A 111,858-nucleotide genomic window follows, 5' to 3' on the forward strand; every position below is an offset into this window, starting at 1 on the left:
CCGTCAGCTACAGCCCACCACCGAAACACCGATCCTGCTGGCACATCGAGGTGGCAGATCCCATCCTCACAGTCAGTGCAGGCCCTCCCACTCCGTGGTGCGGGCGCGGTGCAGTTCCAGCGCCGCGAGCGCCGACTCCGCGGTCTCGTGCCGGCCGCCCGTGATGCAGCCGATGGCGCGATAGTCGTGCTGGTCGAGCGAGCGGAACCGCCACACCTCGTCCAGCGAGTGTGTGCAGACGTGCGTGGTGAGGGTGACCAGCGCCGGCGCGCCGAGGCAGGCGCTCGCGTCCTCCGCGAAGATCTCCGCGAATGTGCGCTCGCCGAGGCGGACGTAGAGCGTGTCGCTCATCGGCACCTCGCTGAGCACCGTGCGGTCACCGGCGAGGATCAGCCGATCGTGGATGTCGGCGGTGAGCTCCCAGGCCGACGCCATCCCGGCGCAGCGGATCAGCAGGTGCGCGACCTCCTCCGCGTCCTGGAGCAGGCCCAGGATGGAGTTGCGGCCCTCCCGCTGGGCCCGCACCTCGATGGCGCCGCCGGGCACCATCTGCGCGGTGAGCCGCGACGTGCCGGCGACCGTCACCAGGCGCCCGGTGGGCAGCAGATCGGCGGACAGGCCGTGCTCGCGCAGCGATTCGGCTACCCGCGCCAGCGAGGAGGCGCGGATGCGGTTGCCGCTGACACCGGCGCGCGCGGTGGCGGACTGGGCGAGTGCCGTGGAGACCGGCCGCGGGGTTTCGCTGTTCATGGCCCGAGTGTGCGCGGACCCACTGACAAGTTTTCTATTCGCGCACCAGGAGGGCGACAGGGTGTTCGAGGAAGAGCTCGGCGAGTGGCACCTGACCTGTGACGATCTGCCCCGTCAGGCGGTCCGTCCAGGCCGACTCGCCGAGGTCGATCCGCGTGTCGCGCCAGCCGCCTGCGCGCTCCAGGCCCAGCGACCGGCGCGTCGCGAGTGCGGCGACGTCGGGCGCGCCGCCGTCCGGGCCCCGATGGAAGCCGAGCAGGTGGTCGGCGGCCGGCCCGGCGGCGAGAACGGGGGAGTAGGTGCCCCGGACGAAGCTGCCCGGCCGCTCGCGCCGCAGCCGGAGCGCCGCCCTGACCAGCCGCTGCTTGGGGTGGGCGTCGTCGGCGGCATCCCAGTCGACGGGGCGGCGGTTGTCCGGGTCGACGAGCGAGTCCTCCCACCGCTCCGTGCCCTGGTAGACGTCCGGCACGCCTGGTCCGGCGAGCTGCAGCAGCTTCTGCGCGAGGGCGTCCGACCGGCCGTGCGGCGCGAGCGCGCCGACGAGGTCCGTCATCGTCGCGCCAACGGCACCGTCGAACAGCGCGTCGAGGAAGGCGTGCCCGGCGGCCTCGAAGGCACCGTCGGGCGCGGTCCACGACGTGCCGACGCGCCCCTCCCGCATCGCCTTCTCGGCGTACGCGTGCAGGCGCGCCCGCAGCTCGTCGGTGATCGCGCCGTCCTCCGGCCAGACCCCGAACGCGGTCTGCAGCAGGAACAGGCCCGTCACCGGGTCGGGCGGTGAGGGGAGCAGGGGCATCGACCGGTCGACGAACGCCGCCCAGTCGTCCGGGCACTGGCTCAGCACGCCGATCCGGGCGCGCACGTCCTCGCCGCGCTTGGTGTCGTGGGTCGACAGCGTCGTCATCGCCGCGGGCCACTCCGCGGCGCGGCGGGCGAGGGCCGGGTGCGGATCGCTCGGCCCGAGGTTCGACGGTGCGCCACCCACCTCCTGCAGCGAGACGAGGCGCGCGGAGCGGTAGAAGGCGGTGTCCTCGAGCGACTTCGCCGTCAGTGCGCCCGTGAGCTGCGCGAAGCGGGCCGCGCTCTCCGCGCCGCGGTCGATCGCCGCGGCCACCGCCACGATCGCCCGATGCTCGGCCGAGGTCTCGGGCCCCGCGGCGTCGATGAGGCGGCGCCGGACGGCCTCCGCCTGCGCGCTGAGCACGGGGTAGTCGTCGCGGTAGTAGGGGATCTCGTTCATCCAGAACAGGGCGGCGTCGGCGAGGTCGTCGATCGGGACGGCCGTCCCGGTCTCGACGCGAATCGCGCGGGCCAGCCGCAGGAACTCCGGCCGCAGGTCCCGGGCCGCCAACTCGTCCCGAAGGCGGAGCGTCGCGCCCGAGTTCCGGCGGACGGCACCGTCGTTCCCGGTCCAGCGTTCGTGGAGCGCGCTCAGTCCCGGCTCCCCGGCGGGGTCGAGCAGCGCATGACCCAGCTCGCGGAGCGCGTCGTAGCCCGTGGTCCCCGCGACCGGGAGGATTGGGTCGAGGGGTTCGCCGGGCTCCAGGATCTTCTCGATCACGATCCACGCGCCGGGGCCGGCGAGCTCGCGCAGCCTCCGCAGGTAGCGGACCGGCTCGGCCAGTCCGTCGGGGTGGTCGACGCGCAGGCCGTCGGCGATGCCGTCCGCGAACCAGGAGCCGATCTCGGCGTGCGTCGCGGCGAAGACCTCGGGGTCCTCGACGCGGACCGCGGCCAGGTCGTCGACCGTGAAGAAGCGACGGTAGGACCGGATCGGGGCGTCCCACAGCACCAGCCGGTAGGGCTGCGCGTAGTGGACGCGTTCGGCGTCGCCGCCGCCGACCTCGCGGCCGATCGGGAAGACCCGATCGTGGTAGCGCAGCACCGGCTCGGCGCCCGACCGGTCGACGGTCAGCGCCGCGGCGTCGGCCTCGGAGCCGAGGACGGGGAGCGCGAGCTTGCCCCCGGCGCCGTTGCGCGGGTCCCAGTCGATGTCGAAGTAGTGCGCGAACGCCGACTTCCGGCCGTGCTTCAGCACGTCCCACCACCACGGGTTCTGCTCCGGGCGCCCCACACCGAGGTGATTGGGGACGATGTCGATCACCAGCCCGAGGCCGTCGACGTGGGCCGAATCGGCGAGCCTCTCGAGGCCCTTGCGGCCGCCCAGCTCGGCGCGCACCGTCGTCTGATCGGTGACGTCGTAGCCGTGCGTGGAGCCGCGGACGGCCTCGAGCACGGGGGAGAGGTAGAGGTGCGTCACGCCGAGATCGGCCAGGTAGGGCACGCGGCGGGCGGCGTCGTCGAAGGTGAACGACGGGCCCAGCTGGAGGCGGTAGGTCGCGCCGACGGGGCGCGGGTCGCCGGATGCCATGTCGCCGATCATGCCATCCGCCGCAGCCGCCGCCGGGCCGCAACACCCGCCCGGCGGATGACGACACCGCGCGGGCCACCGCTAACGTGGCCCGACATGACGCCCGACGAGATCCTCGCCCTGGACACCCGGACGCTGTGGCACCCCTACAGCGCCGTCGGCGGCGCGGGGGCGCGGGTGGTCGCCTCCGCGGAGGGCGTGCACCTCACCCTCGGCGACGGGACACGGGTCGTCGACGGGATGAGTTCGTGGTGGGCCGCGATCCACGGCTACCGCAACCCCGTCCTCGACGCTGCCGCCAAGGCCCAGATCGACACGATGTCGCACGTCATGTTCGGCGGCCTCACCCACGAGAGCGCCGCCCGCCTCGGCGAGCTGCTGGTGCGGATCACGCCCGACGGCCTCGATCGCGTCTTCCTCGCCGACAGCGGCTCCGTCTCCATCGAGGTCGCGGTGAAGACGGCGCTGCAGTACTGGCGCGCCCGCGGCGTCGACGGCCGGAACCGCCTGCTCACCTGGCGCGGCGGCTACCACGGAGACACCTTCACCCCGATGAGCGTCTGCGACCCCGACGGCGGCATGCACTCGCTGTGGAGCGACGTCCTCGCCACGCAGGTCTTCGCTCCCGCGCCGCCCGCCGAGTACGACGAGGCCTACGTCGCCGAGCTGGATCGGCTGGTGGCCGAGCACGCCCACGAGCTGGCCGCCGTCATCATCGAGCCCGTCGTGCAGGGCGCCGGCGGCATGCGCTTCCACCCGCCCGCCTACGTCGCCGCGCTGCGCGAGATCACCCGGCGGCACGGGGTGCTGCTCATCTGCGACGAGATCGCCACGGGTTTCGGCCGCACCGGCACCCTCTTCGCCTGCGACGCCGCCGGGATCACCCCGGACATCCTCTGTGTCGGCAAGGCCCTGACCGGTGGCTACCTGACCCTCGCCGCGATGCTCTGCACCGACGAGGTGGCGCTCACCATCTCGAACTCGGACCAGGGCGCGCTCATGCACGGTCCGACCTTCATGGGGAACCCGCTGGCCTGCGCCATCGCGGTCGCCAGCACCGAACTGCTGCTCGCGCAGGACTGGGCCGCTCGTGTCGCCGAGATCGAACAGGGGCTGCGGGAGGGACTCGCGCCGCTGCGCGAGCTACCCGGCGTCGTGGACGTCCGGGTGCTCGGCGCCATCGGCGTCGTGCAGCTCGACCGACCCGTCGACATGGCCGCCGCGACGGACGCGACGGTCGCTGCGGGCGTGTGGTTGCGCCCCTTCCGGGACCTCGTCTACACGATGCCGCCGTTCATCAGTTCGGCCGCGGACGTCGCGGCGATCTGCGGAGGGGTCTCGGCCGCCGTGCGCGCGGCGCTACAGTGAGGGCATGAACGGTGTTCAAGTAGACGCGCTCGGGTGGCTCGACGGCTACGCCGCCGACCGCGCGGAGGCGGGCCTCCGGCGGTCGCTACGGGCCCGACGCCCCGGCGAGCCCGGCCTCGATCTGGCGTCGAACGACTACCTCGGCCTCAGTCGCCACCCCCGCGTCCTCGACGCCGCCGCCGATGCGCTCCGCGTCTGGGGCGCCGGGGCCACCGGATCGCGGCTGGTCACCGGCACCACGGAGCTGCACGAGGAGTTCGAGCGCAACCTGGCGGACTTCCTCGGCGCCGAGGCGGCCCTCTGCTTCTCCTCCGGATACCTCGCCAACCTCGGGGTCGTCACCGCCCTCGCCGGGCGGGGCGCCCTCGTCGTCTCCGACGGCGGCTCGCACGCCTCCCTCGTCGACGCCTGCCGACTCTCCCGCGCGCGCGTCGTCGTCACTCCGCGGGGCGACGTGAACGCTGTTCGAGAAGCCCTCGCGGGTCGCGTCGAGGAGCGGGCGATCGTCCTCACCGACTCGGTCTACAGCGCCGACGGAATGCTCGCGCCCGTCGCCGAGCTGCACGCCGCGACCCGCGCGCACGGCGCGGTCCTCGTCGTCGACGAGGCCCACGGCCTGGGCGTCCGCGGCGACGGCGGCCGCGGCCTGGTCCACGAGCTCGGCCTCGCCGGCGCGCCCGACCTGGTCATCACCGCGACCATGTCCAAGGCCCTCGGCTCCCAGGGCGGCGTGGTCGTCGGCCCCGAGCGGGTGCCGACACACCTGATCGACGCCGCGCGGCCCTTCATCTTCGACACCGGCCTCGCCCCGGCGGCGGTGGCCGCCGCGGACGCCGCCCTCGCGGAGCTGCGCGCCGAGCCCGCGCTCGCCGGCCGGGTCCTGAGCCGGGCCCGCGCCGTGGCCGCCGGGATCGGCGCGCCCGAGCCGACCTCCGCAGTGGTCTCGCTCGTCCTCGGCGATCCCGAGCGCGCCGTCGCCGCCCGGGACGCCTGCGCGGCGCAGGGGGTGCACGTCGGCTGTTTCCGGCCGCCGTCGGTCCCGGAGGGCACCTCCCGCCTGCGGATCACCGTGCGCGCCGATCTCACGGACGCCGAGGTGGCGACCGCCGTCGCCGCGATCCGACGGGCCGTCGCGTGATCCTCTGCGTCACCGGCACGTCGACCGGCGTCGGCAAGACCGTCGCGACGGCGGCACTGGCCGCCGCGCTGCTGCGGAGCGGGCCGGTCACCGTGGTCAAGCCCGCGCAGACCGGCTTCGCCGACGGCGCCGAGCGCGACGAGGACGGTCAGCTCTCCGACGCCGCCGAGGTCGCGCGCCTCGCGCCGGGCGCGGTCACGGTCGAACATCTGCGGTACCCCGAGCCCCTCGCGCCACTGACCGCCGCCCGTCGGGCGGGCCTGCCGCCGCTCGGGCGCGACGAGGCGGTGGCCGTCGTCCGGGAGGCCGAGGGGGCGGTCCTGGTCGAGGGCGCGGGCGGCGCCCTCGTGCGCCTCGGGGAGGACGATTCTCGAACGCCGTTCACCCTCGTCGACCTCGCGGCCGACCTCGCGGCGCCGGTCGTCGTGGTCGCCGACCCGGCGCTCGGCACGCTCAATCACACCGAGCTGACGGTCCGTGCCCTGGAGGCGGGCGGCGTCGCGTGCGCGGGCATCGTGCTGTCCCGCTGGCCGGACGAGCCCGGGCTCGCCGAGCGCTGCAACCTGATCGACCTCCCGGAACTCACGGGCGTGCCGATCGTCGGGCGGATCCCCGACGGTGCCGCCGCGCTCCCGCCGGAGCGGTTCGCGGCGGCGGCGCCGTCGTGGTTCGACGCGGGCTGGCTCAGCGCGCGATCCAGGCGCTGAGCAGGTCGATCCGCTGCCATCCGCCCTGCACGTCGAGGGGGTAGCCGGCGGGCCCCGCGGTGCCGGCGATCCGCTCGCGCAGCTGGGCGTCCGTCAGGTCGGGGTGCGCGGCGCGCAGCAGGGTGATCGCGCCGGCGGGAACCCGGACCGGTGCATCGCCCCCGACGCGCGGCAGGCCCCAGGCCAGGTCGCGACGGTACGCCGCGGCCGCGGCCGCGGTCTCGACGTAGTTCTGCTGGCAGGCCACGACCTGCGCGATTCCGCCCCCGGCTCGCGCGCTCAACGCGGCCCGGAGCTCGGAACGCGCGGCGGCGACGGCGCCCGCGAATCGCGGGTCCGCCAGCGCGTCCGCCACCGCGGCCTGCGCCAGGATCCGGCCGCCGATCACGTCGAGCGGGTAGTGCACGCCGAGCACCACGCGATGCCGGCCGTAGTCGGCGCCCCGCGCCAGCAGCTGCGGGCCGAGCTCGGGGAGCAGGGTGGCGATGACGAGCGCCTCGGCGTAGCCCCACGCGGTGTGGCCGGACGGGTACGAGCCCGACCCGCGCACCGATTCGTACAGGTCGGCGCGGCCGTCGCCGTACTTCGCGATCCGGTCCGGGGCGACCTCGAAGGGCCGCTGGTACTGGAAGTGCTTCTTCGCGGCGGAGGTGTCGACGTAGGAGTTGATCAGCGCCGTCTTGCCGACGAGGAGCGCGGTGGTGTTCGGGAGCTCGCCCGCCTTCTCGGCGGCGCGGAACGCCGGGGCCAGACGGCTGCCGAGGGCGTTGAAGATCGAATCGTCGAGGATGCCGTAGTTGTCGTTCACCGCGTACTGCCGCTCCGCGGCGGTGGCGGCCCGGTTCGTCGCGACGGCCGTGTCCAGGTTCGCCGTGAGGATGGACTTCGGCAGGCTCGAGAACGCGGCCAGCTGATCGATGTACGAGTTCGGCGCGGCCTTCGTGGCGCTCGCAGCGCCGGTTGCGGGCTCCGCCGACGGTGCCGCCTTCGGCGTGAGGACGCAACCGCCGGTCGGCGCGGCCGCCGCCGGGCCGGCCGTCCAACCGAGAGGTGTGACCAGGGAGGCCGCGGCGACCGTCGCGACCAGGATCTTCTTCGAGCGCAGCTTCATGGGGACACTGTCCCGTCGATACCTAGAAAAGGGAAGGAAACGATTCCGGTCGAGTCGGTGAACGTTTCCCGCCCGCGCCCGGCGGGCCTTGAACACCGTTCATGAATTGAACGCTGTACAGTGCTCGGTAGCCGCGGCGCCGTAGGTGTCGCAGACCACAGCCGACCGACCACAGCCGACGAGGGAGATCACATGACCGGGGTCCTGGCCGACATCATCGAGGTCGCGCGCGAGCAGGTGCTCGAGCGCGGCGAAGGGCTCAGTCAGGAGCAGGTGCTGGCCGTGCTGCAGCTGCCCGACGAGAAGCTCGACGACGTGCTGCAGCTCGCGCACGAGGTGCGCATGAAGTGGTGCGGCCCGGAGGTCGAGGTCGAGGGCATCATCAGCCTCAAGACCGGCGGCTGCCCCGAGGACTGCCACTTCTGCAGCCAGTCGGGCCTGTTCGAGTCGCCGGTGCGCTCGGCGTGGATCGACATCCCGTCGCTGGTCGAGGCCGCGAAGCAGACCGCCAAGACCGGCGCCACCGAGTTCTGCATCGTCGCGGCCGTCCGCGGCCCGGACAAGCGCCTGATGAGCCAGGTCGCCGCCGGCATCGCTGCGATCCGCAACGAGGTCGACATCCAGATCGCGTGCAGCCTCGGCATGCTCACCCAGGAGCAGGTCGACGAGCTCAAGGCGATGGGCGTGCACCGCTACAACCACAACCTCGAGACCTCGAAGTCGCACTTCCCGAACGTCGTGACCACGCACTCCTGGGAGGAGCGCTGGGGCACGCTCCAGATGGTCCGCGAGGCCGGCATGGAGGTCTGCTGCGGCGGCATCCTCGGCATGGGCGAGACGCTGGAGCAGCGCGCCGAGTTCGCCGCGAACCTCGCCGAGCTCGAGCCCGACGAGGTGCCGCTCAACTTCCTCAACCCGCGCCCGGGCACGCCCTTCGGCGATCTCGACGTCCTGGAGCCGAACGAGGCGCTCCGGGCGATCGCCGCCTTCCGCCTGGCGCTGCCGCGCACCATCCTCCGCTTCGCCGGCGGCCGCGAGATCACGCTCGGCGACCTCGGCGCCGAGAAGGGCATCCTCGGCGGCATCAACGCCGTGATCGTGGGCAACTACCTCACCACGCTCGGCCGCCCGGCCGAGACCGACCTCGACCTGCTCGGCGAGCTCAAGATGCCGATCAAGGCCCTGAACGATACCCTGTGACCGTCATGGCCGACAAGGAGCCGGTGTACGACGTGTACACCGGCAAGCCGCTCGCCGAGGGGGAGCCCGTCCTCGCGGCGGCGCTCCTCGGGCTGGAGCCGCCGCGCTACTGCGCGTACTGCGCGCGCCGGATGATCGTCCAGGTCAGCCCCCACGGGTGGACCGCGCGCTGCTCCCGACACGGCGAGTTCGATTCGTCGAGCGGCGAACGCTGACCGGCGGTCCCCGCCGCACTCGCTAGGCTTCGTGCCGATGACTACTGCAGCCCCGGCTCGGACCGCGTCGGACATCGTCGTGCCGGGCGTGATCGCCGCCGTCCTCGGTGCCGCAGGCGGCCTGCTCTGGGGCCTGACGGTGCCGGGCGTCCGCGGCGTCCTCACCCGGTCCGGCGTCATCTGGCGCGAGGGCCAGCTCGACAACATCTTCTTCGCGACGGTCCTGTTCGTGGCGGTCTCGGCGGTCGGCGGGCTGCTCACGGGCGCGCTGGTCTTCGTCGGGCGACGGCGCACTCCCCGGGGCGTCGCGGTCACGCTGACCGCTGCGGCGTTCGCGGTGCTGGTCGCGACGCCACTCGGTCAGGCCGTCGTCGACGCGCGGTTCGCCGGGCCGGGGGAGCCGGGCCTGGACTTCACCGCGGCGCCCTCGATCCGGCTCGACGGTGCGAACGTCTTCGCCCTCGCCGATCACTCCGGCGGGCGGCTCGGCGACCTGGCCTCGTGGGTCCTGGTTCTCGTGTGGCCGGCATGCGCCGCGCTGTGGTGCACCGTGTCCGCCCTGGTCGGCCGGCTCCCGGAGGAGTCAGTCGCCGGTGTGCCCGCGGAGCAGGTCCGCGAAGTCGGCGACGGGGCCCAGGTCGAGGGCCTTGCCGGAGCGCCGGGGGGCGCCGAGGTCCGACGGTCCGCCGAAGCCGGCCACGGCACCGTCGGCCTGGACCAGCGCGCCGGCGAGCTCCGCCCCGGCCCGTGAGATCCGGGTCGCGAGCTCGGCGGAGCCGAAGTCCTCGGTCGCGGCGAACACGCCGGTCGGGAGGATCTGCGCGCGCAGGTAGCTGAACAGCGGCCGCAGCGCGTGGTCGAGGACCAGCGAGTGCCGGGACGTGCCGGCGGTGGCCGCGACGAGCACCGGGACGCCGGTCAGGGCGTCGGGGTCGAGGGCGTCGAAGAACATCTTGAACAGCCCGCTGTAGCTCGCGGTGAAGACCGGCGACACCGCGATGAGGCCGTCCGCGGCGGCGATAGCGTCCTTGGCGGCGCCGAGTGCGGGCGTCGCGACGCCGGTGGTCATGACGGTCGCGAGGTCGCGGGCGAGTTCGCGCACCTCGATCACGGTCACGTCGACCGCCTCACCGCGGGCCGACACCGCGGCCCGGGTGGCGTCGGCCAGCTGATCGGCCAGCAGGCGGGTCGACGACGGCTCGGACACACCGGCCGCGACGACGACGAGGGAGCGGGTCATGTCAGGCCTCCTTCGCGGCGACGAGGTCCTGGGCCGGCACGACGAGGTGGTGCGGCGACTCCGGGCCGGCGGCGACGAGCGAGGCGTGGCTCGGCGGGTCCGACGGGACGTGCGCCGGTCGACGCAGCTCGAACTCCTTGCGGAGCACCGGGACCACCTGGGTGCCGAGGATCTCGACCTGCTCGAGGACCTGCTCCAGCGGAAGGCCCGCGTGATCGAGCAGGAACAGCTGGCGCTGGTAGTCGCCGGCGTAGTCCGCGAAGGCGAGCGTCTTCTCGATCACCTGCTCGGGCGTGCCGACGGTGAGCGGGGTCATCTGCTCGAAGTCCTCCAGCGACGGGCCGTGCCCGTACACGGGTGCGTTGTCGAAGTAGGGGCGGAAGCGGCGCTTCGCCTCCGCCTCGGTCTCGGCCATGAAGACCTGACCGCCGAGGCCGACGATCGCCTGGTCCGCGGAGCCGTGGCCGTAGTGCTCGAACCGCTGGCGGTAGAGGCGCACCATCTGCTCGGTGTGCTCCTTGTTCCAGAAGATGTTGTTGTGGAAGAAGCCGTCGCCGTAGAAGGCGGCCTGCTCGGCGATCTCGGGCGAGCGGATCGAGCCGTGCCACACGAAGGGCGGCGTGCCGTCCAGCGGCGCCGGCGTCGAGGTGTAGCCCTGCAGGGGCGTGCGGAACTCGCCCTCCCAGTCGACGACGGGCTCACGCCACAGGCGGCGCAGGAGGTGGTAGTTCTCGATGGCCAGCGGGATGCCCTGACGGATGTCCTTGCCGAACCAGGGGTACACCGGGCCCGTGTTGCCGCGGCCCAGCGTGAGGTCGACGCGGCCCTCGGCGAGGTGCTGCAGCATCGCGTAGTCCTCGGCGATCTTCACCGGGTCGTTCGTGGTGATGAGCGTGGTCGCGGTGCTCAGCGTGAGGTGCTGCGTCTTGGCCGCGATCCAACCGAGCAGTGTGGTGGGGGAGCTGGGCACGAAGGGCGGGTTGTGGTGCTCGCCGGTGGCGAACACGTCGAGCCCCACCTCCTCGGCCTTGAGCGCGATCTTCGTCATCGCGGCGATGCGCTCGTGCTCGCTGACGGTGGTGTCCGTGGTCGGATCCGTGGTGACGTCGCCGACGCTGAAGAGTCCGAACTGCATGTCGATCCTTCCCGATCGGGCCCCGGTCGGGCCCTTCACGAACTGTAACGGACTGCGGTCCGATTATGTTCCGCGGGGTGGATCGCGAGGTCAGAGGGGCTCGCGCCGGAGGACGTCGGAGGAGTTGAGGATCAGCACCTCGCGGTCGGATTCGGTGAGGGCCGTGACGAATCCGGACTCGACCTTGAGCACGTGGGCGGTGACGACGCCCGTCTTGGTGTGCAGGCGCTCCGCCGGCGACCAGGGCGTGCGCTCGACCGCGGCGAGGATCAGCACGGCGACCGCCGCGATCGACCCCACCTCGCGGACGGCGAAGTCGACGGTCCGCCCGCTGAAGCCGTCGGCGAACCAGTGCTTCACCGCGAGGATCACCAGGGCGATCGCCGTGGCGCCGATCGGTACCCACACGTAGTGGTAGGTCACCGTCAGTGCGATGCAGGCGGACGCCAGGACCGCGACGAGGAGCGCGGACCACACGCTGGTGGTCGACTTCGTGTGCATGCGCCACGCCAGGCGCAGGGCCGACAGCGGCAGCAGGACCATCACGAGGACGCTGGTGAACTCGGGGTCGCTCATGAGAGTGCCGAGCACGATCGTCAGCGCGCTGTTGACGTCGGTGACGGCCATCATCCGCGACGCCACGCGCCAGTCCCATTCCGAGACGACCAGGAGTCGGAGGACGACGAACAGCACGGCGACGCTCGCGCCCGTGCCCAGTGTCCGCACGATCCGGGCATCCGTGGCGTCCGCCAGCTTCTTCGCGATCGCGCGGTCCTGCGAGGCCTCGTCGGTCTGTGCTTCGCTCACACGCGGATCGTAATCACAGCCGGGTGTCTCGTGCTTGCGATCACGCAGCTCCGGCGACGGTGGCCGCGCGACCGGCTCAGCCCGGCGGGCGGAGGGTGGCGAACTCGTCGGTGATCCGCAGGTAGGAGTCGGTGTACCGGTACAGCGCGGGCGGGCGGCCGCGGGTCGCCTGTCCGGTCTCGCCGGTCGCGGTGATCACCGACCGTCGGGAGAGGATGCGCAGCAGGTTGGTGGAGTCCACCGGGTAGCCCAGGACGGCGACGTAGATGTCGCGCAGCTGTGAGACGGGGAAGGCGCGAGGGGCGAGCGCGAACCCGATGTTCGAGTAGGAGAGCCGGGCCGCCAGCCGGGCGCGGGCGCGGTGCACCATCGCGGCGTGGTCGAACGCCATCGTCGGCAGGGCTTCGACGGGGTGCCACGTCGTGTCGTCCGGGAGACGCGGATCGGTGCCGGACCGGACGAGGCCGAGGAAGGTCGAGGCCAGCGTGCGGTCCGCGTGTTCGCTCGCCGGCACCCGGTGCGGATCCGAGAACTCGGCGAACTGCTCCAGGTGTGCCACCTCGGTGAGGTCGACCTTCTCCGCGAGCAGCCGGCGGGCGCTGGTCGGGAGGTCCTCGCGGGCGTCGAGCAACCCGCCCGGGAGCGACCATGCGCCCTGGTCGGGGGCCATCGCGCGCTGCCACAGCAGGACCTCGACGGTGCCCTCGCTCACGCGGAACACGACGGAAAGGACTTCGTGCGCGACGTGGTGCGGGGGAGCGGTGCTAGCATCGGCCATATATCGATCATAGGTCGATAAATTATCGGATCGAGAAAGGGAGGCGAGATGACCACAGCCACGTCCGCCACCACCACGGAATTCAGCTCGCCGCTCTCCGAGCGGATCGTCGAGGGCGGTGGCATGTACACCGGTGTCGACGGCGACCGGGAGTGGGCCGCCGAGGTCAAGCGTCTCGCCAAGCTCCGCGACGCCACGATCCTCGCCCACAACTACGAGCTGCCCGCGATCCAGGACGTCGCCGACTTCGTCGGGGACTCGCTGGCGCTCTCCCGGATCGCCGCCGACGTCTCCACGTCGACGATCGTCTTCTGCGGCGTCCACTTCATGGCCGAGACGGCGAAGATCCTCAGCCCCGAGAAGACCGTGCTGATCCCGGATCAGCGCGCCGGCTGCTCGCTGGCCGACTCCATCAAGGCCGTCGATCTGCAGGAGTGGAAGGACGAGCACCCCGGCGCCGTCGTGGTCTCCTACGTCAACACCACCGCGGAGGTGAAGGCCCTCACCGACATCTGCTGCACGTCGTCGAACGCCGTCGAGGTGGTGCAGTCGATCCCCGAGGACACCGAGATCCTGTTTCTCCCCGACCAGTTCCTCGGCGCGCACGTCAAGCGCGTCACGGGCCGGCAGAACATGCACATCTGGGCGGGCGAGTGCCACGTCCACGCCGGCATCAACGGCGACGAGTTGGCCGCGCAGGCGAAGGCCCACCCGGACGCCGACCTGTACGTACATCCCGAGTGCGGCTGCGCCACCTCGGCGCTTTACCTGGCCGGCGAGGGCGCCGTCCCGGACGACCGGGTGAAGATCCTCTCCACGGGCGGCATGCTCGACGCCGCCCGTGAGACCGGCGCCAAGGAGGTCCTCGTGGCCACCGAGGTCGGCATGCTGCATCAGCTGCGGATGGCCGCCCCCGGCGTCGAGTTCCGCGCCGTCAACGACCGCGCCTCCTGCAAGTACATGAAGATGATCACGCCGGCGGCACTGCTCCGCTGCCTGGTCGAGGGCAAGGACGAGGTCTTCGTCGACGCCGCGATGGCGGACGCCGGCCGCAAGGCCGTCACGCGCATGATCGGGATCGGGCAGCCCGGCGGCGGAGAATGACCACCACCGCCGTCGCCGATCTGCTCGTCGTCGGCGCGGGCGTCGCCGGCCTGACCGCCGCGGTCGCCGCGGCGGACGCGGGCCTGACCGTCACGGTGCTGTTCAAGCCCTCGACCGGCGGCGCACCGTCGACCTCGACGGCGTACGCGCAGGGCGGGATCGCCGTGGTCGACCCGTCCGATCCCGGGGACTCGATCGACCGGCACGTCGCCGACACCGTCGGCGCGGGCGGGCCGCTCGTGGACGTCGTCGCGACCCGGTCGATCCTGGCCGACGGGCCTGCCGCGGTGGACCGGCTGATCTCCTGGGGCGCCGCGTTCGACCGGCGCCCCGACGGGCGACTCAAGCGCACCCGCGAGGGCGGGCACACCGTCTCGCGGATCATCCACGCCGGCGGTGACGCCACCGGCGCCGAGGTCCAGCGCGCCCTCACCGCCGCCGCGAAGACCCGTCCCACCCTGACCGCGCGCCCCGCCCAGGCGTACGCGCTGCTCGCCGACGGTGACCGCGTCGTCGGGGTCCGGACGGCCGAGGGCGACGCCTTCGGGCGGACCGTCCTGCTCGCGACCGGCGGTGCCGGACACCTGTTCTCGAGCACCACCAACCCGTTGGGCGCCACTGGCGACGGCATCGCTCTGGCCGAGGCGGCGGGCGCCGACGTCCGCGAGCTCGAGTTCGTGCAGTTCCATCCGACGATGCTCTACACGCCGGGTGCCCGCGGCCGCCGGCCCCTGATCTCCGAGGCCGTCCGCGGCGAGGGGGCGCACCTCGTCGACGCGAACGGCGACGCCGTCATGGACGGCGTGCACCCGATGGGTGACCTCGCGCCCCGCGACGTCGTGGCCCGCGCCGTGACCGACGCGATGGAGCGCACGGCGGCGCCGTGCGTCTACCTGGACGCGACGATGATCCCCGATGTGGCGGACCGTTTCCCGACGGTGACCGAGGCCGTCCGCGCCGCGGGCCTCGACCCGCAGACCGACTTGATCCCCGTCGTCCCCGGCGCGCACTACCTGTGCGGCGGCGTGGTCACCGACCTGCACGGCGCGACCGGCGTCCCCGGTCTGTACGCCGCGGGCGAGGTGGCCCGCACCGGCCTGCACGGCGCGAACCGCCTCGCCTCCAACAGCCTGCTCGAGGCGCTCGTGATGGGCCTGCGGGTGGCGACCGCCGCGCAGACGGCGCCCGCGCTGCCCGGCGGCCCCGTCCGCGAGATCGCGCCGCCGCACGCCCGTGCGGAGCGGGACGCCCTGCAGGACGCCATGACCCGATCCTGCGGCGTCCGGCGCACCGTCGACGGCCTGTTCGGCCTGACCGCGCTGCTGGCGGATCCCGCCTTCGTCGCGGACGCGCCCGCGGTATCGTCCCGGGACCGGGAGGACGCCGTGCTGACCGCGGTCGCCCGGCGGATGGCGGGGCAGGCCCTGGCCAGGCAGGAATCCGTGACCGAGGTAGTGGAGGTACGTCCGTGACCGAGCTGACGCTGGAGCCCGACCGCGCCGAGGTGGTGCGGCTCATCCGCACCGCCCTCGACGAGGACCTCCGCTACGGCCCGGACGTGACCAGCGAGGCCACCGTGCCCGCGGGCGCGACCACGCTCGCCAAGGTCATCAGCCGCGAGCACGGGGTGCTGGCCGGCATCCCCGTCGCGGAATGGGTGCTCGACGAGGTGGTCGGCCCCGGCAACTACCGGGTACCCGCGAAGATCGCCGACGGCACCGTCATCGCGCCGGGCGACGTGGCGATGGCCATCGAAGGCCCGACGCTCGCCCTGCTCACGGCCGAGCGCACCCTGCTCAATGTCGTCACCCACCTCTCCGGCATCGCGACCGCGACGGCCGCCTGGGTCGCCGAGGTCGAGGGCACCGGCACGAAGATCCGCGACAGCCGCAAGACGCTCCCCGGTATGCGCGCGCTGCAGAAGTACGCCGTCCGCGCGGGCGGGGGCGTGAACCACCGGATGGGCCTCGGCGACGAGGCGCTGATCAAGGACAACCACGTGGTCGCCGCTGGATCGGTGACCGCCGCGATCGAGGCCGTGCGGCGCCGCGCGCCCGGCGTCCCGCTCGAGGTGGAGGTGGACTCGCTCGACCAGCTCGAGGAGGCCTTCGCGCTCGGCGTCGACCTCGTACTGCTCGACAACATGCCGCTGTGGATGACGCAGTCCGCCGTGCAGCGCCGGAAGAAGCTCGCGCCGCGCACGAAGCTCGAGTCGTCGGGCGGGCTCTCCCTCGACGTCGCGGCGGACTACGCCCGGACCGGCGTCGACTACTTGGCCGTCGGGGCGCTCACGCACTCGGTGCGGGCGCTCGACCTCGGTCTCGACCTCTGATCCGATCGCCCAGCGTCGCGGCCGGCGACCAGCGGCGCGCGAGCTCGCCGCCGGCGAGGACCGTCGCCGCGAGCACGACCATGACCGGGTACTGCACGACCAGTTGGTCTGCGGCCCAGTAGAAGCCGAGCAGTCCCGTCGCGACGAAGGCCGTCGCCCGCGGCAGGAGGCCGATCAGCGCGGCGACGCCCAGGGCGACTTCGGTGAGCGGCACCAGGATCCCGAAGACCGTGGCGAAGCGGCCCATGACCTCGGTGGCGAACCAGACGAACGCGCCCGGCACGCGGGGATTCCCGGTCGCACTGCCGACCACCAGGAGGATGTCCCTCCGGCCGAATCCCGCGTGGTACTTCACGTACCCCTCGTGCAGCCACGCCGCGCCGAGGGCGATCCGAGCGACGACGACGGTCACCGTCGCCGCCCGCGTCACCGTCGCCGCCCGCGTCGCGGTCGGGGTCATCGCCCGAGCTGCGCGGCGCCGAAGACGGCGAGCGCCTTGTCGCAGTGCACGACCAGGTGCGTGTAGTCGGCGGCCGCGACGCCCTCGGGGAGCGTGAACCGCTGCGCGGCCTTGTCGTAGGCGATCGCGCCCAGGCGGACGCCGCCCTTCACATCGGCCTCGGTGGTGCCCTTGGTCAGGTACAGGTGCAGGTCCGGGCCCTCGTCCGAGGAGAAGCCCGCGAGCTCGACGGTGCCGCCCGTGATCGTCGCGGTTCCGGCGACGTTCTTGCCGTTGAGGCCGGCGAACATCCCCGTGACCGCCGCGGTCGACGGCGCGGACATCGGCATGGACATCTGCGTGGACATCGACATCGGGGTCGTTGTGCTCGTCATCGGCTCGGCCGACATGTCCTTCGCACCGCCGCACGCGGTCAGGGCCAGGCCCAGGGCGACGGTGGCGACGGCGCCGGTGAGGTGGGAAGCGCGCATGATGGGACTCCTTCTCGTGACGTGGCCGGCGGCTGGGGCGCCGGCTCGTGATCGAGTCAAACGCCGGTCGCCGACGGGGAGAAGGAGAGTGTCAGCGCCGTAAGGGCACCTTTCAGTTCCGTAAGGAACGGCGCGCTCGCCGCCGCCGCGCCTACGCTCGGACTCATGCACGAGGGGTCACGGGTGATGGTCGTCGAGGACGATCCGGCGGTCCGCACGGTCGTCGCCGACCACCTGCGGCTCGCGGGATGCCTCGTCGCCCAGCACCGCGACGGGGCGCAGGCGTGGGAGGCCTTCCAGGCCGAGCGGCCCGATCTCCTGGTGCTCGACCGCATGCTCCCGGGGCTCAGCGGCGACGAGCTGTGCCGGCGGATCCGCGAAGTCTCCGCGGTGCCGATCATCATGCTAACGGCGCTCGACGGCGTGGACAACCGCATCGACGGGCTGGAGAGCGGCGCCGACGATTACCTCGCGAAGCCCTTCTCCCTCCGCGAACTGCAGCTGCGCGTCAACGCCCAACTGCGCCGCAGCGCGCCGTCCGAGGCCGGCCTGGTCTTCGAAGCCGGGCCGTTCCGCATCGACGCCGCGCACCGCCGGGTGTGGGTCTCGGGCCGCGAGATCCCGCTGACCACGCGGGAGTACGAGCTGCTGCTCTACCTCGCGCGGAACCCGGACCGGGTGATCAGCCGCGACGAGATCCTGCGGGAGGTGTGGCGTTGGGGCTTCGGCGATCCGTCGACGGTGACGGTGCACGTGCGCCGCCTGCGCGAGAAGATCGAGGAGGATCCGCGCAATCCCGCACACCTGCGGACCGAGTGGGGCGCCGGGTATCGATTCGGGTGGGACCGATGATGCTCGACGGTGCCGCGCTCGCGCAGATCGCTGCGACCGCCCTGGTGGTGACCATCGCGGTCACCGTCGGCACGCTCGGCGTGCTCCGGCTGAGCCGCCGCGCGAGCATCGGCGTCCGGGCGGCGGTCGCGATCGCCGGCGCCCTGGTCTCGGTGGTGGCGTCAACTCTCGCGATCGCGCTGCAGATGTACCTGTCGCGGCACGACCTCACGGTGCTGCTGTGGGTGATCGGCACGTCCGCGGTGTTCAGCGTGATCGCGACGCCCTTCGTCGTGGGACGTGCCGTCGGGTCGTCGATCGACGCCCTGCGCACGGCGACCCGACGAGTCGGCGATGGCGACGTGGTCGAACCGACCCGCACGGGGCTCGCCGAGCTCGATGCGGTCTCGGCCGAGCTCGCCGAGACCTCGCGGCGCCTTGAGGAGTCTCGGGCCCGCGTGACCGAGCTGGACGCCGCCCGCCGCCAGTTCTTCGCGTGGATCTCGCACGACCTGCGGACGCCGCTCGCCGGCGTGCGGGCCCTCGCGGAGGCCCTCGACGAGGGCACGGCGCCCGATCGCGCCGCTTACCTCACCGCGCTCCGCGGCAAGGTGGAGACGCTGAACGCGATGATCGCCGATCTCTTCGAGCTCTCGAAGCTGCAGACCGGGACCCTGCAGATCCATCCCGAGCCGGTGGTCCTGCTCGACCTGATCAGCGACGCGGTCGCGGACTGTCGCGCCGAGGCCGAGCGGCGCGGGATCACGATCGCGCAGAACGGCATCGACGGGCATCTCGTGCACGTCGATCCGCGGGAGCTCACCCGCGTCATCGGCAACCTGCTCGCCAACAGCCTGCGGCACGCGCCCCAGAACAGCGAGGTGGTGGTACGGGCCGACCGCGTCGACGAGCGCCTGGTGCTCAGCGTCATCGACCAGGGGCCGGGTGTGGCCGCCGAGGACCTGGGGCGGATGTTCGACGTGGGCTGGCGCGCCGACGCCGCCCGGTCCGCCGAGGTCGACGGTGCGCCGCCCGGTGCGGGCCTCGGCCTCGCGATCGTCCGCGGCATCGTCGAGGCGCACGGCGGCACCGTCGTCGCGCGGAGCACCGACGCCGGCTTTCGGCTGGACCTGACGCTGCCGGTGGTCGGCGGCTGACTCAGCCGCTGGCCAGGCTCACGACGAGGTTGATCGTCGTCGCGAGGATGCCGTTCGCGAAGACGAAGGAGAGCAGGGTGTGGCGCAGCGTTTCGGCGCGGACGTCGCTGGACGTGATCGCGGTGTCCGAGACGCAGTAGGCGGTCCCGAAGGACAGCGAGATGTACGCGAAGTCGGTGTACCGCGGCGGCTGGGTCTGGTTGAAGTCGATGCCGCCGGGCGGCGGGGTGTCGTAGTAGGTCTGCGCGTACCGCAGCGTGAACAGCAGGTGCATCATGAGCCAGGAGAGGATCGTCGTGCTGAGCGCGAGGCCGCCCAGCGCGAGCCTGCCGTTCGGCGTCGCCGCGTGGGCGTCCGCCATGACGATCGCCACGGCGATGAGGCTCGCGAGCGCGCAGGTCATGGTCAGGAAGTTCCCCAGGCGGCGCTGCGGGTCCTCCTCGGTCGAGTGGGCCGCGGTGGTCTCCGCGTCCATCGGCGAGATGGTCAGCCAGACCCAGACGACGTAGATCCCCGCCGCGGTCGCCCAGCCCGCGGCGGGCGCGTGGCGCCACGAGTCGAGCATGCCCACCGCGACGGCGACCCCGCCGCCCACCAGGACCATGACGGTGGCGCGGATCCTGGCCACCGCGGCTCGTCGCCCCGCCACGGCCGGCCGGCTGTCCTCTGAACCGGTTGCAACTGCATCGTTCGGCATGGGGGAATCTAAGCACCGGATCACGACTTCCGTACCCCGCGCGGAGAATCCGGCGGGGCCCCGGGGCCGGGTACGGACCGGCGGGGGCGGAGCGCACAATGGAAAGCATGATCGTGAACGCATATGGAGCCGTATCCGCAACCGAGCCGCTCGCGCCGATGACGATCGAGCGCCGCGATCCCGGTCCGCACGACGTGCAGATCGCCGTCCGGTACGCGGGCATCTGCCACAGCGACATCCACACCGTCCGCAGCGAGTGGGGCCCCGCCCGGTACCCCGTGGTGCCCGGCCACGAGATCGCCGGTGAGGTCACCGCGGTCGGCTCCGAGGTCACGAAGTTCGCGGTCGGCGACCGCGTCGGCGTCGGTTGCTTCGTCGACTCCTGCCGCGAGTGCGCGGCGTGCCTGCGCGGCGAGGAGCAGTACTGCGAGCGCGGCATGGTCGGCACCTACAACGCGAAGGGCCGCGACGGGCTGCCCACCCAGGGCGGCTACTCGACGGGCATCGTCGTCGACGAGAACTACGTGCTCCGGGTACCCGAGAGCATCGACTACGCCGCGGCCGCACCGTTGCTGTGCGCCGGCATCACCCTGTTCAGCCCGCTGCGGCACTGGAACGTCGGCCCCGGCAGCAAGGTCGCGATCATCGGCCTGGGCGGCCTCGGCCACATGGGCGTCAAGCTCGCCGCGGCGATGGGCGCCGAGGTGACCGTGCTCAGCCAGTCGCTGAAGAAGATGGAGGACGGGCTGCGCCTCGGCGCGCAGCACTACTACGCGACCTCCGACCCCGACACCTTCAAGGTGCTGCGCAACCGGTTCGACGTCATCATCAACACCGTCTCCGCGAACCTCGACATGCACCCGTACTTCGGGATGCTGGCCGTCGACGGCACCCTCGTCGAGGTCGGTCTGCCGGAGCACCCCGTCCCGGTCAACGTCTTCGATCTGACCCGCAACCGCCGGAGTTTCGCCGGTTCGATGATCGGCGGGATCGCCCAGACCCAGGAGATGCTCGACTTCTGCGCCGAGCACGGCATCGGCTCCGAGATCGAGCTCATCTCGGCCGATCAGATCAACGAGGCCTACGAGCGCGTGATCGCCTCGGACGTCCGGTACCGCTTCGTGATCGATACCGCGACGATCGAGGCGTCCGCCGCGGTCTGATTCAGAGCTGATTGATCCGGATCAGGTTGCCCGCCGGGTCGCGGAAGGCGCAGTCGCGCACGCCGTAGTCCTGGTCCATCGGCTCCTGCACCACGTCCGCGCCCGCACCGGCGACGCGCTCGAACAGGCCGTCCAGGTCGTCGGTGGACAGGGTGATCGCGGTGTAGGCGCCCTTGGCGATGAGGTCGAGCACCGTCTGCCGCTCGTCGTCGGTGACGCCGGGGTCCATGGCGGGCGGGTGCAGCAGGATCGACGTCTGCGGCTGGCCCGCCGGTCCGACGGTGAGCCAGCGCAGGTCCTGGTAGCCGACGTCCTTGCGCACCTCGAAGCCGAGGAGGTCGCGGTAGAAGCCGAGGGCGGCCTCGGCGTCGGTGTGGGGCAGGTAGGCGAGCGAGATCGTGAGGTTCATGCGGCCCACGTTATTGCGGCGGGGCGTGCGGTGCTTCTCGATTCCTGACCGGTCGCATCACCTGGCGGGCGAGGCACGCGGGAATGCCCTCGGCGGCGGCGCTGTGGTCGCGCTGGTACACGCTCGGCGGAACGCCGACGAGCTCGGTGAACCGCGTGCTGAACGTGCCGAGGGACGAGCAGCCCACCGCGAAGCAGGCGTCGGTCACCGAGACGTCGCCGCGGCGCAGCAGCATCATCGCCCGCTCGATCCGGCGGGTCATCAGGTACGAGTACGGCGCTTCGCCGTAGACGCGCTTGAACTCGCGGCTCAGATGCCCGGCCGAGAGGTGCGCGCCGCGGGCCAACTCTTCGACGTTCAGCGGCTGCGCGAACTCGCGGTCGATGCGGTCGCGCACCCGGCGCAGGACCGCGAGGTCGCGCGCCCGCTGCGCGGGATCAGGACTCCGGGCGCCACTTCTTGGCGTACTCATCCACGTACTCCTGCCCGGTGAGGGCCTGGATCTCCTGCATCAAGCGGTCGGTCACCGAACGCTCGAGCTGGTGCCGCTCGTCGGGATCCGACGGGATGTCGTACTCGATCGGCTCGATGGGCTTGGCGAACTTCACCTGTACCTTCTCGGCGTGCCAGCTGAAGGGTCCGGGCGGCGAGACCTTGTCGGTGCCGATGACGCCGACGGGGATGATCGGGACGTTCGCCTCGAAGGCGATCCGGACCAGGCCGGTGCGTCCGCGGTAGAGCCGGCCGTCGGGGGAGCGGGTGCCCTCGGGGTACATGCCGACGAGGCGGCCCTCGGCGAGGAGCTTCTTCGCGGTGTTGAGCGCGGCGGTCGCGGCGTCGCCGCCCGCGCGGTCGACGGGCACCTGGCCGGTCTGCGTGTAGAAGAACTTCTGCAGCTTGCCCGAGACGCCGGGAGCGGTGAAGTAGTCGCTCTTGGCCAGGTAGGAGATGCGGCGCGGCACCACCAGCGGCACGAACAGCCAGTCCGCGATGGACATGTGGTTGCCGGCGATGAGCGCCGGACCGTCGACCGGGATGTTCTCCAGCCCCTCGACGGTGGGCCGGTTCACCAGCCGGATCGTCGGTCCCACCGACACGTGCTTGATCAGCCAGTACAGGAGGCCCTGGTCGCCGTGGTTGGTCTCAGCCATGGCGGACAACTTACCGGACCGTCAGGTGCCGCAGAGCGGTGAAGGGCGGCGCGGGACGGGCGTGTGACCGCACTCATAGCGGCCGCCGCCGTCCGGTTCGCCGGGGTGCTGCCCGGCCGGAAACCCGGTGGCGCCGGACCCATAGAATGGGGCCATGTCTGATCTGCAGCTGAGCCGTCTCGACCTGCGCGGTCGCCGCCCGTCGCTCGCCGAGCTGCGCGCGGCGCTCCCGCGCGGTGGCACCGATGTCGACGCGGTGGTGCCGCAGGTGCGGCCCATCGTGGACGCGGTCGCCGAGCGCGGCGCCGAGGCGGCCCTCGAGTTCGGCGAGAAGTTCGACGGTGTCCGCCCGGCCACCGTCCGGGTTCCCGCTGCGGCGCTGGAGCGTTCACTCGCAGAGCTCGATCCCGCGATCCGCGAGGCGCTGGAGACCGCGATCAGCCGGGTCCGCACCGTGCACGCCGACCAGAAGCGCGTCGACACGGTCACCGAGGTCGTGCCCGGCGGCACCGTCACCGAGCGGTGGATCCCCGTCGACCGCGTCGGCCTCTACGTGCCCGGCGGCAACGCGGTGTACCCCTCGTCCGTCGTGATGAACGTGGTCCCCGCGCAGATCGCCGGCGTCGGCTCGCTGGTGGTGCTCTCGCCCGCGCAGAAGGATTTCGACGGGCTGCCGCACCCCACCATCCTCGCGGCGTGCGCGCTGCTCGGGGTCGACGAGGTGTGGGCCGTCGGCGGTGCGCAGGGCATCGCCCTCGCCGCGCACGGCGGCACCGATCTCGACGGTGCCGAGCTCGCCCCCGTCGACCTCATCACCGGCCCCGGCAACATCTACGTCACCGCCGCGAAGCGGCTGTACCGCGGCCTGGTCGGCATCGACGCGGAGGCCGGGCCCACGGAGATCGCGATCCTCGCCGACCACACCGCCGACCCGGTGCACGTCGCGGCCGACCTCATCAGCCAGGCCGAGCACGACGTCATGGCGGCGTCGGTGCTGGTCACCACCTCGCCGGAGCTCGCGGACCGGGTCGACGAGGCGCTGACCGCCCAACTCGAGATCACCCGGCACCGCGAGCGCGTGGACACCGCGCTGCGCGGCCCGCAGTCCGGCACCGTCCTGGTGGACGGGATCGACGAGGGCCTCGCGGTGGTCAACGCCTACGCGGCGGAGCACCTGGAGATCCAGACCGCGGACGCCCGCGAGGTCGCCCGGCGGGTGCGGGCCGCGGGCGCGATCTTCGTCGGCCCGCACTCGCCGGTGAGCCTCGGCGACTACGCCGCCGGCAGCAACCACGTGCTGCCCACCGCCGGCTGCGCGCGGCACAGCTCGGGCCTGTCGGTGCAGACCTTCCTGCGCGGCGTGCACGTCGTCGAGTACGACGAGGCGGCGCTCAAGGACATCGCCGGCACCGTCATCACGCTCGCGAACTCGGAGGATCTGCCGGCCCACGGCGAGGCGGTGCGGCTGCGGTTCGAGTCGCTGAAGGGCGGCCGCGCGTGAACCCGCTGCCCGGCGAGGCCGTGAGCCTCGACCAGCTGCCCATCCGGGACACATTGCGCGGCAAGGAGCCCTACGGTGCGCCGCAGCTGCCCGTGGCCGCGGCGATGAACACGAACGAGAACCCGCACCCGCCGAGCCCGGCGTTGGTCGCCGACATCGCCAAGGCCGTCGGCGAGGCCGCCGCCGCGATGAACCGGTATCCGGACCGCGACCTGGCCGCGCTGCGGAACCGCCTGGCGGAGTACGTGACCGAGCGCACCGGCACCGTCGTCGGGCCGCAGAACGTGTGGGCCGCCAACGGCTCCAACGAGATCCTGCAGCAGGTGCTGCAGGTGTTCGGCGGTCCCGGGCGCACCGCGATGGGTTTCGTGCCCAGCTACTCGATGCACCCGATCATCTCGGACGGTACCGATACGCACTGGATCCCGGGGAAGCGCACCGCGGACTTCGCGCTCGACGTGGACTACGCCGTGGGCGCGATCGACGAGATGCGTCCCGACGTCCTGTTCCTGACGAACCCGAACAACCCGACGGGGCATCTCATCGCCGAGGACGACCTGATCCGGCTGATCGAGGCGGCGCCGGGCATCGTCATCGTCGACGAGGCCTACGGCGAGTTCAGCGCCGGGCCGTCGGCGGTGCGGCTGTTGGACCGCTTCGCCGGGAAGCTCATCGTGAGCCGCACCATGAGCAAGGCCTTCGCCTTCGCGGGCGGGCGCGTGGGCTACCTGGTGGCCGCGCCGGCCATCGTCGGGGCGATCCAGCTCGTGCGGCTGCCGTACCACCTGTCTGTGTTCACGCAGGCCGCGGCGATCGCCGCGATCGACCATCGCGCGGAGACGCTGGCGTCGGTGGCGCACCTGTCGGCCGAGCGCGACCGGATCTCCGCGCGGCTGCGGGAGCTCGGCTACGACGTGATCGAATCGCACGCCAACTTCATCCTGTACGGCGGCTTCGCGGACGAGGCCGCCGCCTGGCGCACCTACCTCGACGGCGGGGTCCTGGTGCGCGACATGCACATCCCGGGGCACCTGCGCGTGTCGGTGGGGCTGGACCACGAGAACGACGCCTTCCTCGCGATCAGCGAGAAGCTGGCGCCCGAGCAGAAGTGAGTGACCGCATGACCGACCGCATCGCCCGTATCGAGCGCACCACGAGGGAGTCCTCGATCGTGGTGGAGCTCAACCTCGACGGCACCGGCGTCACCGACATCGCCACCGGCGTCCCGTTCTTCGACCACATGCTCACCGCCTTCGGCCAGCACGGCAGCTTCGACCTCACCGTGCAGGCCAAGGGCGACATCGAGATCGACGCCCACCACACCGTCGAGGACACCTCGATCGTGCTCGGCCAGGCGATCGGCGAGGCGCTGGGGGACAAGAAGGGCATCCGCCGCTTCGGCGATTGCTTCATCCCCATGGACGAGACGCTCGCGCACGCCTCCGTCGACGTCTCCGGCCGCCCCTACGCCGTGCACACGGGCGAGCCGGAGTACCTGGTCAGCTCCGTGATCGGCGGCTACCCGGGCGTCCCGTACTCGACGGTGATCAACCGTCACGTCTTCGAGTCCCTGGCGATGAACGCCCGGATCGCGCTGCACGTGCGCGTCCTGTACGGCCGCGACCCGCACCACATCACCGAGGCCGAGTTCAAGGCCGTCGCCCGCGCCCTGCGCGCAGCCGTGGAGCCGGACCCGCGGGTCACCGGCGTCCCGTCGACCAAGGGCACGCTCTAGCGGATCCCACGCGCCGGGCGCCGCGCAGGCGTCCGGACCCGCTGCGGCGACCCCGTCCTTTCGGAGGGCGAGGCCGCAAACAATTTTGTAGGATCAACAAAATTGTTCGCGGGAAGTCGGGAGTGCGGATGTCCAAGGTTCGAGGCGTCAGCGCCGTCAGCATCGTGATCGTCCTCCTGGCGGGCCTGCTGGCCTGCGGGTCGCCGGACCGCTCGGGGAAGGACGCAGGGGAGCAGAAGCCGGTTTCGGTATCGGTGGACGTCACCAATCTGCCGCAGCGCATCATCGGGGTGAAGCAATCCATCCCCGTCAGCGCGGGCGAGGTGACCCTGCTCTACCCGCAGTGGCTGCCGGGTAATCACTCACCCTCCGGCCCGATCGACAAGATCGCGGGCATCTCGTTCTCCGGTGGCGGGAAGAAGCTGGACTGGAAGCGTGATCCGCTCAACGTCTACGCGCTGAAGGTGACGGTGCCCGACGGCGTCGACACCCTGGACGCGGCGTTCTCGTACCTCACGCCCACCGACAGCACCCAGGGCCGCGTCGTGATGACGCCGAACATGCTCAACCTGCAGTGGAACGCGGTCGTCCTGTACCCGGCGGGGAAGCCCGCGAGCGAGATCCCGTTCACCGCGAGCGTCACCTACCCGCCGGGATTCGAGGCCGGCACCGCGCTGGACGTCTCCGGCCGACGCGGCGACACCGTCGACTACCGGACGGTTCCGCTCGACGTGCTCGTCGATTCGCCGGTCTACGCGGGCCGCTTCCACAAGCAGATCGACCTGGCCCCGGGCGCCGAGGTCCCGGTGCGGCTCCAGGTCTTCGCCGACGCGCCGGAGCAGCTCGAGGCCAAGCCCGAGCACATCGAGCAGCACCGGGCGCTCGTCGCGCAGGCGATCAAGCTGTACGGATCGCAGCACTACGATCACTACGACTTCCTGCTCTCGCTCTCCGATCAGCTCAGTTCCAACGGGCTCGAACACCAGCGGTCCAGCGAGAACGGCGAGCCGACCGACTACTTCACGGGGTGGAACCCCGCGGTGGGGAGCGACGATCTGCTCGGCCATGAGTACACGCACTCGTGGAACGGCAAGTTCCGGCGCCCGGCCGACCTGTGGACGCCCGACTTCAACACGCCCATGCAGGACAGCCTGATGTGGGTGTACGAGGGTCAGACCCAGTACTGGGGCAACGTGCTGACCGGTCGGGCGGGGCTGCGGCCGGCGGAGGTCTCCCGCGATGCGCTGGCATCCGTGGTCGCCACGTACACCGACGGCCGCCCGGGCCTGAGCTGGCGGAGCCTGCAGGACACCACGAACGATCCGATCATCGCGCAGCGCCGCACCAAGCCGTACCGGTCCTGGCAGCTCAGCGAGGACTACTACCAGGGCGGTCAGCTCGTGTGGCTGGGCGTGGACGCGCGCATCCGCGAACTGACGGGCGACACGAAGTCGCTCGACGACTTCGCCCGCGCCTTCTTCGGCGTCGACGCCGAGACGTGGAAGACGCAGAACACCTACGACTTCGACAAGGTCGTCGCGACGCTGAACGGTGTGGTCGCCGACGACTGGGCGACGTACCTGCGCGATCGCCTCGACGGCAAGGAGTCGTTCGCCTCGAGCGTCGAGAAGACGGGGTGGAAGTTGGTCTACGACAACAACCCCGGCCCCTTCCTGGCGGAGCAGAAGAAGGCGGCGGAGGGTGCCGCCAACTACACCTACTCGATCGGCCTCAACGTGTCCGCGACGGGCAAGGTCACCGATGTGCGGTGGGACGGACCCGCGTTCAAGGCGAAGGTCGGGACGGGGATGACGGTGCTGTCGGTCAACGACGCCGCGTACTCCCAGGCCACGATGCAGACCGCGATCGAGGCGGCCAAGACGAACCCCGCCCCGATCCGGCTGCAGGTGAAGGACTTCGACCAGACGCGGACGGTCGAGATCGACTACCACGGCGGCCTGCGGTACCCGCACCTACAGCGGATCGAAGGCACCCCGGACTACCTGAGCCGGATCTTGGCGAGTCGTCCGTAGCCGGGGAGCCGGAGGTCAGGCCTCGCCGCGGCGGAGCAGGCGACCGTGGGGGGTCTCGAAGTCGATCTTCTCGCCGCGGAGCCACGTTCCGCTGACCACGCCGGCGAGGGCGCGGCCGTCGTACGGTGAGATCGCGTTCTTGTGGTGCAGGTGGTGCACGTCGACGACCTGCGCGGCCTCCGGCTCGAAGATCGCGAAGTCGGCGTCGAAGCCGAGGGCGATCCGGCCCTTGCGGGTCATGCCGGCCAGCTTCGCCGGGTTCGCCGACATCCACTCGAGGACCTGCTCGAGGGAGATCCCGCGCTTCTTGGCCTCGGTCCAGATGAGCTGCAGGCCCAGCTGCAACGACGCGACGCCGCCCCAGGCCACGCCGAAGTCGCCGTTCTCGACGTCCTTGAGGTCGATAGTCGAGGGGGAGTGGTCGGAGACGATGCAGTCGATGGTTCCGTCCAGCAGGCCCTGCCACAGGAGTTCCCGGTTCGAGGCCTCGCGGATCGGCGGGCAGCACTTGAAGGCGGTGCCGCCGTTGGGGATCTCCTCGGCGAGCAGCGTGAGGTAGTGCGGGCAGGTCTCGACCGTGAGCTTGACCCCGTCGCGGCGGGCGGTCGCGATCATCGGCAGCGCGTCCGACGAGGAGAGGTGCAGGATGTGCGCTCGCGCCCCGGTCCAGCGGGCGCGCTCGATGACATCGGCGATGGCCACGTTCTCCGCGCCGCGGGGGCGGGAGGCGAGGAACTTCGAGTACTTGTCGCCCTCGGGCTCCGGTGCGTGGTCGATGGCGCGCGAGTCCTCGGCGTGCACGATCATCAGCGAGTCGAACGTGGCCAGCTCGGCCATGTCCTCCTCCATCTCATCGGCGGTGAGGTGGGGGAACTCGTCGACACCCGAGTGCAGCAGGAAGCACTTGAAGCCGAACACGCCGTCGTCGTGCAGCCCGCGCAGCTCGCCCTTGTTGCCCGGGACGGCGCCGCCCCAGAAGCCGACGTCGATGTGGGCCTTGGGGCCGGCCACCTCGCGCTTGATGCGCAGGGCCTCGCGGTCGACGGTGGGCGGGATGGAGTTGAGCGGCATGTCGACGAGCGTGGTGACGCCACCCGCGGCAGCGGCCTTGGTGGCGGACTCGAAGCCCTCCCACTCGGTGCGCCCGGGCTCGTTGACGTGTACGTGCGTGTCGACGAGGCCGGGGATCATCACCTGATCGTCGGTCAGCTCGACGACCTCGCGGCCGGTCAGGCCGTTGCCGAGCGGCTCGATGGCGACCACCCGGCCGTCCCGGATGCCGACCTCGCGCGCCACCGTCCCGGCGGTCGTGACGATGCGGCGGCCGCGGACCACCAGGTCGTACTCGGCGGTGTCGGTGCTCATGCAGGTTCTCCTTCGCTAGAAATTCCGAGTCGCGGAATTTCGTCTCGATCCTGGGGCCACACTAGGTGTGACCTGCGCCACTCGTCAAGATCGGTGTTTCCGGTGTGTAGCGATCATATTCCGACATGCGACATGGGCCTTGACAGAGTGGCTGAGATAGGTCTTACTTATCGCTACCAGTGGAACACCATTTCCGCACAACGGAAAAGATTCGAGCGGTCAGCCAGCAAGAACGAAGGCCCAGCATGACAGAAGAACTCACCCCCCGCGTCGCGGCGCAGGCGAATCCGATCCGGCTCGGTGACGCGGACGTCGCCGACGTTCCCGACGTGGACGCGCTGAACCGGCTCAGCGCCGGCCTCTACAACCAGGACCTCGCGCCGACGAAACGGGCGGGCCGCACGTGGGGCGGCTACAACATCTTCACCCTATGGGCGAACGACGTGCACAGCCTCGGCAACTACGCCTTCGCGATCGGCCTGTTCGCGCTGGGCCTCGGCGGGTGGCAGATCCTGCTGGCCCTCGGCCTCGGCGGCGTGTTCCTGTTCGTCCTGCTCAACTTCTCCGGCTTCATGGGGGAGAAGACGGGTGTGCCCTTCCCGGTCATGAGCCGCATCTCCTTCGGCATCCGCGGGGCGCAGATCCCCGCGCTGATCCGCGGTGTCGTCGCGATCGCCTGGTTCGGCATCCAGACCTACCTCGCCTCGGTGGTGCTGCGCATCATGATCGTCGCGGTCGCTCCGGGCGCGGCGACTCTCGATGAGAACCGCTTCCTCGGACTCTCCACCCTCGGCTGGATCTCCTTCCTGGTCCTGTGGGCGATTCAGCTCGTCATCGTCAGCTACGGCATGGAGATGATCCGCAAGTACGAGGCCTTCGCGGGGCCGGTCATCCTGGTCACCATGGCGGCTCTGGCCGTCTGGATGCTCAGCAAGGCCGATTGGTCCATCGCATGGACCACGCCGGAGTCCACGACGGGACTCGACATGTGGCTGCAGATCGTCGGTGGCGCCAGCCTCTGGGTCGCGATCTACGGCACCTTCGTCCTCAACTTCTGCGACTTCACCCGTAACGCGACGTCCAAGAAGTCCATCGTGCGCGGCAACTTCTTCGGCATCCCGCTCAACATGCTGCTGTTCGGCGCCATCGTGATCACGCTGGCCGGCGCCCAGTTCAAGATCAACGGACAGGTCATCGAGTCGCCCGCCGACATCGTCCAGACGGTGCCGAACACGCTGCTGCTCGTCCTCGCGTGCCTCGCGCTGCTCGTGCTCACCGTGGCGGTGAACCTGATGGCGAACTTCGTCGCCCCGATCTACGCGCTCAACAACCTGTTCCCGAAGCACTTGAACTTCCGCAGTGCGGGCCTCATCTCGGGCGTGATCGGCCTGATCATCCTGCCCTGGAACCTGTACAACTCGCCCGCCGTCATCACGTACTTCCTCGGGGGACTCGGCGCGCTCCTCGGCCCGCTGTTCGGCATCGTCATGGCCGACTACTGGCTGATCCGCAAGTCGAAGGTCAACGTGCCCGACCTGTACTGCGACCTGCCCGACGCGCCGTACTTCTACAAGGGTGGCGTGAACCCGCGCGCCGTCATCGCGCTCGTTCCCACTGCCGGCGCCGCGCTGCTCATGGCCTTCGTGCCCGCCTTCCACGTGGTCTCGAACTACTCGTGGTTCATCGGAGCCGGCCTCGGCGCGCTCGTCTACCTCGTGGTGGCCGACCGCAAGGGCCCGTTCGTCGACGTCTCCGGCGAGCCGATCGCCGTCCCCAGCAAGCACTAGGAGTCCCGCGATGCGCATCCTCGTCGCCAACGTCAACACCACGGAGTCCATGACGGCCGCGATCGCCGAGTCGGCGCGCTCCGCGGCCTCGCCCGGCACCGAGATCGTCGGTATCACGCCGCGCTTCGGCGCGGACTCGTGCGAGGGGAACTTCGAGTCCTACCTCGCCGCGATCGCCGTCATGGACGCGATCACGCGCTACGAGGGTCCCTACGACGCGGTGATCCAGGCGGGCTACGGCGAGCACGGCCGCGAGGGGCTGCAGGAGCTGCTAGAGGTGCCCGTCGTGGACATCACCGAGGCTGCGGCGTCGACCGCGATGTACCTGGGCCACAAGTACTCCGTCGTCACGACTCTCGACCGCACGGTCCCGCTCATCGAGGACCGGCTCAAGCTGGCCGGACTCGACGCCCGCTGCGCGTCGGTGCGCGCGTCGGGTCTCGGCGTGCTCGAGCTGGAGTCCGAGCCCGAGCGGGCCGTCGAGGCCATCGTCGCCCAGGCGCGGGAGGCCGTCGAGCGCGACCACGCCGAGGTCATCTGCCTCGGGTGCGGCGGCATGGCGGAGCTGGAGGAGAAGGTCTCCGCCGCGACGGGCGTCCCCATCGTCGACGGGGTGCGCTCCGCCGTGACGATCGCCGAGGGGCTCGTACGCATGGGCCTGAAGACCTCCAAGGTGCGCACCTACGCCCCGCCGCGCCCCAAGGTCGTGACGGGCTGGCCCTTCCAGAACTGAAGCTCCTATCGGGTAGTCGTTCGAGAAGCAGGACGGCCGCGCCACATTCCGGCGAAGGGATGCACATGACCACGACTGAGGCGCCGAAGAAGAAGCGCTGGTACAGATCCCTGTTCGTCCAGGTGTTGATCGGCATCGCAGCCGGAATCGCCACGGGCATCTTCTTCCCGGGATTCTCGGACCACCTCGCTCCGCTGGGCCAGGGCTTCATCAAGCTCATCAAGATGCTGGTGTCGCCGCTGATCTTCCTCGTGGTGGTGACCGGTATCGCCAAGGTCGGCAGTATGGCCGCTCTCGGCAAGATCGGTGCGAAGGCCCTGCTGTGGTTCACGGTGTGCACCACGTTCGCGCTCGCGCTGGGGCTCGTGGTCGGCAACGTCGTCCGCCCGGGCGAGGGCCTGAACATCGACCCGTCGACCCTCGACGCGAGTGCGCTCGATGAGAAGACGCACGGCGAGACCCTGCCGGGCGGCGTCGACTTCGTCATGAACATCATCCCGACCTCCGTGGTCGACGCCTTCGCGAAGAACAACCTGCTCCAGGTGCTGTTGTTCGCGGTGCTCTTCGGCGTGGCGCTCGCGGCGATCAGCGAGAAGGTCCAACCCGTCCTGCTCGAGGTCATCGACCAGGCGATGCACGTGATCTTCCGGATCGTCAGCTACATCATGTATCTGGCGCCGATCGGTGCGTTCGGCGCGATGGCCTTCACCGTGGGGAACTACGGCGCCGACTCGCTCAAGTCCTTCGGCATGCTGGTGCTCGCGTGCTACGGCGCCGCCGTCGTCTTCATCCTCATCCTCGCGGTGGCGGTGCGTCTCATCACCGGTGTGAGTACGTGGAAGTTCCTCAAGTACTGCCGCGAGGAGTTCATGCTCGCGCTGGGCACGGGGTCGTCCGAGGCCGTGATGCCGTCGATCATCAAGAAGCTGGACGCGGCGGGCTGCGACCGATCGGTGGTCGGTCTGGTGATCCCGACCGGCTACTCGTTCAACCTGGACGGCGCGGCGATCTACCTCTCGCTGTCGATGATGTTCCTCGCGCAGGCGGTCGGCGTGGACCTCAGCGTGGGGCAGCAGATCACGATCATGGGAATCCTGATCCTCAGTTCCAAGGGGATGGCCGGCGTCCCGGGCTCCGCGTTCGTGGCGTTGTCCGCCACGGCCGCTGCGGTCGGTGCCTTCCCGGTGGCCGCGGTCGCCCTGCTCCTCGGCGCCGACCGCCTCATGGACTCGATGCGTGTGGCGACCAACCTGCTGGGCAACTGCCTCGCCACCTTCGTCATCGCGCGGTGGGAGGGCCTGCTCGACACGGAGAAGATGAAGGCGGTCCTGGAGGGCACGCTCGTCGTCGACGATCCCGACGACGTGCGCGCGCACCCCGGCCACGGCGCGGCCGCGTTCCCGCCGCGTGCCGATGCGATATCGCCGGCCGCGACCGGCGCCGAGACGACCGTCGACGCCGAAGGAGCGAAGAATGTCTGACACCACCGCTCCGGCTGGTCCCGAGGCCACGGTCGCGATCCTCGGCAGCTGGGGCTATTACGGGCTCCTCGACGACGCCCGCGCATACCCGGTGGACACGCCCTACGGCGCGCCGTCGGACGACGTGGTGATCGGGAGCGCGCACGGCCGGCGCGTCGCGTACCTGACGCGGTCCGGCCGCGAGCGGACCATCCCGCCGCACAAGATCAATCACCGCGCCAACATCTGGGCGCTGCACCACCTCGGCGTGCGGCACATCCTCGCCGCCACGCCCGCCGGAGCCTTCGACCCCGCGGTGGGCGTCGGCACCGTCGTGGTCCCGGACCAGCTCGTCGACCGGACCGGGCGCACCGACGACACCTTCCACGACGACGAGGACGTCCGGGTCTCGTTCGCGCAGCCCTTCTCCGAACCGACCCGCGCCGCCGCGATCGACGCGCTCCGCGACCAGCGCTGGGTCGTCGCCGATGGCGGTGTGGTCGTGGCGATCCGGGGCCCGCGGTTCTCGACTGCGGCCGAGTCCCGCTGGTACGCGGCGCAGGGCTGGGACGTCGTGTCGACCACCCCGTACCCGGAGGCGGCGCTGGCCCGCGAGCTCGGCATGGGCTACGCCTGCGTCGCGCTGGTCACCGATCACGACGTCATCGCCGAGACCCCGTGGCCCGTCAGCCAGGAGCGGGTCCAGGAGGAGCTCGACGCGAACACCCTGCGCCTACGCGAGGCACTCGTGCGTGCCGCGGCGACCCTGTCCTGACCCTACGGACCTCCGCTCCACAGTGACGGGCCCCGCCCGCAAGCCGGGAGGGGCACTTCACGTATCGGCTCGCTACAGGACGATCTGGCGGTTGACGTCCTTGTAGAGCAGGTAGCGGAAGTTCGACGGTCCGCCGGCGTAGCAGGCCTGGGGGCAGAAGGCGCGCAGCGACATGTAGTCGCCCTCCTGCACCTCGACCCAGTCGCCGTTGAGGCGGTAGACGGCCTTGCCCTCGAGGACGTACAGGCCGTGCTCCATGACGTGGGTCTCGGCGAACGGGATCGACGCGCCCGGCTCGAACGTCACGATGTTGCAGTGCATGTCGTACGCCAGGTCCTGCGGATCGAGGATCCGGGTGGTGCGCCACTTGTTGTCGGTGCCCGGCATCGGCGAGGGCTCGATGTCGCGCTCGTTGCCGACGGCGACCTTCGGCGTGTGCCCGGCGAGCGGCTCGTAGCGCTTGCGGACCCACTGGAAGACGGCGGCACCGTCGGACGTGTTGGCTACCGACCAGGACGTGCCCGCGGGGATGTACGCGTAGCCGCCCTCGGTGAGGGTGTGCGCCTCGTCGTCGATCGTCACCTGCAGGGTGCCCTGCGTGACGAGGAGGAAGCTCTGGACCTCGGGCTGCGGCTCCGGCGCCTCCGAGCCGCCGCCGGGGGAGACCTCGACGATGGACTGCGCGAAGGTCGTCGAGCCGCCCGCGACGGGGCGGTTGAGCACCCACGCGCGGGTGTTGGTCCAGCCCGGGAAGACCGAGGTCACGATGTCGCGCATGACGCCGCGCGGGATCACGGTGTAGGCCTCGGTGACGATGGCGCGATCCGTGAGCAGGTCCGTCTGCGGCGGGTGGCCGCCCTGCGGCGAGTAGTAGACGGGGGCGGACGAGCTCATCGGGTCTCCTCGGGCTGGGTGATGGTGGGGCGGTTCAGGGCGAGGTCGCGCACCGTCTCGACGGTGACCTCGGCGGCGGACGCGACCTCGGCGGCGGTGACCGCCCCGCAGGTCACGCCGCGATGGATGAAGGACGCGAGCGCGCGGGCCGTCGCCGGCTCGTCGAGGATCGCGGAGTCGATGCGGTGCACGTAGTTCCGCAGCCGGGTCGCGGCGGCGGGGAAGCCGTCGCGGCAGAAGGCGTAGGTCGCGAGGAACCGCGTGACGAGCTGAGCCGGGTGCAGATCCCAGCCCTGGTAGATGCCGCGCTCGAGGTGGCGGCGCACCAGCCGCGCGTGCAGGCGCCAGGCGTCGGCCACGTGGGCGGGATCGCCGATCGGCAGGATGTTCGTGGAGCCGTCCGAGAGGTGCACGCCCGTTCCGGCGACGGCCAGCTGCATGACGTTCTTGGCGTGGTCCGCGGCGGGGTGTTCCATCGACTGGTACTGCGCGGCGATGCCGAGCGAGGCGGAGTAGTCGTAGGTGCCGTAGTGCAGGGAGGTGACCCGCCGGTCGGCGGCGTGCAGCAGGGTGGCGACGGGTGCGGTGCCGTCGGCCCCGAGGATCACCTGCGGCGTCTCCACCTGCACCTCGAAGCGGAGCCGGCGCTCGCCCAGGCCCAGTGCGGTCTCGAGGCCGCGGCTCGCGTCGACCATCGCCTCCACCTGGCCGGCCGTGGTCACCTTCGGCAGCGTGATGGTGAGTCCCTCGGGCAGCGGGCCGGCCGCGACGAGACCGCTGACGAACAGGTCGAGGGTCCGAAGTCCGCGGGCGCGGGTGGGCGCCTCGAAGCACTTGAAGCGGATGCCGATGAACGGGGCCGTCGACCCGTTGGCCACGGCCTTCGTCACCGCGTCGACGGCGCGGGCCACGTCGGCGTCCTCGGCGTCGTCGCCGCGGTCGCCGTAGCCGTCCTCGAAATCGAGCCGGATGTCCTCGATCGGCTCCTCGGTCAGCTTGCGCCGCACCAGATCCGGGAGATCTCGGTCGTCGAGGCCCAGGGTGCGGGCGACCTCGTCCAGGCCGCCGGCGGCGTCGGCCGCCGCGAAGGCCTGCTCGCCCCACTCCCGAGTCGTCTCGGGTGTGAATCGGTCGGCCGGCAGGTAGACGGTGTGCACGGGCTGCCGGCGACCGTCGTCTCCGGGGAATTCGCGGGCCAGGAGCGCATCGGTGTCGGCCAGGCGGCGATCGATCGAGGCCAGGGCGTCGTCGGAGAGCGAGCGGCTGGGCATGGGTCCTCCGTCAGAGCTGAATGGAAAAGAAATTCCGTATGGTGGAGTCTACGCCGGTCCTGTGCTTCGCACAAGGATATTCGCGACGTCGTCCGACCGCTTCGCCCTAGGCCGCGACCTCGTCCCCGCCGATCCACACGCGCGCGACGTCCGCGGGGGTGGCCAGGGAGAAGATCTTCGCGAGGGCGTTCTCCGCCGAGGCCGCGTGCCGCAGGCACACGTCGAGCGGTTGGCCGTTGTGGGGGCGCACCAGGATGGCGTCGAACTGGCTCCCTGTCGAGAGGTCGCCGACGTCGTCCAGGCCGAGCGCGCTCGCGCCCGCCCGGGTGGCGAGGTACAGCAGGTGGGCGGCGGTGAGCGGCACCCCGTCGGACATCAGGAGCTGCTGCATGAAGTACGCCTGCAGTCCCTCCTTGAACAGGGAGAAGCCGCTGCCCGCGCCCACGTCCGAGCCGAGGGCCACCTGGACGCCGTGTTCGAGGTGGCGCCGCAGTGGGAACGATCCGCTGGCGAGAGCCGAGTTGGACGTCGGGCAGTGCGCCACCGCGGCGCCCGCGCTCGCCAGCAGCGCGAGCTCGGGATCGGTCGGATGCGCGTTGTGCGCCAACACCGACCGCTCGTGGATGAGCCCGTGACGGTGATAGGTGTCGAGGTAGTTCGGCGACCCGGGGAACTGCTCGATCACCGCCGCGATCTCTGCGGGATTCTCGTTGATGTGGGACGTGAACCATAGGCCCGGCACGTCCTGCATGAGCGCGGCGCCGCTGGCGAGCATGGCGGGCGTCGTCGAGTACGAGAACCGGGGCGTGACCGCGTACCGCAATCGACGGTGCCCGTGCCATCGCTCGGCGAGCTTGCGGCCCTCGTCGTACGTCCGTTCCGGCGTGCTGAGCAGGGGCTCGGGCAGGTTGTGGTCGCTGGTGACGAGTCCCGCGGTGACGCGGACCCCGACCCGATCGGCCTCGGCGAAGAGGGCGTCCACCGCGTCGGCGAAGTGCGAGCCGAAGACCAGCGCGGTGGTGGTTCCCGCCGCGGTGAGACCCGCCAGGAATTCGCCCGCGATGGTGCGGGCGTACTCCGGGTCCTCGAGCTTGCACTCCTCGGGGAGCGCGCACTGGTCGAGCCAGTCCAGGAGCGGCATCCCGAGGCCGCCGATGGCGCGGACCTGGGGGTAGTGGACGTGGGTGTCCACGAAGCCGGGGAGCAGGACACCGTCCCGGAGGTCGACGACCTCCGCCTCGGGATAGCGGTCGGCGATCGTCCGGAACTCGCCCCGATCGATGATCTCGCCGTCCCGGACGGCGAGTCCGGCGTCGTCGGCGGAACGGAGAATGCCTCCGGCGAAGGGGCTTTCGGGAGTGTCGAGCACCTGAGCGCGGTAGATGATCATGAGTGGTCTCCTTGAACGGCTGAGGGGAACCGGACGAGCAGGTCGGCGGCGACGCTGACGGCGATGGTCGCCGGATGCTTGCCGCCCAGGGAGCTCAGCCCGATGGGGGATTGAATGGTGTCGATGGCCGCGGCGTCGTGTCCGGCCTCGGCGAGCATGGCGCGGAAGCGGGCCCACTTCGCGGCGGAGCCGATGAGGCCGACGCTGCCCAGGCCCGGGGTGCGCAGGACCTGGTCGCACAGGCTGAAGTCCTCGGCGTGATCGTGGGTCATGATCAGGACGTGGCAGCCCGTCGGGAGGTCCTCGAGGACCTCCTCGGGCAGCATCGAACGCCGCAGGTGCACGGTGGCCTCGCCGGGCTCCAGGGCGCCGGCGGCCTCGATCTGCTCGGGTCGCGAGTCCGTGAGGTACAGCTCGACGTCGTGGCGGGACAGGATCCGCGCGAGTTCGAGGCCGACGTGGCCCACCCCGAAGATCGCGACCGCCGGTACCACCGGGAGCGGCTCGAACAGGAGAACCACCTCGCCTCCACAGCATTGGCGCCCGTGTTGATTGCGGGCCTTGTCGTTCAGGCGCAGCGTGAGCGTCTCGGGCGTCGCGACCGCGTCGCGCAGCATCTCGCGGGCCCGGTCGATCGCCGTCAGTTCGAGATTGCCGCCGCCGATCGTGCCGAATTCGCCGTCGGCGGTGGCGATCATCTTGGCGCCCGCCTCGCGCGGAGCGTGCCCGCGGACCCCGATCTGAGTGATCAGGACCGCGGGGACGCGTTGCCGACGCAGGCGGGCGGCGTCGCCCAGCCAGGTCATGGCGGGCTCAGCCGAGAGGCGCGGGGGCCGGCGCCGCGGAGGCGGTTCCGGCCGCCGGGACGGGGGTCCGACGGTGACCGTTCCGCTCGGGACCGGCGGAACGCGCGGCCTCGACCGCCCAGTACACCGCCTCCGGCGTCGCAGGGGAGGCCAGCTCCACGGCGGTCCCGGGCGGGCCGAACGCGGCCGCCGCCTGGCGCAGCGCCTCGCGGACGGAGAAGGCGAGCATGAGCGGGGGCTCGCCGACGGCCTTCGAGCCGTAGACGGCACCGTCCTCGTGCGCCTTGTCCAGCAGCGAGACCCGGAAGTCGGGTGGCATCTCGGAGAAGCTCGGCAGCTTGTACGTGCTCGCCGACTGTGTGAGCAGGCGGCCGCGGGTGGGGCGGTCGCTCTCGTCCCAGCGCAGATCCTCCAGCGTGAGCCAGCCGGCGCCCTGCACGAACCCGCCCTCGATCTGGCCGATGTCGATCATCGGCGAGAGGGAGTCGCCCACGTCGTGGACGATGTCCACGCGGCGCAGGCGGTACGCGCCGGTGAACCCGTCGACCTCGACCTCGCTCGCCGCCACCCCGTAGGCGAAGTACTTGAAGGGCACGCCCTGCATCGCCTTGGCGTCCCAGTGCAGTCCCTCCGTCCGGTAGTAGCCGGAGGCGGAGAGCTGCACCCGCTGGAAGTAGGCGGCGTGCACGACCTCCTCCCAGCTGAGCTTCTGCGCGGAGGCGCCGAGCCCGCTGATGGTCCCCTCGCTGAACCGCACGTCGGAGGGATTCGTGCCGATGAGTGACGCGGCGACGCCGGCGAGGCGGTCGCGGATCTGCTCGCACGCGTTCTTCACCGCGCCGCCGTTGAGGTCGGCGCCGGAGCTCGCGGCGGTGGCGGAGGTGTTGGGCACCTTGTCCGTCCGCGTCGGAGCCAGGCGGACGCGCGACAGGGGGACGCCGAGCGTGGTCGCGGCGACCTGCAGCATTTTGGTGTGCAGCCCCTGCCCCATCTCGGTGCCGCCGTGATTGATCAGGACGGAGCCGTCCTTGTAGACCAGCACGAGGGCGCCGGCCTGGTTGAAGGCGGTGAGGTTGAAGGAGATCCCGAACTTGACCGGAGTCAGGGCGAGGGCGCGCTTGACGTTCGGGTGCGTCGCGTTGAACGCGGCGATCTCCGCCTCGCGGGCCTCGACCTCGCCGGTGGTGATGACCTGCTCCCACGCGGTCCGGACGCGGTCGGCGTGGCGGACGGGCTGGCCGTACGGCGTCGTCTGGTCGTCGCCGTAGAAGTTGCGGCGCCGGAGTTCCCGCGCGGACAGGCCGAGGCGCGGGGCGCAGGTGCCGAGGATGTCCTCGATGACGAGCATGCCCTGCGGCCCGCCGAAGCCGCGGAACGCGGTCTGCGAGGTCTTGTGGCACTTCGCGATCCGTCCGTGCACCGCGATGTTGGGGATCCAGTAGGCGTTGTCGATGTGGCACAGCGCGCGAGCGAGCACCGGCTCGGAGAGGTCGAGGCTCCAGCCGCCGTCCGCCGTGAGGGTGGATTCGAGGGCCGTGATTAGGCCGGCCGCGTCGAAGCCGACCCGCCAGGTGGCGTGGAAGCCGTGCCGCTTGCCCGACATGGTCATGTCCTGCGTGCGGTCCAGCCGCAAGCGCACCGGCCGACCCGTGAGCGTGGCGCCGAGTGCGGCGATGGCGGCGAAGCCGTGCGGCTGCATCTCCTTGCCGCCGAACGCGCCGCCCATCCGCAGGCACTGCACCGTCACGGCGTTGCTGGGCAGGCCCAGCACGTGCGCCACGATGTCCTGCGTCTCCGACGGGTGCTGGGTGCTGGACTGGACGAAGATCTGGCCGCTCTCGTCGACCTGGGCCAGGGAGGCGTGGGTCTCCAGGTAGAAGTGCTCCTGGCCCGCGAACTCGAACTCGCCGGTGTACACGTGCACCGCGTCGGCGAAGCCGGCGTCGAGGTCGCCGCGTCGGACCGTCGGACGGGCACCGTGGAAGCTCTCCGCCCCGATGGCGTCGCCCAGCGAGATGAGAGAGGGGAGCGGCTCGAGCTCGAGCTTCACCGCCGCGGCGCCCAGTCGGGCCGCCTCCAGCGTCTCGCCGAGCACCCAGCACACCGCGTGCCCGAAGAACATGACCTCGTCCTCGGGGAACAGCGGCTCGTCGTGCTTGACGCCGGCGTCGTTCACGCCGGGGACGTCGGCGGCGGTCAGGACGCGGACGACGCCCGGTACCCGCAGCGCGGGAGCGGTGTCGATCGAGAGGATCCGGGCGTGGGCGCAGTCGGCCTGGACCGGGTGCGCGTGCAGTGCGCCGGGCGTGCGGCCGACGAGATCGTCCGTGTAGAGGGCGGCACCGCTCACGTGCAGGGCCGCGCTCTCGTGCGGGACGTCGAGCCCGACGACGGGGTTCGCGGGGCGCTCGGACAGGTGGCTCATGACAGCTCCTCTCGGGCCGTGGTCTCGGCGTGCAGCTTCTCGAGCGAGCGGCCCAGCATGGCCACCCGGTAGCGCCCGGAGGCCCGGTGGTCGTCCATCGGGGTGCCCTCCGCGCGCAGCACCTCGGCGGCGGCGTGCACGGTGTCCTCGGACCAGGGGCGCCCGACGAGCGCCTGCTCGGTCGCGGTCGCACGGAGCGGGGTCGCCGCCACGCCGCCGAGCCCGATGGCGGCGCGGGTGACCGTGCCGGCGTCCACGGTCAGCGCGAAGGCGACCGCGACGCTGGAGATGTCGTCGAAGCGGCGCTTGGCGATCTTGTGGAACGCGGTGAGCGGGCTCAGTGGCAGGGGGATCCGGACCGCCTTGATGAGCTCGTCGGGGCGGCGCACCGTCGCGCGGTAGCCGGTGAAGTAGTCCGCGAGCGGGACCGTGCGCTCGCCGTCGCGCGAGGCCAGGACGAGGCGGGCCTCGAGTGCGAGGAGCGCGGGCGGGGTGTCGCCGATCGGCGAGCCCGTCCCGAGGTTGCCGCCCAGCGTCGCGGCGTTGCGGATCAGCCGGGACGCGAACTGCGGGAAGACCTGGGCCAACAGGGGGACGCGCCCACCGAGGCGGCGTTCGATCTCGGACAGCGTCAGTGCCGCGCCGATCTCGAGTTCGTCCTCCTCCCAGCGCAACTCGCGGAGCTCGGGCAGGCGGTCGATGGCGACCACGAGGGGCTCGCGCCGTCCCTTGAGGTTGACGTCGACGCCGAAATCGGTGGATCCGGCGACGAGGACGGGGGAGTCCTCGCCGGCGAGCAGGTCGAGGACTTCGCCGAGTCCGGCGGGCCGGACGAACCGTCCCTGCGGACCGTCGACCACGGTCGGGGCGGCGGCGGGGGCTGCTGCAGCACGTCGGGCGGCGAGTGGATCGTCGGCCGCGGGTTCCGAGGGCAGGCCGTAGGCGGCGTCCCGGATCGGCCGGTAGCCCGTGCAGCGGCACAGGTTGCCGGAGAGGGAGTGCAGGTCGAAGCCGTTGGGGCCGTGCTCCTCGTCGTGGGCGGGGCAGGCGTCGCTTCCTGTTTCCGGTGCGTCGGCCGCGGCCCGGTCGGGCCGGTAGTACTCGGCCGCCATGCTGCAGATGAAGCCGGGCGTGCAGTAGCCGCACTGCGATCCGCCGCGGAGCGCCATGGCGGTCTGGACCGGGTGCAGGTCGTCCGGCGCGCCGAGTCCTTCGGAGGTGATCACCTCCTGGTCGGCGAGGGCGGCTGCGGGGGTGAGGCAGGCGTTGATCGCGGTCCAGCGTGTGCGGTCGGCCGGGGAGTCGGCGTCGCCGGGGCGGGCCACGAGGATCGAGCAGGCGCCGCACTCACCCTCGGCGCAGCCCTCCTTCGCGCCGGTCAGGCCCTGGTCGCGAAGCCAATCGAGGGCACTCGTGTGTGCCGGGCCGGTGAAGGGTCGGGATCGACCGTTCACGGTCACATGACATCCGGTCAGCGTTTCGGTCACCGCTGCATCCCTACTGAACCGCGGCGTGCGGTTCCGACAGGCATGGTTTGCGAGGCTGAGCTGGACCGCTGGTTTTCCATGCGAACACGATCCAGTGCATTTCATGATAGGTGACGGGGGTCACATCGGGAAGAGCTTTTCGGAATCTTCTTTCCGCATCACGGAGTGTGATGCGGGAGCCGTTCCGGCTCGGCCCTGCGTCGTTGCAGGTCAGCCGCCGATCAACGCGGTGATCGGTCCTCGGACGAAGTAGAGGATGAATCCGATCGAGACCGCCCACAGTAGCCAGTGCGCCTTCTGTCCGCGACCGCTGAGGAGGCTCAGGAGGGCCCACGTGATGAAGCCGACACCGATGCCGTTGGCGATCGAGTAGGTCAGCGGCATGGTGACGATGGTGAGGAAGGCGGGCAGGGCCACCGAGAAGTGGGTGAAATCGATCTCCCGGATCTGTGCCACCATCATCGATCCGACCACCACCAGGGCCGCCGCGCCGACCTCCATCGGGATCACGCCGATGAGCGGCGCGAAGAACATCGATCCCAGGAACAGCACGCCGGTCACGCAGGCGGCCAGGCCGGTGCGCGCGCCCTCCGCGATGCCGGACGCCGAGTCGACGAAGACGGTGTTCGACGAGCCGGACGTCGCGCCGCCGGCGACCGCGCCCATGCCTTCGATGACGAAGGCGGACCGGATGCGGGGGAAGGTCCCGTCGGGCTGGCCGACGCCGGCCTGGCGGGCGAGGCCGGTCATCGAGCCCATGGCGTCGAAGAAGTTGGTGAAGACCAGCGTGAACACCAGCATCGTGGCCGCCAGTGCACCGACCCGCTCGAACGCCCCGAACAGGTCGAACTGTCCGACGAGGCTGAAGTCGGGCAGCGCGACGATCTGGCTGGGCAGCTCAGGTGCGCTGAGGTTCCAGCCCTTCGGGTCGGGGTGCGTCGGGTCGCCGACAGTGCCGAGCTTGGCGAAGTGCTGCACGACGATCGCGGCGAGGGTCGCGACGACCATGCCGATGAGGATGGCCCCGGGGACACGGCGGGCGATGAGCACGGCGATCAGCAGCAGGGCGAAGATGAAGATCGCGGTGGGAAGCGTTTCGATCGAGCCGTCGTGGCCGAGCTGGACCGGCGGGCCGGCCGGGGTGCGCGTGACGAAACCCGAGTTCACGAACCCGATGAAAGCGATGAACAGGCCGATGCCCACCGTGATCGCGGTCTTGAGCTCGGCCGGGACCGCCCGGAAGATCGCCGTCCGGATGCCGGTGGCGCCGAGTACCACGATGATCACGCCGTTGATGATCACCAGGCCCATCGCCTCCGGCCACGTGACGTCCTTGACGACCGCGACCGCGAGGAAGGAGTTCATGCCGAGACCGGCGGCGAGCGCGAAGGGGAGGCGCGCGACCAGGCCGAAGAGGATCGTGATGACGCCCGCCGTCAGGCCCGTCACGGCGGTGACCTGGACGAATCCGAGCTTGCCCTCGAGCGCATCGGACGAGCTGCTCAGGATCAGGGGGTTCAGCACGACGATGTAGGCCATCGCCACGAAGGTGACGAGGCCGCCCCGGATCTCCCGGGGGATCGTCGAGCCGCGGCGGGTGATCTCGAAGAAGCGGTCCAGGAACTGCGAACTCGCCGGGCTCTCGACGCGTTCGTCGGCCCCGTTCTGTTCTTGCTGGCTGGTCATGGTGGTCCTCTCGGTCCGAAACGCCGGGCGGGGCCCGTCGCGTTCAGGCGCTCCGGGGAGCGGCGGCGAAGTGGGGCTGATCGAAGGCGACGCGTGGTGGCGATCGCGTGGGGCTCCGCAGATTTGCGTTCCGCCCATCGGAAATGTGATTCCGATCACGTTGAGTGAAGCATGCGGCCTGGGGGCTGTCAAGGAGAAGTTCTGCGCGATTCTCGGCGACTTCCGCCGGGCGACAACGCTTGCCGGACGAGACCGGTGGATCGAGAGCGTTTCGTCGCGAGCCGAGGCTTCGAATGCCGTTCCGTATCGTGGCGGATGACTTTCGGTCGGCAGGCGTGGTTCACCTGCCTCGTCGGCCGTGGATCGAAATCAATACCGCAATACGGAACGCAGGATGGAATTGTGAGCGTACCGTCGGGATTGGAACAGCAAACGATCAGACGTTCGGGGAGGCGATCATGGCGGGGAAGTCCACCTCCGGTGTGCAGTCGGTGGAGCGCGCTTTCGAGTTGCTCGAGCTCATGGGGCGCGCCGGCGGCGAGTGCTCGCTGAGCGAACTGTCCGCGGGCACGCCGCTCCCTCCACCCACGATCCACCGTTTGCTCCGCACGCTCGTGGGCATCGGCTACGTCCGGCAGCTGCCCAACCGGCGGTACGCACTCGGGCCCCGACTCATCCGCCTCGGCGAGGTCGCCAACCGCCAGCTCGGCGCCGTGGCCGTGCCCGTGCTCCAGGCGCTGGTCGACGAGCTCGAGGAGACGGCGAGCCTCGCGGTCCTCGACGGCGACATGGTCATCTACACGGGACAGGTTCCTTCGCAGCACAGCATGCGCACCAACAACGAGGCCGGTCGCCGGGTCAACCTGCACAACAGTGGAGTCGGCAAGGCGGTGCTCGCCGAGCTCGACGACGCACGCATCGTCAAACTCGTCGGCCAGGCCGGGATCCCCGCGCCGACCGCGAACAGTGTGAGCACCTTGTCCGGCGTCTTCGCCGAGGTGGAGAAGATCCGCGCGCGCGGCTATTCGATCGACGACGAGGAGCAGGAGGTGGGGGTGCGCTGCTACGCCATGGCGGTGCCCGGCGCCCCGACCCCGATGGCCGTCGGCATCTCGGGCCCGGTCTCGCGGCTCAGCGCCGACTTCGTCGACCGCGCGATCCCCGCCCTGCAGCGGGCCACCGGCATCATCTCCGACGCCCTGATCGGCGCCCGCGAGATCTGACGATCAGTCCGACCAGACGACCACCGCGAGTCGCCGTCCCGCAGCCTCTACGTAGAAGTCGCGGAGCGCGTGGAAATGATCGGCGATGTATCCGCGCGGATCGGTCGGTGCCTCGAACCCGAGTTCCCGCTCGGCTTGCGCGGGGTCGGTCGAGATCGCGCGCGCGGTGTGATTGATGTCGATTGACGCGAGGCGCCTCGCGACAGCGGGAACATCGTCGGGGCCGATAGCCCGCGGCGCCTCCATGACGGGGAGGAACGGCTCCCGATAGGACGGATTGACTTCGTACGCACCCGCCCACGCGAGGTCGAGTAGGGCGACCTCCGCCGCCGGCGAGCCGGACAGGGTGAGTGCTCGGGCGATGTAGCGGGGCGCCCAGTTCAGGTCGAGGTAGTCCTCGTCGGGGCCGTCGAACGAGCACAGCCGATCGAGCACGTCGACAGAGCGCGAGCACGTCGCGAGGTGTTCGCGTGTTACCCGTGCCAGCTGCTGCGTCACAGCCATGGCGCACTCCATCCGTTCTGTTGGTCGTCGAGTGATCACTGTCGACGCACGGTAGTGCGCGGCTGAGCCGTGCGGTACCGGATTTCGGTCGGGGTGATTCGAGACGGAATTGCCGGCGACCGGCGGCGGTTGGAACACTCATGGCGAAAGTAGTGGTGGCACAGGCGTTCGGAGGGCCGGAGGTCCTCGAGGTGATCGAGCGGGAGCTGCCCGCTCCGGGGCCGGGCGAGGTGGTCGTCGAGTTCCGGGCGATCGGCGTCAACCCCATCGACTACAAGCTCTACAGCGGAGCGTTCGGCGACGATCCGTCGACGCTGCCGCAGACCGTCGGGAGCGAGGGTGCCGGGGTGGTGACCGCGGTCGGTCCCGACGCCGTCGGACCGAGGGGCCCGATCGCCGTCGGCGACGAGGTCGTCGTCTACCGGGGTGACGGCGTCTACGCCTCCTCGGCTATCCAGTCGGCCCAGGCGGTGCTCCCGAAGCCCGCGGATCTGGGCTGGGAGGACGCCGCCGGGCTGCTGCTCACGGGCGCGACGGCGTGGGACGCCGTCGAGCGCATCGGTGTCGCCGCGGGCGACACCGTGCTGATCCATGGAGCGGCCGGCGGGGTCGGGCTGCTGGCGGTGCAACTCGCGCGGCTCCGCGGCGCCACCGTGATCGGCACCGCGCGGGCCGCCAACCATGAGTACCTGCGCGGGCTCGGCGCGACCCCCGTCGAATACGGCGACGGGCTCGCGGACCGAGTGCGCGCGCTGGCGCCGGACGGCGTGAGCGCGGCCATCGACACCGTCGGCACCGACGAGGCGGCGGACGTCTCCCTCGACCTCGTCGCCGACCGGAAGCGGATCGTGACCATCGCGGGATTCGGCCGCGCAGTGCAGGACGGCTTCCTCGCGATCGGCGGGCCCGACCCGGACAGTGCCCGCATTCGCGACGAGGTCCGCGGCCCGCTGCTGGACCTCGCAGGCGAGGGAAAGCTGGTGAACGCGGTCGCCAAGACGTTCCCGCTCGCCGACGCCGCGCGGGCGCACACCGAGCTGAAGGCCGCGCACCCGATCGGGAAGTTCATCCTGATCCCGTAGTACTACGGTTCGCCCGCCAGGTGTTCGAGCAGAAGTGCCGCCCACTGGGCCTCGTCGTGTCCGCCGGAGTAGACGGTGTGCTCCACGTCGTGGCCCGCGCGGCCGGCGGTGGTCGCGAGGTCGGCGACTGCGGGGGTGAGTTCCTCCTCGAAGGCCCCGGACGCCAACCGGATCGAGAACGCCCGGGACGGGGAGGCGGCGATCAGGTCGTGGATCCAGTCCTGTCGCGCCGCGACGTCCGCGGGCCGGCCCGTGAGGCCGGGGCGCCACCAGACGGAGGGGGAGAACGCGAGTACCTCGTCGACGAGCCTGGGGTGCCGCGCCGCGAACGCGAGTGCGGCCAGGCCGCCGAGGCTCTGCCCGGCGATCGTCACCCTGCCCGGGGAGTCCAGCCGTTGTAGCGCAGCGGGAAGGACCTCGTCCGTGATCGCCGCGAACAGCTCGTCGTGGGCGCCGAGGAACCGGAGCCGCGCCGCGGGGTCGGCGGGGGAGTCGATGCCGAGCACGGCGCACCGCCGGCCCGAGGCGGCGAGGACGTCGGGCAGCCGGAACCGGTCGAACCACGTGTCGGCGTCGAAGGCGATGAGCAGTTCCATCGCCCCCGGGCCGGACGGTGCGGACCGTCGATACCGGAGAGGCACTGGCCCCAGATCGATGGTGCGGTCGAGCGCCGTGGACGTCGCGGCCGCGGGCGCGGTCCAGGCGTCGAGCCGGGGTGCGTCCGGCCCGGCGAGGAGCGATCCGAACGGCGAGCCGGCCAGCGCCGCAGCGTTGTGCGGGTCGATGCGTGCGCGGCGGAGCAGCTCGCGCGGGGGTGGGATCTCCTCGGGCCCTGCGTCGCCCGCGGCGCGCAACGGGAGCACGCGGTAGGTGGCCAGCACGTCGCGCGGCACCGCGAGCTCGGCGAACCACAGGTCGCTCGCGGCCCGGCGCCGCATCATTCCGAGGGCGACGTGCCGCTTGTCGGTGAGGCGGTTCACCCAGAGGTACGCGCCCCCGGATCGATCCCCGGGAGCGGGGCGCCACGTGAACAGCGCCCGTACCCGCGTCGGGTCGTCGGGGTCGTCGGTGAGGAGTGGGCTGCCGAGCGACAGTAGCGTGGACGCGGTCGCCTCCGACAGTGATTCAACCTCGTGGACGATGCAGTGCCGCACCGCATCCGCCGACGGCTCCGGGCGGTCCGTCACGTCGTCGCTCCCGACCCCGCTACCGACACCGCATCCTCTCGCTCGGCTCGGGTGCCCCGGCGGACGTAGTAGGCGGCGAGGAAGGTCCCGGCCCCGGTGAGGGAGCAGAGGACGGTCCCGGCGACGTCGTTGTTGTACTCCGACTTGCGAACGTTCCGGGTGCGTGCGTAGTCGTACGAGGACGGCGCGGTCGAGATCCCGCGCTGTAGCGCGGCACGGTGGGCATCGACGCCTGAGACGGGAGGCGCGCCGGCGGGCACGTACAGGTCGAACGTCGAGTTCCCCTTCGAGACGACCATCCAGCAGGTGTCGGTCGGCCCCATCGGTCGCCCCTCGCAGTGCACCGCTCCGCCGGGCCCCCGCGCGACGTCCGCGCCCAGGGTGATCGCACCCCAGGTGGCGACGATGCCCATCATGATCAGCAGAACCGGCAGTACCTTCACTGTAAGGCGGTCGTTCTCGGCCGCGAGTTCGGCGCGATAGGCCAGCGCCTCCTCGCTGCCCTCGTCCGCCCTGTCGAAGACCCCCATGCGGCCAGCGTAATACTGCGATGCACTGCCTCTGCGCGGCCGATTAGGCTGGGGAGCATGAAGAAGGTGGCGATCCTCGACTACGGCTCCGGCAACATCCGGTCGGCGCATCGCGCGATGGAGCGGGCCGGGGCCGAGGTCACCGTGACCGCGGACGCGAAGACCGCCCTCGCCGCCGACGGCCTCCTCGTGCCGGGCGTCGGCGCCTACGAGGCGTGCATGGCGGGCCTCAAGGCCGTGCAGGGCGACCGGATCATCGGCGAGCGGCTCGCCGGCGGCCGGCCGGTGATGGGCATCTGCGTGGGCATGCAGATCCTCTTCGAGAAGGGGATCGAGTTCGGCGTCGAGACCGACGGTTGCGGGGAGTGGCCCGGCACCGTCGAACGCCTGCAGGCGGAGGTCGTTCCGCACATGGGGTGGAACACCGTCGAGGCCGCCGCCGGGTCGAAGCTGTTCGCCGGCACCGACGCCGACACCCGCTACTACTTCGTGCACTCCTACGCCGCCCAGACGTGGGAGCTGGACATCGCCGACCACATCCGCGCCCCGAAGGTCACCTGGGCCGACCACGGCGGCCGGTTCGTCGCCGCCGTCGAGAACGGGCCGCTCTGGGCCACGCAGTTCCATCCGGAGAAGAGCGGCGACGCGGGCGCGGTGCTGCTGAAGAACTGGGTGGACACGCTGTGAGCGGCCGACGGGGACTCTCGCTCGGGCGGCTCGCGCTGTTCTCGCTCGGTGCCGCCGTGGCGGTGCTCGGCCTGTCCGTGCTGCTGCTCAACGTGCTGCGCCCCAGCCCCGCGGTCGGACTGCTCATCGTCGCCGTCGGGCTGGTGGGGGCGGTCGCCGCGATGGGGATCGTCTCGAACCGCATCGTCGGGCGCGCCGTCGAGGACCAGCAGGACCGGGAGCCCGGAAAGTCGGATGACACGACGCACTAGGCTGGTCGCGTGAGTCTGGTACTTCTTCCCGCAGTCGATGTCGCCGAGGGCCGGGCCGTGCGCCTGGTGCAGGGGGAGGTCGGCAGCGAGACGGCCTACGGGTCGCCCCGCGACGCCGCCCTCGCCTGGCAGAACGACGGGGCGGAGTGGGTGCATCTCGTCGACCTCGACGCCGCCTTCGGCAAGGGCAGCAACCGCGAGCTCCTCGCCGGGGTGATCGGCGAGCTGGACGTCAAGGTCGAGCTGTCGGGCGGCATCCGCGACGACGACTCCCTCGCGGCTGCGCTCGCCACCGGCTGCGCCCGGGTGAACCTCGGTACCGCGGCGATCGAGAACCCGGAGTGGTGTGCGAGCGCCATCGCCCGACACGGCGACAAGATCGCCGTCGGCCTCGACGTCAAGCAGCTCGACGGCCAGTGGCGGCTGCGCGGCCGCGGCTGGGTCACCGACGGCGGCGACCTGTGGGAGGTCCTCGAGCGGCTGAACAGCGACGGCTGCAGCCGCTACGTGGTCACCGACGTCTCCAAGGACGGCACCCTCACGGGCCCCAACCTGGACCTGCTCGCCGCGGTCGCCGCGGCCACCGACGCGCCCGTCGTCGCCTCCGGCGGCATCTCCGCGCTCGAGGACCTGACGGCGATCGCGACCCTGGTCGACCAGGGCGTGGACTCCGCGATCATCGGCAAGGCCCTCTACGCCGGGCGGTTCACCCTCCCCGAGGCGCTCGCCGCGGTGTCGCGCTAGTGGCCGCCCTGCCCGCCGGCTTCACCGCCGATCCCGACCGGCTCCTCGCCCTGGCCGGCGAGGCGCTCGACGCCGTGGCGCCCCGCTTCGTCGAGGGCGTCGGCGCGCCCGCGTCCGTCGCGAAGGGGCCGGCCGACTTCGCCACCGACCTCGACCTCGAGCTGGAGCGGCGGATCACCGCGGCCGTCGCCGAGGCCACCGGCATCCCGGTCCACGGCGAGGAGTACGGCGGCCCCGCCGTCGATCAGGGCACGGTCTGGGTGCTCGACCCCATCGACGGCACCTTCAACTATTCCGCCGGCTACCCTGCCACCGGCACCCTGCTCGGCCTGCTGCACGACGGGAAGCCCGTGGCCGGGCTCGCCTGGTTCCCGCTCGTCGGCGACGCCTTCGCCGGCCATGTCGCGGGTCCCGTGCGGAACCGCGGCGAGGCGCTGCCGCCGCTCGGCCGCGCCGGCCTGGACGACGCCATGATCGCCGTCGGCAGCTTCAGCCGCGGCAGCAACGGGCACTTTCCCGGCGACTACCGCTACGCGATCCTCGGCGAGGTCTCGCGCCGCGTCGCGCGCGTGCGCCAGTTCGGGTCGACCGGCGTCGACCTCGCCTACACCGCCTCGGGCGCGCTCGGCGGCGCCGTCGTCTTCGGCCATCACGCGTGGGACAACGCCGCCGGTGCGGCTCTCGTCATCGCGGCCGGCGGCCGGGTCACCGACCTCGCCGGGGAGGACTGGCACGTCGGCGCCGACTCCGTGCTCGCCGGCGCCCCCGGCGTCTACGACGAGCTGCTGTCCATCGTCCGGTCCGTGGGCGCACCGTCGGACTACCGCGGCGAACCCGGGCACTCCGGAACCCTGAGCTACTAGAGAGATTCGAAGGAGGCCGATCCGATGACGGTGGCCGTGCGCGTGATCCCGTGCCTGGACGTCGACGACGGGCGCGTCGTCAAGGGCGTCAACTTCCAGAACCTGCGCGACGCGGGCGATCCCGTTGAGCTGGCCGCCGCGTACGACGCGCAGGGCGCCGACGAGCTGACCTTCCTCGACGTGACCGCGTCGAGCTCCGGCCGCGGCACCATGCTGGAGGTGGTGCGCCGCACCGCCGAGCAGGTCTTCATCCCGCTCACCGTCGGCGGCGGCGTCCGCTCCGTCGAGGACGTCGACACCCTGCTCCGGGCCGGCGCCGACAAGGTCTCCGTGAACACCGCCGCGATCGTCCGCCCCGAGCTGCTCCGCGAGCTCTCGAACCGGTTCGGCAGCCAGTGCATCGTGCTCTCCGTCGACGCCCGCACCGTCCCGGACGGCGACGAGCCGACACCGTCGGGCTGGGAGGTCACCACGCACGGCGGCCGCAAGGGCACCGGCATCGACGCCATCGAATGGGCCCGGCGCGGTGAGGAACTCGGCGTGGGGGAGATCCTCCTCAACTCCATGGACGCCGACGGCACCAAGGCCGGCTTCGACCTCCGGATGATCGCCGCGGCCCGCGCGGCCGTGCACATCCCGGTCATCGCCTCGGGCGGCGCGGGCGTCGTCGAGCACTTCGCGCCGGCCGTGGAGGCGGGCGCCGACGCCGTGCTCGCCGCGAGCGTCTTCCACTTCGGGGACATGACGATCGGGCAGGTCAAGGACGAGATGGCGGGACACGGACTGGTGGTGCGACGGTGACGGGACTCGATCAGGGCATCGCGGCCCGGCTCAAGCGCAACGCCGACGGCCTGGTCGCCGCGATCGCCCAGGAGGAGGGCACCGGCGACGTCCTCATGATGGCCTGGATGAACGACGAGGCCCTCGCGAACACGCTCGCCACTCGCAAGGGCACGTACTACTCGCGGTCGCGGCAGCAGCTGTGGGTGAAGGGCGAGACCTCGGGGCACGTGCAGGAGGTGGTCGACGTGCGTCTCGACTGTGACGGCGACACCGTCCTGCTCACCGTCCGGCAGACCGGGCCCGCGTGCCACACCGGCACGCACACCTGCTTCGACGGGGACCTGCTGCTCGGCCGGGAGTGACCGTCAGCCGCTGAGCGTGCGGAGGAAGGCCAGCGTCTCCTCGACGTGCGCCACTGCCCGCAGCTCGCCCACCACGATGTGCAGCACGGTCCCGTCGGCGTCGATGAGGAAGGTCTGTCGGCGTACCGGCACCATCGCGAACTTGCCCCGCTTGACGTCGTACTCGGCGGCGACCGCACCGTCGGCATCGGTGAGCAGCGGGAAGCCCGGCTCCATGACGTCCGCGAAGGCCTGCGTGCGCACCAGCGGGTCCATGCTGATCCCGATCCGGGCCGTACCGCGACGGTCGAACTCCTCGCCCGCGTCGCGGAACCGCCCGACCTCCGCGACGCACACCGGTAGGCCCGCGGTGAGGTAGAAGAAGACCGCCGCGCGGCCGTCGCCGCGGAGCTCGGAGAGGGTGCGGACGGTGCCGGTGCGGTCGGGAAGGGCGAACTCGGGGGCCTGCTGGCCGATGCGCATGGCCACGAACCTACCGGCGCTGGGATACTGGCAGGCGATGAGTACCGCACAGCAGCCGAACCTGCAGCCCGACGGCGCGACCACCAGCCTGGACGAGTTCCGCGCGCTCGCGGACCGGCACCGCGTGGTGCCGGTGATCCGCACGGTGCTCGCCGATGCCGAGACCCCGCTGTCGGCGTACCGCAAACTGGCCGGCGGGCGGCCGGGCACCTTCCTGCTGGAGTCCGCCGCCGCGGGCCAGTCGTGGAGCCGGTGGTCCTTCGTCGGCGCGCCCGCGCCCGCCGCGCTCACCGTCGTCGACGGTGCCGCCACCTGGATCGGGAAGGCGCCCGCCGGCGCACCGTCGGGCGGCGACCCGCTCGAGGCCCTGGGCGAGGTGCTGCGGCTGCTGAGCTCGGAGCGGATCGAGGGACTGCCGCCGCTCAACGGCGGCATGGTCGGCTACCTCGCCTACGACGCGGTGCGGCGCCTGGAGCGGCTGCCGGACACCACCGTCGACGACCTGCACCTGCCGGAGATGGTGTGGCTGCTGGCGACGGACCTCGCCGCGATCGACCACCACGAGGGCACGATCACCCTCATCGCCAACGCGGTGAACTGGGACGGCTCCGCCGACCGGGTGGACGAGGCGTACGCCGACGCCGTCGCGCGGCTCGACGCGATGGAGGCCGCGCTGGCCGCGCCGCTCGCCTCGTCGGTGGCGTCCTTCACCCGGCCCGAGCCGGAGTACACCGCCCAGCGGACCGTCGAGGAGTACAGCGCGATCGTCGAGAAGCTGGTGGGCGACATCGAGGCCGGCGAGGCCTTCCAGGTGGTGCCGAGCCAGCGCTTCTCCGTGCCGTCCGACGCGGACCCGATCGACGTCTACCGGGTACTGCGGGCCTCGAACCCGAGCCCCTACATGTACCTCGTCCAGGTGCCGGCGCCCGACGGCTCCGTCGCCTTCTCCATCGTCGGCTCCAGCCCCGAGGCGCTGGTCACCGTCGCCGACGGGACCGCCACCACGCACCCGATCGCCGGCACCCGCTGGCGCGGCGCGTCCCCGGAGGAGGACCTGCTGCTGGAGAAGGACCTGCAGGCCGACGAGAAGGAGAACAGCGAGCACCTGATGCTCGTCGATCTCGGCCGCAACGATCTCGGCCGGGTGTGCACGCCGGGCACCGTCCGGGTCACGGACTACCGGCGCATCGAGCGCTACAGCCACGTGATGCACCTGGTGTCGACGGTCTCCGGCGATCTCGCCCCCGGCAAGCAGGCGCTCGACGCGGTGGCAGCGTGCTTCCCCGCCGGCACCCTCACCGGGGCGCCGAAGGTGCGCGCGATGGAGCTCATCGACGAGGCCGAGATCACCCGCCGCGGCCTCTACGGCGGCATCGTCGGTTACCTCGACTTCGCCGGCGACGCCGACACCGCGATCGCCATCCGCACCGCCGTGCTCAAGGACGGTACCGCGTACGTCCAGGCCGGGGGTGGCGTCGTCGCCGACTCGGTGGGGGAGTACGAGTTCAACGAGTCGCGGAACAAGGCATTGGCCGCGCTGAAGGCCGTCGCCGCGGCGAACACCCTGCGCGGCGTGGCGGAGGAGGCACGATGAACGGCAAGCGGAACCTCGCGATCGCCTCGGTCCTGCTCGCCGCGGCGGCGGGCGCGGTGTGGGGCTCGGGACGGATGTCGTGGATGGGCGTGACCATCGCCGACGGGCTCTCGCCCGAGCGGACCATGGAGGTCGCCGGGAACACCTGGGCACCCGCGCTCTCGGCGCTGTGGCTGGTCTTCCTCGCGGCGATCGCCGCGGCGCTGGCGCTGAAGAACTGGGCCCGCGGCGTCGTCGCCGTCATCGTCGCGGTCGCCGCGATCGGCGCCGCCTACCCGGCGGTCACGGTGCTGACGCAGGAACCCGACATCGGCTACCTCGAGAAGATCCTGCGCGACGCCCCGGGCGGCGGCGACGCCGGCACCGCCGTCATGGGCAACAAGGACTACATCTCCCAGGTCGACCCGACGACGGCGGGCCCGTGGGTCGCGATCCTCGGCGCCCTCCTCGCGGTCGGCGCCGCGGTGCTGCTCATGCGCGGGCTGCGGGGCGGCGGCATGGGATCGAAGTACGTCTCGCCCGCCGCGCGCCGCGCCGAACTGGAGCAGCGCGTCTTCGACGACACCGCCGCGGAGCCGGCCTCCGAGCGCGACCTGTGGGACGCGCTCGACGGCGGGGACGACCCCACCGAGGCGGGCGGCGCCCGTCCCGGCGCGGGCGAGGGGGCCCGACCCGAGCGCCCACGGACCGAGGGCTAATGTTGGAGCACGCTCGACGACCCACGAAAGGCCTCCAGCCGTGACTTCACCCACTGCTCTCGACTCCATCATCGAGGGTGTGCGCGCGGACCTGGCGGCCCGTGAGGCCATCGTCGACCTGGCCACGATCAAGGCCGCCGCGAAGGCCGCCCCGCCCGCCGTCGACGCCACCGCCGCGCTCCGCGAACCCGGCATCGCGGTGATCGCCGAGGTGAAGCGCGCCAGCCCGTCGAAGGGCGACCTGGCCGGCATCGCCGACCCCGCCGAGCTCGCCTCCGAGTACGAGGCTGGCGGCGCCCGGGCGATCAGCGTGCTCACCGAGGAGCGGCGCTTCAAGGGGTCCCTGGCGGACCTCGACGCGGTCCGTTCGCGGGTGCGGATCCCCGTCCTGCGCAAGGACTTCATCGTGACGCCCTACCAGATCCACGAGGCCCGCGCGCACGGCGCCGACATCGTGCTGCTCATCGTCGCCGCGCTGGAACAGCCGGTCCTCGTCTCGCTGCTCGACCGCATCGAGTCGCTCGGCATGACCGCGCTCGTCGAGGTGCACACGGAGGACGAGGCGGACCGCGCGCTCGAGGCCGGCGCGACCGTGATCGGCGTGAACGCCCGCAACCTCAAGACCCTCGAGGTGGATCGCGACTCGTTCGCGCGGATCGCGCCCGGACTGCCCTCCTCGGTGATCAAGATCGCCGAGTCGGGCGTGCGCGACAGCCGCGACCTGCTGACCTACGCGGGCCAGGGCGCCGACGGGGTCCTCGTCGGCGAGGGGCTGGTCACGGCCGGCGATCCGCGGACGGCCGTCGCCGACCTCGTGACCGCCGGCTCGCACCCCAGCTGCCCGCGCCCCGCGCGCTAGTCCCGCGCGCCCCGGCGCTCCAGCTCGCGCAGCGCGATCTGGATCGCGCCGCGCACCGGATCGACCGTGAGGACCCGCAGGTCGGAGATGCCGCGCATCCCCAGGTGATGCCGCACCCGGCGCTGTAGCGCCGGCTGATGCACGGCGAGGCCGCCCGCGAGCACGACGGGGCCCGCCGAGCCGATCCGCTCGGCGACCGAGACGGCGATGTGGGTGAGTGCGATCGCGGCCTGGTCGACGATGTCGGTGCTCACCGGGTCGCCCGACTGGGCGAGCTCGAAGACCACCCGGGCCCGGCCCGCCCAGTACCGCCGCTCCTGCTGCGCGTAGAAGTGATCCAGCAGTTCGTCCGGGTCCTGCAGGCCGCAGTCGGCGGCCAGCTGCTGGCCGAGGTGATCGGCGGGCTCCTCGCGGTCGAGGCGGATCAGGGTGCGGCGCACCGCCTCCTTCGCGACCCAGTAGCCGCTTCCCTCGTCGCCCAGCAGATAGCCCCAACCGCCCGCGCGGGCGTGCTTGTCGCCCGCTCGGCCCCACGCGACGGCGCCGGTACCGGAGATGACCGCCACCCCGTCGCGCACGCCGGCCGCAGCGAGGATCAGCTGGCTGTCGTGCACCACCCGGATCCGGGCGCCCGGGATGCGCTCGGCGAGGAGTGCGGTGAGCGTGGCCGCGCCGGCCGGGGTCTCCACCCCGGCGGCGCCCGCGCACACCGCGCCCACGTCGTGGACGCCGAGCCGGCCGAGCGCGATGTCGAGCTGGCGACCGGCCTCGTCGCGGCCCACGGACGAGATGTTCGCGCTGCCGGCGAGCGCCTCGGCGACCACCACGCCGTTCTCGGCGCGGACGGCCTGCGTCTTGGAGCCTCCGATGTCGAGGCCGATCACCGCGGTGCTCACTGGGACACGGCCCCCGTCTTGTCGGCGTCGGTGGGCCAGGTGCCGTTGTTCTGCCAGTAGTGCTGGATGTCCTCGAGCTTGCGGCCCTTGGTCTCCGGTGCGAACTTGAGCACGAACAGGAAGGCGACGACGGTCAGGGCCCCGAAGACGGCGAAGGTGCCGGTGCCGCCGAGCAGTTGGCTGTTGAGCATCGTCAGCGTGACCTGGGCGACGATGGCGTTCGCCACGAGGTCCGAGGTCAGCATCGCCGACGAGCCGTAGGCGCGGAGCCGGGCGGGGAAGGCCTCGCCGGCGTACACCCACACCAGGGAGCCGAAGCCGAAGGAGAAGCCGATCACGACCAGCACCAGGCCGGCGAAGCCGACGACGCCCGCGGTCTCGTGGTTCTTGAAGTCGCCGTCGGCCATCTGGTAGGCGAGGATCATCACGGCGAAGGCGAGGATCATGGTGCCGATGCCGCCGAGCAGGATGGGGCGGCGGCCGAACTTGTCGACGGTGAAGATCGAGACGACCACGGCGAGCAGGCCGAAGAGCTGCACGAAGGCGGGCAGCATGTACTTGCCGAAGTTCCCCTCGTAGCCCATCGAGGCGAAGATGTCCGGGCTGTAGTAGATGATCGCGTTGATGCCGGTGATCTGGATGAAGAAGCCGAGGACGACGACGAAGAAGGTGGCGCGCAGGTAGGGCTGGCGGAAGAGCTGGCTGAGCTTGCCGCCCGTCTCGTCGGAGAGCTGGGCGCGCATCTCATCGAGTTCGGCCTCGATGCCGGCGGCGGTGGAATCGGGCTCGACGGAGATGAGTGCGGCGCGTGCCTCGTCCTCGCGGCCGCGGGTCATGTACCAGCGGGCGGTGTCGGGCAGGCGGACCAGCAGGAGCGTGACGATGATCGCGGGCACGGCGGCGACGCCGAGCATCCACTTCCACGATGTGGTGCCGAGGCCGGCGAGCAGGTAGCCGAGCACGTAGCCCAGGATGATGCCCACGATCGTGGCGAACTGGTAGGCCACGAGCATTGCGCCGCGGCGCTTCGCGGGCGCGGATTCGGCCACGAAGACGGGGACCACCACGACCGAGACGCCGACGGTGAGGCCGAGCATGAACCTCGCGAACAGGAGGAGCGGCACGGTCGGTGCGAGGGCGCCGAACAGGGCGAAGATCGTGTAACCGGCGCCGACGGCGATCATCGCCTTCTTCCGGCCGACCTTGTTGGCGAACCAGCCGCCGACGATCGCGCCGAGGATCTCGCCGACGACGACGACCGTGGCCAGCGCCTGGGTCATCCCGTCGCCGAGGCCGAAGTCCTGCCGGATGAAGTCCTTCGCCGCGGCGATGTTCGACGTGTCGTAGCCGTAGATCACGCCGAGGCTCGCCGCCGCGACGCCGACGAGGACCGCGCTCGATTTCGCAGCCTGCGTACTGCTCATGTCATCTCCTTGAAGTCGGCTCCAAGTGGTCTACACCATTTGGAGTAGGCTTAGAGTGGCATAGACCACTTTGACCGTCAAGGGGTAATGTGGAACACATGACGCTCCCTCGTTCGTCGCACACCGAGCCGCCGCGCTACTTCCGCGCCAAACTCGAGCTGCAACGCCGCATCGGCGACCTCGGGCACGGGGACACCCTGCCCGCCGAACGCCGGCTCGCCGAGCAGCTCGGCGTTTCGCGCACGACCCTGCGCAAGGCACTGGCCGAGCTGTCCGCCGAGGGGGTGCTGCGCCGTGAGCACGGCAGTGGCACCTACGTCGCGCCGCCCAAGATCGTCCGGGTCCGACAGCTCACCTCGCTGAGCGAGGACTTCGGCGTCGACGGCAAGCAGGTGAGCTCACAACTGCTCTCGTGCGACCACATCACCGCGGACGCGGAGACGCAGGTGGCCCTCGAACTCCCGCGCGGGGCGCGCGTGTACCGCGTCACCCGGCTGCGCATCGTCGACGACGAGCCGCTGGCCATCGAGATGGCCCACCTGCGGGGCCCGCTCCGCGGACTCGCCACGCGTCTCGAGGAGCAGGCGTCGCTGTACCGCGTGCTCCGCGAGCAGTACGCGCGATCGATCACCGCGGTCGAGGACACCGTCGAGACGGCGCTCGCCTCGCCGTCCGAGGCGGAGCTGCTCGGAGTCACCGCCGGGCACCCCCTGCTCATGGTGCACCGCCTGGGCCGGGACGCCGAGGGCCTCGCCCTCGAGTGGACCCGCAGCATCTACCGCGGCGACCGGTTCAAGTTCGTCGCCCGCGCGACGAGCCCGGCCGCGACGCTGGACGTCGCGGCCGGGCCGTCGGAACTCTGAGGACGCTCCCGCGTCACTTGTCGGTGATCGGCAGCCCCGGCGGGTTGATCTCCGAGGTGGGGACGGCCTCCGCCTCCAGTCCCCAGCGCTGCAGCACCTTGGCGTAGTCGCCGCTGCGGATCGTCGACTCCAATGCCGCCTGCACGGCGCGGATGATGCCGCTGTCCTTCTTCGTCGTCGCGCCGATGAGGCCCTGCAGCGTCGAGCCGGCGCCGGACACCCGGCCGACGACCTTCGTCGCGTTCGGGGTGCCCTTGGTCTGCGCGACGTGGAAGGCCGAAATCGGGTTCGGGCCGAAGTAGGCGTCGATCTGGCCCGACGCGAGCGCGGCGTAGGTGCCAGTGTTGTCCTGGTAGTTCTTGATGGCGATGCCGGGCTTGCCCGCGGCGCGCAGGTCCGCGTCGTAGCGCTGCAGGATCCGCTCCTGGTTGGTGCCGGAGCCGACGGCCACCGTCTTCCCGGAGAAGGAGTCCCCGCCCGTGAAGGTGAACGTGGAGGACTCCTGAACCTCGACGGCGAGGTCGTCCTTGCGATAGGTGGCGAAGTCGTACTTCTGCTTCCGCGCCTCCGTGACGGTGATGTTCGAGACGCCGAGGTCGAACTGGCCGCTGTCGATGCCCAGGAACAGGCCCTCCCACGAGGTGTTCGACTCCTCGAGCTTCAGGCCGAGGGCGCCGGCGATCAGGTACGCGATGTCCGACTCGTCGCCGATGAAGACGCGCTCGTCGTCCGTCGCGGGGAAGTAGAACGGCGCGTTGCCCGCCCCCGAGCCGTGCGCGACCCGGAGCACGCCGCGATCGCGGATGGCCTGGGGGAGCAGGGCCGCCGCGGCCTCGTCCTTCGCGGGCACGATCCGGTTCTGCTTGCTGGTCAGGTTGAGCTGCTGCCCGGCCGCGCCGGTCACGCTCGCGGTCGTCGACTCGGTGGTCTGCCCGCCGCAGCCCGCCAGCACCGAGCCCGCGAGGGCGAGGGCCGCGACGAGGGCGGGCAGGCGATGTCGAACGGAACGGATGGTCATGCGGTCTCCTTGGTGGTCCAGTGGGCGAGGAAAGTGCGGGTGCGGTCGGTGGCGGGGCGGTCGAGCACGGCGGCCGGCGTGCCGACGGCGACGACGCGGCCCCGGTCGAGGAAGACGATCCGGTCCGAGATGCGGCGGGCGAGGGCCAGCTCGTGGGTCACCACGACCAGGGTCCGGCCCTCGGCGGCGAGCTCGGCGATGACGGCGTTCACCTCCCCGACCAGCTCGGGGTCGAGCGCGGAGGTCGGCTCGTCGAACAGGATCAGGTCCGGGTCGAGGGCGAGGGTGCGGGCGATCGCGACGCGCTGCTGCTGGCCGCCCGACAGCTGACCGGGGTAGTGGCCCGCATGCGCGCCGAGCCCGACCCGGTCGAGCAGTTCCCGGGCTCGGCCGTCGGCCTCGTTCCGGCTGCGGCCCAGGGTCAGGCGCTGCGGTCGCGCGACGTTCTCCGCGGCCGTGAGGTGCGGGAACAGGTTGAACTGCTGGAAGACGAAGCCGATGCGGGCGCGCTGGCGGCGCAGCTCGCGCTCGGGCAGCGCGACGAGGTGATCGCCGCGGCGCCGGACGCCGATCAGGTCGCCGTCGACCCGGACGACCCCGGAGCTCGGCTCCTCGAGGTGGTTGAGCAGCCGCAGCAGCGTCGACTTGCCGGACCCGGACGGCCCGATGATCGAGACCACCTCGCCCGGCGCGACGGTGAGGTCCACGCCGCGGAGCACCTCGTCGTGGCCGAAGCGCTTCGACAGCCCCACGGCCTCCAGGCGCGGGCGCGGATCGGTGGCGGTCATGCGGGCTTCTCCTTCTTCGGGGTCTTCGTGGCCCCGTAGCCGCGCGCGAGGCGCTTCTCGAGGTAGTGCTGGCCGATCGACAGGACGGTGGTGAGCACCGCGTACCAGGCGACGGCGACGAGCAGCAGGGGAATGATCCGGCCGTTGCGGCCGTACACCACCTGGACTTGGTAGAACAAGTCGGGCAGGGCCAGGATGAAGACCGCCGTCGTGCCCTTGAGCAGGCCGATCACCTCGTTCGCGGCGGGCGGCACGATCGTGCGCAGTGCCTGCGGCAGCGTGATCCGCAGCAGGTGCGCGGCCGGCGGGATCCCGAGGGCGCGGGCCGCGTCGTGCTGCCCCGCCGAGACGCCCAGGATGCCCGCCCGCACGATCTCCGAGCCGTACGCGGCCTGGTGCAGGACGATGCCGATCACGGCCGCGGTGTACGGCGAGAGCAGATCCTTGGTCGGCGCGTCGACGAAGGTCGGCCCGAACGGGATACCGAGGCCGATCGTCGGGTACAGCGCCCCGAGGTAGCCCCAGAACAGGATCTGCACGATGAGGGGGATCGACCGGAACAGCCAGATGAAGCCGAAGCTGAAGGCCGCGAGCACGCGATTACCGGACAGCCGGGCCAGGGCGAGCGCGCCGCCGAGGAGGAAGCCCAGGACGGCCCCGATCAGGGTCAGCTGGATCGTGAACCAGAGCGCCTCGAGGATCGTCGGACTGAACAGGTAGGCGCCGAAGGTGGGCCAGTCGAACCGGGGATTGGTCACGGCCGAGACCGCGAGCTGCGCGAACAGGACGCCGGCGACCGCGACCGCGAGCCAGCGGCCCCATTGGACGCGGTGCCGCACGGGCAGGGCGGCGAGCTCGGCGAGCTCGGGATCGGGATCGGTGGCGGCCGGCTGCGGCCGGGTGAGGGCGAGGGTCATGACTCTCCGGTCGATCGGGTGGGCGGCTGGACGAGGAGCAGGGGGATCGACGCGCGGAGCCGGAAGCCGAGGCCCTCGTACACCGCGCGGGCGCCGGTGTTCTCGGCGGAGGTGTGCAGGAACGGGACGTCGCCGCGGGCCCGGATGTGGTGCCCGACGGCGCGGACGAGGCGGGTCGCGAGGCCCCGGCTGCGGTGCTCCGGGTCCGTACAGACCGCGCTGATCTCGGTCCATCCGGGTGGGCGCAGGCGTTCCCCGGCGAGGGCGATCAGGCGACCGGAGTCGTCCCGCAGGCCCAGGTAGAGCCCCAGTTCGACGGTGCGCCGCTCGAACGGCCCCGGGCGGGTCCGCTCGACCAGGTCGAGGATCTCGTCGATATTCCGTGGGCCGAGCACCTCGGCCTCGGCGTCGGGCGCCGTCGCGAGGGCGGCACCGTCGTACTGGACGAGCGGGATCTCGTCGACGATCCGCCACCCCGCGGGGAGCGGCCCCCGCACGCCCCGGAGCGAGAGCGGGGTGCCCGGGACCGCGAGGCGGGCCAGCGCCGCGTAGTCCGCGGCGGCCGGTTGCGGTGGGTGGCCGACGAAACGCGCGACATCGGGCCGGTACCGGACGACCGCCCCGTCGCCGAGCCGGAAGCGGGCGTGCGCGCCGTGCAGGGAGGCCCGGACGGGGTCGTCGAGGACATGGCCGAGCGTGGTGGTCATGCCCGGAAACACTCGTCGGGGAAACGGATTCGCGGAACGTTTGGCGTCGCTGTGATTCCACTTTGACGTAGTAGGGATAATCGTTCCTGTGAGCCTTCCTGAAGCCAGTACCGGACTGTCCGAACGATCGGCCTTCGAGCCGGACGGGACCGGTCATTGGGGTCTGTGGGGCGGCCGGCACGTGCCCGAGGCGCTCATGGCCGTGATCGACGAGGTCGCGGCCGAGTTCGAGAAAGTTCGCAGCGATCGGGAGTTCCTCGGCGAGCTCGACCGGCTGCAGCGGCAGTACACGGGGCGGCCGTCGCCGCTGTACCCCTGCGTGCGCTTGAACGAGCACGCCGGCGGCGCGCAGATCTACCTCAAGCGCGAGGACCTCAACCACACCGGCAGCCACAAGATCAACAACGTGCTGGGGCAGGTCCTCCTCGCCAAGCGCATGGGCAAGCCGCGGGTCATCGCGGAGACCGGCGCCGGGCAGCACGGGGTCGCCACCGCCACCGCGTGCGCCCTCCTCGGTATCGAGTGCGTCGTCTACATGGGCAAGGTCGATACCGACCGCCAGGCGCTCAACGTCGCGCGGATGCGTCTCCTCGGTGCCGAGGTCGTCGCGGTCGCCTCGGGTTCGGCGTCGCTCAAGGACGCCATCAACGAGGCCCTGCGCGACTGGGTCAGCAACGCCGACACCACGTATTACTGCTTCGGCACCGCCGCCGGGCCGCACCCGTTCCCGCTGATGGTGCGCGACCTGCAGCGGATCGTCGGCATGGAGGCGCGCGAGCAGATCCTCGAGGCCGAGGGCCGCCTGCCCGACGCGGTGTTCGCGTGCGTCGGCGGCGGGTCCAATGCGATCGGCGTCTTCCACCCGTTCATCGCCGACGAGGGCGTGCGCCTGATCGGCTGCGAGGCGGCCGGCGACGGGGTCGAGACCGGCCGCCACGCCGCGACCTTCACCGGTGGCACCCCCGGTGCCTTCCAGGGCTCGTACTCGTACTTGCTGCAGGACGACGACGGGCAGACCATCGAATCGCACTCCATCTCGGCCGGATTGGACTACCCGGGCGTCGGTCCCGAGCACGCGCAGCTCAAGGAGGACGGTCGCGCCGAGTACATCCCGATCACCGATGCGGAGGCGATGGAGGCGTTCGCCCTGCTGTGCCGCACGGAGGGCATCATTCCAGCGATCGAGTCGGCGCACGCCGTGGCCGGCGCGCTCGAACTGGGCCGGGCGCTGGGGCCGGACGCTCTGATCCTCGTCAACCTGTCCGGCCGCGGGGACAAGGACGTCGACACCGCCGGGAAGTGGTTCGGCCTCCTCGACGATCACGGGGACGTGGTCGGGCAGAAGGTCGTCGGCGAGGACTTGAACACCGAGCTGCGGGACGCACAGGCGCGCGCGGCGACGAGCACGGGGGAGAGCAAGTGAGCGCACTGGCACCGGTCTTCGAGCAGTGCCGCGCGGAGAATCGCGCCGCGTTGGTGACCTACCTGCCCTGCGGGTACCCGTCCAAGCAGGGCGGGATCGACACCGTCGTCGCGATGGTCGAGGCGGGCGCGGACATCGTGGAGCTGGGCATCGCCTACAGCGACCCGGTCATGGACGGCCCCGTCATCCAGCGCGCGGCGGATGACGCCCTCCGGGGCGGCATCCGGGTGCGCGACGTCTTCTCCTACGCCGAGGCCGTCGCCGCCGCGGGCGCCGCGCCCGTGGTGATGACCTACTGGAACCCCGTGCTCAAGTACGGCGTGGAGGCCTTCGCGCGGGACCTCGCGGCCGCCGGCGGCAAGGGCCTGATCACGCCGAACCTCATTCCCGACGAGGCCGACGAGTGGATCGCCGCGGCCGATCGGCACGGTCTGGACAAGATCTTCCTCGCGGCACCGTCGTCGACGCCCGAGCGGCTCGCGATGACGGCGAAGGCCTCCTCGGGCTTCCTCTACGCGGCGTCGACGATGGGCGTCACCGGCGCCCGCGACGCCGTCGACAACGTCGCGCCGGAGCTGGTCGCGCGCATCCGGGAGGTCTCCGACATCCCGGTCGGCGTCGGCCTGGGCGTGCGCTCCCGCGCGCAAGCGGCGGAGATCGCCGGCTACGCCGATGCGGTGATCGTCGGCTCCGCACTGGTCAGCGCCGCGGGTGACTCCCTGGACGCGGTCCGGTCCCTGACGTCCGAGCTCGCCGCCGGTGTCCGCGGAGCCTGAGCCGGCGGCCCCCTCGGGGAGTGCACCGCGCAGGACGTCGTGGCGACGGTTGGCGCGCCGCGCGCGGCGGGGACTGCTGAACTCGCGCGGCTGGCGTACAGCCGGGCTGGAGGAGTACGCCTTCACCACCGAGGCGATCCGTTTCGCCAAGGGCATCCAGGCGCTTCGCGTCACCGTCGCGCTGCTCGCCATGATGATGGTGCCCTTGGCGGTGGTCATGCAGTTCCACCCGATGGGCCCGCAGGGGGTCCCCGCGCGGGCCATCCACCTCACCGTCCCGGTGCTCGGCTTCTTCCTCGGCCTGCGGTGGCTGATCGGGCCGTGGCCCACGGCGCGTGAGGCCACGCGGTTCCTGCTCTTCGCCGATCTGTTGATCGGCATCGGAGTCTCGGCTCTGTCCGACCCCGTCGCGCGGATCTGCGGTTCCATCCACCTCGCGATGCTGGGGCTGTTCGCCGCGTTCTTCCTCGGCTGGCGGATCCTGCTGCTCCACTGTGTCTACGCGTTGGTCCTGATCACCGGGCTGACGGGGTACGCGATCCTGGCGGAGGGCCGGACTCCGATGGATCTGTACGTCTACACCACGCCCGCCATCACCACGGTGGTCGGCCTCCCGATCATCATCCAGGTGGTCGTCGAAGCCGGCCGGCACGGTGTGACCAAGGTGTCCCGCGAGTGGTACCGGGACCCCATGACCTGGGTGTACAACCGCCGCGGCATGGAACTGGCCATGCGGCGTGCGATGTACCGCGAAACGGGTGCGGCCGTTCTGGTGATGGGCGTCGTCGACCTCGACGGCTTCAAGCGGTACAACGACGGCCACGGCCATGCTGCCGGCGATCGCCTGCTCGTCGACGTCTCGGCCCGGTTGAACTCCCTGCCCCGTGTGCTCGTCGGGCGCAACGGCGGCGACGAGTTCGTCCTCTTCGCGATCCGCGCGACCCACGACGACGCCGCGCGGACCGTCGACGACCTGCGTGCACTCATCCGGGGCCGTGGCGCCCCCGACGACGACCGGATTCCCGCCAGCGTCGGTATCGTGATCGCGCCGAGCCGCGACGGGGACCGGCTCGAGCACCTCGCGGTGGAAGCCGACGAGGCGCTGTACGAGGCCAAGCGATCGACGTCGTCGGCCGTCGTGGTGCGGGATCTCGCGTTGCTGTAGGACGACTTCGGGCGCCTGTATCTGAGAACGCGGACCCCGAGTAGAATCACCTCTCGTGACGACCGGGACCAGCGTTGGTGGCTGACGCGCGGCGACCGGCCGGCGAGCTGTGGGGACCGGTCGATCTGGCGCGTCTCCTCCGTGCCGGTGCCAAAGCGCTGACCCGGCGATCCGGGTGGCGCTACGCGGGGCAGGCCGAGTACGAGCAGGCGACCTCGTGGATCAAGGGTCAGGGCGGCGGCATCGCGCTCCGGTTCGTCGTCGGATCCCTCGCTCTGCTCATGGTCCCGCTGTGCATCGGGGTCCTCTTCTCCGATGCCCGGCCCCGGAGCGGGGCGGCCATGGCGGTGTTCGTGATCTCGGCGAGCGGGAGTGCCGTCCTCGGGACGTGGTGGCTGCGGCTCCGCCGCCCCCGCGCTCACCACGCGATGGCCTTCGTGGCGATCGCCGACCTCTGCCTGCTGACCGGCTGCCTCGCGCAGTTCGGGATCGCCAAGGTCGCCGGCACCACCTATCTCGGCATGCTGGCGATGCTGACCGCGTTCCTGCTGGGATGGCGCGTCCTGGTGGTGCACTGCGTGTTCTCCCTCGCCGCGATCGCCGCGTGCACGGTGGCGGCCGTGCAGATCGACGGCGTGGCGATGGGGCAGCTGTACGCGATTCTGGCGCCGGCCGCGACGATCGACTTCGCCCTGCCGATGCTGGTCCAGTTCATCGTCGAATTCGGGCGCCGGGGGATCGGCACGGTGACCGTCGAGCGCAATCGGGACACGCTGACCGGTCTCCTCAGTCGAGCGGGCCTCCAAGCCACCCTGCGCCGCCTGGTGCACCGCCAGGAGCACGACACGGCGGTGGTCGCGGTGCTCGACCTCGATGGCTTCAAGGCCTACAACGACACGTACGGGCACCTCGCCGGCGACAAGTACCTCGCCGAGACGGCGCAGTGGCTCCGCGGAGGCGTCTCGAGCGCGCTGATCGGTCGGATGGGCGGCGACGAGTTCGTGATCGTGGCGCTGCGGCTCGGACGCACCGAGGCCGACGTCGTCATCGGCGACCTCCGGCGGTTGGTCGACCAGGGCGGCCCGATCGCCGGCAGCATCGGCCTCGTCGTGCGCCCTCGGATCAGCATGTCCGACTTCGCCTCTGCGGTGGGCCAGGCGGATCGTGCGCTGTACATGGCGAAGGCGGACCGGTCGCGCCGCCTCGTCGTTCGCGATCTCACTGTGCAGGACCCCGGCCGCCCCGACTAGGCTTTGCGATCGTGACCCCTCGGAGGCGACTGAGCAGCGTGACTCTCCGCCGGATCGGGCACGCCCTCACCGACCCGAACGGCTGGCGAGAGGCCGGCCGGGAGGAGTACGCCTTCGCCACCTCGGGCATCATCGGCCAGGGGGGGCGGTCTCGCCCTCCGCTTCGTGGTCGCGGGACTCGTCCTCCTCATGCTGCCGCTCGCCGCCGTCAGCCTGCCGATCCGTCCTGCGACGGCCGCCGCCACCGCGTGGTACCTCGGAGCGGTGAGCGCCGGCGCCGTGCTCGGGCTGTGGTGGCTGCTGAGGCGCCGCCCCACGTGGCGGGACGCCCTCGTCTTCGTGGCGTGCGCGGACCTGATCCTGCTGGTCGGGAGCCTCACCCAGTCCGGATTCGCGCCCATCGCGGCGACCATGTACTTCGGCATGCTGGCCGTTCTGGTCGCCTTCCTCCTCGGCTGGCGGATCCTGCTGTTGCACTGCCTGTTCAGCGCGGCGGCCGTCGTCGCGGCGACGATGGTGACGATGCGCGCCCAACAGATCGGATTCCGTGAGGTCTACCCGGTCGTGGCGCCAGCCGCCACCATCGCGATCGCCCTCCCGCTGATCGTGCAGTTCGTGGTCGAGGCGGGGCGTCGCGGCATCGGGCAGGTCACGGTCGAGCGCGACCACGACACGCTCACGGGGTTGTACGGACGGCGGGGCCTCGACGCCGAACTGCGGCGGCTCCTGCGCGGGGACGAGTACCGGATCTCGGTGGTGGCATTGCTGGACCTCGACGGCTTCAAGGCCTTCAACGACGCGCACGGTCACCAGGCGGGGGACCAGCAGCTCGTGGAGACCGCGATCCGGCTACGGTCCGGACTTCCGTCGGCGGTCCTCGCCCGGATGGGGGGGCGACGAGTTCCTCGTGGTCGCCCCGGGCACCTGCCGCGGCGACGTCGAGGCCATCGTGGGCGCGCTCCGCGGGCTCGTCGGCGCCGCCGGCGGTCCGCCGCCGGTCGCGGCCAGCGTGGGGGTGGCGATCGTCCCCGCGCTCGACCCACGGCGAATGTCGGAGGCGATCGCCCTGGCCGACGCCGCGCTCTACGAGGCGAAGGCCGACCGCTCGCTGCGGGTCGTCGTGTGCGACCCGAACGATGCAGCGGCCTGACGACCGCGCCGGCCGAGGCCGCCACCGGCGCGTGAGCGGCGTCACGGCCCGAGGAACGGAAGTGAGGATCGGACCCCGGAAACGGTAGGCTGGACCGTTGTGATCACCGCGACCGACCTCGAAGTGCGCGCCGGCGTCCGCACACTGCTGACCGCGCCGGGCGACCAGTTGCGCGTGCAGGCGGGCGACCGGATCGGCCTCGTCGGCCGCAACGGCGCCGGCAAGACCACCACCATGCGCATCCTCGCCGGCGAGGGCGAGCCCTACGCCGGGAAGATCATTTCCAGCGGCGACGTCGGCTACCTCCCGCAGGATCCCCGCGAGGGCGACCTGAACGTGCTCGCGAAGGACCGCGTCCTCTCGGCCCGCGGCCTCGACCAGATCGTCGCCCAGATGGCCAAGCAGCAGGTGCGCATGGGCGAGCTGGTCGGCGACGAGCTGGACACCGCGGTCCGCAAGTACGGCAACCTCGAGGAGCGGTTCTCCTCCCTCGGTGGCTACGCCGCCGAGTCCGAGGCGGCCCGGATCTGCAACAGCCTCGCGCTGCCCGAGCGGGTGCTCGAGCAGCCGCTGCGCACCCTCTCCGGCGGTCAGCGTCGCCGCGTCGAGTTGGCCCGCATCCTGTTCGCGGCCTCCGACGGCTCCGGCGGCAAGTCCGACACCACGCTGCTGCTCGACGAGCCGACCAACCACCTCGACGCCGACTCCATCGGCTGGCTCCGTGGCTTCCTGCAGAGCCACGACGGTGGGCTCATCGTGATCAGCCACGACGTGGACCTGCTCTCGGACGTGGTCAACCGCGTCTGGTTCCTCGACGCGGTGCGCGGCGAGGCGGACGTCTACAACATGGGCTGGAAGAAGTACATCGACGCCCGTGCGACCGACGAGCAGCGACGGCGGCGCGAGCGCGCCAACGCCGAGAAGAAGGCCGGCGCGCTGCGCGTGCAGGCCGCGAAGATGGGTGCCAAGGCCACCAAGGCCGTGGCCGCGCAGAACATGCTGCGTCGGGCCGAGCGGATGATGAGCGAGCTCGACGACGTGCGGGTCGAGGACAAGACGGCGCGGATCAAGTTCCCCGCGCCGGCGCCGTGCAGCAAGACCCCGCTCATGGTCAAGAACCTCACCAAGACCTACGGCTCGCTGGAGATCTTCACCGGCGTCGACTTCGCCATCGACAAGGGTTCGCGCGTCGTCGTGCTCGGGCTCAACGGCGCGGGTAAGACGACCCTGCTCAAGCTGCTCGCGGGCGTCGAGACGCCCGATACCGGGGGCCTCGAGCCCGGCCGCGGGCTCAAGATCGGCTACTTCGCGCAGGAGCACGACACCCTCGACGACGCGGCGTCCGTGTGGGACAACATCCGGCACGCGTCGCCGGACGCCGGGGAGCAGGACCTGCGCAGCCTGCTGGGTGCGTTCATGTTCACCGGCCCGCAGCTCGAGCAACCCGCCGGCACGCTGTCCGGCGGTGAGAAGACCCGCCTCGCCCTCGCTGGGCTGGTCTCCTCGGCCGCGAACGTGCTGCTGCTCGACGAGCCGACCAACAACCTGGACCCCGTCAGCCGCGAGCAGGTGCTCGAGGCGCTGCGCTCCTACGAGGGCGCCGTCGTCCTGGTGACGCACGACCCGGGCGCCGCCGAGGCACTCAACCCGGAGCGCGTGATCCTGCTGCCCGACGGCACCGAGGACCACTGGAACGCCGAGTACCAGGAGCTCATCGAGCTCGCCTGATCACGCGCGCTCCGCGTAGACGAGATCGTTGTTCTCGTAGCCCATCGGCGGGCCGATGAACTTCCCGCCGCAGGTGACGAGGATCAGCGTCTCCGGGCCGTCGAGCCGGTTGAGATCGTCGGTCGGGAGGACGCCCTTGTGCACGGACGCGGTCCGGGTGACTCGGTAGGCGACCTGCGCACCGTCCTTGCCCGTCAGCGTGACGGAGTCGCCCCGAGCGAGTCCGGAGAAGCGCTTCGCGTAGCCCGCGCCCTGCCGGGCGTCGTCGACGTGCCCGGTGACGACGACCGAGCCGGCGCCCGATCCCGGCAGCGCGGAGTCGACCCACCAGCCGAGCCGGTTCACGTCCGTCGGCGGATACAGGGCGCCCTGGGAATCGGTGGCGACGGCATCGATCGTGGCCTGCGCCCCGTCGACGGTGACGGCGACCGGTGTGGTCGGCTCCGCCGCCGTCGCGCTCACCGGGGGCCGCAGGTCGCTCTGCGCGCTCGGGTTCGACGGCGGTGCCGCCGCCGTCCCCTCGACGGTGCTCCCGCAGCCCGCGAGGGCTAGCACCGCCGCGGCGGCGGCGACGAGCGAGGACGTGCGGCGCGGCATCAGAGCGTCCGTCCGGACGGGATCGACGCGATCGGGACGCGGACGCCGGGGTTGCGGACCACCGGGCCGGCGCCGATCTTCGAGTTCGTCACGCGGACGAGGAACTGCGGCGTCAGGCGCACGTCGAAGGCGACGGCCGCGGCGTCGCGGACGTAGCCCGCGGGGGCGGCGGTCTCGATGGCGCGGTAGCAGCCCGACGGCAGTGCGAAGGCGGCGACGCCGTTCTCGCCGGTGGTCACGGCGCGGACGGCCTCGTCGGAGCCGCAGCGGGCGATGACGAAGGACGCGCCTGCGAGTGGGGCACCGGTGACGCGGTCGGTCTTGACCAGGGTCCCGTTGGTCTCGACCTCGCCGGGCGGGATCGTGACGCCGCAGCGGAAGCGGAAGGCGAGCCGATTGACACCGTTGCCCTCGACGCGCGAGTAGGCGTTCGGGCCGAGCAGCACGCAGGAGGACGGCCACGCGGTGGGCACCACGCTGACGCAGTCGCGGGGGAAGGCGCCCCCGCCGTTGCCCGCGCTGTCGGTGCGCGCGCCGCCCAGCGGCCGCCAGGAGTCGCACTCGGCGACCGCGTACTCCGAGGCGACGCCCCGGCCGTCCTGGTCGCGGGTGGCGACCGTGAAGCGGACGGTGCGGTTCGGCGGCGGCGTGGTCGACGTCGGCGGGACGATGCCGCCGCGCTCGAGGCTGAAGATGAAGTCGACGCGTCCCGAGGTCGACGTCCTCGTCTGCACCGACGGTGATACGAGGTGCCAGTTGGTCGGCACGTTCTCCATCGTGGCGCGGATACAGGGCCCGGTCACCGTCGTCGCCCCGCCGTGCGACAGCGTCGCCGCGGGGCCGCCGGAGCAGCCCTGGACGCGGACCGTCGCGCCGGGGACGCCGATGCCCTGCGTCTTCGCGTCGATGATCTGCACGGCGCCCACGGTGAGCCGCCCGGGTGGTCCCTGCGGCGGCGTCGTGGTGGTCGGCGCCGGCGTGGTCGGGAGCGTGATAGTCGGCGACGGGGTGGTCGCCGGGGTGGTCGGTTTCGGTGCCGGGGTGGTGGTCGTGGGGGTCGGTGCCGGCGGCGTGGTCGTCGTGGTGGTGGCGGGCGCCGGGGTGGTGACCGGTGCCGGGGCCGGCGTCGTCGGTTCGGCGCTCGCGACGGCGGGCATCAGCCCCAGCATCGGGATGAGCACAGCTGGTAGCGCCAGCGCGCCTCGGATCCGGTTCCTCCGGGTCGTGTTCCGCATCGCGTCCTCCTCGTGGTGATTCCCCCTGCGGCGATGTCCGCCGACATGAGGGAATCGCACGGCGACGCGGATTCCGTTAGCCGTGTTACGCGATCGTTATGGCCCGCTCCACGGCCGCGAGCACCGCCGACGCCCCGTCCTCCGCAGCGATCGCCCTGCTCAGGGCGCCCGCGGCGGCGCGATACCGAGGGTCGTCCACGGCGGCACGTATCGCGTCGGCGAGGGGGGAAACCGTGACCTTCGTCCGAGGGATCGGGGCGGTCGCCGCGCCGAGCGCATGGATGCGGTTCGCCCAGAAGAACTGGTCCGCGCCGGGCGAGGGGAGCGGCACCGTCGGGACGCCGGCGCGGAGGGCGGACGCGGTGGTGCCCGCGCCGCAGGAATGCACGACGGCCGCGAGGCGAGGGAACAGCCACGAGTACGGGGCGGCACCGATGTTCAGGACGTCGGCGCGGTCCGGGACGCGCAGCCCGGCGCCGCCCGCCTGAACGATCCCGCGCACGCCCGCGCGGGCGAGCGCCTCGTCGAGGACCGCGGAGAGGCGGTCGCGCTCGGCGGCGGGGACCATGAGGGAGCCGAGGCCGATCAGGACGGGCGGCGGACCGTCGGCGAGGAAGGCCTCGAGATCGCCCGACGGTGCCCATCCGTCCGGCTCGGGGGACCACCAGTACCCGGTGACGTCGATGCCGGGGCGCCAGTCGGCGGGCCGGGGCAGGACGGCGGGTGACCAGCCGCCGAGGATGGGCTGCTGCGCCGCCGCGCGGTACCGCCGGAGCCGGCGGGCGGAGCGCCGCGGGAGCCCGAGATCGCGGCGCAGGTCGGCGATCACGCCGTTGTACAGAGCGTCGACGGTGCGCTCGGCGGCCCGGCCCGCCGCGAGATTGAGCGCACCGCCCATCGACCGGGCGGCCATCAGGCTGGGCGGGAACGCGCGCGTGGCGGAGATCGGCTGCAGCCGCAGCGGAATCCCCGGGGCGCCCCGTGCCTCCGCGAGCGCCTGGCCCGCGGGTTCGGCGAAGGGCGTCATGAGCACGACGTCCGCGGGGACGTCGTCGACCGCGTCGAGGATGTTCCGGCTGAGCTGCCGGATCCCCGCGGGCTTGACCAGCGCCATGGCGTCCCCCAGGGAGGGCTCGCCGGACGGTTCGCCGAGGTCGAGGTCGATCGTGCGGGCATCGAGGCCGAGGGCTGCGGTCTCGTCGGCGAGCTCGGTGTTGGTGGTGATGGTGACGCGGTGGCCGGCGCGCTGTAGGCGCAGGCCGAGCCCGACGAGCGGCATCGTGTCGCCACGGGAGCCGTACGTGGCGATCAGGACGTGGGCCATGGTGTGCCTCGATTCGATGGGGTCAGGGTGCGCACGCGCGGAGGAAGGCGTCGACGAGGTCGTCGGCGTAGCCGTCCAGGTCGAAGGCGGGGTCCACGATCCGGCTGAACATGGCGTTGCCGATCGCCCCGCGGACGGCGGAGGCGATGGACGCGGGGTTGATCGGACGGAACTCGCCGGTGTCCACGCCCTGCCGGAGGATGGCCTCGAGCTCGACGCGCCCGCGGGCGTCGTCGTGCTCGGTATCGACGGGCAGGTCCCACAGCCGGATGCCGCCCTTGCCGCGGAACCCGTTGCCGATCTCGGTGATCGCGACCTGGTGCGCGGGGTGGGTCGCGAGGTAGCCGAGGTGCGCGCGGATGTGGGCCTCGAGCTTGCCGCCGGCCGTCGGGGCTGCGTCGACCGCCGGGACCATGACCTCGAACAGGGTGCGGTAGCACTCGGAGACGACCGCCGCGATGAGGGAGTCCTTGTCGCCGAAGTGGTAGAGCACCACGCTCATCGCGACGCCGGTGCGGTCGGCGATCTTGCGGACGGAGGCCTGCGCGTAGCCGAGCTCGGCGATGGCGTCGATGGCGCAGGCGGTGATCTGGGCGCGCCGGGCCTGCTCGGTGAAGGTCTCTGCAGATCGCATGATCTAACTATAGATCACTTGATCTAGCTCTGTCAGAGGAGCCGGTCCGCCGGCGACGTGGCGCCCGACGGCTCCACGTAGTACTCGGTGCCGACCAGCGGTGCGAGCACCCACGCAGGCAGGTGGAGCACCAGCCGCAGGATCCGCGCGACGGTCCCCGACTTCGCGATCTCCGACCGGTGGGCGGCGAGCGCGCGCTGCTTGGCGGCGACGTGCCGGCGCACGTCGACGCGGTGCGTGATCTGCGCCGCCGGCGTGAACCAGGTGCGCGCCTGCTCGAGGTGGCCGGGTCGCAGGAACCGGAGGCGGACGGCGATCGCCAGGACGCGCAGGATCGACTCCCGCGGCGCGGTCGCCTCGGCGAGCCGGATGCCGGTGAGTTCCGCTGCGCGGCGGGCGATGTGGTGCACGGCGAGGTGGTCGCGGTGCCGGTATCCGCCGGCCTCGTCGGAGCCGAGCAGCAGGTCGGCGGATACCTCGTGCAGGATCGCCGCGAGCCGCTCCGCCGGTTCGTCGACGCCGGCGCGCGCGAGCCTCACCCGGCCCGGAGGATCCGGGTACAGCTCGCCGCCGTGGCCGCTGTCCGCGTAGCCGAGCCACCGCACCTCGTGGACGCCCAGTTCCGCGGCGGCGGCGGACAACTCGTCGAGCCGTCGTCGGGGGTCGGGCTCGTCGTCGCCGCGCATCATCCCGTCGGTGGCGACCACGATCACCACCCGGTGTCCCTCCGCCGCGAACCGCGCGAGGGTTCCGCCCGCGAGCAGCGTCTCGTCGTCCGGGTGGGCGTTGAGCGCGACGACCGAGGCCATGCGCTCTGTATAGCAGTTCCGGGGCCGCCGGGCCCGCCGCCGGTCCGCCACCGCCGGGTGGCGGACCGTGCGCGGTCAGGCGTCGCGGAGTTCGCGGCGCAGGATCTTCCCGGTCACCGTCTTCGGCAGCTCCGCGACGATCCGAACGTCGCGGGGGTACTTGTACGCGGCCATCCGCTCGCGGCAGTGCGCGATGAGCTCCTCCGGCGCGGCCTCGGCGCCCGGCAGGAGGCTGACGAAGGCCCGCACGGTTTCGCCCCGGACCTCGTCGGGGACGCCGACGACGGCGGCCTCGCGGACAGCGGGGTGCTCGGCGAGCACGTCCTCGACCTCGCGCGGCCACACCTTGTACCCGGAGGCGTTGATCATGTCCTTCTTGCGGTCCACGATGAACACCCAGCCGCGCTCGTCCATGAAGCCCACGTCGCCGCTGTGCAGCGCGCCGCCGGGGAGCCCGGCCGCGGTCTCCTCGGGTTTGTTCCAGTACCCCGCGACCACCTGCGGCCCCTCGGCGACGATCTCGCCGATCTCCCCGAGCGGGAGGTCGGCACCGTCGTCCCCGACGATCCGCACCGCCGTCGACGGGGCCGGCAACCCGACGGACAGCGCGCCCGAGTCCGGGTCGACGGGGATCTCCACGCCGAACGGCGAGACCGTCATCGGGCTCGTCGTCTCGGTGAGGCCGTAGGCGTTGTGCAACGGCCGGCCCGTGGCCTCGGCGAAGCGCCGCGCGGCCGTCGGGGAGATCGGCGCGCCGCCCGAGTACACCGACGCGAGCGAGGCGAACGCGTCCCGGTCGTAGTCGGGATGGTTGAGCAGCGCGTTGAACGCCGTGACCGCGCCGATCGTGCACGTGGGGCGGTGCTCGCGCATCGTCTCCAGCATCACCGCGGGGTCGAAGCGGTACGCCAGGATCATCGGCATCGGGGCGAGCATGCTCAGCGCGATGTGCCCGATGAGGCCCGTGATGTGGAACAGGGGAGCGATCGCCAGCACCGCCGCGTCGGGGCCGGGCGCGAACTTCGCCGCGTCCCGGTAGACGGTGGCGGTGAAGACCACGTTGCGGTGGGTATTGATCGCGCCCTTCGGCTTCCCGGTGGTCCCCGAGGTGTAGGTGAGGAAGGCGGTGTCGCCGGGCCCGGGGGAGACGGGCGGTGGCACCTCGCCGCGGTGCTCCTCGACGAACTCCAGCAGGTCCTTCGCGCCCTCCGGCGTCGCCCGGCGGGGTCCGGGGAACAGCCGGGGATCGGCGCGGGTCTGCAGGTCGAGCCCGCTGGTGGTGAGCACCGTGCGGACCGCGGTGCCCGGCACCACGTCGCGCGCGACGTCCTCGTACAGGTCGTCGAGCGCGAGCAGTGCCGTCGCGCCGGAGTCGAGGAGCAGGTTCTCCAGCTCCCGGGCCCGGCTCATCGGGTTGATCGACACCGTGCACCCGCCGGCCTTCCAGGCCGCGACCATCCCGATCACGAACTGCGGGACGTTCTGCAGGTACAGCGCGAGCCGGTCCCCGGGCGCGAAGCCCTCCGCGAGCAGTCCGGCCGCCAGTGCGTCCGTCAGCTCGTCCAGCTCCCGGCGGGTGATCGCCCCGTCGAAGTAGCGGATCGCCGCCTGGTCGGGATGGCTCGCGACGCCCGCCCGGAACATGTCGAGCGCGCTGTCGAAGGCGATGTCCACCTCCGCGGGCAGCGACTCGTACCGGCCCACCCAGGGGCGCTGCGCGGATCCCGTCACGGTGCTCACTTCACCACGACCGGGTTGACGGGCGCGCCGCTGCCCTGGGCGATCTTCAGCGGGGCGGCGGTGTACATGAACTCGTAGACGCCGTCGGCGGCGCAGTCCGCCGCCAGGGCCTCGAGGTCGGTGATCTCCGTGAAGACCACGCCGAGGTTGCGCATCAGCGCGCAGTGCAGGGTGAGCGCGACGCCGTTGTTCTGGTCCGTCGTGACCTCGTTGGCGATGGTGTCGGTCACCAGGTTGGGGATCTCGTTGTCGGCGAACCACTGCACCAGTTCGGGGCTGTACTGCAGGCCGGGCTCGCAGAAGCCCTCGTAGAAGGCGTCGCCGAGCTCGAAGAAGAGCTGCAGGTAGTTGGTGCGGATGAGCAGCACGTCGCGCGGCCGCAGCTCGACGCCCTGCGCGGCGGCGCAGGCCTCGAGGTCGGTGTGGTCGAAGGTCTCCGCGGTGTCGAGGTGCTCCTTGCCCCGGAAGCGCGCCATGTCGAGCAGCACGCCGCGGCCCACCACGCCGCGCTGTGCGATCGGCTCCACGCTCGCCACGTCCATGCCGCCGACCGTCGTTCGGGCGTCGTAGCCGTTCCACAGCTTGCCGTCGAACCAGACGTGGCCCAGCGCGTCGTACTGCGTGGACCCCTGCAGGAAGGCGTCGATCTTGTCGTCGGCGTAGTGCAGGCCGCCGGGGAACTGCGGCGCCTCCGCGCCGTCCCAGCTCGCCTCGTCCATGATCTGCGTGCGCACCGCGGGGCTGCGGCCGGGCCACACCGGGTCGCCCTTGGGGTCGCCGATCAGTCGCTGCAGGGTGAAGACCTTGCCGCTGCGCACCAGCGCCGCGGCGGCGACGGCCTGCTCCGGGCCGAGGTAGTTGAGCGAGCCCACCTCGTCGTCCGGGCCCCACTTGCCCCAGTTCGACGGCGCCTGGGCGAGCAGGTCGCCGAGGTCGGGCGCGGTCACGGTCTGTTCGGTCATCGGTCCTCCTGGTTCGACGGTGCGCCGGGCTCGCCCGGCGGTGACGCGTGTCACAATCGAAGGTAGGAAGCGCGCGGCGGCGGGACGTTCGCCCGCGCGCACGGTTCTTTCGCGCAGGCGCAGGCGCACGCGCCGCGGGAGGGGAGGAGCAGGGCGTGCCGTACACGATCGACGGCCTGGTCACCGGGTCCGAGCGGCGCCTCACCGGTTCCCGCGCGCACGGAGCGTGGCGGGATTGGTGCAGCGGCGTCCACGGCGAGTTCGACATCTCCTTCGACGGCGACGGCTACCGCGGCGACGTGCTGCGCCAGCGCACCGAGGAGTACCAACTGGTCTCCTGGACCAGCCAGCGCGAGCACGTGCGCCGCGACGCCCGCGGCATCCGCAACGACCCGCGCGGCCACTACGAGCTGTTCATGCCCCTGAAGGGCGCGCTGCACGTGGGCGGCGACGTCACCGAGAGCGCGCTGATGCCGGGCGAGATGGTGCTCGTCTCGATCGATTCGCCGTTCGTGCTCGCGCACGAGGACGACGCCTCCGCGCTGGCCCTGCTCATCCCCGAGCACCGGGTCTCGCGGACGCTCGGCTCGGTCGCCAAGGAGGGCGTGCGGCTGCGCGGCGGCCGCGGGCTGGGCCGGGTCACCCGGGACCTCGCGGCGGCGCTCATCGACGAGCGGGAGCAGCTCACGGCGGCGGAGTTCGACGCCGCCTGCGACCGCGCCGTGGACCTGTTCTGCCTCGCCGCCAGCGGGGAGGCCGACGGTGCCGGCGCCGCCGACGACGACGTCCGGGCCGCGGTGCTCCGGCACGTGCGCGCCCACGCCACCGAGCCGGACCTGAGCCTGGCGGGCGTCGCGGCTGCCGTCGGCTGGTCGGCGCGGCACATCCAGGCGGTGCTCTCCCGCACCGGCGAGACCTTCTCCGACGCCGTGCGCGGCGAGCGGCTCGATCTGGCCCGGGACCGCCTCACCGATCCGCGGTGGGCCGCTCGAGGGATCGCGTTCATCGCCGACTCCGTGGGTTACGGCTCGGCGAGCGCGTTCAGCACCGCCTTCAGTCGGCGGTTCGGGCGCTCGCCGCGGGCGCACCGAGCCGGCGCCGCCGACTGACGCACGCGACCCGCGCAGCCGCCGGGGGCGGCGGACCGGTCAGCGTGACGGGGCGAGCTCGCCGAACGTCGCGTACCGGGCGTCCGAGCGGGCACCGTCGGGCGTGACCTGCTTGTCCACCAGGATCACCTGCCCGATGAAGGGCTCGACGATGCCGACCATGCGGATCGGGGCGGCGATCAGGAGCTGGAAGCCGAACTGCTCGAACGCCCGCAGCGACTGCGCCGAGAAGCGCTCGTCCGACTTGCTGAAGGCCTCGTCGAGCATGAGCGGCGCGAACGCGGGCTCGTTCGATCCGTCGATGCCGTGGCTGCCCAGGGCGAAGCTCAGCGCCGCCGCGAGGCAGAACGCGACCAGCTTCTCCTGCTCGCCGCCGGAGTTGGTGGCGGTGTTGCGGTAGGTGACCACCGCGGGGGCGTCCGGCTCGGCCCCGACGGCGTTCTCCTTGCCGTAGAAGGAGTAGCCGGTGCGCACGTCGAGGACGTTCTCCGTCCAGCGGCGCGACTCGGGGTCGTCGCCCGTCAGGCGCAACACCAGGCCGCGGATGCGCTTGAACTGCGCCGCCATCGCGGCCGGCTCGGCGCGCTTCGCGGCGGGGGCGTCGCGCACCATCTCGTCGACCAGCTTGGCGAACTCCGTCGCCTCCGGCGTCGGGCGGGCGGCGTAGGCGATCTGCAGGTAGGTGCCCTCGTTGAACTCCACCCGGCGCAGGCCCGCGTTGACGTCGGCGATGCCGCGGGTGATGGCCCGGTGGGTGTCGTCGACCTCCTTGAACAGGTTCGACACCGAGTGGCTGACGTCGGTGGTGATGAGCCGGCGGAACTTCTCCGTGGCGGCGGCGAGCCCGTGTGCGACGAGGTTCTCGTGCACCGCGACGAAGTCGGGAGCGGAGGCGGCATCGGCGGACAGCTCCGTCGAGGCGTCGGGCCACTCGCGCAGGAACTGCTCGGCGGTGCGGACGATGCGCGCCTCGGCGGCGTCCCGCTCGGCCGTCGCGGCGGCCTGCTGGCGCTCCAGCTCGGCGCGGAGGTCGGCGCGGACCTCGCCGAACGAGTCGAGGGTGAGCCGCCGGGGCTTCGCCTCGTCGGCGGTGAGCAGGTGCCACAGGGCGGTCGCGAGGAAGTCCTCGTCTTCGCTCGTCAGCTTCGGGGCGCTCTCGGCGTCGATCTTCTCGAACTCGGCGAGCAGATCGTCGAACTCGGTGCCGGTGCGGTTCATCGTCTCGGTGAGGGCGCCGATGCGGGTCTGCGCCTCGGCCAGCTCGCCGTAGGCGTTGTCGGCCTGCAGCTCCAGCTCCCCGAGGTCCGCGTTGCCGGAGCGGGCGTCGGAGATCCGGTCGGCCAGCTCCTCGGCCTCGGCCTTCGCCGCCCAGTGGTCGAGCTCGGCCCACGACGTGTAGCCCAGCACGCCGGCGGCGCTGTCGGTGACGGCCTTGTGCTCGGCGAGGTCGTCGCGCAGTGTCGCCGACGCCTCGGCGGCCTTGGCGTGCACGGCGGCCAGCTCGTCGCGGCGGCGCTGCAGTGCCTCGCGCTTGCTGCCGGTGTTGGTGCCCAGCACCCACTGCGAGCGGTCGGCGACGGCGCGGCGGTCGTCCTTGCGGAACCGGCCGCCCGCGTTCTTCACCAGGCCCTCGGCGGTGACGGCCTGCTCGTGGCGCTCCAGTTCGGCGGGGGAGTCCACGCAGGTGTGCCGCGCGGCGCGCGCGACCGCGCCGGACAGCCATCGTCCGGCCTCGGTCGACGTGTCCACCGTCAGCTTGGCGGCCAGGGAGCCGGGATCCGGGCGGGTGGGGTCGGCACCGTCGACCACCTGGTACGTGAGCACGCCCTGGACGCGGTTGGCGTTGACGTGGTCGGCGACGGCGCGCTGGTGCTCGGCGGGGACCAACAGCGTCGTGGCCAGCGGGCGCAGCACGCGCTCGGCGGCGCCCGCCCAGGTCGCCTGCTCCGCGGGCCTTACGTCGATCAGCTCCGCCGCGTACGGAAGTTCCTCCGCGGGAACGCCGGTGGCGCGGGCGATCACGTCGCGCTGGTCCAGCAGCGCGGGCGGCAGCAGCGAGGCGCGGCGGTCGAGCACGGACAGCTCGTCGTCCACGGACTCGACGGCGCGGCGCGCGTCGGACTCGTCCGTGTACGCGGAGTGCACGCGCCCCGCGAGGGCCTCGGCGGCCTCGGTCGCGCGGTCGCGGATGCCGGGGACCTGCTCGCGCAGCGCGGCGAACTCCTCCGCCGACTCCGGCGCGCGCTCGCCGAGCTTCTCGACCGCGGCGGCGAAGCGTTCGTAGGCGCGCTGGCGGGCCTGGGTCTGCAGCTCGCGCGACTGGAGCTCGGCCTCGAGCACGCCGACCTCGCCCTGCTCCTGCCGGAGCCGGTGCAGCAGGTCGTTGTAGCGGATCTTGCGCTCCTCGGCGCGGTCCTCCCAGCGGGCGATCTGCGCGTCGGTGCCGGCCCGCTCGCCCTCGATCCGGTCCATCTGCTCCTGCAGCAGCCGCAGCTTGTGCCCGCGCAGGTAGGACCGGACGGGCGCGCCGAGCAGGTCGGCCGCGCGGCTCGTCCCGACGGTGGCGGAGCGGTACTTCTCGTAGGCCTCCGGCATCGGCCGCAGCACCTTCTCCTGCGCCTCGGCGCGCGCGGCGGCCCGGTAGGCCTCGTCGAGCTGGGTGAAGTTCTCCACCAGGCGCTCGGCGCGGGCGTAGGTCTGCGGCCGGTCGAGCATGTACGTCCGGATGAAGGCGTCGAGGTCGCCGACGTTCTTCATGGCCTTGGCCTTACCGAGCAGCGCGAGCGCGGCCGAGGAGGTGCCGATGCCGACGCGGCGGCGCAGCGCGTCCTGATAGGCGGCCTGGGTGTCGAAGGACTCGACGCCGCTGTGCCGGGAGCGCCAGCCGCGGGTGTCGAAGCCGGCGGTCGCCCACTCCTGCAGGTCGAGCAGATCGAAGGCGCCCGAATGCAACTGGTACCAGGACTTGAGCGAGGCGCCGTCGGTGCCGCTGCCCGGGAACCACTTCACGGCGACGGCCGTGGTCACGTTGCCGGCGCCGTTGTCGTAGGTCGCGGCGACGGCAGACCAGGTGGCCGAATCGCCGCGCAGGTACTGGACCTTGGACTGCTGGTGCTCGTCGTCGTTGACCGACCACGCGCCGCGCACGTAGTCCGCCATGGAGCGGGCGGCGCGCTTGGCGCCCTTCGCCGTCATGTCCGCGGAGGCGTTGAAGGACTGGTCGTAGGTGGGCAGCAGCACCACCGAATGCGCGTCCATCAGCGAGCTCTTGCCCGAGCCCGACGGGCCGGTGAGGATCACGCCCCGCTCGTCGATCGGGAAGTCCTTGTAGCCGTCGAAGGTGCCCCAGTTCACCACCTGCAGGCGGGTGAGGCGGTACTGGCCGAGATGCTTGCGGGTCACTGCTGCTCCTCGGTCTCGTTCTCCGGCCGGCTCTCCGGTTCGACGGTGCCGTCCTCGCCGTCGTCGACGGGGGCCGCCGCCTCGCCCAGGTCCTGATCGGTGCTGGCGAGGTCGCGGTACGCGGCGGTGTAGAGGTCCACCTGCTCGGGGGTGAGCAGGGACGCGATCACCGAGTGCACGGCCCACCGGTCGCTGGTGCCGACGCGGCGGATCAGGCGGCGGGTCTCCAGCTGGTTGATCGCGGCGTCGGCCTTCTTCACGAAGCCGGCCTCGTCGGTGTCGCGCGCGGGCCGGAAGGTCAGCAGGTGGTCGATCATCTCCTGCCGCTCCACGACCGCCGTCTCGTCCGGGCTGGACAGGTGCTTGAGCCGCAGGAACAGCGCCAGCACCGAGGCGGCGAGCGAGAGGCTCTGCGCGCGCAGCAGATTCCGCTGCCGCGGGTCGTTCTCGCTGACCTGGCGCGTGAAGGCGTGCTTGGTCTCGCGGTTGATCTCCAGCAGGAGGTTCAGCTCGGAGAGCCGGCTGCGCAGCAGCGTCTCCTCGGCCTCGATCACGGCCCAGTTCTTCGACCGCGACGAGACGTGCGGCGCCGCGATCAGCTCCTGCAGCGCGTAACAGACCGAGTTCGGCAGCGCGGAGGTGTCGCCGTCGAAGCGGGGCGCGGTGTCGGCGCCGCGCAGCGACTTGATCGCCTCGTCGTCGGCGATGCTGAAGTCGGCGAGGTCGATCTCGGGGAGCACGTCGTCCGCGATGTCCAGTGCGGCGTCGAGCGATTCGTCGGTCATGTCACTCCTGCTCGAACAGCGTGGTGGGCTCGGGCGCGGCCGAGGCGGGGGTCAGGGGCGGGAGCGCGGCGGCGAAGGCGACGTGCGGCACCGTCATCTCGCGGGGCCCCCGTTTCGTGTGCGCGACGACGGTGACCAGGCGGTCCTCGTCGACGGTGCCGTACCGCGCGCCGAGCGACCAGACGCCGACGACGTCGCCCGCGCGGGGCGCGTCGATTGCGGCGAGGATCTCGGTGATGTCGGCACCGTCGGACGCGCTGACCTGCTGGTTGATGGCGGAGGCGAGTGCGTCCCAGTCGATCGCCTCGCGGCCGACGAGGCGGGCGGGGTCGATGGTGAACTCGCCGGAGGTCTCGCGCACCTCGGGCGGGAGGGTGACGATGCCGTCGTGGAAGCGGAGGGCGCCGACGGAGCTGGTGTCGACGGCCGACATGGGGACCGCGAGGCCTGTGTCGCGGCCGGCGGAGACGGCGTCGAAGGCGTCGACGGCCGCGCGCTGCGCCTCGGTGATACGGGCGCGCAGCGACTGGTACTGCAGGAAGTCGCCGTCCTTGACGAAGGTGTTGATGCGGCGATAGACCTGGCCGCGGATCTCGTCGACGCGCTGGACCTGCATCCACATGCGGTCGAGGAAGCCGGTGAGGGAGTCTCTGAGGTCGTCCGGCAGCTCCACCTCGTGCACCACGGAGGTGACGGACGTCTCGAGCTGGCGGCGCAGTCGGTGATCGGAGAGCAGCGTGTAGAAGGCGTCGAAGGCCTTGCCCTCGGGCGTGTTCGCCAGCTCGTCGTGGCCGTCGAAGAGGCGCTGCAGCGTCTTCGCGTAGGCCTCGGCCTCCGTGGAGTCGGAGGCGTCCAGGCCGTGGGTGAGGAGGGCGCGGGTGTGCTCGCGGAGCTTCTCGCCGTAGCCGAGGATGTCGGCCGGCATGCGCTCGGCGAGGGAGCTGACGATCTTGAGGTCGTCGACCACCTTGTCGCGGTCGTACTCGGGGATGAGGCCCTGGCGCAGGGCCTCGCGTCGCTGGGTGAGCTCGGCGATCTGCTGGTCCAGGGCGCGGAGGTGGTCGTCGGGGTCCGCGCTGACGGTGACCGCGACCGCCGACAGGCGGGCCGTGACCAGCTCGAGCGCGGTCTCGGTGGCGACGTTGCGGTCCAGCGACACGGCCTGCACCTGGCCGAGGGCCGTCGTGGCGCCGCGGGTGAGCTGGATGACCTCGCGGTCGTCCTCATCGAGGGTGCGGGAGACGAAGCCGTGCTTGACCCACTGGTCCAGGACGTCCGGCCCGGCCGGGACCGGTCGGGCGCGCTCGGTGAAGTGGCTCTGCAGGGACTGCAGGTCGACGGTGAGCGCGTCGCCCAGCTCCTCCGCGTCGACGGGGCCCGTGCCCAGCCGCGCCGCCATCAGCGCCAGGTAGGCGACGGCGTGGGGGGAGCGGAGCAGGCGGAGCGCGACGTCGTTGTCGGCGTTGTCCGTGAACGCGGCGTACAGCTGCGCGGCCGACTGCGCCATCGTGTACCTCCCCTTGCGTATGCGACGGTCCAGTGTATCGGGGAGCCCTTCATGTCGCGGACAGGTCGGGTTCACCGTGGCGGCCTAGCGTGCGGTTCATGAACCTGCGGCGTCCGACGATCATCGCTCTGTCTCTCGCGCTGCTGGTCGGGGCGGCTCCGGCCGGCGCGGTGCCGCGGACCGTCGACCTGCAGGCGCACCGGGGCGGGCTCGGCCTGCAGACGGAGTCCACGCTGGAGGGCTTCTCCGCAGCGATGCGGCTCGGCGTGACCACGCTGGAACTGGACACGCAGGTGACGAAGGACCGGAAGGTCGTGATCACGCACGACCGGAAGGTGGACGCACGCAAGTGCGCGGACACCGCGCCGGCGACGCCCGGCGACCCGAAGTACCCGTACGTCGGCAAGTACGTCCGCGACCTGACCTACGCCCAGGTCCGGACGATGAACTGCGGATACGAGAAGGTCACCGCCTCGCAGCGCGTGGTGGCGGGAGCCCGCATCCCCGAGTTGCGCGAGCTCTTCGACCTCGTCCGCGCGCGCCGCTCGCCGGTGCGGATGAACATCGAGACGAAGGTGGAGGCGGGGGCACCGTCGGAGACGGCGCCACGAGGCGAGTTCGTGCGGGCGGTGGCGGGGGAGATCACGCGCTCCGGCCTCGCCCGGCAGGTCACGATCCAGAGCTTCGACTGGACCGCCCTGCGGGAGATCGGGCCGCTGCTCCCGGGCGTCGGGCTGATCGCGCTGACCAACGGCGAGCAGTTCCTGCAGACGGGGAAGCCGGGCGGGTCGCCGTGGCTGGGGCTCGACGTGGACGCCTACGGCGGCGACTGGGTGCGGGCCGCGAAGGCGACCATCCCCGGACTGACGGCCGTCTCGCCGGTGCAGGGCGATCCGCAGGACGGCGGCGTCGGCGACGCGGACTTCGTGCGTTTCACGACGCCGGAGCTGATCCGACGGGCGCACGGCCTGGGCCTGAAGGTCATCCCCTGGACGGTCAACGATCCCGCGACGATGCGGGCGCTGCTGCGGGACGGCGCGGACGGGCTGATCAGCGACTACCCGGACCGCGCCCGCGCGGTGTTCCGCGAGCTGGGGATCGCGCTGCCCACGTCTTCGTAGGGGCGGACCAGCACTTTCGGTGCGTGTCGGCGACGACACGCCGCTCGTCGACCGCAGGAATCCACCGAGGCTCTCGGGTGCTCTCGGCGTGCCCCGGGCGTGGTGTCGGGCACGAATCATCATTCACGTGTGCAACACACGACTCAGTGGTGTAGTTTTCCACCGATAGACTCATTTGTCACGGAGGGCAACATGCGTGTCTCTGGTTTCTTCCGCTCGATCGTTTCGCTGACGGCCGCCGTTGCGGTCGCCGCCACCCTGGCGACGGGGACGGCGGGGGCGGCACCGTCGACCACGACGTCGACGACGTCCCTGACCAACCAGGCGATCGACCGCCAGGCCGCGGGCGACACCGCGGGCGCGCAGGCCGCCATCAATCAGATGCCGGTCGACCAGGCGCAGAAGGTCGTCGCCCTGATGACGAACGTCAACAAGGCGCTGACCTTCCCGCTCACCGACCAGGTGCCCGGCGGTGTCGCGCCCGGCACCGCGATCGTCATCCTCGGCTTCGGCCTGGAGAACAACGGTGCGATGCGGCCGATCCTCGTCGAGCGGCTGACCAAGGGGCTCGCTGTCGCGCAGGCCTACCCGGCGTTCCCGATCGTCGTGACCGGCGGCGCGCCCAAGGCGGGCAAGACCGAGGCCGCGGCGATGAAGGAGTGGCTGCTCGCGCAGGGCGTCTCCGGCACGCGCATCTATACCGAGGAGAAGGCGGGCTCGACCCAGGGCAACGCCATCAACACGGCGGTCCTCATGCGGCAGAACGGCTTCGGCAACGGCGCGGTGCTCGTGACCTCCGCCGACCACACCCGGCGTTCGGTCGCCGACTTCCTCGTCGCCGGCATCACCCTGCAGGCCGTCGTCGCCTCCGACGCCAAGATCCAGTCCGGCCCGATGTCCGCGAGCGGCGTGGCGGGTGTCTACCGGGACGCACGCGGGGTCGCCAACCTCTAGCCCGACGGTGCCGTGGGCGGGTTCGACACCCGCTCACGGCAATCGGCGGCGCAGGCCGATCCAGCGATCGTCAGCGCCGTGTCGATCGAAATCTGGAACTTGTCGGCCCGGTGTGCCACCGTTGTCGCCATGACCGCGTACCACGCCCCGCTGGGCGCACCCGTGTGGATCGACCTCATGACCTCCGACGTCGAGCAGGCCGTCGAGTTCTACGGCGCCGTCTTCGGTTGGGAGGCGGAGCCCGCCAACGAGGACTTCGGCGGGTACCGCAACTTCCGGGTGAACGGGAACCGCGTCGCCGGAGTCATGTCGCCGCCCGACGGCGGCGGCGGGCCCGGCGACGTCTGGTCGACCTACCTGCGGGTGGAGGACGCGAAGGCGTCGCTGCGCGCGGCCACGGACGCGGGCGCCTCGCTCGTGGTCCCGGTCGTGCCGGTGGCCGATCTGGGGCGCTTCGCCTTCGTCATCGACCCGGTCGGCGCGGCCATCGGCATCTGGGAGCCGGGGAAGCACGAGGGCTTCGTCGAGCGCGGCGTGCCCGGTACCCCGTACTGGTTCGACTGCATGAGCCGCAGCTACGACGCGACCAGGGCCTTCTACCGAGACGTCTTCGGCTGGGAGTCGGAGGAGATCGGCAGCGGGGGGCAGGAGGGCTCTTTCGGCCCGGACCGCTACAGCCAGGTCTTCACCGGTACGGGCGCACAGCGGGACGCGGTCGCGGGAATCATGGACGCGGCGCCGCTCTTCGACTCGGGCGTCTTCGGCGAGGGCATGCCGTCGTTCTGGCAGGTGTACCTGACGGTCGAGGACACCGCCGCCGCCGAGCAGCGCATCGTGGCCGCGGGCGGCGAGATCCTCCGCGCGGCGGAGGTGACGCCCTGGGCCACCATGGGATCGGCCAAGGATCCCGGCGGCGCGGTCTTCCTCTACGCGACCCCGCCCGAAGGGCGCTGAGCCGCACCGAAGATCACGTTTGGGCGTCGGCAACCGGATCGCAAGGCCGACGGGGCTACGCTCCCCGCATGACCTACAACCAGGGCGGATACCAGCAGGGCGGTCCCTACCCCCAGGGCGGCGGGCAGGTGCCGCCGCACCAGGGCCGGCCCCCGCAGCAGGGCGCTCCGTACGGCGGCCCGCCGCAGCAGCCCGGGCAGCAGTGGGGCGCCCCGCAGGCCCCGCCGGGACAGCCGGCGTACGGACGGCCGGGACAGCCGCAGTACGGCCAGCCCCCGTACGCGCAGCCGGGACAACCGCGGTTCGGGCAGCAGCAGTTCGGCGGACCGGGTCAGTACGCCGGCCAACCCGGGCCCTACGGGCAGCAGCCGGGGCAGTTCGGTGCACCGGGGCCGGGCGGTCCGGCACCGTCGACGGCGAGCGGTGGCGTCGGCACGATCCTGCAGTTCCTGATCGCCGGCGCCGGCGCGCTCGTGATCCTGGGTGCCTTCCTGCCGTGGGCCAGCGCGTCGGCGAAGATCGGTGGCACGTCGATCACGAGCTCGGCGTCGGGGATCGACGGTAGCGACGGCTGGATCACGCTGTTCGCGGCGCTCATCGCCGGCGGCGTCGCGGTCGCGGCGGCGGTCGTCACCACGACGGGAGTACCGCTGCGGCTGATCTCCGGCATCGTCGCGACCGTCGCGGGGCTCGGGATCACCGGCCTCGCCGGCTACGACCTCGCGAACGTCGTGAAGCTGACGTCGACGTACTCGTCGATGGTCGACGTCTCGGCCGGCATCGGCCTCTACCTGACCCTGCTCGCGGGCATCGCGATGCTCGGGTTGGGCATCGCGACCCTCGTCCCGGCGCTGACGAAGCGCTAGGGGCGCCGCACGCTCTCCTCGACCAGGTCGAGCACCGCCTCGAGGCCCGCCGTCGGCCGGCCCGAGGCGAGGTGGGTGACCAGCCCGTCGAGCACGAGGTCGAGGTAGCTGAGAATGACGTCGGTCGGCAGGTCGTCGCGCAGCCGGCCGCGCTGCTTCTGCCGCTCCAGGCGGCGCAGCGTGGCCTCAGTGAGCTCGGCGCTGCGTTCGGTCCACTCGGCGCGGAAGTCGCCGTCGTTCTTCAGCCGGCGCGCGATCTCCAGCCGGGTGCCCAGCCAGTCGAAGCGCTCCGGATGGCTGAGCATGTCGCGCATGACCTGCACGAGGCCCTCTTCCGCGGCGATGTCGGCCATCCGCTCGGCGTCCTCGCGGGCCAGCGCCAGGAACAGCGCGTCCTTGTCGCGGAAGTGGTGGAAGATCGCGCCGCGCGAGAGGTCGGTCGCGGCCTCGAGCCGGCGGACGGTGGCCCCGTCGTAGCCGTACTCGGCGAAGCAGGTCCGCGCACCGTCGAGGATCTGGCGGCGCCGCGCGGCGAGGTGATCATCGCTCACCTTGGGCATGTGGATGCTCCTGATCGAACGGGGACGGTTACTCGTTGTCCACTACGCGGACGGCGGGCCCGGCCGCTGGGGCCGGACCCGCCGTCACTGGTCGAGACTGAAGCGATCAGCTCTTGACCATGTTCCGCAGCACGTACTGCAGGATGCCGCCGTTGCGGTAGTAGTCCGCCTCACCGGGGGTGTCGATGCGGACGTCCGCGTCGAACTCCACCTTCGTGCCGTCCGTCTTCGTCGCGGTCACGTGCACCGTCTTCGGCGTGACGCCGTTGTTCAGCTCCGTGATGCCCGCGATGTCGAAGGTCTCCGTGCCGTCGAGGCCCAGGGTCTTCCAGGACTCGCCCTTGGGGAACTGCAGCGGGACGACGCCCATGCCGATCAGGTTCGACCGGTGGATGCGCTCGAAGGACTCGACGATGACGGCCTTGACGCCCAGGAGGCTGGTGCCCTTGGCCGCCCAGTCGCGCGACGAACCGGAGCCGTACTCCTTGCCGCCCAGGACGACCAGCGGGACGCCGGCGGCCTGGTAGTTCTGGCACGCGTCGTAGATGAACGACTGCGGGCCGCCCTCCTGCGTGAAGTCGCGGGTGTAGCCACCCTGCGTGCCCTCGAGCCCGATGGTGTCGAGCACACGGTTCTGCAGGCGGATGTTCGCGAACGTGCCGCGGATCATCACCTCGTGATTACCGCGCCGCGAACCCAGCGAGTTGTAGTCCTTGCGGGCCACGCCGTGGGAGTCGAGGTACTGCGCGGCCGGGGTGCCGGGCTTGATCGGGCCGGCCGGGCTGATGTGGTCGGTGGTGACCGAATCGCCCAGCAGCGCCATGACGCGGGCGCCCGCGATGTCGGTGACCGGCGCCGCCTCCATCGTCATGCCGTCGAAGTACGGCGCCTTGCGGACGTACGTCGAGTTCTCGTCCCAGGCGAACGTGTCGCCCTCGGGGGTGTCCAGGTTCTGCCAGCGGTGATCGCCCGCGAAGACCGTGGAGTAGGACTTGCGGAACATGTCCTGGTTGATGGCGTTCTTGATCGTGTCGTCGATCTCCTGCGCCGACGGCCAGATGTCCTTGAGGAAGACGTCGTTGCCGTCGTGGTCCTTGCCCAGCGAGTCGGTCTCGAAGTCGAAGTCCATCGTGCCCGCGAGGCCGTAGGCGATGACCAGCGGCGGCGAGGCCAGGTAGTTCATCTTCACGTCGGGGGAGATGCGGCCCTCGAAGTTGCGGTTGCCCGAGAGCACCGCGACGACGGTCAGATCCTCGTCGTTGACGGCCTTGCTGATCTCGTCGGGCAGCGGGCCGGTGTTGCCGATGCACGTGGTGCAGCCGTAGCCGCCCAGGTAGTAGCCGAGCTTCTCGAGGTACGGCCACAGGCCGGCCTTCTCGTAGTAGTCGGTGACGACCTGCGAGCCGGGGGCCATGTTGGTCTTGACCCAGGGCTTGGTGGTCAGGCCCTTCTCGACGGCGTTGCGCGCGAGCAGCGCCGCGCCGAGCATGACCGACGGGTTCGACGTGTTGGTGCAGGACGTGATGCCCGCGACCGCGACGGCGCCGTGATCGAGGATGAAGGTGCCGCGCTCACCGGTCACGGTGACCGGCTTGGACGGGCGGCCCTCGGCGCCGTTGGCGGCGGACTGCACGTTGACGGCACCGTCGTCCGCGAAGGACAGCGCGGCCGGATCGGAGGCCGGGAAGGACTCCTCGACGGCCTCGTCCAGCTGCGTGTGCGCGGCCGGGTGCTGCTCCTCCACGTAGTTGTGGATGTCCTTGCGGAAGGCGGTCTTCGACTCCGACAGCAGGATGCGGTCCTGCGGGCGCTTCGGGCCGGCGATCGACGGCACGACGGTGCCGAGGTCCAGCTCGAGGTACTCCGAGTACGCCGGCTCGTGATCGGCGTCGTGCCACATGCCCTGCTCCTTGGCATACGCCTCGACGAGCGCGAGCTGCTCGTCGGTGCGGCCGGTCAGGCGCAGGTAGTTGATCGTCTCGCCGTCGATCGGGAAGATCGCGGCGGTGGAGCCGAACTCGGGGCTCATGTTGCCCAGGGTGGCGCGGTTGGCGAGCGGCACCTCGGCGACGCCCTTGCCGTAGAACTCGACGAACTTGCCGACGACGCCGTGCTGACGCAGCATGTCGGTCACGGTGAGCACCACGTCGGTCGCGGTGACGCCCGGCTTGATCTCACCGGTGAGCTTGAAGCCGACGACGCGGGGGATGAGCATGGAGACCGGCTGGCCCAGCATGGCCGCCTCGGCCTCGATGCCGCCGACGCCCCAGCCCAGGACGCCCAGGCCGTTCTCCATGGTGGTGTGCGAGTCGGTGCCGACGCAGGTGTCGGGGTACGCCTGGCCGTTGCGGGTCATGACGACCGGCGCCAGGTACTCGATGTTCACCTGGTGGACGATGCCCATGCCCGGGGGGACGACCTTGAAGTCGTCGAACGCGCCCTGGCCCCAGCGGAGGAACTGGTAACGCTCGCCGTTGCGCTGGTACTCCAGGTCGACGTTGCGCTCGAGGGCGTCGGCGGTGCCGAAGACGTCGAGGATGACCGAGTGGTCGATGACCATGTCGGCGGGGGAGAGCGGGTTGACCTTGTTGGGGTCGCCGCCCAGGGCCGTGACGGCCTCGCGCATGGTGGCGAGGTCCACGATGCAGGGCACACCGGTGAAGTCCTGCATGATCACGCGCGCCGGCGTGAACTGGATCTCGACGCTCGGCTCGGCCGAGGGATCCCAGTTCGCCAGGGCGTTGATGTGATCGGTGGTGATGTTCGCGCCGTCCTCGGTCCGCAGCAGGTTCTCTGCGAGGACCTTCAAGGCGTAGGGCAGCTTCTCGGTGCCGGGCACGGCGCTGAGGCGGAAGATCTCGTATGACTGATCGCCCACCTCGAGCGTGCCGCGCGACGAGAAGGAATCGATGCTCTTGCTCACGTCAGCTCCACTCAACGTTTTGTGGTGTGCACCGACGGGCTGTGTCGGTGCCTGAAGTCGATAATACAGTACGCTTGTCCTGTGAGAGTCCGCAGGGCTGAAACTCGCCGGACGCAGCTCATTGTGCCTCGTTCCGGGCGCGCCCGCGGGCGTGTCGTACTGTGAGGCCCATGGGTCCGCTGCCGATTCTCACCGAAGTTCCGACCGATGTGGATCTGTCCGCGCTGCAGGCGGACCTCGCGACGGACGGCGTCGCCGTGCTCAACCCCGCGCACGCCGATTCCGTGCCCCAGCTGGTGCAGGTCGTCAAGGACGCGCGGGCCAACGGCATCGAGAACTTCCAGGTGGTCGTCCTGGCGCACGATTACAACCCGGACACCTCGCTGCGCGACCTCGGCACCGAGCTCGGACGGCAGATGAACGCCGATGCCGATCATCCGCTGACCGTCCTCGTGATGTCGCCGTCGCAGGTCGCCGGGTACTCGACCCAGCTCTCGCGCTTCCAGATCGAGAAGGGGCAGGACGGCTACACCGGTCGACTCGCGCTCAACAACCCGCCGAAGGCCGCTGAGGACTTCGCGACCGTCGCGAACGACGCGACCTTCCCGTGGACGGGCTTCACCGTCGGGCTGGTGCTGGTCGTCGCCGCGCTCGCGGGCTGGGCCCGCGTGGTGACGCGCCGCCGCAGCCGGGCGGTGGACGCCGCCCGGCGTGCCGCGGCCGCGCCGGTGGCCGCAACGGTCGGGGCGGAGTCCTCCGACTCGACGGTGCCCACGACCGAAGAGAATGGCGGCTCCGCTGTTCGATCGAACGAATAGCGCACATTCATTCGAAATTCCAGCTGTGTAATTAGCAGCGCCTGTCCGATTCGAATGCCATTCGACGGACGATGATCCGTGCAGGTCAGCGCGGATCTTTCGCTACTCACACCTGTGTAATTTGTGAATCTTGTTTTCTATTGTTGTGAAAGTGCCGTACGGTACGTCTGAAGCCAATGTTGTGCGTGTTGCCCATGCGCACTCATCGGGTCTGAACGAGTCTTGAGTTGAGGGAGACACCTTGAGGCGTACGGCACACCCCGCCACGAATTTCGCTGCGCGGTCGTTGCTCGCGGCAGTCGCCACCGGTTCGCTGGTGGCCGGCTCCGTCGCAGGCGCGGGATCGGTCTTCGCCGAGCCCAACGGCCCCGACGCGAATCCCGCCAACGTCGTCGCCGCGCTCGTCGACCGCATCGCCCAGACCGACCAGCGGATCGCGGACCTCCGCGGCGACGTCGCGACGAAGCGGCAGTCCGTCAACCGCGCCGTCGTCGACCTGCAGTCCGCCCGCGACGCCGCCACCGCGGCGACCGGCGCGATCAAGGTCTCCGACACCGCGGTCGCGGACTCCGACGCCAAGATCAAGACCGCCCAGGACGCCTTCGACCAGGTGGTCCGTGCCGCGTACGCCCAGGGCAACAGTGCCGGCGCCCTCGTGAACACGCTCGGCGGGAACGACCCGGGCGATGCCGTCGACCGCGCGACCACGCTGCGGATCGTCGCCGACAAGCAGAAGGTCGCGCTCGGCGACCTCCGGGCCGCGAAGACCCGCGCCGAGGCCTCCCGTACCGCCGCCCGCGCGGCCAAGGTCCAGGCCGACGCCGCCACGGCCGCCGCGGCCGAGCGGAAGACGACGGCCGAGGACTCCATCACGCAGACCGTCGCCGCCCTGACGACGCAGCAGCAGGAGCAGACCACGCTCAGCACCCAGCGCGAGCTGGCACAGCGCGCCCTCGAGCAGGCCAAGCGCGCCGAGGACCGTGCGGCGCAGCAGAAGATCTACGCGCAGTACGTCGTCGACGAGCAGCAGACCCAGCAGATCGCGGCCCCCGCCGCGCCCGCCGCCCAGCCCGCCGCTCCGGCTGCGCAGGCGGCCGCCCCGGCGGCCCCCGCTGCGCAGGCCGGCACCGTCGACACCGCGGATCCGCTCGCCGCGGCCCGGACCTTCGCCCAGGGCATCGTCGGCCAGGCGTCGTCGCTGTTCAGCAACCCGTTCGGCGCCGTCACCGGCCAGTCCGGCGCTGCACAGCAGCCCACCGCCCCGGCCTCGCAGGCGGTGCCCGGCGTCGGGAGCATGAGCGGCGCGCAGATGATCGAGACCGTCATCCAGCGCGGCATGTCCGTCATCGGCGTGCAGTACGCCTGGGGCGGCGGTAACGCCTGGGGCGCGACCAAGGGCGTCCGCGACGGCGGCGTCGCCGACAGCTACGGCGACTTCAACCGCATCGGCTTCGACTGCTCGGGCCTGATGGCGTACATGTACGCCGCGGTCGGGATCGCGCTGCCCAAGTACTCGGGCTACCAGTACACGACGGGCAACAAGGTGCCGATCAGCCAGCTCAAGCGCGGCGACATGGTCTTCCGCGGCCCCGGCGGCTCCCAGCACGTGGCGATGTACCTCGGCAACAACCAGATCCTCGAGTCGCCCCAGTCCGGCGGCGCGGTGCGGATCGCCCCCTTCGACGCCTCGACGTTCCTCTCGCAGGGCGTCCGCGTGATCAACAGCTGACCGCGCGCGATTCAGTACGCTCGTGGGAACGGGCCGCCGCGGCCCGGGATCGGACGGGCCCGCACGGGCCGGGGGAACGACGACGAAGGGGACTATTGCGTGACGCACTCACAGGGGCAGGACATCGCGTCGAGCGATGAGGTCAAGCTGCTGGAGCGGGCGGTCTACGAGGTCAAGCGCGTGATCGTGGGCCAGGACCAGCTCGTCGAGCGGATCCTGGTGGGCATGCTCGCCAAGGGCCACGTCCTCCTCGAGGGCGTTCCCGGCGTCGCCAAGACCCTCGCGGTCGAGACCTTCGCCACCGTCGTCGGCGGCTCGTTCTCCCGCATCCAGTTCACGCCGGACCTGGTCCCCTCCGACCTCGTCGGTACCCGCATCTACCGGCAGGGCAAGGAGCAGTTCGACACCGAGATCGGACCGGTCTCCGCGAACTTCCTGCTCGCCGACGAGATCAACCGCGCCCCCGCGAAGGTCCAGTCCGCGCTGCTCGAGGTCATGGCCGAGCGCAAGGTCTCCATCGGCGGCAAGACCTACCCGATGCCCGATCCCTTCCTCGTGCTCGCGACGCAGAACCCCATCGAGAACGAGGGCGTCTACCCCCTGCCCGAGGCCCAGCGTGACCGCTTCCTGTTCAAGGTCGTCGTCGGCTACCCCTCCATCGAGGAGGAGCGGGAGATCGTCTACCGCATGGGCACCGTCCCGCCCGTGCCCTCGCAGGTGCTCGACCCGAGCACCGTGATCCGCCTCCAGCGCGCCGCGAGCGAGGTCTTCGTCCACCACGCGCTCGTCGACTACGTCGTCCGCGTCATCGCCGCGACCCGCACCCCGCGCGAGTTCGGCCTCGACGACGTGGCCTCCTGGATCACGTACGGCGCCTCGCCCCGCGCCACCCTCGGCATCGTCGCCGCCGCCCGCGCCCTCGCGCTGCTCCGCGGCCGCGACTACGTCGTCCCCCAGGACGTCGTCGAGATCATCCCGGACGTGCTGCGCCATCGCCTCGTCATGAGCTACGACGCCCTCGCCGACGAGGTGACCGCCGACCAGGCGATCAACCGCGTGCTGCAGACCGTCGCGCTGCCGCAGGTCGTCGGGCAGCCCGTCCCGCAGCAGGCCGCGCCGCCGGCGCCCGCCCCGCAGCAGTACGTGCCCGCGCAGCAGCCGCAGGGCTGACGATGCCGGCCACACCCCCCGGCACGCCTCCCGGTCCCGGGCCCCGGCACAGCCCGCTCCCGAGCTTCGCCGGCGGCGAGGTCGACGAGACCCGCATGCAGGCGTCCCTGAAGATGCTCGAACTGCTGGTGCGCCGCCGGCTCGACGGCGTCCTCAAGGGCGATCACCAGGGACTGCTCCCCGGACCGGGCTCCGAGCCGGGGGAGTCGCGCCCGTACACGCCCGGCGACGACGTCCGCCTCATGGACTGGTCGGTCACCGCCCGCACGACGCACCCGCACGTGCGGCAGATGATCGCCGACCGCGAGCTGCAGACCTGGATCGTGGTCGACCTGTCCGCGTCGATGGACTTCGGTTCCACGGGCGGCACGAAGCGCGACCTCGCCGTCGCCGCGTCCGCCGCAGTCGTGCACCTGGTGAGCGGCGCCGCGAACCGCGTCGGCTGCCTCGTCACCAACGGCGCGCAGCTGGTGCGCGTGCAGCCCAAGTCCGGCCGCGCGCAGCGGCAGAAGGTGCTCAAGGCCATCGCCACCGCGCCCCGCGCCGTCGAGGGCACCCGCGGCGACCTGCGCATCGCGCTCGACGCCCTGCGCCGGCCCGAACAGCCCCGGGGCCTCGTCGTGGTGATCAGCGACTTCCTCGGCGACGTGGACTACGTCCGCGAGCTCCGCGGCATCGCCGCGCGGCACGAGGTGCTCGCCGTGGAGGTCCTCGATCCGCGCGACGTCGAGCTCCCGGCGGTCGGCGAGATCGCGCTCCGCGACGCCGAGTCCGGCGCCGTGCGCGAACTGACCGTGACCCCCGAGCTGCAGCAGCGGTTCGCCACGGCGGCGCAGGAGCACCGCAAGCAGGTGGCGCGCACCCTGCGCGGCGTCGGCGCGCCCGTCCTCGAACTGCGCACCGACCGCGACTGGCTCGCCGACATCGTGCGGTTCGTCGCCGCACGTCGACGTGGATTGGCTGGTGCTTCCTGACATGGGCGGATTGACCTCGCTCGCCACCCCGATCTGGCTGCTCGGCATCCTCGTCGTGCTCGCCATCCTGGCGGGGTACGTCTACAACGAGCGGCGGCGCAGCAAGCGCGCGCTGAAGTTCGCGAACATGTCGGTGCTCGACTCCGTGGCGCCGCCCGGGCCCAACCGGTGGCGGCACGTGCCCATCGCGCTGCTGAGCATCGGCCTGATCCTGCTCATGATCGCGCTGTCCGGGCCGCAGGCGATGCGCAAGGTGCCGCGGAGCAAGGCCACCGTCGTGCTCGTCGTCGACGTCTCCCTGTCGATGAAGGCCACCGATGTCAGCCCCAACCGGCTCGACGCCGCCAAGGAAGCGGCGAAGAAGTTCGTCGGCGAACTGCCGCAGGGCATGAACCTCGGCATCGTCTCCTACGCCGGCACGGCGCAGCTGCTCGTCTCGCCGACGCCGGACCGCTCCCTGGCGACCAATGCGATCGATCACCTCGACCTCGCGCAGCGCACCGCGACGGGCGAGGGCATCTACGCGGCGATCCAGTCGATCAAGAACATCCGGGACGTGCTGGGCGGCAAGGACGCCGCGCCGCCCGCCCGGATCATCCTCGAATCCGACGGCAAGCAGACGGTGCCCACCGACCTCGACGATCCGCGCGGCGGCTTCACCGCCGCCCGCAAGGCGAAGGAGGAGGGGATCCCCATCTCCACCATCTCCTTCGGCACGCCGAACGGCACCGTCGACATCGAAGGACAGAACATCCCCGTCCCCGTCGACGACGACTCGCTCCGGAAGATCGCCGAGCTCTCCGGGGGCAACTTCTTCTCGGCGTCCTCGCTGAGCGACCTCAATGAGGCCTACGGCACCCTGCGCGACGAGATCGGGTGGGAGATGCAGAAGGGCGACAACTCGCGGATCTGGGTGCTGTGGGGCACGGGCCTGCTGGTGCTCGGCGCCGCGGGCGCGGTGCTGTTCAACCGGCGTCTGCCGTGACCTCGGTGCCCGCGGAACGCGCGCCCGCGACGACTCGCGTGCCCGGAGATTTCCCGGGTCGCGAGCGTGATTGATACGTTGTCACCCATGTCGACTTCTGAATTCACGCCCCGGTCCGTCCTCGTCACGGGCGGCAACCGCGGTATCGGCCTCGCGATCGCGCAGCGCCTCGCCGCCGACGGCCACAAGGTCGCGGTGACGCACCGCGGCTCCGGCGCCCCCGAGGGCCTGTTCGGCGTGCAGTGCGACGTCACCGACACCGAGTCCGTCGACGCCGCCTTCAAGACGGTCGCCGAGCACCAGGGCCCCGTCGAGGTGGTCGTCTCCAACGCCGGCATCACCGACGACACGCTGGTCATGCGCATGAGCGTCGAGAGCTTCGAGAAGGTCATCAACGCCAACCTCACCGGTGCCTTCCGCGTCACCAAGGCCGCCACGCGCGACATGCTCAAGAACCGCTGGGGCCGGTTCATCTACCTCGGCTCGGTCGTCGGCCTCGCCGGCACCGGCGGCCAGGCCAACTACGCCTCGTCGAAGGCCGGCGTCGTGGGCCTCGCCCGCTCCGTCACCCGCGAGATGGGCTCGCGCAACATCACGGCCAACGTGATCGCGCCGGGCCTCATCGACACCGACATGACCCGCGAGCTCCCGTCGGACATGACCGAGCCGCTGATCAAGCAGGGCATCCCCGCGAAGCGGATCGGCCAGCCCGAGGAGGTCGCCGCGGTGGTCTCGTTCCTCGCCTCGGACGACTCCTCTTACGTCACCGGCAACGTCATCAACGTCGACGGTGGCCTGGGCATGGGCCACTAGGCCCTTCCGGACGCACGCACCCCGCACCGTCGAACCAGCCAAACCCAGAAGGAGGCACGTCCGTGACCGGACTGCTCGAAGGCAAGACCATCCTCATCACCGGCATCATCACCGATGCCTCCATCGCCTTCTCGGCCGCCAAGGTGGCCCAGGAGCAGGGCGCCAAGGTGATCATCACCGGCATCCCGGACCGGCTCCGCCTGATCGACCGCATCGCCAAGCGTCTCCCGCAGGAGGTGCCGCCGGCGATCCCGCTCGACATCACCGACGAGGAGTACCTCGGCACGCTGGCCGACAAGGTCCGCGAGCTCGCGCCCGAGGGCATCGACGGCGTGCTGCACTCCATCGCCTTCGCGCCCCGCACCCTCATGGGTCCCGACGCCGTGCCCTTCCTCGAGGGCCCCGGCCCCGACGTGGCAAAGTCCTTCGAGATCTCCGCGTGGAGCTACGCCTCGCTGGCGCGCGCCGTGCTGCCCGTCATGAACGAGGGCGGCTCCATCGTGGGCATGGACTTCGATCCCCGCACCGCGATGCCCGACTACAACTGGATGGGCGTGCAGAAGGCCGCCCTCGAGTCGGTCAACCGCTACGTCGCGCGAGAGGTCGGCTACGCCAAGAAGATCCGCTCCAACCTGGTGGCCGCCGGCCCGATCAAGACCCTGGCCGCCAAGGCGATCTCGGGCACCGCGACGGACGACGCCAAGAAGCTCAACATGCTCAACCAGTACTGGGACGGCGCCTCGCCCATCGGCTGGAACGTCGACGACCCGGAGGTCGTGGGCAAGAGCATCTGCGCGCTGCTCTCGGACTGGCTGCCCGGCACCACCGGCTCCATCGTCTACGTCGACGGCGGTGCCAGCCACAACACCTGGTTCCCCGAGGAAATGATCAACGCGCAGTCGTGACCCACGATGCGCTGCTCGTGCTCTCCTTCGGTGGGCCCGAGCACCCCGACCACGTACGGCCGTTCCTCGAGAACGTCGTGCGTGGTCGTGGCGTACCACCCGAGCGGCTGGACGCCGTCGAACAGCACTACCAGCGGTTCGGCGGCGTCTCGCCGATCAACGAGCAGAACCGTGCGCTGATCGCGGCCGTGTCGGAGGAGTTCGACCGCCGGGGCCGGGCGCTGCCGGTCTACTTCGGGAATCGGAACTGGCATCCGATGGTCGAGGACACCGTGCAGCGGATGAAGGACGACGGCGTGCGCGACGCGCTCGTCTTCGCCACGTCCGCGTGGGGCGGCTTCTCCGGTTGCCGGCAGTACGACGAGGACATCGCCCGCGCCCTCTCGGCCGTGGGCCCCGGCGCGCCGCGCCTGACCAAGCTGCCGCAGTTCCACGATCACGAGCTGTTCCTGGACTGCTTCGCCGACGCTGCGCAGGCCGCCCTGTCGACGGTGCCCTTCGGCTCGCGCCTGGTGTTCACGGCGCACTCGATCCCGGAGGCCGCGGACGTGAACGCGGGCCCGCCCGGGGTGTCCAACCTGTACTCGCGCCAGGTCCGGGACGCGGCCGCGAACGTCGCCGCCCGGCTGGGGATGGATCACGACGTGGTCTGGCAGTCCCGCTCCGGCCCGCCGCAGGTGCCGTGGCTCGAGCCCGACATCTGCGATCACATCCAGGCGCTGTGGGACGAGCGGGTGCCCGGCGTGGCGGTCGTGCCCATCGGCTTCATCTCCGACCACCTCGAGGTGATCTGGGACCTCGACACCGAGGCGCGCGATCTCGCGGGGGAGTTGGGCATGCCCTTCGCCCGCGCCGCGACCCCGATCCACGATCCGCGGTTCGCGGCGATGGTCGCCGACCTCGTCGACGATGCGGATGCGGGCAGGTCCAGCGGGCTCGGCGTCAGCGTCGACGGCGCCGCGTGCGTCGAGGGCTGCTGCCCGGCGGTGCGGCGCCCGGTTCGCAGCTGAAACCCGCGCTCAGCTGATCCGCGGCGCAGTGTTTCGAGCGTCCCTCATCTGAACGGCGGTTTCAGAATGCTCCGCGCAGTTCGTCGCGGCACACCGCATTGACGGCGGCCACCCGCGCGGCGCGGACGGTGCGCCACAGGTCGCGGTAGGCGGCGTCGCCGCCCTGCGCGGACGCGAGGGTGAGACCGGCGTACGGGTTCTCCGCGCCCGCGACCAGCAGGATCGCCTCCACCATCCCGGCGCTGTCGAGCACTCGGTGCGCCCGCTCGGCGGCACCGAGGGGCAGCCGGTGCGCGCCCAGGTAGCGGGTCAGCTCCATGACGACGCCGCGTGGATCCGACGCGGCGTCGGGCGCGGGCGGCAGGCTGGACAGGGCCGACGGCGCCTCGCGGACGGCGTCCCGGAGCGCGTGTTCCGCCGCGCCGAGCGAGATCGGATCCGGATCGACGAGCGCGGGCTCGTGCAGGAAGGCCTGCCAGCGCATCACGTCGGCGGCCTCGGGCGTCGGCACGAGGGCGATCGTGGACGTCGCGCCGTCGAAGAGCACCACCTCGCCGCGGGCCATCGCGGCTTCCTCGAGGTCGGTGCCCGCGGGGAGGCCCCGCGCATCGCCCGGCGCGGGCAGCAGCAGCCGGACGGTGTGCGGTTCCAGGGCACGGATCTCGGCCAGCAGGTCGGGGAGGTCGCCGTCGACCACGGACTGCACCGGCGCCCACTCGCCGAGCGCCTCCAGCAGTTCGTCCGTGCCCGCCGAGCCCGCCAGCCAGGCCGCCGACCACACCGCGAAGCCCTGGGCGGGCCCCGCGGTGGCGCGACGGGCGAGGGTGACGACGGGGGAGCTCATGAGCATTCATCCTAGTCGCGGCACCCGCTGGGATGTGCGTCCCAGCGGCGCGACTCCCGGGATACGGCGTGCCCGCGCCGCTGGAGCCCACATCTCAGCACCCACGCCCGCAACGCCGCCATCGCGAGATTTCTGAAACATGTTCTAGCAAGGGCCGCACGGATCTACCCTGACCAGCATGACCGAATCGGACACCTTCGCCGAGCAGGCCCGCCCGGCCTCCTCACAGCGCACCCCGGACGAGGTGCGCGCCCAGTTGCAGCAGTGGTTCGCCGCGCGCGAGCCGGGCGCGGAGGTGCTCGACCTGCACTTGCCCGAGGGCAACGGCATGTCGAGCGAGACCCTGCTCGCCGCGGTCCGGTTCGGCGACGAGGAGCGGCGCCTCGTCATCCGCGTGGCGCCCCGGCCGGAGTCCGACCCGGTGTTCCCGACCTACGACCTGCCCGCGCAGTTCGCGGTGATGCGGCACGTCGAGTCGTACGGGGTAGCGGCGCCGTCGTGCCTGTGGGTGGAGGAGGACCCGGCGGTGATCGGCGCCCCGTTCCTCGTCATGGACCGCGTCGACGGCGACGTGCCGCCCGACGTCATGCCCTACACCTTCGGCGCCTGGCGGCCCGACTCCACCGACGCGGACCTGCGCGAGCTCGCCGACGCCTCGGTCGACGTGATCGCCACGATCCACGCCGTGCCCGCTCCCGCCGACGGCCTGATCCCGACACCCGAGCCGGGGGAGACCGCGCTCGCCGCGCACCTGCGCCGGCTCCGCGCGTTCTACGACTGGGCGGCGCAGAAGCACGGCGGGGCGCCCCTCCTGGACCGCGCGCTCGCGTGGGCCGAGGACAACCTCCCGCCGCACACCGACCAGGTGCTCAACTGGGGCGATGCCCGCATCGGCAACCTGATGTACGGCGGCCCCGCCGGGAACACCCCCGTCGCCGTGCTCGACTGGGAGATGGCGACCGTCGGCCCGTGCGAGCTGGACCTCGGCTGGTTCGTCTACCTGCACCGCTTCTTCCAGGACCTCGCCGAGCTCGCCGGCCTGCCCGGCCTGCCGGGCTTCCTGCGCCGGCAGGACGTCGAGCGACGGTACGCCGACCGCACCGGCCACGTGCCGCGCGACATGGACTTCTACACCGCCTACGCGGCCATCGTGCACGGCGTGATCATGTACCGGATCCAGACCCGGGCCATCGACTTCGGCGCCGCCGTCGCGCCGGAGAACCCCGACGACATGATCCTGCACCGCGCCAGCATCGAGAAGATGCTCGCCGGCACGTACTGGGAGTCCGTCGTATGACGCTGTCGCCCTTCGACGACTACCCGATCCACCAGGTCGCGGAGGTGATCCGCCACCCCGCGACGTCGGACCGAAACTTCTACGACCGCTACTACTTCAACGCCCACAACGGCACCGCCGCCGAGCCCTTCCTCGTGCTCGGCCTCGGCGTCTACCCGAACCTGGGCGTCGTCGACTGCTTCGCCGTCGCCCGGCACGGCGACGACCAGATCGTCTTCCGCGCCTCCAAGGCCCTCGGCGCCGACCGCGCCGACACCACCGTCGGGCCGATGCGCGTCGAGGTGCTCGACGGCCTGCAGCGCCTGCGCGTCACCCTCGACCCCGGCGCGGACTACGACCTCGCCTTCGACCTGACTTTCACCGGCACCGGCCCCGCGCACCTCGAGCCGCGGCACTTCCACCGCCAGCTCGAGCGCGTCACCTTCGACACCCAGCGGTTCGTTCAGGTCGGAACCTGGGCGGGCAGTCTCACGGTCGACGGGACCACGTTCGACGCGCGCACCTGGCGCGGCAACCGCGACCGCTCCTGGGGCGTGCGCCCCGTCGGCGAGGCCGAGCCGCCCGGCCGCCGCGTCACCGAGGCCGGCAACTTCTTCTGGATCTACTCCGTCCTGACCACCGCCGACGCCGCGATCTGCGTCGTGCTGCAGGAGGATGTCCGGGGCCGCCCCGTCGTCGAGGACGCCACCTGGATCCCGCACGACGGCTCCGAACCGCGCTGGCTCGGCCACGTCGCGCACGACATCGACTTCGTGCCGGGCACCCGCCAGGCCCGGGCGGCCCGGCTCGTCTTCACGGGTTCCGACGGTGCCGCGACCACCGTCGACGTGCGCATCACCACCGCGAACCACTTCGGCTTCGGCACCGGCTACGGGCTCGACCAGGACTGGCGCCACGGCATGTGGCAGGGCGAGGAGAAGGTCGAGGGCCGGCGGTTCCGCGTGTCCGAGCTCGACGTCAACCTCACGATGCTGGTGCCCGTCGAATACCTCGCGACCTGCACCGTCCGGCATCCCGACGGGCGCACCGAGGAGGGCGAGGGCCTGTTCGAGTTCGGCGCGATAGGGCCGCACACGCGCTACGGCTTCCAGCACTACGTGGATCCCGCGCCGTAGAATCATCCGCCGTGGGACACGGCTATGGCGACATCTACGCGGGGCACGCGAGCAAGAAGGCGCGGGTGGTCCCCGAGGTTCCCGCCGACCGCGATCTCGTGGTCGAGGACGCGGCGACCGGCTTCTGCGGGGCCGTCGTAGGCTTCGACAAGAGCTACGACGGCGACTTCGTCAAGCTCGAGGACGGCCGCGGCGTCGTCCGCGTCTTCGCGATGCGCCGGGCCGCCTTCCTCATCGACGGGAAGCCCGTCACCCTGGTGAAGCCGCGGGCGAAGGTACCGTCGGGCCCGCAGCGCAGCGCGTCGGGCTCGACCCGCGTCGAGGGCGTCAAGGCCCGCGTCGCGCTGCCCAGCCGGATCTGGGTCGAGGGCATCCACGACGCCGCGCTCGTCGAGCGCGTCTGGGGCCACGACCTGCGGGTCGAGGGCGTCGTCGTCGAGCAGCTCGAGGGCCTCGACCACCTGGGTGCCCGGCTCGCCGAGTTCCAGCCCGGCCCCGGCCGCAAGGTGGGCGTGCTCGCCGACCACCTCGTCGAGGGCTCCAAGGAGTCCCGGATGACGCAGTCGCTCGGGAAGTACGTCATGGTCACCGGCCACCCGTTCATCGACATCTGGGCCGCGGTGAAGCCCTTGTCCGTGGGCATCGCGGCCTGGCCCGACGTGCCGCGCGGCGAGGACTGGAAGACCGGCACCTGCGCGCGCCTCGGCTGGGGCTCGCCGCAGGACGGCTGGCGCCGGGTGCAGGGCGCCGTCACCTCCTTCCGCGACCTCGACGCCTCGCTCATCGGCGCCGTCGAGCGGCTCGTGGACTTCGTCACCGATCCCGCTTCCTGACCGCGGCGCTTGCGGTCGCAGTTATAGAATCCGCAGGTGGCATCGACCCCGACGACCAAACCCGACACCCGGCAGCAGATCCTGCGCGCGGCTCTCGACTGGGTCGACGAGGCCGGCCTGACGCGGATCTCGATGGGCGCCCTGGCCAAGCGCGCCCGCCTGGCGCGGGCGACGCTCTATCAGCACTTCACCGGCAAGGACGCGCTGGTGGAGGCCCTCGTCGCGAGTGAGCTGGACAAGTTCTACCGGCGGATCCACGATTTCGCCGACGAGATCACCGACAACGACGAGCGGCTGGCGTCCGGTTTCGGCTACGCCTACGCCTACCTGCGGGAGCACCGCGCGCTGCAACACGTGCTGGCCTCGAACCCGGCCCTTCTGCTGCCGTACATCACCGGCGACTCGCCGCAGATCCAGCAGGGACGGCGGTTCTTCCTGGGGGAGATCCGGCGCGGCGAGTACCGCGACGGCGCCGACGTGCACGCCTTCGCCGACTACTTCGTCCGGCAGCTCCACTCGCTGCTGCTGACCCCGCTGCCGGCCGTCGAGGGCGTCGTCGACGATGCCGACCACCGGGGCCCGAGCTCGGCGAACGTCGAGGCGGGCCGACGGTACGCCCAGGCCTTCGTCCTCCCGGTCCGCGCGACGATCGCTCCCTGACACGCCCAGGAGCTGCTTGAATAGACAGTTCATTGCGGACTGTCCGGCTGTGGTGTTACGTTCGCCACATGACCGATACGACTCTGCCCGAACGTACCCGCGATGCGGTTGCCGACCGGCTCCTCGGCGGCTCCGTCAAGCGTTCCTACGCGCCCGTCGTCGACATCGACTGGGACGCCCCGATCGACCCCGACAAGTTCTTCCTGCCGCCGCACATGTGCACCCTCTACGGCACGGACATCTGGAACGGCATGACCCGCGAGCAGCAGATCGCCCTCTCCCGTCAGGAGATGGTCAACCTGCTGTCGATGGGCATCTGGTTCGAGAACCTCCTCAACCGCCTCCTGCTCCGCGACCTCCTGTCCAAGGACCCCACCTCGCGCGACGCCTTCTACTCGCTCACCGAGATGGGCGACGAGTGCCGCCACATGGTGATGTTCGGCAAGGTCATCGACCGCGTCGGCGAGCGCCCCTACCGCCTGCGGGGCTGGCAGCTGGCCGTCGTGAAGTACGTTCTCGCCCCGGTCATCCGCGGCCAGGCCGTGTGGATCGCCGCCCTCGTCGGCGAGGAGATCTTCGACGCCCAGCAGCGGCAGATCAAGGACGATCCGGACTTGCAGCCCATCGTCGCGCGGCTCATGCAGATCCACGTGACGGAGGAGGCGCGGCACATCGGCTACGCCCGCGACGGCGCGCGCCGCGGCGTGGCCGACCGCACCCGGCTGCAGACGCTGCTCGTCGGGAACCTGCACGCCGGCGCCGCTTTCGGCTTCCGGATGCTGTTCGCCAATCCGCGCATGTACGCCCGCGTCGGACTCGACCCGAAGGCCGCCTACCGCGCCGCGATCACCAACCCGCACCACATCAAGGCCAAGCAGGACGGCTTCCGCGACCTCGGCCGCTTCCTCGATTCCGTCGGGCTCATGGGCCCGCTCGCGCGGTGGTCGTGGAAGAAGGCGGGGTTCCTCGCGTGACGTCGGCGGAGCATCCGCGGATCGTCGTCATCGGGTCACGCGTCCCCGGGGTCGACGGTGCCGTCGTGGCACCGTCGGACGTGGCGGACCTGCGGTTCCGGCCCGACCGTGACGCGTGGACGCTGACCACCCCGGCGGGCGTGACGGACTACGACCTCGTGGTGCTCGCGGGAACGACGGCGGCGATCGAGGTTCCCGCGCTGGACCCGCGCGTCGTGCCGCCCGGCACCGTCGGGCCCGCGGACGCCGAGCGCGCGTACCTGGGCATGCTCGTCGACGGGGTGCCCAACCTGGTGCTGATCGACGGCTCGAAGCTCCAGCTGGACACGCTGGATGCCTGGCTGCGGTGGATGTACACCGAGGCGGCCACGCGCCTGCTGTCGCGGCCCCCGGTGACCGCCCGCTGGATCCACAAGGGGCGGCGCGCGCCGTCCCGGCCGGACCGCGACGCGATCGACCTCTCCAACGACCACGTGCGCGACGAGGGCGTCTACGCCGGCGAGGCGGTGCTCCGCTCCGGCGACTTCGAGGTCGTCTCGCCCGTCCGGCTCGCCGGACACCTCGAGCCGCTCGACGGCAACTACCACTGGTACGGCACGGTCGACGACCTGGAAATCGGTGCGGCGCTGAAGAAGATGCCCCGCGGCAGCGTCACGGTGTCCGTCGGCGGGGGAGAGGCCTCCCCGGCGATGGTCACCGACAAGACGGTGTGGGGCACCTACCGCCTAGTCGGCGTCGGCGCGCCGCCGTACCCGCTCTGACTCAGCCCTTCTCGGCGGCCGGCCCGGACACGAGGCGACGGATCTCCTCGACGATCACCTCCGGGTCGGTCAGTGGGACGTTGTGTCCCGAGTTCGCGGCCACCACGTGCCGCCCGGTCGCGGACGCGGCGGCCCGCCCGACGTGCGCCTCGTTGACCCGCGCGCGCACCGCCTTCCCGAGGCCCGCGCTCTTCGCCCCCGAGATCACGGTGACAGGCAGATCGCCCAGGTCGGGCGCGGCGCCCTGCCACGACTGCAGCTCCGGGTAGAAGGTCTTCAGCTCCTGCGCCATCGCGTCGATCGCCCGCTGGGTGGTCGCCTCACGCGCGAGGTCGGCGCGCACGTCCGCCGGCACTCCGCGGAACAGGAGTCCGCCCAGCAGGCGAAGCGCCCCGGTCCGCGCGAGCACGCGGGCGATCGCCGTCGTCAGCGCCACGCGCCGTTCGACGTTCCCGCGGAACATGTCCTCCGCCGCCTCATCCGACGGGTCGACCAGGACGAGCCCGACGATCCGGTCCGGACGGTGCGACGCGGCCAGGCGCACGATCACGCCGCCCAGGCTGTGGCCGACGAGCACGAACCGGGTGTCGTCGCCGTCGGCGAGGCCGTCGAGGAGGTCGTTCAGGTCGTCGGCCATGCGCCCGAAGGTGCGGTCCGCCGCGTCGGGCTCGCTGCGGCCGAGACCCGACCGGTCGTACGCCACCGCGGGCGCGAAGACGGACACCGGTGGTTGCGCTGTGCCCCAGGACGACCGGGTTCCGCCGGCGCCGGCCTCGAAGACCACGACCGGCGCGCCGGCCGGACCGTCGAGCTGCGCCGCGTGCAGTCGCCTGCCGTCCCGCGTCGTGAGGTACCGACTCCGCCCCTGGGTGTGTGCCATGCGCTCAGGTTAGCGGCGCGCGCCGACAGGTTCTCGCCCGTCCTGTCCGGTTCTGGCAGGATCGAGGTATGGCAGCGGCGCTCTGGCTCATCGGCGCGATCCTGCTGGCCGTGGCGGAGACGGCGGCCGGCGAATTCACGCTGCTCATGCTCGGCGGCGGGGCGCTCGTGACCGCCGGCGCGACGGGCGTGTTCGACCTGCCGCTGTGGGCGCAGGGCGTCGTCTTCGCCGTCTCGTCGGTGCTACTGCTCCTGCTGGCCCGCCCGCCGCTGCGGCGGTACGTCGAGAGCAAGCGGGGCGAGGCACCGTCGTACCTGGAATCGCTCCCCGGCATGAAGGCGACTGTGCTGCAGTCCGTCTCGGGCGAGGCGGGCCGGGTGCTCATCGGCGGGGAGGAATGGTCCGCGCGGACGCCGTACGACGGTGCTCCGATCGCGGTGGGCGTGGAGGTGACCATCGTCGAGATCGACGGCGCGGTCGCCGTCGTGGTCGACAGCTGACCGAAGACCTAGGAGAGGAAGATCCATGGAGGGCATAGGAATCGGACTGGTCGTACTCCTCGTACTGATCCTCGCGGCGGTGGTCGTGCTGGTGAAGTCGCTGGTGCTCGTCCCGCAGGCGCAGGCCGCGGTGATCGAGCGGCTCGGCCGGTACACGCGCACGGTGTCCGGCCAACTGGCGCTGCTGATCCCGTTCGTCGACAAGGTTCGCGCGCGGGTGGACCTGCGCGAGCAGGTGGTCTCCTTCCCGCCTCAGCCGGTGATCACGCAGGACAACCTGACCGTGAACATCGACACCGTCGTCTATTTCCAGGTGACTCGGCCCGAGGCCGCGGTCTACGAGATCAGCAACTACGTGGTCGGCGTCGAGCAGATCACCACCACCACGCTGCGCAACGTGGTCGGCGGCATGACGCTGGAGGAGACGCTGACCTCGCGCGAGAAGATCAACGGCCAGCTCCGCGGCGTGCTCGACGAGGCCACGTCCCGGTGGGGCCTGCGCGTCGCCCGCGTCGAGCTCAAGTCCATCTTCCCGCCCCCGTCGATCCAGGAGTCGATGGAGAAGCAGATGAAGGCCGACCGCGAGAAGCGCGCCACCATCCTCTCCGCCGAGGGCCACCGGGAGGCCGCGATCAAGTCGGCCGAGGGCGACAAGGCCAGCCGGATCCTGCTGGCGGAGGGCGAGCGGCAGGCCGCGATCCTCGCCGCGGAGGCCGACCGGCAGGCGGAGATCCTGCGGGCCGAGGGCCGCCGCGCCGCCGCCTACCTGGAGGCCCAGGGCGAGGCGAAGGCCATCGAGACCACCTTCTCCGCGATCAAGTCGGGGCGTCCGACGCCCGAACTGCTCGCCTACCAGTACCTGCAGACCCTGCCGGAGATGGCGCAGGGCGACGCGAACAAGGTGTGGGTGGTGCCGAGCGACTTCAACGCCGCCCTCCAGGGCTTCATGCGCAACCTCGGCACGCCCGGATCCGACGGGGTCTTCCGGTTCGAGCCCTCCGAGGACGCGCCGGGCACCGCGCCGGACATCGACACCGAGGGCTGGTTCGACACGCCGGAGCCCGTGGCGCCCGTGGTCGTGACGAAGGACGAGGTGCCCGACGCGCCGATCGCGCCCTCCGCGACCGCGCCCTCGGCGCAGGAGGCGTCGGCGGAATCCCTCTCGGAGGTCACCGCACAGTTGCCCAGCGGCCAGTCGGCGAGCCAGCTGGGCCAGGGCCACACGCGCTGGCAGAGCCTCGCGCCGTCCGAGGTGCAGCAGCCGGGACAGGTACCGCCGCAGGAGAGCTGACACCACGCCGCGGCGACCCCCGGCGCATTGGTCAGCGCCCCACGGCCACCGCCACGCCGGCGCACGCGACGGCCCACAGCACCGAGACGAAGGTGCCGATGATGAACTGCTCCGCCGCGCCGGGGTGGCGCAGCTCGGGGTAGCGCGCGAGACCCTTCGCGGCGACGATGACCGCGAGCCCACCTCCGAAGTTCGCGAGCACGCACACCGCGATGGCGGCGCGTTCGAGGATGCCGATCGCCAGGCCGCCGCGCAGGGGTGACGCGGGCGCGGGCTCGTCCGCGGGGCCGCCACCCCCGGGCTCGCCGCCAGACGGATCACCGTCGGCGGGCGGGCCCTCCGTGGGTGCGGTGTCGCCGTCGGGCTCGTCCTCGCCGGTCGCTCCGGCCAGCGCGAACGCGGCGGTGACCAGCGCGCTGCCGCCCGCCATCGCGGCGAGCACAGCGGCGACCCGCACCGCGGCGAGGCCGAAGCCGGTCGCCGCCGGGGCGGCGAGGGCGACGACGGCCGCCGCCCCGACGAGGACCGCCGGAACCGCGGCCCGGACCATTCCCGCCGGTCCGCGCGCGCCGCTTCGCGCCGCGAGGACGCCGGCCACCGTCGCGGCGAGCAGCAGCGCGATCACGACGGCGATCATCGAGCCGCCTCCGCGCCGGGATCGGCCGCGGCCAGCAGTTCGACGGCGAGGGCGCGGCCCGCCGGCTCCACCGACCAGCCCGCCGCCGCCGCGCGCTGCGACGCCGCCTGCCGCGAGACGCCGAGCTCCGCCGCGGCCGCCGTGATCGACATTCCCGTGTTCAGCAAGGCGGTCACCTCCTGTCCCTCCCGTGATCTGCGGCCCACGATAAGGCCGAGCACCGACAGGATCGCCTCGGCGCGCGCCACCGCGGCCCCGTCGTCGCCCCGGACCTGCAGCGGCACGGCCGTGCCCTTCGCGGCCTCGACCGCTTCGCGTGCCGCCTCGAAGGCGCGTCCGCGGCCCGCCCGGGTCTGCGCGGGGAGCGGCTGCTCCACGGGGCCGGCACCGATTCCGATGCTCCAGTGCCCGTCGGCGAGGAGCGCGAGGGCGGCGTCGACGGCTACTGCGGCGTCGTCGGTGACGGCCTGCAGTTCGTCGCCCGCCGTCCGGTCGGGTGCGCGGAGCCAGGCGAGGGGCGCCAAGAGGGCGCGCGCCGCCTCGACCCGGTCGGAGTCGGAGCGGCTGCCCCGTTGGTCGGCGGTGAGGACGAACATGACGCAAGTGTATGGACTTGCTAAGGTCTAGCGCAAGGTTTTTGACTTGCCGGGCAGGCGGCTGCTGCTCGGGCGCCTCACGCGGCGAGCTCGGGATGGCGGAGCAGCGAGCCGCTGACGACGGCGCGGGCGAAGGTGCCGCGTGCCGCGGTGACCCACCCCGCCACCAGGCCGAGGAAGAAGACGACCGCGAGCACGGCGTATCCGGTGGCGCCGGTCGCCGCCGCCATCGCGCTGAAGCCGGTGGCGCAGGTCCCGACGGGGAAGGTGAAGGACCACCAGGTCAGGGCGTACGGCAGGCCGTCCGCCGTCCCCAGCGCGGTGCGGGCGGTGAGCACGAGCGCGACCGCGGTCCACATCAGGACGGCGACCGTGACGCTCCAGCCGTAGTCCGTGCCGAAGCGCTGCAGGCCGGCGGCCAGGTCGGGGCCCACGGCGAGGTGCGCGGTGGAGCCGAGCCCGTTCGCCGCGGTGATCGACTGCCCGAGCGGGCCGAGCACGATCCACGCGGTGGGGATCATCGCCGGCGCCCAGAGGGGGCCGCGAACCAGGCGGAGGAGCACTGCGGGGAGCACCACCAGCGAGGTGGCGAGAGTGAAGGCGAAACAGGCGTAGCTGAACCACAGCAGCGCGGTGCGCACAGCGCCCTCCGCCGCGTAGGGCAGCAGCACCGCACCGCCGGCGGCGGTGACCATGGGGGAGACGACGGGCATCAGCCAGCCCGCGAACGCGGCGTCCGAGCGGTAGTGGCCGCCGCGGACCATCAGCGCGGGGATCAGGAGGGCGAAGAACAGGCCGAGTGCCGTGCCGATCACCCACAGGGTGGTGCCCAGCGCGAGCGCGGCCGTCAACCCGATCCAGTCGCGGCCGACGAGCACCGCCCCGATGCCGACGGTGAGGAACGCCATCGCCATGGCGCCGTAGAAGTTGCCGATCACGGGGTCGCGGTGGTGCCGGCGGGCGAGCGCGGGGTACCGGATCCAGTGCGCGACGGTGCCGAAGGTCAGCACGGCGAGCAGGACCGCCGCCAGCACCCACACCGCGGCGGCCGCGGTGCGGAGGCCGGGCACGTGGATGGGGAGTCCCACTGCCGCGTTGGCGATGATGCCGGTGCCCATGACCGAGGCGAACCAGTTCGGCGTGAGGTTGGAGAACGCCTCCCACGGGCTGCGGAGGTCGCGCAACAGCCCGGACGGGGCGGGGCCGGCGGCGCGGTCGGCGGTGGTCATCGCGTGCATGAGACCACTCTGTCGCCCGATCGAGGCATCCAGAACCCACAGGGCACCTATCTACCCATAGAATAAGGCTATGGATATGCCGTCGGTGGAATCGCTGCGCCTGCTGGTGGCGGTTGCGGATCTGGGGTCGATCTCGGCCGCGGCGCGGGAGTGCGCGATCTCCCAGCCGAGCGCCAGCTCCCGCCTGCGCCACCTCGAGCGCCAGCTCCGGCTCGACCTGCTGGATCGCCGCACCCGGGGCGCCGAACTCACGCCCGAGGGCGCCGCGGTCACCGAGTGGGCGCGGTCGGTGGTGACCGCGATGTCGGCCCTGCAGACCGGCGCGGAGGCGCTGCGCTTCGACCACACCGTGCGGATCGCCTGCAGCCAGACCATCGCCGAGTACCTCATGCCGGCGTGGCTCGCCCGGCTGCGCGAGCACACCGACGAGCCCGTGCACCTCACCGTCGGCAATTCCGCCGCCGTGATCG

The 111,858-nt window shown here is 71.6% G+C and carries 108 protein-coding genes and 1 pseudogene (1 of these 109 only partly in view); 61 read left to right on the forward strand and 48 right to left on the reverse strand.

Features of this window, described 5'->3' with window-relative positions; translation table 11 throughout:
• Window positions 1-72: 72 nt before the first annotated feature.
• Complete coding sequence (locus tag ACLQ3K_RS13095) at window positions 73-750, reverse strand: hypothetical protein (protein WP_224645040.1); 678 nt, start codon at window positions 748-750, stop codon at window positions 73-75.
• Between the two features lie 34 nt (window positions 751-784).
• Window positions 785-3,121: a malto-oligosyltrehalose synthase gene (gene treY, locus ACLQ3K_RS13100; RefSeq protein WP_425999836.1), complete on the reverse strand. Its 2,337-nt coding sequence runs from the start codon at window positions 3,119-3,121 to the stop codon at window positions 785-787.
• Between the two features lie 96 nt (window positions 3,122-3,217).
• Between treY and ACLQ3K_RS13105 the strand changes: the two genes are divergently transcribed.
• The 3 genes from ACLQ3K_RS13105 to bioD are packed head-to-tail and all read left to right on the forward strand — an operon-like array spanning window position 3,218 to window position 6,334.
• A complete protein-coding gene (locus tag ACLQ3K_RS13105; protein ID WP_425999838.1) occupies window positions 3,218-4,489 on the forward strand; it encodes an adenosylmethionine--8-amino-7-oxononanoate transaminase in 1,272 nt (423 codons plus the stop codon).
• A 4-nt stretch (window positions 4,490-4,493) separates the two neighbouring features.
• A complete protein-coding gene (locus ACLQ3K_RS13110; protein ID WP_425999840.1) occupies window positions 4,494-5,627 on the forward strand; it encodes an 8-amino-7-oxononanoate synthase in 1,134 nt (377 codons plus the stop codon).
• A complete protein-coding gene (gene bioD / locus ACLQ3K_RS13115) occupies window positions 5,624-6,334 on the forward strand; it encodes a dethiobiotin synthase (RefSeq protein ID WP_224645044.1) in 711 nt (236 codons plus the stop codon). The genes ACLQ3K_RS13110 and bioD overlap by 4 nt, the downstream gene beginning before the upstream one ends.
• Here bioD and ACLQ3K_RS13120 read toward each other — a convergent pair.
• Entirely contained in the window at window positions 6,312-7,445 is a 1,134-nt protein-coding gene (locus tag ACLQ3K_RS13120) for a phosphatase PAP2 family protein (RefSeq protein WP_425999843.1), read from the reverse strand. The two genes, bioD and ACLQ3K_RS13120, sit on opposite strands and share 23 nt — an antisense overlap.
• Window positions 7,446-7,637: 192 nt before the next feature.
• Between ACLQ3K_RS13120 and bioB the strand changes: the two genes are divergently transcribed.
• Window positions 7,638-8,645 carry a biotin synthase BioB gene (gene bioB, locus ACLQ3K_RS13125; RefSeq protein WP_336670388.1) on the forward strand — a complete coding sequence of 336 codons (1,008 nt, stop codon included), beginning with the start codon at window positions 7,638-7,640 and terminating at the stop codon, window positions 8,643-8,645.
• A gap of 5 nt (window positions 8,646-8,650) precedes the next feature.
• Window positions 8,651-8,860 (forward strand): hypothetical protein, encoded by a 210-nt coding sequence (locus ACLQ3K_RS13130; RefSeq protein WP_426000424.1) that lies wholly within the window; start codon window positions 8,651-8,653, stop codon window positions 8,858-8,860.
• Window positions 8,861-9,443: 583 nt separating this feature from the next.
• On the opposite strand, the gene ACLQ3K_RS13135 is transcribed toward ACLQ3K_RS13130, so the two are convergent.
• The 4 genes from ACLQ3K_RS13135 to ACLQ3K_RS13150 form a co-directional block, all read right to left on the reverse strand.
• Window positions 9,444-10,100: an FMN reductase gene (locus tag ACLQ3K_RS13135; protein ID WP_425999845.1), complete on the reverse strand. Its 657-nt coding sequence runs from the start codon at window positions 10,098-10,100 to the stop codon at window positions 9,444-9,446.
• A gap of 1 nt (window position 10,101) precedes the next feature.
• Window positions 10,102-11,235 carry an LLM class flavin-dependent oxidoreductase gene (locus ACLQ3K_RS13140; protein WP_425999847.1) on the reverse strand — a complete coding sequence of 378 codons (1,134 nt, stop codon included), beginning with the start codon at window positions 11,233-11,235 and terminating at the stop codon, window positions 10,102-10,104.
• Window positions 11,236-11,325: 90 nt separating this feature from the next.
• A complete protein-coding gene (locus tag ACLQ3K_RS13145) occupies window positions 11,326-12,042 on the reverse strand; it encodes a hypothetical protein (RefSeq protein ID WP_425999849.1) in 717 nt (238 codons plus the stop codon).
• Window positions 12,043-12,118: 76 nt separating this feature from the next.
• Window positions 12,119-12,820, reverse strand: a complete 702-nt coding sequence (locus ACLQ3K_RS13150) for an NUDIX hydrolase (protein ID WP_224645051.1) — start codon at window positions 12,818-12,820, stop codon at window positions 12,119-12,121.
• Window positions 12,821-12,868: 48 nt separating this feature from the next.
• On the opposite strand from ACLQ3K_RS13150, the gene nadA reads away from it, so the two are divergent.
• Genes nadA through nadC form a run of 3 tightly spaced genes read left to right on the forward strand, consistent with a single transcriptional unit; the run spans window position 12,869 to window position 16,256 of the window.
• On the forward strand, window positions 12,869-13,924 hold the full coding sequence (nadA, locus tag ACLQ3K_RS13155; RefSeq protein WP_425999852.1) for a quinolinate synthase NadA: 1,056 nt from the start codon (window positions 12,869-12,871) through the stop codon (window positions 13,922-13,924).
• Complete coding sequence (gene nadB / locus ACLQ3K_RS13160) at window positions 13,921-15,396, forward strand: L-aspartate oxidase (RefSeq protein ID WP_425999854.1); 1,476 nt, start codon at window positions 13,921-13,923, stop codon at window positions 15,394-15,396. Before nadA ends, nadB begins: the two co-directional genes overlap by 4 nt.
• Window positions 15,393-16,256: a carboxylating nicotinate-nucleotide diphosphorylase gene (gene nadC, locus ACLQ3K_RS13165; RefSeq protein WP_425999856.1), complete on the forward strand. Its 864-nt coding sequence runs from the start codon at window positions 15,393-15,395 to the stop codon at window positions 16,254-16,256. Before nadB ends, nadC begins: the two co-directional genes overlap by 4 nt.
• Here the strand turns inward: nadC and ACLQ3K_RS13170 are convergent.
• Window positions 16,213-16,716, reverse strand: coding sequence for a hypothetical protein (locus tag ACLQ3K_RS13170; protein ID WP_425999858.1), 504 nt, complete (start codon window positions 16,714-16,716; stop codon window positions 16,213-16,215). The genes nadC and ACLQ3K_RS13170 overlap by 44 nt on opposite strands.
• Window positions 16,713-17,186 carry a DM13 domain-containing protein gene (locus ACLQ3K_RS13175; protein ID WP_425999860.1) on the reverse strand — a complete coding sequence of 158 codons (474 nt, stop codon included), beginning with the start codon at window positions 17,184-17,186 and terminating at the stop codon, window positions 16,713-16,715. The genes ACLQ3K_RS13170 and ACLQ3K_RS13175 overlap by 4 nt, the downstream gene beginning before the upstream one ends.
• Window positions 17,187-17,351: 165 nt before the next feature.
• Here ACLQ3K_RS13175 and ACLQ3K_RS13180 point away from each other — a divergent pair, with 165 nt between their 5' ends.
• Entirely contained in the window at window positions 17,352-18,038 is a 687-nt protein-coding gene (locus tag ACLQ3K_RS13180) for a response regulator transcription factor (RefSeq protein WP_224645057.1), read from the forward strand.
• A complete protein-coding gene (locus ACLQ3K_RS13185) occupies window positions 18,038-19,174 on the forward strand; it encodes a sensor histidine kinase (protein ID WP_426000426.1) in 1,137 nt (378 codons plus the stop codon). Before ACLQ3K_RS13180 ends, ACLQ3K_RS13185 begins: the two co-directional genes overlap by 1 nt.
• Window position 19,175: 1 nt before the next feature.
• On the opposite strand, the gene ACLQ3K_RS13190 is transcribed toward ACLQ3K_RS13185, so the two are convergent.
• The gene (locus tag ACLQ3K_RS13190; protein ID WP_425999862.1) at window positions 19,176-19,802 is read right to left on the reverse strand and encodes a DUF1345 domain-containing protein; all 627 of its coding nucleotides are present in this window, start codon (window positions 19,800-19,802) and stop codon (window positions 19,176-19,178) included.
• Window positions 19,803-19,969: 167 nt separating this feature from the next.
• Between ACLQ3K_RS13190 and ACLQ3K_RS13195 the strand changes: the two genes are divergently transcribed.
• Window positions 19,970-21,034 carry an NAD(P)-dependent alcohol dehydrogenase gene (locus tag ACLQ3K_RS13195; protein WP_425999864.1) on the forward strand — a complete coding sequence of 355 codons (1,065 nt, stop codon included), beginning with the start codon at window positions 19,970-19,972 and terminating at the stop codon, window positions 21,032-21,034.
• Between the two features lies 1 nt (window position 21,035).
• Here the strand turns inward: ACLQ3K_RS13195 and ACLQ3K_RS13200 are convergent, their stop codons facing one another.
• Genes ACLQ3K_RS13200 through ACLQ3K_RS13210 form a run of 3 tightly spaced genes read right to left on the reverse strand, consistent with a single transcriptional unit; the run spans window position 21,036 to window position 22,594 of the window.
• Window positions 21,036-21,443, reverse strand: a complete 408-nt coding sequence (locus ACLQ3K_RS13200) for a VOC family protein (RefSeq protein WP_336670377.1) — start codon at window positions 21,441-21,443, stop codon at window positions 21,036-21,038.
• Window positions 21,444-21,453: 10 nt separating this feature from the next.
• Entirely contained in the window at window positions 21,454-21,915 is a 462-nt protein-coding gene (locus ACLQ3K_RS13205; RefSeq protein WP_224645062.1) for a helix-turn-helix transcriptional regulator, read from the reverse strand.
• A complete protein-coding gene (locus ACLQ3K_RS13210; protein WP_224645063.1) occupies window positions 21,881-22,594 on the reverse strand; it encodes a lysophospholipid acyltransferase family protein in 714 nt (237 codons plus the stop codon). The genes ACLQ3K_RS13205 and ACLQ3K_RS13210 overlap by 35 nt, the downstream gene beginning before the upstream one ends.
• Window positions 22,595-22,748: 154 nt before the next feature.
• Between ACLQ3K_RS13210 and hisD the strand changes: the two genes are divergently transcribed.
• From hisD to ACLQ3K_RS13230, 4 genes are all read left to right on the forward strand, one after another.
• Window positions 22,749-24,095 (forward strand): histidinol dehydrogenase, encoded by a 1,347-nt coding sequence (gene hisD, locus ACLQ3K_RS13215; RefSeq protein ID WP_425999867.1) that lies wholly within the window; start codon window positions 22,749-22,751, stop codon window positions 24,093-24,095.
• The gene (locus ACLQ3K_RS13220) at window positions 24,092-25,207 is read left to right on the forward strand and encodes a histidinol-phosphate transaminase (protein WP_425999869.1); all 1,116 of its coding nucleotides are present in this window, start codon (window positions 24,092-24,094) and stop codon (window positions 25,205-25,207) included. Before hisD ends, ACLQ3K_RS13220 begins: the two co-directional genes overlap by 4 nt.
• Before the next feature lie 8 nt (window positions 25,208-25,215).
• Complete coding sequence (hisB, locus tag ACLQ3K_RS13225) at window positions 25,216-25,830, forward strand: imidazoleglycerol-phosphate dehydratase HisB (protein ID WP_336670373.1); 615 nt, start codon at window positions 25,216-25,218, stop codon at window positions 25,828-25,830.
• A gap of 128 nt (window positions 25,831-25,958) precedes the next feature.
• Window positions 25,959-27,863, forward strand: a complete 1,905-nt coding sequence (locus tag ACLQ3K_RS13230; RefSeq protein WP_425999871.1) for a M61 family metallopeptidase — start codon at window positions 25,959-25,961, stop codon at window positions 27,861-27,863.
• A gap of 15 nt (window positions 27,864-27,878) precedes the next feature.
• Here ACLQ3K_RS13230 and allB read toward each other — a convergent pair whose 3' ends face one another.
• Window positions 27,879-29,228: an allantoinase AllB gene (gene allB, locus ACLQ3K_RS13235; protein ID WP_224645068.1), complete on the reverse strand. Its 1,350-nt coding sequence runs from the start codon at window positions 29,226-29,228 to the stop codon at window positions 27,879-27,881.
• A gap of 245 nt (window positions 29,229-29,473) precedes the next feature.
• Here allB and ACLQ3K_RS13240 point away from each other — a divergent pair, with 245 nt between their 5' ends.
• The 4 genes from ACLQ3K_RS13240 to ACLQ3K_RS13255 all read left to right on the forward strand — a co-directional run bounded on the left by ACLQ3K_RS13240 (window position 29,474) and on the right by ACLQ3K_RS13255 (window position 33,983).
• Complete coding sequence (locus tag ACLQ3K_RS13240) at window positions 29,474-31,015, forward strand: NCS1 family nucleobase:cation symporter-1 (protein ID WP_425999873.1); 1,542 nt, start codon at window positions 29,474-29,476, stop codon at window positions 31,013-31,015.
• Between the two features lie 10 nt (window positions 31,016-31,025).
• Window positions 31,026-31,748: an aspartate/glutamate racemase family protein gene (locus tag ACLQ3K_RS13245; protein WP_224645070.1), complete on the forward strand. Its 723-nt coding sequence runs from the start codon at window positions 31,026-31,028 to the stop codon at window positions 31,746-31,748.
• 65 nt (window positions 31,749-31,813) lie between these two features.
• A complete protein-coding gene (dctA, locus tag ACLQ3K_RS13250; protein ID WP_425999875.1) occupies window positions 31,814-33,229 on the forward strand; it encodes a C4-dicarboxylate transporter DctA in 1,416 nt (471 codons plus the stop codon).
• A complete protein-coding gene (locus tag ACLQ3K_RS13255) occupies window positions 33,222-33,983 on the forward strand; it encodes an MTAP family purine nucleoside phosphorylase (protein ID WP_224645072.1) in 762 nt (253 codons plus the stop codon). Before dctA ends, ACLQ3K_RS13255 begins: the two co-directional genes overlap by 8 nt.
• A 72-nt stretch (window positions 33,984-34,055) precedes the next feature.
• Here ACLQ3K_RS13255 and ACLQ3K_RS13260 read toward each other — a convergent pair whose 3' ends face one another.
• The 7 genes from ACLQ3K_RS13260 to ACLQ3K_RS13290 all read right to left on the reverse strand — a co-directional run bounded on the left by ACLQ3K_RS13260 (window position 34,056) and on the right by ACLQ3K_RS13290 (window position 43,942).
• Complete coding sequence (locus ACLQ3K_RS13260; RefSeq protein ID WP_425999878.1) at window positions 34,056-34,877, reverse strand: bifunctional allantoicase/(S)-ureidoglycine aminohydrolase; 822 nt, start codon at window positions 34,875-34,877, stop codon at window positions 34,056-34,058.
• Window positions 34,874-36,148, reverse strand: a complete 1,275-nt coding sequence (locus ACLQ3K_RS13265; RefSeq protein ID WP_425999880.1) for a DUF6986 family protein — start codon at window positions 36,146-36,148, stop codon at window positions 34,874-34,876. Before ACLQ3K_RS13265 ends, ACLQ3K_RS13260 begins: the two co-directional genes overlap by 4 nt.
• Before the next feature lie 106 nt (window positions 36,149-36,254).
• A complete protein-coding gene (guaD, locus tag ACLQ3K_RS13270) occupies window positions 36,255-37,538 on the reverse strand; it encodes a guanine deaminase (RefSeq protein WP_425999882.1) in 1,284 nt (427 codons plus the stop codon).
• Window positions 37,535-38,344 (reverse strand): xanthine dehydrogenase accessory protein XdhC, encoded by an 810-nt coding sequence (gene xdhC / locus ACLQ3K_RS13275; RefSeq protein ID WP_425999884.1) that lies wholly within the window; start codon window positions 38,342-38,344, stop codon window positions 37,535-37,537. The genes guaD and xdhC overlap by 4 nt, the downstream gene beginning before the upstream one ends.
• Before the next feature lie 7 nt (window positions 38,345-38,351).
• Entirely contained in the window at window positions 38,352-40,769 is a 2,418-nt protein-coding gene (gene xdhB, locus ACLQ3K_RS13280; protein ID WP_425999886.1) for a xanthine dehydrogenase molybdopterin binding subunit, read from the reverse strand.
• Window positions 40,766-42,223 (reverse strand): xanthine dehydrogenase small subunit, encoded by a 1,458-nt coding sequence (locus ACLQ3K_RS13285; protein ID WP_425999888.1) that lies wholly within the window; start codon window positions 42,221-42,223, stop codon window positions 40,766-40,768. Before ACLQ3K_RS13285 ends, xdhB begins: the two co-directional genes overlap by 4 nt.
• Window positions 42,224-42,466: 243 nt before the next feature.
• Window positions 42,467-43,942, reverse strand: a complete 1,476-nt coding sequence (locus ACLQ3K_RS13290; RefSeq protein ID WP_224645079.1) for an NCS2 family permease — start codon at window positions 43,940-43,942, stop codon at window positions 42,467-42,469.
• 458 nt (window positions 43,943-44,400) lie between these two features.
• On the opposite strand from ACLQ3K_RS13290, the gene ACLQ3K_RS13295 reads away from it, so the two are divergent.
• Window positions 44,401-45,165 (forward strand): IclR family transcriptional regulator, encoded by a 765-nt coding sequence (locus tag ACLQ3K_RS13295; protein WP_224645080.1) that lies wholly within the window; start codon window positions 44,401-44,403, stop codon window positions 45,163-45,165.
• Between the two features lie 3 nt (window positions 45,166-45,168).
• Here the strand turns inward: ACLQ3K_RS13295 and ACLQ3K_RS13300 are convergent, their stop codons facing one another.
• Entirely contained in the window at window positions 45,169-45,663 is a 495-nt protein-coding gene (locus tag ACLQ3K_RS13300) for a hypothetical protein (RefSeq protein WP_425999890.1), read from the reverse strand.
• 146 nt (window positions 45,664-45,809) lie between these two features.
• On the opposite strand from ACLQ3K_RS13300, the gene ACLQ3K_RS13305 reads away from it, so the two are divergent.
• Window positions 45,810-46,751, forward strand: coding sequence for an NADP-dependent oxidoreductase (locus tag ACLQ3K_RS13305; protein ID WP_425999892.1), 942 nt, complete (start codon window positions 45,810-45,812; stop codon window positions 46,749-46,751).
• A 2-nt stretch (window positions 46,752-46,753) separates the two neighbouring features.
• Here ACLQ3K_RS13305 and ACLQ3K_RS13310 read toward each other — a convergent pair whose 3' ends face one another.
• Together ACLQ3K_RS13310 and ACLQ3K_RS13315 are read right to left on the reverse strand one after the other, a co-directional pair.
• A complete protein-coding gene (locus ACLQ3K_RS13310) occupies window positions 46,754-47,938 on the reverse strand; it encodes an alpha/beta hydrolase-fold protein (RefSeq protein ID WP_425999894.1) in 1,185 nt (394 codons plus the stop codon).
• Entirely contained in the window at window positions 47,935-48,468 is a 534-nt protein-coding gene (locus ACLQ3K_RS13315) for a hypothetical protein (protein WP_425999896.1), read from the reverse strand. The genes ACLQ3K_RS13310 and ACLQ3K_RS13315 overlap by 4 nt, the downstream gene beginning before the upstream one ends.
• Before the next feature lie 57 nt (window positions 48,469-48,525).
• On the opposite strand from ACLQ3K_RS13315, the gene hisH reads away from it, so the two are divergent.
• Genes hisH through hisI form a run of 6 tightly spaced genes read left to right on the forward strand, consistent with a single transcriptional unit; the run spans window position 48,526 to window position 52,158 of the window.
• Complete coding sequence (hisH, locus tag ACLQ3K_RS13320; protein WP_425999897.1) at window positions 48,526-49,155, forward strand: imidazole glycerol phosphate synthase subunit HisH; 630 nt, start codon at window positions 48,526-48,528, stop codon at window positions 49,153-49,155.
• Entirely contained in the window at window positions 49,152-49,406 is a 255-nt protein-coding gene (locus ACLQ3K_RS13325; protein ID WP_259143331.1) for a hypothetical protein, read from the forward strand. The genes hisH and ACLQ3K_RS13325 overlap by 4 nt, the downstream gene beginning before the upstream one ends.
• 9 nt (window positions 49,407-49,415) lie before the next feature.
• On the forward strand, window positions 49,416-50,150 hold the full coding sequence (gene priA, locus ACLQ3K_RS13330) for a bifunctional 1-(5-phosphoribosyl)-5-((5-phosphoribosylamino)methylideneamino)imidazole-4-carboxamide isomerase/phosphoribosylanthranilate isomerase PriA (RefSeq protein ID WP_425999899.1): 735 nt from the start codon (window positions 49,416-49,418) through the stop codon (window positions 50,148-50,150).
• On the forward strand, window positions 50,150-51,013 hold the full coding sequence (locus ACLQ3K_RS13335) for an inositol monophosphatase family protein (protein WP_425999901.1): 864 nt from the start codon (window positions 50,150-50,152) through the stop codon (window positions 51,011-51,013). The genes priA and ACLQ3K_RS13335 overlap by 1 nt, the downstream gene beginning before the upstream one ends.
• 24 nt (window positions 51,014-51,037) lie before the next feature.
• Window positions 51,038-51,814 (forward strand): imidazole glycerol phosphate synthase subunit HisF, encoded by a 777-nt coding sequence (gene hisF / locus ACLQ3K_RS13340; protein WP_224645089.1) that lies wholly within the window; start codon window positions 51,038-51,040, stop codon window positions 51,812-51,814.
• Complete coding sequence (hisI, locus tag ACLQ3K_RS13345; RefSeq protein WP_425999903.1) at window positions 51,811-52,158, forward strand: phosphoribosyl-AMP cyclohydrolase; 348 nt, start codon at window positions 51,811-51,813, stop codon at window positions 52,156-52,158. The genes hisF and hisI overlap by 4 nt, the downstream gene beginning before the upstream one ends.
• 3 nt (window positions 52,159-52,161) lie before the next feature.
• Here the strand turns inward: hisI and ACLQ3K_RS13350 are convergent, their stop codons facing one another.
• Window positions 52,162-52,620 carry a peroxiredoxin gene (locus ACLQ3K_RS13350; RefSeq protein WP_425999905.1) on the reverse strand — a complete coding sequence of 153 codons (459 nt, stop codon included), beginning with the start codon at window positions 52,618-52,620 and terminating at the stop codon, window positions 52,162-52,164.
• Between the two features lie 37 nt (window positions 52,621-52,657).
• Here ACLQ3K_RS13350 and ACLQ3K_RS13355 point away from each other — a divergent pair, with 37 nt between their 5' ends.
• Genes ACLQ3K_RS13355 through trpC form a run of 3 tightly spaced genes read left to right on the forward strand, consistent with a single transcriptional unit; the run spans window position 52,658 to window position 55,771 of the window.
• On the forward strand, window positions 52,658-54,214 hold the full coding sequence (locus ACLQ3K_RS13355; protein ID WP_224645092.1) for an anthranilate synthase component I: 1,557 nt from the start codon (window positions 52,658-52,660) through the stop codon (window positions 54,212-54,214).
• Window positions 54,211-54,912, forward strand: a complete 702-nt coding sequence (locus ACLQ3K_RS13360; protein ID WP_425999907.1) for a TIGR02234 family membrane protein — start codon at window positions 54,211-54,213, stop codon at window positions 54,910-54,912. The genes ACLQ3K_RS13355 and ACLQ3K_RS13360 overlap by 4 nt, the downstream gene beginning before the upstream one ends.
• Before the next feature lie 40 nt (window positions 54,913-54,952).
• Complete coding sequence (gene trpC / locus ACLQ3K_RS13365) at window positions 54,953-55,771, forward strand: indole-3-glycerol phosphate synthase TrpC (protein ID WP_224645094.1); 819 nt, start codon at window positions 54,953-54,955, stop codon at window positions 55,769-55,771.
• Here trpC and ACLQ3K_RS13370 read toward each other — a convergent pair.
• Both ACLQ3K_RS13370 and ACLQ3K_RS13375 read right to left on the reverse strand, forming a co-directional pair.
• A complete protein-coding gene (locus ACLQ3K_RS13370; RefSeq protein ID WP_224645095.1) occupies window positions 55,768-56,667 on the reverse strand; it encodes an N-acetylglucosamine kinase in 900 nt (299 codons plus the stop codon). The genes trpC and ACLQ3K_RS13370 overlap by 4 nt on opposite strands.
• Window positions 56,664-58,091: a sugar porter family MFS transporter gene (locus ACLQ3K_RS13375; protein WP_224645096.1), complete on the reverse strand. Its 1,428-nt coding sequence runs from the start codon at window positions 58,089-58,091 to the stop codon at window positions 56,664-56,666. The genes ACLQ3K_RS13370 and ACLQ3K_RS13375 overlap by 4 nt, the downstream gene beginning before the upstream one ends.
• Before the next feature lie 98 nt (window positions 58,092-58,189).
• Here ACLQ3K_RS13375 and ACLQ3K_RS13380 point away from each other — a divergent pair, with 98 nt between their 5' ends.
• Window positions 58,190-58,954: a GntR family transcriptional regulator gene (locus tag ACLQ3K_RS13380; RefSeq protein ID WP_224645097.1), complete on the forward strand. Its 765-nt coding sequence runs from the start codon at window positions 58,190-58,192 to the stop codon at window positions 58,952-58,954.
• 13 nt (window positions 58,955-58,967) lie between these two features.
• Here the strand turns inward: ACLQ3K_RS13380 and ACLQ3K_RS13385 are convergent, their stop codons facing one another.
• From ACLQ3K_RS13385 to ACLQ3K_RS13400, 4 genes are read right to left on the reverse strand one after another with little or no spacing between them, the layout of a single operon-like run.
• Entirely contained in the window at window positions 58,968-59,972 is a 1,005-nt protein-coding gene (locus ACLQ3K_RS13385; RefSeq protein ID WP_336670359.1) for a transporter substrate-binding domain-containing protein, read from the reverse strand.
• Window positions 59,969-60,760, reverse strand: coding sequence for an amino acid ABC transporter ATP-binding protein (locus ACLQ3K_RS13390; protein WP_336670358.1), 792 nt, complete (start codon window positions 60,758-60,760; stop codon window positions 59,969-59,971). Before ACLQ3K_RS13390 ends, ACLQ3K_RS13385 begins: the two co-directional genes overlap by 4 nt.
• Window positions 60,757-61,677, reverse strand: coding sequence for an amino acid ABC transporter permease (locus tag ACLQ3K_RS13395; protein WP_425999910.1), 921 nt, complete (start codon window positions 61,675-61,677; stop codon window positions 60,757-60,759). The genes ACLQ3K_RS13390 and ACLQ3K_RS13395 overlap by 4 nt, the downstream gene beginning before the upstream one ends.
• A complete protein-coding gene (locus ACLQ3K_RS13400; RefSeq protein WP_425999912.1) occupies window positions 61,674-62,384 on the reverse strand; it encodes a GNAT family N-acetyltransferase in 711 nt (236 codons plus the stop codon). The genes ACLQ3K_RS13395 and ACLQ3K_RS13400 overlap by 4 nt, the downstream gene beginning before the upstream one ends.
• 88 nt (window positions 62,385-62,472) lie before the next feature.
• Here ACLQ3K_RS13400 and trpB point away from each other — a divergent pair, with 88 nt between their 5' ends.
• From trpB to ACLQ3K_RS13435, 7 genes and pseudogenes are all read left to right on the forward strand, one after another.
• The gene (gene trpB / locus ACLQ3K_RS13405) at window positions 62,473-63,807 is read left to right on the forward strand and encodes a tryptophan synthase subunit beta (protein ID WP_425999914.1); all 1,335 of its coding nucleotides are present in this window, start codon (window positions 62,473-62,475) and stop codon (window positions 63,805-63,807) included.
• On the forward strand, window positions 63,804-64,583 hold the full coding sequence (gene trpA, locus ACLQ3K_RS13410; protein ID WP_425999916.1) for a tryptophan synthase subunit alpha: 780 nt from the start codon (window positions 63,804-63,806) through the stop codon (window positions 64,581-64,583). The genes trpB and trpA overlap by 4 nt, the downstream gene beginning before the upstream one ends.
• Before the next feature lie 49 nt (window positions 64,584-64,632).
• On the forward strand, window positions 64,633-65,748 hold the full coding sequence (locus ACLQ3K_RS13415; protein WP_425999917.1) for a diguanylate cyclase: 1,116 nt from the start codon (window positions 64,633-64,635) through the stop codon (window positions 65,746-65,748).
• 77 nt (window positions 65,749-65,825) lie between these two features.
• The gene (locus ACLQ3K_RS13420) at window positions 65,826-66,998 is read left to right on the forward strand and encodes a diguanylate cyclase domain-containing protein (RefSeq protein ID WP_425999919.1); all 1,173 of its coding nucleotides are present in this window, start codon (window positions 65,826-65,828) and stop codon (window positions 66,996-66,998) included.
• 522 nt (window positions 66,999-67,520) lie between these two features.
• Window positions 67,521-67,880, forward strand: a pseudogene (locus ACLQ3K_RS13425) (diguanylate cyclase domain-containing protein); the annotation flags it as partial.
• Window positions 67,881-67,905: 25 nt separating this feature from the next.
• Window positions 67,906-68,148: a hypothetical protein gene (locus ACLQ3K_RS13430; RefSeq protein ID WP_426000428.1), complete on the forward strand. Its 243-nt coding sequence runs from the start codon at window positions 67,906-67,908 to the stop codon at window positions 68,146-68,148.
• 99 nt (window positions 68,149-68,247) lie between these two features.
• Complete coding sequence (locus ACLQ3K_RS13435) at window positions 68,248-69,876, forward strand: ABC-F family ATP-binding cassette domain-containing protein (protein WP_425999921.1); 1,629 nt, start codon at window positions 68,248-68,250, stop codon at window positions 69,874-69,876.
• On the opposite strand, the gene ACLQ3K_RS13440 is transcribed toward ACLQ3K_RS13435, so the two are convergent.
• Together ACLQ3K_RS13440 and ACLQ3K_RS13445 are read right to left on the reverse strand one after the other, a co-directional pair.
• Window positions 69,877-70,473 carry a class F sortase gene (locus ACLQ3K_RS13440; RefSeq protein WP_425999923.1) on the reverse strand — a complete coding sequence of 199 codons (597 nt, stop codon included), beginning with the start codon at window positions 70,471-70,473 and terminating at the stop codon, window positions 69,877-69,879. It abuts the gene before it with no gap.
• Complete coding sequence (locus tag ACLQ3K_RS13445; protein WP_425999925.1) at window positions 70,473-71,390, reverse strand: prealbumin-like fold domain-containing protein; 918 nt, start codon at window positions 71,388-71,390, stop codon at window positions 70,473-70,475. Before ACLQ3K_RS13445 ends, ACLQ3K_RS13440 begins: the two co-directional genes overlap by 1 nt.
• Window positions 71,391-71,400: 10 nt before the next feature.
• Between ACLQ3K_RS13445 and ACLQ3K_RS13450 the strand changes: the two genes are divergently transcribed.
• Window positions 71,401-71,727: a hypothetical protein gene (locus ACLQ3K_RS13450; protein WP_425999927.1), complete on the forward strand. Its 327-nt coding sequence runs from the start codon at window positions 71,401-71,403 to the stop codon at window positions 71,725-71,727.
• A gap of 66 nt (window positions 71,728-71,793) precedes the next feature.
• Here the strand turns inward: ACLQ3K_RS13450 and ACLQ3K_RS13455 are convergent, their stop codons facing one another.
• The 5 genes from ACLQ3K_RS13455 to ACLQ3K_RS13475 all read right to left on the reverse strand — a co-directional run bounded on the left by ACLQ3K_RS13455 (window position 71,794) and on the right by ACLQ3K_RS13475 (window position 77,177).
• Window positions 71,794-73,032, reverse strand: coding sequence for a glycosyltransferase (locus ACLQ3K_RS13455; protein WP_425999929.1), 1,239 nt, complete (start codon window positions 73,030-73,032; stop codon window positions 71,794-71,796).
• Window positions 73,033-73,054: 22 nt separating this feature from the next.
• Window positions 73,055-73,666 (reverse strand): TetR/AcrR family transcriptional regulator, encoded by a 612-nt coding sequence (locus tag ACLQ3K_RS13460; RefSeq protein ID WP_425999931.1) that lies wholly within the window; start codon window positions 73,664-73,666, stop codon window positions 73,055-73,057.
• Window positions 73,667-73,698: 32 nt separating this feature from the next.
• Window positions 73,699-74,475, reverse strand: coding sequence for a PIG-L deacetylase family protein (locus tag ACLQ3K_RS13465; protein WP_224645112.1), 777 nt, complete (start codon window positions 74,473-74,475; stop codon window positions 73,699-73,701).
• Window positions 74,476-74,550: 75 nt separating this feature from the next.
• Entirely contained in the window at window positions 74,551-76,206 is a 1,656-nt protein-coding gene (locus ACLQ3K_RS13470) for an AMP-binding protein (RefSeq protein WP_425999934.1), read from the reverse strand.
• A 5-nt stretch (window positions 76,207-76,211) separates the two neighbouring features.
• Window positions 76,212-77,177 (reverse strand): cyclase family protein, encoded by a 966-nt coding sequence (locus ACLQ3K_RS13475; protein ID WP_425999936.1) that lies wholly within the window; start codon window positions 77,175-77,177, stop codon window positions 76,212-76,214.
• A gap of 155 nt (window positions 77,178-77,332) precedes the next feature.
• Here ACLQ3K_RS13475 and ACLQ3K_RS13480 point away from each other — a divergent pair, with 155 nt between their 5' ends.
• Entirely contained in the window at window positions 77,333-78,286 is a 954-nt protein-coding gene (locus ACLQ3K_RS13480) for an AraC family transcriptional regulator (RefSeq protein ID WP_224645115.1), read from the forward strand.
• Between the two features lie 39 nt (window positions 78,287-78,325).
• Here ACLQ3K_RS13480 and ACLQ3K_RS13485 read toward each other — a convergent pair whose 3' ends face one another.
• The 3 genes from ACLQ3K_RS13485 to ACLQ3K_RS13495 are packed head-to-tail and all read right to left on the reverse strand — an operon-like array spanning window position 78,326 to window position 83,980.
• The gene (locus ACLQ3K_RS13485) at window positions 78,326-81,688 is read right to left on the reverse strand and encodes an ATP-binding protein (protein ID WP_425999938.1); all 3,363 of its coding nucleotides are present in this window, start codon (window positions 81,686-81,688) and stop codon (window positions 78,326-78,328) included.
• On the reverse strand, window positions 81,685-82,473 hold the full coding sequence (locus tag ACLQ3K_RS13490) for a DUF4194 domain-containing protein (RefSeq protein ID WP_224645117.1): 789 nt from the start codon (window positions 82,471-82,473) through the stop codon (window positions 81,685-81,687). Before ACLQ3K_RS13490 ends, ACLQ3K_RS13485 begins: the two co-directional genes overlap by 4 nt.
• 1 nt (window position 82,474) lies before the next feature.
• A complete protein-coding gene (locus ACLQ3K_RS13495; RefSeq protein ID WP_425999941.1) occupies window positions 82,475-83,980 on the reverse strand; it encodes a DUF3375 domain-containing protein in 1,506 nt (501 codons plus the stop codon).
• Window positions 83,981-84,078: 98 nt separating this feature from the next.
• Here ACLQ3K_RS13495 and ACLQ3K_RS13500 point away from each other — a divergent pair, with 98 nt between their 5' ends.
• The 4 genes from ACLQ3K_RS13500 to ACLQ3K_RS13515 all read left to right on the forward strand — a co-directional run bounded on the left by ACLQ3K_RS13500 (window position 84,079) and on the right by ACLQ3K_RS13515 (window position 87,875).
• Window positions 84,079-85,101, forward strand: a complete 1,023-nt coding sequence (locus tag ACLQ3K_RS13500; protein WP_425999943.1) for a glycerophosphodiester phosphodiesterase family protein — start codon at window positions 84,079-84,081, stop codon at window positions 85,099-85,101.
• Window positions 85,102-85,293: 192 nt separating this feature from the next.
• Complete coding sequence (locus tag ACLQ3K_RS13505; protein ID WP_425999945.1) at window positions 85,294-86,055, forward strand: YdcF family protein; 762 nt, start codon at window positions 85,294-85,296, stop codon at window positions 86,053-86,055.
• Window positions 86,056-86,184: 129 nt separating this feature from the next.
• Window positions 86,185-87,009, forward strand: coding sequence for a VOC family protein (locus tag ACLQ3K_RS13510; protein WP_425999947.1), 825 nt, complete (start codon window positions 86,185-86,187; stop codon window positions 87,007-87,009).
• Between the two features lie 68 nt (window positions 87,010-87,077).
• Window positions 87,078-87,875 (forward strand): hypothetical protein, encoded by a 798-nt coding sequence (locus ACLQ3K_RS13515; RefSeq protein ID WP_425999948.1) that lies wholly within the window; start codon window positions 87,078-87,080, stop codon window positions 87,873-87,875.
• Here ACLQ3K_RS13515 and ACLQ3K_RS13520 read toward each other — a convergent pair.
• On the reverse strand, window positions 87,872-88,435 hold the full coding sequence (locus tag ACLQ3K_RS13520; RefSeq protein WP_224645123.1) for a TetR/AcrR family transcriptional regulator: 564 nt from the start codon (window positions 88,433-88,435) through the stop codon (window positions 87,872-87,874). The two genes, ACLQ3K_RS13515 and ACLQ3K_RS13520, sit on opposite strands and share 4 nt — an antisense overlap.
• Window positions 88,436-88,541: 106 nt before the next feature.
• Complete coding sequence (acnA, locus tag ACLQ3K_RS13525; protein ID WP_425999951.1) at window positions 88,542-91,358, reverse strand: aconitate hydratase AcnA; 2,817 nt, start codon at window positions 91,356-91,358, stop codon at window positions 88,542-88,544.
• 170 nt (window positions 91,359-91,528) lie between these two features.
• Between acnA and ACLQ3K_RS13530 the strand changes: the two genes are divergently transcribed.
• From ACLQ3K_RS13530 to ACLQ3K_RS13565, 8 genes are all read left to right on the forward strand, one after another.
• A complete protein-coding gene (locus ACLQ3K_RS13530; RefSeq protein ID WP_224645125.1) occupies window positions 91,529-92,176 on the forward strand; it encodes a DUF6676 family protein in 648 nt (215 codons plus the stop codon).
• A gap of 241 nt (window positions 92,177-92,417) precedes the next feature.
• Window positions 92,418-93,905, forward strand: a complete 1,488-nt coding sequence (locus ACLQ3K_RS13535) for an NlpC/P60 family protein (protein WP_425999953.1) — start codon at window positions 92,418-92,420, stop codon at window positions 93,903-93,905.
• A gap of 9 nt (window positions 93,906-93,914) precedes the next feature.
• Window positions 93,915-95,075 carry a MoxR family ATPase gene (locus ACLQ3K_RS13540; RefSeq protein WP_336670716.1) on the forward strand — a complete coding sequence of 387 codons (1,161 nt, stop codon included), beginning with the start codon at window positions 93,915-93,917 and terminating at the stop codon, window positions 95,073-95,075.
• A gap of 2 nt (window positions 95,076-95,077) precedes the next feature.
• Window positions 95,078-96,049: a DUF58 domain-containing protein gene (locus ACLQ3K_RS13545; RefSeq protein ID WP_425999955.1), complete on the forward strand. Its 972-nt coding sequence runs from the start codon at window positions 95,078-95,080 to the stop codon at window positions 96,047-96,049.
• Between the two features lies 1 nt (window position 96,050).
• A complete protein-coding gene (locus ACLQ3K_RS13550; protein ID WP_224645196.1) occupies window positions 96,051-97,034 on the forward strand; it encodes a VWA domain-containing protein in 984 nt (327 codons plus the stop codon).
• Window positions 97,035-97,121: 87 nt separating this feature from the next.
• Complete coding sequence (gene fabG1, locus ACLQ3K_RS13555; protein ID WP_224645127.1) at window positions 97,122-97,847, forward strand: 3-oxoacyl-ACP reductase FabG1; 726 nt, start codon at window positions 97,122-97,124, stop codon at window positions 97,845-97,847.
• Between the two features lie 62 nt (window positions 97,848-97,909).
• Window positions 97,910-98,752, forward strand: coding sequence for an NADH-dependent enoyl-ACP reductase InhA (gene inhA / locus ACLQ3K_RS13560; RefSeq protein ID WP_168544074.1), 843 nt, complete (start codon window positions 97,910-97,912; stop codon window positions 98,750-98,752).
• Entirely contained in the window at window positions 98,749-99,762 is a 1,014-nt protein-coding gene (locus ACLQ3K_RS13565) for a ferrochelatase (RefSeq protein WP_425999958.1), read from the forward strand. The genes inhA and ACLQ3K_RS13565 overlap by 4 nt, the downstream gene beginning before the upstream one ends.
• A 61-nt stretch (window positions 99,763-99,823) precedes the next feature.
• Here ACLQ3K_RS13565 and ACLQ3K_RS13570 read toward each other — a convergent pair whose 3' ends face one another.
• Window positions 99,824-100,606, reverse strand: coding sequence for a hypothetical protein (locus ACLQ3K_RS13570; protein WP_425999960.1), 783 nt, complete (start codon window positions 100,604-100,606; stop codon window positions 99,824-99,826).
• Between the two features lie 178 nt (window positions 100,607-100,784).
• On the opposite strand from ACLQ3K_RS13570, the gene ACLQ3K_RS13575 reads away from it, so the two are divergent.
• The 6 genes from ACLQ3K_RS13575 to ACLQ3K_RS13600 all read left to right on the forward strand — a co-directional run bounded on the left by ACLQ3K_RS13575 (window position 100,785) and on the right by ACLQ3K_RS13600 (window position 106,246).
• On the forward strand, window positions 100,785-101,903 hold the full coding sequence (locus tag ACLQ3K_RS13575; protein ID WP_425999962.1) for a phosphotransferase family protein: 1,119 nt from the start codon (window positions 100,785-100,787) through the stop codon (window positions 101,901-101,903).
• The gene (locus ACLQ3K_RS13580) at window positions 101,900-103,018 is read left to right on the forward strand and encodes a hypothetical protein (protein WP_425999964.1); all 1,119 of its coding nucleotides are present in this window, start codon (window positions 101,900-101,902) and stop codon (window positions 103,016-103,018) included. Before ACLQ3K_RS13575 ends, ACLQ3K_RS13580 begins: the two co-directional genes overlap by 4 nt.
• An 11-nt stretch (window positions 103,019-103,029) precedes the next feature.
• A complete protein-coding gene (locus tag ACLQ3K_RS13585) occupies window positions 103,030-103,851 on the forward strand; it encodes a DUF3097 domain-containing protein (RefSeq protein WP_425999966.1) in 822 nt (273 codons plus the stop codon).
• A gap of 36 nt (window positions 103,852-103,887) precedes the next feature.
• Window positions 103,888-104,511, forward strand: a complete 624-nt coding sequence (locus ACLQ3K_RS13590) for a TetR/AcrR family transcriptional regulator (protein WP_224645133.1) — start codon at window positions 103,888-103,890, stop codon at window positions 104,509-104,511.
• A gap of 68 nt (window positions 104,512-104,579) precedes the next feature.
• Window positions 104,580-105,485 (forward strand): AurF N-oxygenase family protein, encoded by a 906-nt coding sequence (locus tag ACLQ3K_RS13595; protein ID WP_425999968.1) that lies wholly within the window; start codon window positions 104,580-104,582, stop codon window positions 105,483-105,485.
• The gene (locus ACLQ3K_RS13600; RefSeq protein WP_425999970.1) at window positions 105,482-106,246 is read left to right on the forward strand and encodes a DUF4873 domain-containing protein; all 765 of its coding nucleotides are present in this window, start codon (window positions 105,482-105,484) and stop codon (window positions 106,244-106,246) included. The genes ACLQ3K_RS13595 and ACLQ3K_RS13600 overlap by 4 nt, the downstream gene beginning before the upstream one ends.
• Window position 106,247: 1 nt before the next feature.
• On the opposite strand, the gene ACLQ3K_RS13605 is transcribed toward ACLQ3K_RS13600, so the two are convergent.
• Window positions 106,248-107,126, reverse strand: a complete 879-nt coding sequence (locus ACLQ3K_RS13605; RefSeq protein ID WP_425999972.1) for an alpha/beta fold hydrolase — start codon at window positions 107,124-107,126, stop codon at window positions 106,248-106,250.
• Between the two features lie 68 nt (window positions 107,127-107,194).
• On the opposite strand from ACLQ3K_RS13605, the gene ACLQ3K_RS13610 reads away from it, so the two are divergent.
• Together ACLQ3K_RS13610 and ACLQ3K_RS13615 are read left to right on the forward strand one after the other, a co-directional pair.
• Window positions 107,195-107,626, forward strand: coding sequence for an NfeD family protein (locus ACLQ3K_RS13610; protein WP_425999974.1), 432 nt, complete (start codon window positions 107,195-107,197; stop codon window positions 107,624-107,626).
• Window positions 107,627-107,651: 25 nt separating this feature from the next.
• Entirely contained in the window at window positions 107,652-108,917 is a 1,266-nt protein-coding gene (locus ACLQ3K_RS13615; protein WP_425999976.1) for an SPFH domain-containing protein, read from the forward strand.
• 31 nt (window positions 108,918-108,948) lie between these two features.
• On the opposite strand, the gene ACLQ3K_RS13620 is transcribed toward ACLQ3K_RS13615, so the two are convergent.
• From ACLQ3K_RS13620 to ACLQ3K_RS13630, 3 genes are all read right to left on the reverse strand, one after another.
• Window positions 108,949-109,554: a hypothetical protein gene (locus ACLQ3K_RS13620; RefSeq protein WP_425999978.1), complete on the reverse strand. Its 606-nt coding sequence runs from the start codon at window positions 109,552-109,554 to the stop codon at window positions 108,949-108,951.
• Window positions 109,551-110,150 (reverse strand): hypothetical protein, encoded by a 600-nt coding sequence (locus tag ACLQ3K_RS13625; protein ID WP_425999980.1) that lies wholly within the window; start codon window positions 110,148-110,150, stop codon window positions 109,551-109,553. The genes ACLQ3K_RS13620 and ACLQ3K_RS13625 overlap by 4 nt, the downstream gene beginning before the upstream one ends.
• Window positions 110,151-110,227: 77 nt before the next feature.
• Window positions 110,228-111,388 carry a TDT family transporter gene (locus tag ACLQ3K_RS13630; RefSeq protein WP_425999982.1) on the reverse strand — a complete coding sequence of 387 codons (1,161 nt, stop codon included), beginning with the start codon at window positions 111,386-111,388 and terminating at the stop codon, window positions 110,228-110,230.
• 70 nt (window positions 111,389-111,458) lie between these two features.
• Here ACLQ3K_RS13630 and ACLQ3K_RS13635 point away from each other — a divergent pair, with 70 nt between their 5' ends.
• Window positions 111,459-111,858, forward strand: partial view of a LysR family transcriptional regulator gene (locus ACLQ3K_RS13635; protein WP_425999984.1) — the 5' portion only. 530 nt of this gene lie beyond the right edge of the window; 400 of the gene's 930 nt are visible here — the first part of the coding sequence; its start codon is at window positions 111,459-111,461; its stop codon lies beyond the right edge, outside the window.

It is taken from the genome of Tsukamurella sp. DT100 (assembly GCF_049844855.1).
GTDB lineage: Bacteria > Actinomycetota > Actinomycetes > Mycobacteriales > Mycobacteriaceae > Tsukamurella.

Coding starts and splice junctions, on each gene's coding strand:
- ACLQ3K_RS13095 (WP_224645040.1), bottom strand. CDS start 750: ATGAACAGCGAAACCCCGCGGCCGGTCTCCACGGCACTCGCCCAGTCC.
- treY (WP_425999836.1), bottom strand. CDS start 3,121: ATGGCATCCGGCGACCCGCGCCCCGTCGGCGCGACCTACCGCCTCCAG.
- ACLQ3K_RS13105 (WP_425999838.1), top strand. CDS start 3,218: ATGACGCCCGACGAGATCCTCGCCCTGGACACCCGGACGCTGTGGCAC.
- ACLQ3K_RS13110 (WP_425999840.1), top strand. CDS start 4,494: ATGAACGGTGTTCAAGTAGACGCGCTCGGGTGGCTCGACGGCTACGCC.
- ACLQ3K_RS13120 (WP_425999843.1), bottom strand. CDS start 7,445: ATGAAGCTGCGCTCGAAGAAGATCCTGGTCGCGACGGTCGCCGCGGCC.
- bioB (WP_336670388.1), top strand. CDS start 7,638: ATGACCGGGGTCCTGGCCGACATCATCGAGGTCGCGCGCGAGCAGGTG.
- ACLQ3K_RS13130 (WP_426000424.1), top strand. CDS start 8,651: ATGGCCGACAAGGAGCCGGTGTACGACGTGTACACCGGCAAGCCGCTC.
- ACLQ3K_RS13135 (WP_425999845.1), bottom strand. CDS start 10,100: ATGACCCGCTCCCTCGTCGTCGTCGCGGCCGGTGTGTCCGAGCCGTCG.
- ACLQ3K_RS13140 (WP_425999847.1), bottom strand. CDS start 11,235: ATGCAGTTCGGACTCTTCAGCGTCGGCGACGTCACCACGGATCCGACC.
- ACLQ3K_RS13150 (WP_224645051.1), bottom strand. CDS start 12,820: ATGGCCGATGCTAGCACCGCTCCCCCGCACCACGTCGCGCACGAAGTC.
- nadA (WP_425999852.1), top strand. CDS start 12,869: ATGACCACAGCCACGTCCGCCACCACCACGGAATTCAGCTCGCCGCTC.
- nadB (WP_425999854.1), top strand. CDS start 13,921: ATGACCACCACCGCCGTCGCCGATCTGCTCGTCGTCGGCGCGGGCGTC.
- ACLQ3K_RS13170 (WP_425999858.1), bottom strand. CDS start 16,716: ATGACCCCGACCGCGACGCGGGCGGCGACGGTGACGCGGGCGGCGACG.
- ACLQ3K_RS13175 (WP_425999860.1), bottom strand. CDS start 17,186: ATGCGCGCTTCCCACCTCACCGGCGCCGTCGCCACCGTCGCCCTGGGC.
- ACLQ3K_RS13180 (WP_224645057.1), top strand. CDS start 17,352: ATGCACGAGGGGTCACGGGTGATGGTCGTCGAGGACGATCCGGCGGTC.
- ACLQ3K_RS13185 (WP_426000426.1), top strand. CDS start 18,038: ATGCTCGACGGTGCCGCGCTCGCGCAGATCGCTGCGACCGCCCTGGTG.
- ACLQ3K_RS13195 (WP_425999864.1), top strand. CDS start 19,970: ATGGAAAGCATGATCGTGAACGCATATGGAGCCGTATCCGCAACCGAG.
- ACLQ3K_RS13200 (WP_336670377.1), bottom strand. CDS start 21,443: ATGAACCTCACGATCTCGCTCGCCTACCTGCCCCACACCGACGCCGAG.
- ACLQ3K_RS13205 (WP_224645062.1), bottom strand. CDS start 21,915: ATGAGTACGCCAAGAAGTGGCGCCCGGAGTCCTGATCCCGCGCAGCGG.
- ACLQ3K_RS13210 (WP_224645063.1), bottom strand. CDS start 22,594: ATGGCTGAGACCAACCACGGCGACCAGGGCCTCCTGTACTGGCTGATC.
- hisD (WP_425999867.1), top strand. CDS start 22,749: ATGTCTGATCTGCAGCTGAGCCGTCTCGACCTGCGCGGTCGCCGCCCG.
- hisB (WP_336670373.1), top strand. CDS start 25,216: ATGACCGACCGCATCGCCCGTATCGAGCGCACCACGAGGGAGTCCTCG.
- ACLQ3K_RS13230 (WP_425999871.1), top strand. CDS start 25,959: ATGTCCAAGGTTCGAGGCGTCAGCGCCGTCAGCATCGTGATCGTCCTC.
- allB (WP_224645068.1), bottom strand. CDS start 29,228: ATGAGCACCGACACCGCCGAGTACGACCTGGTGGTCCGCGGCCGCCGC.
- ACLQ3K_RS13240 (WP_425999873.1), top strand. CDS start 29,474: ATGACAGAAGAACTCACCCCCCGCGTCGCGGCGCAGGCGAATCCGATC.
- ACLQ3K_RS13245 (WP_224645070.1), top strand. CDS start 31,026: ATGCGCATCCTCGTCGCCAACGTCAACACCACGGAGTCCATGACGGCC.
- dctA (WP_425999875.1), top strand. CDS start 31,814: ATGACCACGACTGAGGCGCCGAAGAAGAAGCGCTGGTACAGATCCCTG.
- ACLQ3K_RS13255 (WP_224645072.1), top strand. CDS start 33,222: ATGTCTGACACCACCGCTCCGGCTGGTCCCGAGGCCACGGTCGCGATC.
- ACLQ3K_RS13260 (WP_425999878.1), bottom strand. CDS start 34,877: ATGAGCTCGTCCGCCCCCGTCTACTACTCGCCGCAGGGCGGCCACCCG.
- ACLQ3K_RS13265 (WP_425999880.1), bottom strand. CDS start 36,148: ATGCCCAGCCGCTCGCTCTCCGACGACGCCCTGGCCTCGATCGATCGC.
- guaD (WP_425999882.1), bottom strand. CDS start 37,538: ATGATCATCTACCGCGCTCAGGTGCTCGACACTCCCGAAAGCCCCTTC.
- xdhC (WP_425999884.1), bottom strand. CDS start 38,344: ATGACCTGGCTGGGCGACGCCGCCCGCCTGCGTCGGCAACGCGTCCCC.
- xdhB (WP_425999886.1), bottom strand. CDS start 40,769: ATGAGCCACCTGTCCGAGCGCCCCGCGAACCCCGTCGTCGGGCTCGAC.
- ACLQ3K_RS13290 (WP_224645079.1), bottom strand. CDS start 43,942: ATGACCAGCCAGCAAGAACAGAACGGGGCCGACGAACGCGTCGAGAGC.
- ACLQ3K_RS13295 (WP_224645080.1), top strand. CDS start 44,401: ATGGCGGGGAAGTCCACCTCCGGTGTGCAGTCGGTGGAGCGCGCTTTC.
- ACLQ3K_RS13305 (WP_425999892.1), top strand. CDS start 45,810: ATGGCGAAAGTAGTGGTGGCACAGGCGTTCGGAGGGCCGGAGGTCCTC.
- ACLQ3K_RS13315 (WP_425999896.1), bottom strand. CDS start 48,468: ATGGGGGTCTTCGACAGGGCGGACGAGGGCAGCGAGGAGGCGCTGGCC.
- hisH (WP_425999897.1), top strand. CDS start 48,526: ATGAAGAAGGTGGCGATCCTCGACTACGGCTCCGGCAACATCCGGTCG.
- hisF (WP_224645089.1), top strand. CDS start 51,038: ATGACGGTGGCCGTGCGCGTGATCCCGTGCCTGGACGTCGACGACGGG.
- ACLQ3K_RS13350 (WP_425999905.1), bottom strand. CDS start 52,620: ATGCGCATCGGCCAGCAGGCCCCCGAGTTCGCCCTTCCCGACCGCACC.
- ACLQ3K_RS13355 (WP_224645092.1), top strand. CDS start 52,658: ATGAGTACCGCACAGCAGCCGAACCTGCAGCCCGACGGCGCGACCACC.
- ACLQ3K_RS13360 (WP_425999907.1), top strand. CDS start 54,211: ATGAACGGCAAGCGGAACCTCGCGATCGCCTCGGTCCTGCTCGCCGCG.
- ACLQ3K_RS13375 (WP_224645096.1), bottom strand. CDS start 58,091: ATGAGCAGTACGCAGGCTGCGAAATCGAGCGCGGTCCTCGTCGGCGTC.
- ACLQ3K_RS13380 (WP_224645097.1), top strand. CDS start 58,190: ATGACGCTCCCTCGTTCGTCGCACACCGAGCCGCCGCGCTACTTCCGC.
- ACLQ3K_RS13385 (WP_336670359.1), bottom strand. CDS start 59,972: ATGACCATCCGTTCCGTTCGACATCGCCTGCCCGCCCTCGTCGCGGCC.
- ACLQ3K_RS13390 (WP_336670358.1), bottom strand. CDS start 60,760: ATGACCGCCACCGATCCGCGCCCGCGCCTGGAGGCCGTGGGGCTGTCG.
- ACLQ3K_RS13395 (WP_425999910.1), bottom strand. CDS start 61,677: ATGACCCTCGCCCTCACCCGGCCGCAGCCGGCCGCCACCGATCCCGAT.
- ACLQ3K_RS13400 (WP_425999912.1), bottom strand. CDS start 62,384: ATGACCACCACGCTCGGCCATGTCCTCGACGACCCCGTCCGGGCCTCC.
- ACLQ3K_RS13440 (WP_425999923.1), bottom strand. CDS start 70,473: ATGCCGCGCCGCACGTCCTCGCTCGTCGCCGCCGCCGCGGCGGTGCTA.
- ACLQ3K_RS13455 (WP_425999929.1), bottom strand. CDS start 73,032: ATGGCCCACGTCCTGATCGCCACGTACGGCTCCCGTGGCGACACGATG.
- ACLQ3K_RS13460 (WP_425999931.1), bottom strand. CDS start 73,666: ATGCGATCTGCAGAGACCTTCACCGAGCAGGCCCGGCGCGCCCAGATC.
- ACLQ3K_RS13465 (WP_224645112.1), bottom strand. CDS start 74,475: ATGGCCTCGGTCGTCGCGCTCAACGCCCACCCGGACGACGAGACGCTG.
- ACLQ3K_RS13475 (WP_425999936.1), bottom strand. CDS start 77,177: ATGACCGAACAGACCGTGACCGCGCCCGACCTCGGCGACCTGCTCGCC.
- ACLQ3K_RS13490 (WP_224645117.1), bottom strand. CDS start 82,473: ATGACCGACGAATCGCTCGACGCCGCACTGGACATCGCGGACGACGTG.
- ACLQ3K_RS13495 (WP_425999941.1), bottom strand. CDS start 83,980: ATGGCGCAGTCGGCCGCGCAGCTGTACGCCGCGTTCACGGACAACGCC.
- ACLQ3K_RS13500 (WP_425999943.1), top strand. CDS start 84,079: ATGAACCTGCGGCGTCCGACGATCATCGCTCTGTCTCTCGCGCTGCTG.
- ACLQ3K_RS13505 (WP_425999945.1), top strand. CDS start 85,294: ATGCGTGTCTCTGGTTTCTTCCGCTCGATCGTTTCGCTGACGGCCGCC.
- ACLQ3K_RS13510 (WP_425999947.1), top strand. CDS start 86,185: ATGACCGCGTACCACGCCCCGCTGGGCGCACCCGTGTGGATCGACCTC.
- ACLQ3K_RS13515 (WP_425999948.1), top strand. CDS start 87,078: ATGACCTACAACCAGGGCGGATACCAGCAGGGCGGTCCCTACCCCCAG.
- ACLQ3K_RS13520 (WP_224645123.1), bottom strand. CDS start 88,435: ATGCCCAAGGTGAGCGATGATCACCTCGCCGCGCGGCGCCGCCAGATC.
- ACLQ3K_RS13530 (WP_224645125.1), top strand. CDS start 91,529: ATGGGTCCGCTGCCGATTCTCACCGAAGTTCCGACCGATGTGGATCTG.
- ACLQ3K_RS13545 (WP_425999955.1), top strand. CDS start 95,078: ATGCCGGCCACACCCCCCGGCACGCCTCCCGGTCCCGGGCCCCGGCAC.
- ACLQ3K_RS13550 (WP_224645196.1), top strand. CDS start 96,051: ATGGGCGGATTGACCTCGCTCGCCACCCCGATCTGGCTGCTCGGCATC.
- fabG1 (WP_224645127.1), top strand. CDS start 97,122: ATGTCGACTTCTGAATTCACGCCCCGGTCCGTCCTCGTCACGGGCGGC.
- ACLQ3K_RS13570 (WP_425999960.1), bottom strand. CDS start 100,606: ATGAGCTCCCCCGTCGTCACCCTCGCCCGTCGCGCCACCGCGGGGCCC.
- ACLQ3K_RS13575 (WP_425999962.1), top strand. CDS start 100,785: ATGACCGAATCGGACACCTTCGCCGAGCAGGCCCGCCCGGCCTCCTCA.
- ACLQ3K_RS13580 (WP_425999964.1), top strand. CDS start 101,900: ATGACGCTGTCGCCCTTCGACGACTACCCGATCCACCAGGTCGCGGAG.
- ACLQ3K_RS13595 (WP_425999968.1), top strand. CDS start 104,580: ATGACCGATACGACTCTGCCCGAACGTACCCGCGATGCGGTTGCCGAC.
- ACLQ3K_RS13605 (WP_425999972.1), bottom strand. CDS start 107,126: ATGGCACACACCCAGGGGCGGAGTCGGTACCTCACGACGCGGGACGGC.
- ACLQ3K_RS13610 (WP_425999974.1), top strand. CDS start 107,195: ATGGCAGCGGCGCTCTGGCTCATCGGCGCGATCCTGCTGGCCGTGGCG.
- ACLQ3K_RS13615 (WP_425999976.1), top strand. CDS start 107,652: ATGGAGGGCATAGGAATCGGACTGGTCGTACTCCTCGTACTGATCCTC.
- ACLQ3K_RS13620 (WP_425999978.1), bottom strand. CDS start 109,554: ATGATCGCCGTCGTGATCGCGCTGCTGCTCGCCGCGACGGTGGCCGGC.
- ACLQ3K_RS13625 (WP_425999980.1), bottom strand. CDS start 110,150: ATGTTCGTCCTCACCGCCGACCAACGGGGCAGCCGCTCCGACTCCGAC.
- ACLQ3K_RS13630 (WP_425999982.1), bottom strand. CDS start 111,388: ATGCACGCGATGACCACCGCCGACCGCGCCGCCGGCCCCGCCCCGTCC.